This is a genomic window from Streptococcus hyovaginalis DSM 12219 (genome assembly GCF_000420785.1).
In the GTDB taxonomy this organism is placed as follows: Bacteria; Bacillota; Bacilli; order Lactobacillales; family Streptococcaceae; genus Streptococcus; species Streptococcus hyovaginalis.
In genome coordinates this window covers 1-115343 of record NZ_ATVP01000007.1, presented here as the reverse complement: position 1 = coordinate 115343, position 115343 = coordinate 1, and the positions used below count along the sequence as shown (strand labels likewise).

Annotated in this window: 103 protein-coding genes, 1 tRNA gene and 11 pseudogenes; 44 read left to right on the top strand and 71 right to left on the bottom strand. The window is 38.3% G+C overall.

All coding sequences use genetic code 11. The annotated features are described in order from the left end of the window. Nucleotides 1–94 precede the first annotated feature (94 nt). Nucleotides 95–1321 (top strand): MFS transporter, encoded by a 1227-nt coding sequence (locus G574_RS0106575; protein WP_029691494.1) that lies wholly within the window; start codon nucleotides 95–97, stop codon nucleotides 1319–1321. A gap of 4 nt (nucleotides 1322–1325) precedes the next feature. Here the strand turns inward: G574_RS0106575 and G574_RS0106570 are convergent, their stop codons facing one another. Beyond that, complete coding sequence (locus tag G574_RS0106570; RefSeq protein WP_029691493.1) at nucleotides 1326–2189, bottom strand: helix-turn-helix domain-containing protein; 864 nt, start codon at nucleotides 2187–2189, stop codon at nucleotides 1326–1328. 394 nt (nucleotides 2190–2583) lie between these two features. Here G574_RS0106570 and G574_RS0106565 point away from each other — a divergent pair, with 394 nt between their 5' ends. Together G574_RS0106565 and G574_RS0106560 are read left to right on the top strand one after the other, a co-directional pair. Further along, the gene (locus G574_RS0106565; protein ID WP_029691492.1) at nucleotides 2584–4035 is read left to right on the top strand and encodes an FAD/NAD(P)-binding protein; all 1452 of its coding nucleotides are present in this window, start codon (nucleotides 2584–2586) and stop codon (nucleotides 4033–4035) included. A 23-nt stretch (nucleotides 4036–4058) separates the two neighbouring features. After that, nucleotides 4059–4889, top strand: coding sequence for a methyltransferase domain-containing protein (locus G574_RS0106560; RefSeq protein WP_029691491.1), 831 nt, complete (start codon nucleotides 4059–4061; stop codon nucleotides 4887–4889). A gap of 44 nt (nucleotides 4890–4933) precedes the next feature. Here G574_RS0106560 and G574_RS0106555 read toward each other — a convergent pair whose 3' ends face one another. Continuing rightward, complete coding sequence (locus G574_RS0106555; protein WP_017769431.1) at nucleotides 4934–5440, bottom strand: TetR/AcrR family transcriptional regulator; 507 nt, start codon at nucleotides 5438–5440, stop codon at nucleotides 4934–4936. A gap of 158 nt (nucleotides 5441–5598) precedes the next feature. Between G574_RS0106555 and G574_RS0106550 the strand changes: the two genes are divergently transcribed. From G574_RS0106550 to G574_RS0106495, 12 genes and pseudogenes are all read left to right on the top strand, one after another. Next, nucleotides 5599–6870 (top strand): ABC transporter permease, encoded by a 1272-nt coding sequence (locus G574_RS0106550; protein ID WP_029691490.1) that lies wholly within the window; start codon nucleotides 5599–5601, stop codon nucleotides 6868–6870. Nucleotides 6871–7136: 266 nt separating this feature from the next. Continuing rightward, nucleotides 7137–8486, top strand: a complete 1350-nt coding sequence (locus tag G574_RS0106545) for a glucose-6-phosphate isomerase (protein ID WP_029691489.1) — start codon at nucleotides 7137–7139, stop codon at nucleotides 8484–8486. A 168-nt stretch (nucleotides 8487–8654) separates the two neighbouring features. Beyond that, complete coding sequence (locus tag G574_RS0106540) at nucleotides 8655–9455, top strand: SDR family oxidoreductase (protein ID WP_029691488.1); 801 nt, start codon at nucleotides 8655–8657, stop codon at nucleotides 9453–9455. A gap of 25 nt (nucleotides 9456–9480) precedes the next feature. Beyond that, nucleotides 9481–11346 (top strand): BglG family transcription antiterminator, encoded by a 1866-nt coding sequence (locus G574_RS0106535; protein ID WP_029691487.1) that lies wholly within the window; start codon nucleotides 9481–9483, stop codon nucleotides 11344–11346. Further along, nucleotides 11343–11822 (top strand): transcriptional regulator GutM, encoded by a 480-nt coding sequence (locus tag G574_RS0106530; protein ID WP_029691486.1) that lies wholly within the window; start codon nucleotides 11343–11345, stop codon nucleotides 11820–11822. The genes G574_RS0106535 and G574_RS0106530 overlap by 4 nt, the downstream gene beginning before the upstream one ends. 33 nt (nucleotides 11823–11855) lie before the next feature. Next, entirely contained in the window at nucleotides 11856–12398 is a 543-nt protein-coding gene (gene srlA, locus G574_RS0106525) for a PTS glucitol/sorbitol transporter subunit IIC (RefSeq protein WP_029691485.1), read from the top strand. Nucleotides 12399–12419: 21 nt separating this feature from the next. Beyond that, the gene (srlE, locus tag G574_RS0106520; RefSeq protein WP_029691484.1) at nucleotides 12420–13403 is read left to right on the top strand and encodes a PTS glucitol/sorbitol transporter subunit IIB; all 984 of its coding nucleotides are present in this window, start codon (nucleotides 12420–12422) and stop codon (nucleotides 13401–13403) included. A 32-nt stretch (nucleotides 13404–13435) separates the two neighbouring features. After that, nucleotides 13436–13801 (top strand): PTS glucitol/sorbitol transporter subunit IIA, encoded by a 366-nt coding sequence (locus tag G574_RS0106515; RefSeq protein ID WP_029691483.1) that lies wholly within the window; start codon nucleotides 13436–13438, stop codon nucleotides 13799–13801. An 81-nt stretch (nucleotides 13802–13882) separates the two neighbouring features. After that, nucleotides 13883–14494: pseudogene (locus tag G574_RS10880) on the top strand (fructose-6-phosphate aldolase); the annotation flags it as partial. 153 nt (nucleotides 14495–14647) lie between these two features. After that, nucleotides 14648–15196: a DUF4352 domain-containing protein gene (locus G574_RS0106505; protein WP_029691482.1), complete on the top strand. Its 549-nt coding sequence runs from the start codon at nucleotides 14648–14650 to the stop codon at nucleotides 15194–15196. A gap of 96 nt (nucleotides 15197–15292) precedes the next feature. After that, entirely contained in the window at nucleotides 15293–15991 is a 699-nt protein-coding gene (gene dapD, locus G574_RS0106500; RefSeq protein ID WP_029691481.1) for a 2,3,4,5-tetrahydropyridine-2,6-dicarboxylate N-acetyltransferase, read from the top strand. A 54-nt stretch (nucleotides 15992–16045) separates the two neighbouring features. Next, nucleotides 16046–17176 carry an N-acetyldiaminopimelate deacetylase gene (locus tag G574_RS0106495; RefSeq protein ID WP_029691480.1) on the top strand — a complete coding sequence of 377 codons (1131 nt, stop codon included), beginning with the start codon at nucleotides 16046–16048 and terminating at the stop codon, nucleotides 17174–17176. Between the two features lie 52 nt (nucleotides 17177–17228). On the opposite strand, the gene spx is transcribed toward G574_RS0106495, so the two are convergent. From spx to G574_RS0106480, 3 genes are all read right to left on the bottom strand, one after another. Next, nucleotides 17229–17627: a transcriptional regulator Spx gene (spx, locus tag G574_RS0106490; RefSeq protein WP_017768833.1), complete on the bottom strand. Its 399-nt coding sequence runs from the start codon at nucleotides 17625–17627 to the stop codon at nucleotides 17229–17231. A gap of 237 nt (nucleotides 17628–17864) precedes the next feature. Then, nucleotides 17865–19025 (bottom strand): recombinase RecA, encoded by a 1161-nt coding sequence (gene recA / locus G574_RS0106485; protein ID WP_029691479.1) that lies wholly within the window; start codon nucleotides 19023–19025, stop codon nucleotides 17865–17867. Between the two features lie 96 nt (nucleotides 19026–19121). Beyond that, on the bottom strand, nucleotides 19122–20378 hold the full coding sequence (locus G574_RS0106480) for a competence/damage-inducible protein A (RefSeq protein WP_029691478.1): 1257 nt from the start codon (nucleotides 20376–20378) through the stop codon (nucleotides 19122–19124). Between the two features lie 162 nt (nucleotides 20379–20540). On the opposite strand from G574_RS0106480, the gene G574_RS0106475 reads away from it, so the two are divergent. Beyond that, a complete protein-coding gene (locus G574_RS0106475; RefSeq protein WP_029691477.1) occupies nucleotides 20541–22463 on the top strand; it encodes an ABC transporter ATP-binding protein/permease in 1923 nt (640 codons plus the stop codon). Between the two features lie 224 nt (nucleotides 22464–22687). On the opposite strand, the gene G574_RS0106470 is transcribed toward G574_RS0106475, so the two are convergent. The 6 genes from G574_RS0106470 to argR all read right to left on the bottom strand — a co-directional run bounded on the left by G574_RS0106470 (nucleotide 22688) and on the right by argR (nucleotide 30263). Then, a complete protein-coding gene (locus G574_RS0106470; protein WP_029691476.1) occupies nucleotides 22688–23239 on the bottom strand; it encodes a DNA-3-methyladenine glycosylase I in 552 nt (183 codons plus the stop codon). Nucleotides 23240–23339: 100 nt separating this feature from the next. After that, nucleotides 23340–23933 (bottom strand): Holliday junction branch migration protein RuvA, encoded by a 594-nt coding sequence (ruvA, locus tag G574_RS0106465; RefSeq protein WP_017769066.1) that lies wholly within the window; start codon nucleotides 23931–23933, stop codon nucleotides 23340–23342. A 9-nt stretch (nucleotides 23934–23942) separates the two neighbouring features. Beyond that, complete coding sequence (locus G574_RS0106460) at nucleotides 23943–25166, bottom strand: MDR family MFS transporter (RefSeq protein WP_029691475.1); 1224 nt, start codon at nucleotides 25164–25166, stop codon at nucleotides 23943–23945. A gap of 36 nt (nucleotides 25167–25202) precedes the next feature. Further along, a complete protein-coding gene (gene mutL / locus G574_RS0106455; protein ID WP_029691474.1) occupies nucleotides 25203–27170 on the bottom strand; it encodes a DNA mismatch repair endonuclease MutL in 1968 nt (655 codons plus the stop codon). A 94-nt stretch (nucleotides 27171–27264) separates the two neighbouring features. Further along, the gene (gene mutS / locus G574_RS0106450) at nucleotides 27265–29814 is read right to left on the bottom strand and encodes a DNA mismatch repair protein MutS (protein ID WP_029691473.1); all 2550 of its coding nucleotides are present in this window, start codon (nucleotides 29812–29814) and stop codon (nucleotides 27265–27267) included. Between the two features lie 11 nt (nucleotides 29815–29825). Further along, nucleotides 29826–30263 carry an arginine repressor gene (gene argR / locus G574_RS0106445; RefSeq protein ID WP_029691472.1) on the bottom strand — a complete coding sequence of 146 codons (438 nt, stop codon included), beginning with the start codon at nucleotides 30261–30263 and terminating at the stop codon, nucleotides 29826–29828. A gap of 157 nt (nucleotides 30264–30420) precedes the next feature. Between argR and argS the strand changes: the two genes are divergently transcribed. Beyond that, the gene (argS, locus tag G574_RS0106440) at nucleotides 30421–32112 is read left to right on the top strand and encodes an arginine--tRNA ligase (RefSeq protein ID WP_029691471.1); all 1692 of its coding nucleotides are present in this window, start codon (nucleotides 30421–30423) and stop codon (nucleotides 32110–32112) included. A gap of 41 nt (nucleotides 32113–32153) precedes the next feature. On the opposite strand, the gene G574_RS0106435 is transcribed toward argS, so the two are convergent. Further along, a complete protein-coding gene (locus G574_RS0106435; RefSeq protein ID WP_029691470.1) occupies nucleotides 32154–32741 on the bottom strand; it encodes a helix-turn-helix domain-containing protein in 588 nt (195 codons plus the stop codon). Nucleotides 32742–33023: 282 nt separating this feature from the next. Here G574_RS0106435 and G574_RS0106430 point away from each other — a divergent pair, with 282 nt between their 5' ends. Continuing rightward, a complete protein-coding gene (locus tag G574_RS0106430; RefSeq protein WP_017769073.1) occupies nucleotides 33024–33470 on the top strand; it encodes an organic hydroperoxide resistance protein in 447 nt (148 codons plus the stop codon). Nucleotides 33471–33519: 49 nt separating this feature from the next. Here the strand turns inward: G574_RS0106430 and G574_RS0106425 are convergent, their stop codons facing one another. The 4 genes from G574_RS0106425 to hisS all read right to left on the bottom strand — a co-directional run bounded on the left by G574_RS0106425 (nucleotide 33520) and on the right by hisS (nucleotide 38606). After that, a complete protein-coding gene (locus G574_RS0106425) occupies nucleotides 33520–34395 on the bottom strand; it encodes a YitT family protein (protein ID WP_051130543.1) in 876 nt (291 codons plus the stop codon). Between the two features lie 140 nt (nucleotides 34396–34535). Beyond that, nucleotides 34536–35474: a YitT family protein gene (locus G574_RS0106420; RefSeq protein WP_029691468.1), complete on the bottom strand. Its 939-nt coding sequence runs from the start codon at nucleotides 35472–35474 to the stop codon at nucleotides 34536–34538. Beyond that, nucleotides 35467–37218 (bottom strand): aspartate--tRNA ligase, encoded by a 1752-nt coding sequence (gene aspS, locus G574_RS0106415; protein ID WP_029691467.1) that lies wholly within the window; start codon nucleotides 37216–37218, stop codon nucleotides 35467–35469. Before aspS ends, G574_RS0106420 begins: the two co-directional genes overlap by 8 nt. 110 nt (nucleotides 37219–37328) lie before the next feature. Then, nucleotides 37329–38606: a histidine--tRNA ligase gene (gene hisS / locus G574_RS0106410; protein WP_029691466.1), complete on the bottom strand. Its 1278-nt coding sequence runs from the start codon at nucleotides 38604–38606 to the stop codon at nucleotides 37329–37331. Nucleotides 38607–38901: 295 nt separating this feature from the next. Here hisS and G574_RS0106405 point away from each other — a divergent pair, with 295 nt between their 5' ends. Then, a complete protein-coding gene (locus G574_RS0106405) occupies nucleotides 38902–40752 on the top strand; it encodes an APC family permease (protein WP_029691465.1) in 1851 nt (616 codons plus the stop codon). Here G574_RS0106405 and G574_RS0106400 read toward each other — a convergent pair. After that, nucleotides 40737–41201 (bottom strand): YkvA family protein, encoded by a 465-nt coding sequence (locus G574_RS0106400; protein WP_029691464.1) that lies wholly within the window; start codon nucleotides 41199–41201, stop codon nucleotides 40737–40739. The genes G574_RS0106405 and G574_RS0106400 overlap by 16 nt on opposite strands. Nucleotides 41202–41259: 58 nt before the next feature. Further along, nucleotides 41260–42372 (bottom strand): vitamin B12 independent methionine synthase, encoded by a 1113-nt coding sequence (locus G574_RS0106395; RefSeq protein ID WP_029691463.1) that lies wholly within the window; start codon nucleotides 42370–42372, stop codon nucleotides 41260–41262. A gap of 313 nt (nucleotides 42373–42685) precedes the next feature. Between G574_RS0106395 and rpmF the strand changes: the two genes are divergently transcribed. Next, on the top strand, nucleotides 42686–42868 hold the full coding sequence (gene rpmF / locus G574_RS0106390) for a 50S ribosomal protein L32 (RefSeq protein ID WP_029691462.1): 183 nt from the start codon (nucleotides 42686–42688) through the stop codon (nucleotides 42866–42868). 15 nt (nucleotides 42869–42883) lie between these two features. Beyond that, on the top strand, nucleotides 42884–43033 hold the full coding sequence (gene rpmG, locus G574_RS0106385) for a 50S ribosomal protein L33 (RefSeq protein ID WP_002982147.1): 150 nt from the start codon (nucleotides 42884–42886) through the stop codon (nucleotides 43031–43033). 180 nt (nucleotides 43034–43213) lie between these two features. Here rpmG and G574_RS0106380 read toward each other — a convergent pair whose 3' ends face one another. After that, on the bottom strand, nucleotides 43214–44467 hold the full coding sequence (locus G574_RS0106380) for a DUF6056 family protein (protein ID WP_029691461.1): 1254 nt from the start codon (nucleotides 44465–44467) through the stop codon (nucleotides 43214–43216). Between the two features lie 162 nt (nucleotides 44468–44629). Between G574_RS0106380 and G574_RS0106375 the strand changes: the two genes are divergently transcribed. After that, on the top strand, nucleotides 44630–44974 hold the full coding sequence (locus G574_RS0106375; protein ID WP_029691460.1) for a helix-turn-helix domain-containing protein: 345 nt from the start codon (nucleotides 44630–44632) through the stop codon (nucleotides 44972–44974). A gap of 346 nt (nucleotides 44975–45320) precedes the next feature. Beyond that, a complete protein-coding gene (locus tag G574_RS0106370) occupies nucleotides 45321–46130 on the top strand; it encodes a PrsW family glutamic-type intramembrane protease (protein ID WP_023649359.1) in 810 nt (269 codons plus the stop codon). 86 nt (nucleotides 46131–46216) lie between these two features. Here the strand turns inward: G574_RS0106370 and G574_RS12015 are convergent, their stop codons facing one another. The 14 genes and pseudogenes from G574_RS12015 to G574_RS10875 all read right to left on the bottom strand — a co-directional run bounded on the left by G574_RS12015 (nucleotide 46217) and on the right by G574_RS10875 (nucleotide 57271). Beyond that, nucleotides 46217–46348 carry a formate--tetrahydrofolate ligase gene (locus tag G574_RS12015; RefSeq protein WP_051130542.1) on the bottom strand — a complete coding sequence of 44 codons (132 nt, stop codon included), beginning with the start codon at nucleotides 46346–46348 and terminating at the stop codon, nucleotides 46217–46219. 5 nt (nucleotides 46349–46353) lie between these two features. Continuing rightward, nucleotides 46354–46595: pseudogene (locus G574_RS12010) on the bottom strand (formate--tetrahydrofolate ligase); the annotation flags it as partial. Then, entirely contained in the window at nucleotides 46510–46794 is a 285-nt protein-coding gene (locus G574_RS0106360; RefSeq protein WP_245540403.1) for a hypothetical protein, read from the bottom strand. The pseudogene G574_RS12010 and the gene G574_RS0106360, both read right to left, overlap by 86 nt. 399 nt (nucleotides 46795–47193) lie before the next feature. Further along, complete coding sequence (locus tag G574_RS0106355) at nucleotides 47194–47553, bottom strand: type II toxin-antitoxin system RelE/ParE family toxin (protein ID WP_156828113.1); 360 nt, start codon at nucleotides 47551–47553, stop codon at nucleotides 47194–47196. Beyond that, a complete protein-coding gene (gene relB / locus G574_RS0106350) occupies nucleotides 47543–47827 on the bottom strand; it encodes a type II toxin-antitoxin system RelB/ParD family antitoxin (RefSeq protein ID WP_017769273.1) in 285 nt (94 codons plus the stop codon). The genes G574_RS0106355 and relB overlap by 11 nt, the downstream gene beginning before the upstream one ends. 527 nt (nucleotides 47828–48354) lie before the next feature. Continuing rightward, nucleotides 48355–49299: an IS30 family transposase gene (locus G574_RS0106345; protein WP_029691456.1), complete on the bottom strand. Its 945-nt coding sequence runs from the start codon at nucleotides 49297–49299 to the stop codon at nucleotides 48355–48357. Between the two features lie 531 nt (nucleotides 49300–49830). Continuing rightward, entirely contained in the window at nucleotides 49831–51546 is a 1716-nt protein-coding gene (locus G574_RS0106335; protein WP_029691455.1) for an ABC transporter ATP-binding protein, read from the bottom strand. 2 nt (nucleotides 51547–51548) lie between these two features. Next, entirely contained in the window at nucleotides 51549–52313 is a 765-nt protein-coding gene (locus G574_RS0106330; RefSeq protein WP_029691454.1) for a hypothetical protein, read from the bottom strand. Between the two features lie 2 nt (nucleotides 52314–52315). Continuing rightward, a complete protein-coding gene (locus G574_RS0106325) occupies nucleotides 52316–53191 on the bottom strand; it encodes an ABC transporter ATP-binding protein (protein ID WP_029691453.1) in 876 nt (291 codons plus the stop codon). Continuing rightward, complete coding sequence (locus G574_RS0106320; RefSeq protein WP_029691452.1) at nucleotides 53184–53615, bottom strand: Msa family membrane protein; 432 nt, start codon at nucleotides 53613–53615, stop codon at nucleotides 53184–53186. Before G574_RS0106320 ends, G574_RS0106325 begins: the two co-directional genes overlap by 8 nt. Before the next feature lie 10 nt (nucleotides 53616–53625). Beyond that, nucleotides 53626–54207 (bottom strand): CPBP family intramembrane glutamic endopeptidase, encoded by a 582-nt coding sequence (locus G574_RS0106315; protein WP_029691451.1) that lies wholly within the window; start codon nucleotides 54205–54207, stop codon nucleotides 53626–53628. Nucleotide 54208: 1 nt separating this feature from the next. After that, complete coding sequence (locus tag G574_RS0106310; RefSeq protein ID WP_029691450.1) at nucleotides 54209–54946, bottom strand: amino acid transporter; 738 nt, start codon at nucleotides 54944–54946, stop codon at nucleotides 54209–54211. A 1252-nt stretch (nucleotides 54947–56198) separates the two neighbouring features. After that, nucleotides 56199–56423 carry a hypothetical protein gene (locus tag G574_RS0106295; protein WP_029691449.1) on the bottom strand — a complete coding sequence of 75 codons (225 nt, stop codon included), beginning with the start codon at nucleotides 56421–56423 and terminating at the stop codon, nucleotides 56199–56201. Nucleotides 56424–56482: 59 nt separating this feature from the next. Next, nucleotides 56483–57271, bottom strand: a pseudogene (locus tag G574_RS10875) (ParA family protein). Between the two features lie 92 nt (nucleotides 57272–57363). Between G574_RS10875 and G574_RS0106285 the strand changes: the two are divergent. Both G574_RS0106285 and G574_RS11895 read left to right on the top strand, forming a co-directional pair. Further along, on the top strand, nucleotides 57364–59517 hold the full coding sequence (locus G574_RS0106285) for a peptide cleavage/export ABC transporter (protein ID WP_029691448.1): 2154 nt from the start codon (nucleotides 57364–57366) through the stop codon (nucleotides 59515–59517). A 118-nt stretch (nucleotides 59518–59635) separates the two neighbouring features. Next, on the top strand, nucleotides 59636–59767 hold the full coding sequence (locus G574_RS11895) for a hypothetical protein (protein ID WP_281167084.1): 132 nt from the start codon (nucleotides 59636–59638) through the stop codon (nucleotides 59765–59767). 61 nt (nucleotides 59768–59828) lie between these two features. Here G574_RS11895 and G574_RS0106275 read toward each other — a convergent pair whose 3' ends face one another. From G574_RS0106275 to G574_RS0106265, 3 genes and pseudogenes are all read right to left on the bottom strand, one after another. Then, nucleotides 59829–61160, bottom strand: a complete 1332-nt coding sequence (locus G574_RS0106275; protein WP_029691447.1) for a sensor histidine kinase — start codon at nucleotides 61158–61160, stop codon at nucleotides 59829–59831. After that, nucleotides 61157–61893 (bottom strand): annotated as a pseudogene (locus G574_RS10870) (response regulator transcription factor). Before G574_RS10870 ends, G574_RS0106275 begins: the two are co-directional and overlap by 4 nt. 17 nt (nucleotides 61894–61910) lie before the next feature. Then, complete coding sequence (locus tag G574_RS0106265; protein ID WP_029691446.1) at nucleotides 61911–62243, bottom strand: LytTR family DNA-binding domain-containing protein; 333 nt, start codon at nucleotides 62241–62243, stop codon at nucleotides 61911–61913. 176 nt (nucleotides 62244–62419) lie between these two features. Between G574_RS0106265 and G574_RS10865 the strand changes: the two genes are divergently transcribed. Beyond that, a complete protein-coding gene (locus G574_RS10865; RefSeq protein WP_156828112.1) occupies nucleotides 62420–62842 on the top strand; it encodes a hypothetical protein in 423 nt (140 codons plus the stop codon). Between the two features lie 162 nt (nucleotides 62843–63004). Here the strand turns inward: G574_RS10865 and G574_RS0106250 are convergent, their stop codons facing one another. From G574_RS0106250 to G574_RS0106240, 3 genes are read right to left on the bottom strand one after another with little or no spacing between them, the layout of a single operon-like run. After that, complete coding sequence (locus G574_RS0106250) at nucleotides 63005–64921, bottom strand: copper-translocating P-type ATPase (RefSeq protein ID WP_084677582.1); 1917 nt, start codon at nucleotides 64919–64921, stop codon at nucleotides 63005–63007. Between the two features lie 11 nt (nucleotides 64922–64932). After that, nucleotides 64933–65241 carry a cupredoxin domain-containing protein gene (locus G574_RS11325; protein WP_029691444.1) on the bottom strand — a complete coding sequence of 103 codons (309 nt, stop codon included), beginning with the start codon at nucleotides 65239–65241 and terminating at the stop codon, nucleotides 64933–64935. A gap of 15 nt (nucleotides 65242–65256) precedes the next feature. After that, entirely contained in the window at nucleotides 65257–65628 is a 372-nt protein-coding gene (locus G574_RS0106240; RefSeq protein WP_017769263.1) for a cupredoxin domain-containing protein, read from the bottom strand. 166 nt (nucleotides 65629–65794) lie between these two features. Between G574_RS0106240 and G574_RS0106235 the strand changes: the two genes are divergently transcribed. Beyond that, a complete protein-coding gene (locus G574_RS0106235) occupies nucleotides 65795–66415 on the top strand; it encodes an NUDIX hydrolase (RefSeq protein ID WP_029691443.1) in 621 nt (206 codons plus the stop codon). A gap of 318 nt (nucleotides 66416–66733) precedes the next feature. On the opposite strand, the gene G574_RS0106230 is transcribed toward G574_RS0106235, so the two are convergent. The 3 genes from G574_RS0106230 to G574_RS0106220 form a co-directional block, all read right to left on the bottom strand. Beyond that, nucleotides 66734–67705, bottom strand: a complete 972-nt coding sequence (locus G574_RS0106230) for an NADPH:quinone reductase (protein ID WP_029691442.1) — start codon at nucleotides 67703–67705, stop codon at nucleotides 66734–66736. 73 nt (nucleotides 67706–67778) lie between these two features. After that, nucleotides 67779–68996, bottom strand: a complete 1218-nt coding sequence (locus G574_RS0106225; protein WP_029691441.1) for an ABC transporter permease — start codon at nucleotides 68994–68996, stop codon at nucleotides 67779–67781. Further along, nucleotides 68993–69886, bottom strand: coding sequence for an ABC transporter ATP-binding protein (locus G574_RS0106220; protein WP_017769258.1), 894 nt, complete (start codon nucleotides 69884–69886; stop codon nucleotides 68993–68995). Before G574_RS0106220 ends, G574_RS0106225 begins: the two co-directional genes overlap by 4 nt. 236 nt (nucleotides 69887–70122) lie before the next feature. Here G574_RS0106220 and G574_RS0106215 point away from each other — a divergent pair, with 236 nt between their 5' ends. Genes G574_RS0106215 through G574_RS0106205 form a run of 3 tightly spaced genes read left to right on the top strand, consistent with a single transcriptional unit; the run spans nucleotide 70123 to nucleotide 72060 of the window. Continuing rightward, on the top strand, nucleotides 70123–70449 hold the full coding sequence (locus G574_RS0106215; RefSeq protein WP_017769257.1) for a PadR family transcriptional regulator: 327 nt from the start codon (nucleotides 70123–70125) through the stop codon (nucleotides 70447–70449). Then, nucleotides 70436–71020 carry a DUF1700 domain-containing protein gene (locus tag G574_RS0106210; protein ID WP_017769256.1) on the top strand — a complete coding sequence of 195 codons (585 nt, stop codon included), beginning with the start codon at nucleotides 70436–70438 and terminating at the stop codon, nucleotides 71018–71020. Before G574_RS0106215 ends, G574_RS0106210 begins: the two co-directional genes overlap by 14 nt. Next, nucleotides 71017–72060, top strand: coding sequence for a DUF4097 family beta strand repeat-containing protein (locus tag G574_RS0106205; protein ID WP_029691440.1), 1044 nt, complete (start codon nucleotides 71017–71019; stop codon nucleotides 72058–72060). Before G574_RS0106210 ends, G574_RS0106205 begins: the two co-directional genes overlap by 4 nt. A 480-nt stretch (nucleotides 72061–72540) precedes the next feature. Here the strand turns inward: G574_RS0106205 and G574_RS0106200 are convergent, their stop codons facing one another. Beyond that, entirely contained in the window at nucleotides 72541–73743 is a 1203-nt protein-coding gene (locus tag G574_RS0106200; protein WP_037590656.1) for an IS110 family RNA-guided transposase, read from the bottom strand. Between the two features lie 394 nt (nucleotides 73744–74137). Continuing rightward, nucleotides 74138–74595, bottom strand: a pseudogene (locus G574_RS11970) (DUF1304 domain-containing protein). Between the two features lie 159 nt (nucleotides 74596–74754). On the opposite strand from G574_RS11970, the gene G574_RS0106190 reads away from it, so the two are divergent. Continuing rightward, a complete protein-coding gene (locus tag G574_RS0106190; protein ID WP_017769319.1) occupies nucleotides 74755–74955 on the top strand; it encodes a hypothetical protein in 201 nt (66 codons plus the stop codon). A 200-nt stretch (nucleotides 74956–75155) separates the two neighbouring features. On the opposite strand, the gene G574_RS0106185 is transcribed toward G574_RS0106190, so the two are convergent. The 11 genes from G574_RS0106185 to mnmA form a co-directional block, all read right to left on the bottom strand. Continuing rightward, nucleotides 75156–76667: a flavocytochrome c gene (locus G574_RS0106185; RefSeq protein WP_029691438.1), complete on the bottom strand. Its 1512-nt coding sequence runs from the start codon at nucleotides 76665–76667 to the stop codon at nucleotides 75156–75158. A 235-nt stretch (nucleotides 76668–76902) separates the two neighbouring features. Beyond that, on the bottom strand, nucleotides 76903–77514 hold the full coding sequence (rpsD, locus tag G574_RS0106180; protein WP_017769317.1) for a 30S ribosomal protein S4: 612 nt from the start codon (nucleotides 77512–77514) through the stop codon (nucleotides 76903–76905). A 214-nt stretch (nucleotides 77515–77728) separates the two neighbouring features. Continuing rightward, nucleotides 77729–78106 (bottom strand): helix-turn-helix transcriptional regulator, encoded by a 378-nt coding sequence (locus G574_RS0106175; RefSeq protein WP_017769316.1) that lies wholly within the window; start codon nucleotides 78104–78106, stop codon nucleotides 77729–77731. 179 nt (nucleotides 78107–78285) lie between these two features. Then, nucleotides 78286–78576: a Veg family protein gene (locus G574_RS0106170; RefSeq protein ID WP_017769315.1), complete on the bottom strand. Its 291-nt coding sequence runs from the start codon at nucleotides 78574–78576 to the stop codon at nucleotides 78286–78288. Nucleotides 78577–78636: 60 nt separating this feature from the next. Continuing rightward, on the bottom strand, nucleotides 78637–79998 hold the full coding sequence (gene dnaB, locus G574_RS0106165; protein WP_029691436.1) for a replicative DNA helicase: 1362 nt from the start codon (nucleotides 79996–79998) through the stop codon (nucleotides 78637–78639). Nucleotides 79999–80031: 33 nt separating this feature from the next. Further along, nucleotides 80032–80484, bottom strand: coding sequence for a 50S ribosomal protein L9 (gene rplI / locus G574_RS0106160; protein ID WP_029691435.1), 453 nt, complete (start codon nucleotides 80482–80484; stop codon nucleotides 80032–80034). Between the two features lie 3 nt (nucleotides 80485–80487). Continuing rightward, a complete protein-coding gene (locus tag G574_RS0106155; protein WP_029691434.1) occupies nucleotides 80488–82455 on the bottom strand; it encodes a DHH family phosphoesterase in 1968 nt (655 codons plus the stop codon). A gap of 92 nt (nucleotides 82456–82547) precedes the next feature. Further along, nucleotides 82548–84446, bottom strand: coding sequence for a tRNA uridine-5-carboxymethylaminomethyl(34) synthesis enzyme MnmG (gene mnmG / locus G574_RS0106150; protein ID WP_029691433.1), 1899 nt, complete (start codon nucleotides 84444–84446; stop codon nucleotides 82548–82550). A 1-nt stretch (nucleotide 84447) separates the two neighbouring features. Further along, the gene (locus G574_RS0106145; protein WP_029691432.1) at nucleotides 84448–84906 is read right to left on the bottom strand and encodes an NUDIX hydrolase; all 459 of its coding nucleotides are present in this window, start codon (nucleotides 84904–84906) and stop codon (nucleotides 84448–84450) included. Nucleotides 84907–85111: 205 nt separating this feature from the next. Next, nucleotides 85112–85744 carry an RpiB/LacA/LacB family sugar-phosphate isomerase gene (locus G574_RS0106140; RefSeq protein ID WP_029691431.1) on the bottom strand — a complete coding sequence of 211 codons (633 nt, stop codon included), beginning with the start codon at nucleotides 85742–85744 and terminating at the stop codon, nucleotides 85112–85114. A gap of 28 nt (nucleotides 85745–85772) precedes the next feature. Beyond that, the gene (gene mnmA / locus G574_RS0106135) at nucleotides 85773–86894 is read right to left on the bottom strand and encodes a tRNA 2-thiouridine(34) synthase MnmA (RefSeq protein ID WP_029691430.1); all 1122 of its coding nucleotides are present in this window, start codon (nucleotides 86892–86894) and stop codon (nucleotides 85773–85775) included. 304 nt (nucleotides 86895–87198) lie between these two features. On the opposite strand from mnmA, the gene sdaAB reads away from it, so the two are divergent. The 4 genes and pseudogenes from sdaAB (at nucleotide 87199) to G574_RS11810 (ending at nucleotide 89942) form a co-directional block, all read left to right on the top strand. Next, complete coding sequence (sdaAB, locus tag G574_RS0106130) at nucleotides 87199–87873, top strand: L-serine ammonia-lyase, iron-sulfur-dependent subunit beta (protein WP_029691429.1); 675 nt, start codon at nucleotides 87199–87201, stop codon at nucleotides 87871–87873. Nucleotides 87874–87884: 11 nt separating this feature from the next. Continuing rightward, the gene (gene sdaAA / locus G574_RS0106125; RefSeq protein ID WP_029691428.1) at nucleotides 87885–88760 is read left to right on the top strand and encodes an L-serine ammonia-lyase, iron-sulfur-dependent, subunit alpha; all 876 of its coding nucleotides are present in this window, start codon (nucleotides 87885–87887) and stop codon (nucleotides 88758–88760) included. Next, nucleotides 88761–89354 carry a histidine phosphatase family protein gene (locus G574_RS0106120; protein ID WP_029691427.1) on the top strand — a complete coding sequence of 198 codons (594 nt, stop codon included), beginning with the start codon at nucleotides 88761–88763 and terminating at the stop codon, nucleotides 89352–89354. A 3-nt stretch (nucleotides 89355–89357) separates the two neighbouring features. Next, nucleotides 89358–89942, top strand: a pseudogene (locus G574_RS11810) (HAD-IA family hydrolase). Between the two features lie 88 nt (nucleotides 89943–90030). Here G574_RS11810 and G574_RS12005 read toward each other — a convergent pair. Beyond that, nucleotides 90031–91087, bottom strand: a pseudogene (locus tag G574_RS12005) (transposase). Nucleotides 91088–91208: 121 nt separating this feature from the next. On the opposite strand from G574_RS12005, the pseudogene G574_RS10850 reads away from it, so the two are divergent. The 3 genes and pseudogenes from G574_RS10850 to G574_RS0106100 form a co-directional block, all read left to right on the top strand. After that, nucleotides 91209–91923: pseudogene (locus G574_RS10850) on the top strand (IS982 family transposase); the annotation flags it as partial. Beyond that, nucleotides 91920–92190 (top strand): annotated as a pseudogene (locus tag G574_RS11310) (integrase core domain-containing protein); the annotation flags it as partial. The pseudogenes G574_RS10850 and G574_RS11310, both read left to right, overlap by 4 nt. Nucleotides 92191–92335: 145 nt before the next feature. Beyond that, a complete protein-coding gene (locus G574_RS0106100) occupies nucleotides 92336–93589 on the top strand; it encodes an ArgE/DapE family deacylase (RefSeq protein WP_029691425.1) in 1254 nt (417 codons plus the stop codon). Between the two features lie 183 nt (nucleotides 93590–93772). Here G574_RS0106100 and G574_RS10845 read toward each other — a convergent pair. The 10 genes and pseudogenes from G574_RS10845 to yfmF form a co-directional block, all read right to left on the bottom strand. Further along, nucleotides 93773–95029 (bottom strand): annotated as a pseudogene (locus tag G574_RS10845) (ISL3 family transposase). A gap of 203 nt (nucleotides 95030–95232) precedes the next feature. Further along, on the bottom strand, nucleotides 95233–95955 hold the full coding sequence (locus G574_RS0106090) for a lysozyme family protein (protein ID WP_037590655.1): 723 nt from the start codon (nucleotides 95953–95955) through the stop codon (nucleotides 95233–95235). A 142-nt stretch (nucleotides 95956–96097) separates the two neighbouring features. Next, on the bottom strand, nucleotides 96098–96610 hold the full coding sequence (gene apf / locus G574_RS0106085; RefSeq protein WP_029691423.1) for an aggregation-promoting factor: 513 nt from the start codon (nucleotides 96608–96610) through the stop codon (nucleotides 96098–96100). Nucleotides 96611–96773: 163 nt separating this feature from the next. After that, a complete protein-coding gene (locus G574_RS0106080) occupies nucleotides 96774–97574 on the bottom strand; it encodes an energy-coupling factor transporter transmembrane component T family protein (protein WP_029691422.1) in 801 nt (266 codons plus the stop codon). Then, complete coding sequence (locus G574_RS0106075) at nucleotides 97567–98409, bottom strand: energy-coupling factor transporter ATPase (RefSeq protein WP_029691421.1); 843 nt, start codon at nucleotides 98407–98409, stop codon at nucleotides 97567–97569. Before G574_RS0106075 ends, G574_RS0106080 begins: the two co-directional genes overlap by 8 nt. Beyond that, on the bottom strand, nucleotides 98385–99212 hold the full coding sequence (locus tag G574_RS0106070) for an energy-coupling factor ABC transporter ATP-binding protein (protein ID WP_029691420.1): 828 nt from the start codon (nucleotides 99210–99212) through the stop codon (nucleotides 98385–98387). The genes G574_RS0106075 and G574_RS0106070 overlap by 25 nt, the downstream gene beginning before the upstream one ends. Nucleotides 99213–99223: 11 nt before the next feature. Then, nucleotides 99224–99766: a CDP-diacylglycerol--glycerol-3-phosphate 3-phosphatidyltransferase gene (gene pgsA / locus G574_RS0106065; protein ID WP_017769791.1), complete on the bottom strand. Its 543-nt coding sequence runs from the start codon at nucleotides 99764–99766 to the stop codon at nucleotides 99224–99226. Nucleotides 99767–99772: 6 nt separating this feature from the next. After that, the gene (locus tag G574_RS0106060) at nucleotides 99773–100654 is read right to left on the bottom strand and encodes a helix-turn-helix domain-containing protein (RefSeq protein WP_029691419.1); all 882 of its coding nucleotides are present in this window, start codon (nucleotides 100652–100654) and stop codon (nucleotides 99773–99775) included. A 71-nt stretch (nucleotides 100655–100725) separates the two neighbouring features. Then, nucleotides 100726–102018, bottom strand: coding sequence for an EF-P 5-aminopentanol modification-associated protein YfmH (gene yfmH, locus G574_RS0106055; protein ID WP_029691418.1), 1293 nt, complete (start codon nucleotides 102016–102018; stop codon nucleotides 100726–100728). 2 nt (nucleotides 102019–102020) lie between these two features. Next, complete coding sequence (gene yfmF, locus G574_RS0106050; RefSeq protein ID WP_029691417.1) at nucleotides 102021–103268, bottom strand: EF-P 5-aminopentanol modification-associated protein YfmF; 1248 nt, start codon at nucleotides 103266–103268, stop codon at nucleotides 102021–102023. 84 nt (nucleotides 103269–103352) lie between these two features. Between yfmF and yaaA the strand changes: the two genes are divergently transcribed. Both yaaA and recF read left to right on the top strand, forming a co-directional pair. Then, nucleotides 103353–103715 carry a S4 domain-containing protein YaaA gene (yaaA, locus tag G574_RS0106045; RefSeq protein ID WP_029691416.1) on the top strand — a complete coding sequence of 121 codons (363 nt, stop codon included), beginning with the start codon at nucleotides 103353–103355 and terminating at the stop codon, nucleotides 103713–103715. A gap of 2 nt (nucleotides 103716–103717) precedes the next feature. Next, nucleotides 103718–104815 carry a DNA replication/repair protein RecF gene (recF, locus tag G574_RS0106040; RefSeq protein WP_029691415.1) on the top strand — a complete coding sequence of 366 codons (1098 nt, stop codon included), beginning with the start codon at nucleotides 103718–103720 and terminating at the stop codon, nucleotides 104813–104815. A 30-nt stretch (nucleotides 104816–104845) separates the two neighbouring features. Here the strand turns inward: recF and G574_RS0106035 are convergent, their stop codons facing one another. The 3 genes from G574_RS0106035 to trpS all read right to left on the bottom strand — a co-directional run bounded on the left by G574_RS0106035 (nucleotide 104846) and on the right by trpS (nucleotide 108561). Further along, a complete protein-coding gene (locus tag G574_RS0106035) occupies nucleotides 104846–105715 on the bottom strand; it encodes a GRP family sugar transporter (RefSeq protein ID WP_029691414.1) in 870 nt (289 codons plus the stop codon). Nucleotides 105716–105853: 138 nt separating this feature from the next. After that, the gene (gene guaB, locus G574_RS0106030) at nucleotides 105854–107335 is read right to left on the bottom strand and encodes an IMP dehydrogenase (protein WP_029691413.1); all 1482 of its coding nucleotides are present in this window, start codon (nucleotides 107333–107335) and stop codon (nucleotides 105854–105856) included. Between the two features lie 203 nt (nucleotides 107336–107538). Then, the gene (trpS, locus tag G574_RS0106025; protein WP_029691412.1) at nucleotides 107539–108561 is read right to left on the bottom strand and encodes a tryptophan--tRNA ligase; all 1023 of its coding nucleotides are present in this window, start codon (nucleotides 108559–108561) and stop codon (nucleotides 107539–107541) included. 374 nt (nucleotides 108562–108935) lie between these two features. On the opposite strand from trpS, the gene G574_RS0106020 reads away from it, so the two are divergent. From G574_RS0106020 to G574_RS11535, 4 genes and pseudogenes are all read left to right on the top strand, one after another. Then, on the top strand, nucleotides 108936–109808 hold the full coding sequence (locus G574_RS0106020) for a YitT family protein (RefSeq protein ID WP_029691411.1): 873 nt from the start codon (nucleotides 108936–108938) through the stop codon (nucleotides 109806–109808). 68 nt (nucleotides 109809–109876) lie between these two features. Beyond that, entirely contained in the window at nucleotides 109877–111499 is a 1623-nt protein-coding gene (locus G574_RS0106015) for an ATP-binding cassette domain-containing protein (RefSeq protein ID WP_029691410.1), read from the top strand. A 71-nt stretch (nucleotides 111500–111570) separates the two neighbouring features. Continuing rightward, entirely contained in the window at nucleotides 111571–114141 is a 2571-nt protein-coding gene (locus G574_RS0106010; protein WP_029691409.1) for a YfhO family protein, read from the top strand. A 389-nt stretch (nucleotides 114142–114530) separates the two neighbouring features. Continuing rightward, nucleotides 114531–114745 (top strand): annotated as a pseudogene (locus tag G574_RS11535) (IS3 family transposase); the annotation flags it as partial. Nucleotides 114746–114855: 110 nt separating this feature from the next. Here G574_RS11535 and G574_RS0106005 read toward each other — a convergent pair. Together G574_RS0106005 and G574_RS0106000 are read right to left on the bottom strand one after the other, a co-directional pair. Further along, nucleotides 114856–114927 (bottom strand) — tRNA-Glu (locus G574_RS0106005). A 142-nt stretch (nucleotides 114928–115069) separates the two neighbouring features. Continuing rightward, nucleotides 115070–115343, bottom strand: a 274-nt coding sequence (locus G574_RS0106000) for an integrase core domain-containing protein (RefSeq protein WP_029691408.1), incomplete at its 5' end; no start/stop codon positions are given.

Below are 115343 nucleotides of genomic sequence, written 5' to 3'. Positions count from 1 at the left end.
TACAATATTTAAAGAATTAAAAGCAGAGTTTGATAAGTTTTAAATCATCAAATTTTGCTTTTTATTAATATAATTTATTTACTTAGGGTGGAAAATGCTCATGTTTTTAAAAAATAATAAGCCTTTTGTATGGCTTACAAGTATTAACTTAATATCAAAATTCGGAGATAGACTCTTCTATACAGCTATGCTAACAGCAGCAATAAGTCTCCCAAACAGTAGCTTAGCTATTACTATTGTCTCAGCCTCAGAAACTCTTCCTATCCTCTTAAGTTTATTTTTGGGAGTTGTCGCTGACAAACAAACACAAAAAATAAATCAACTAATAAAAAATTCTATATTTAGAACATTTATGTACCTTGTAATAGGACTTCTCTTTCAATACCCCCAAACATTAATTCTAATTATACTTGCTTCTATCTTAAATTTAATATCAGACATTAGTGGTAATTACTCAACAGCCCTTTTTTCCCCATTCACAAAAGCATTAATTAAGTCCGAAGATATGCAAGAAGCCCAAGGATTTATTAATGTTGGAACACAGTTAGTATCTGTTTTTTCAACTTTTCTTGGTGCATCATTATTGACTATCTACACAAAAAGTTCTCTAGCAATAATTAACGCTTCTATCTTCTTTATTGTCGCATTCTTATACTGGTTTTCACAGCCCTCTCTTAAAGTTCAAGAAAAGATAATAAAAGTTAATGAACGTGAGGAAACATTCTCTCTCGTTCGAGATAATATATATAATATTTTCTCGGAACGTCATGTATTAATCAATATTATTCAATTAGCTATGCTTAATGGCTTTTTTGGAGGTTTAACACCTTTATTTGCACTCTTTATTAAAAATAATAATGATTTATTATCATTTAGTAACGCTACCAAGATTGCTTTACTATCGGGGATAATCACCACATCTATGATTTTGGGAAACAGCTTAACCACTAAAGTTCTTAAGAAATACTCAATTTTTCATATCAATCTATGGTCAGATTTACTAATACTCATAGTCGGAGTTGGTTTTATAGTTAATAATATTTGGATGATTTTTTTCGCTAATAGTTCTTTAGCTTTTCTACTTGGTGCTGTTAGTCCAAGATTTTCCGCAGATATCGTTAATCGTTATCCAATTGAAAGAATTGGAGGAATTATCACAGCCATGAATGCTTTCCTAGTTATAATGCCTCCGTTAACAAGTTTGCTTTTTCCGATATTAGCAACTGTCAGTCCATTATTTGCTTACACAACTCTAATTTTTTACGCACTATTGTTGATAGGTATAAGCCTCTGGTTATCAAGGAAAGTGAAGGAGTATTAACTCTTTAATCTTGTATAAGAGTAATGACATTATCTTGAAGAAATTCTGCAATGTCATCGTGACCTAACTGCCTAATATTAGAGATATACATTTCTAAATCATCAAAATTAATATTTTTTCCCTCTCGATAATCTAATACTTTTTTTAGCAAAATAAGCACTGTGTTTACAAACATATCTTGATAGGTCAAAATTGTCTCCAGATGATTCATAAAATAATGAGTATAATAATATTGCTTTCTCTCTAACAATGAAAAAATAATGTTCAATAACACTAGTTTTGTCCGATGAGAATTATTGGGAATCGATAAATATAATGTATATCTTTCTGAAAATGCTTTACTTAGGAATATGAGATCACTATCAGATAACACTTGTAAAGTATTACCAAATATATATAACTCATACTCCGTCCAATCTTCAATACTATAAAGGTATGTAGTGATAAAATCTATATCACTATCCAATATGGCATATTCAGGATTTAAATCATGAATAGCACATTGTATAACAAGTTTATTGAGCTTATCATAGGTACCATAATTCTCAGAATGATTGAACGTAGTTAATAGTTTTTCAAGATTAAAGATATCTTTATTAGTATGATAATTAGCTATTAATTTCGCTTGTTTGAAAAATTTATTTTCTTCATATTGATGGTATACATGTTCAAATTCAGATAGGCTCATATGTATTGCGGAAATTGCTGTCAGTAATTTATCTGCCGAAAGCATTGTTTGACCGTTTTCAAATTTAGATAACTGTGCTTGCGATAAATTCGAACTGACTACGTCTTTCATTTTTAATCCACGAGCTAATCGTAACTCTCTATATAGCTCTCCCAAGTGAAATGAATCTAATTTTGTCAAAACATACTCCTAGTTTACTGATAATTACTAAGTTATTCTAACAAAAAAAGGACATTTTTGATATTTAAAATAAGTAATTTCAATATCAAAAAGAAATATAGCATTGTTGCGATTTTAAATAAAGCTTTTTATAGCCTCAAATGCTTCATTACTCACTAAGAAAAGTGTTTTATCTCATCAATAAAAATCTAGTAATTATGAACTGAACCCCAAAAGTTAGACATAAAATCTAACGATTGGAGTGCAGTTCATATTAGGTATAAAGCCTCATGATACGATATCCTATTGTCGTATTACCTTTCTTGTCTTGACATGCTTCCTCTACTACTTTTAAAAGATTATCCAAGGACAGGCTTCTTTATGTTATCATAGTAAAAATGGAGGTTCTATTACGATGAAAAAAATTGGGATTATCGGTATGGGGGTTAGTGGTTTAGGGATTCTCCTTGCCTTATCAAAATGCGACCCAAAACAGCTCACCAATCTTGATATCACTTGCTTTGATGATACTGAACACTTCGGTCGTGGTGTCCCCTTTCAAGACGATGATGCCTCTGCCTTGATCAACTCGCCAATTGACGACATTTCTTTCGACTATCAGCATATGGGCGACTTCAAAGAATGGTTAGAGGAAAACGGTTATGAAACAGACTCAGCCTACGTCTCACGCGCCCTTTACGGACAATATATGATCGAAAGAATGGATGATCTTCTAAAACAACTAGCTGTCACGGTGGTCAAGCACCATGTTGAAGACCTCCACTATCTCGCAAACACAAGCCAATGGCAGGTGAAAGTCAATGGTGATCCCTATGAGGTCCAATTTGATAAGATCCATCTTGCCTGTGGACAATTACCAGAAATCGATCCCTACCAACTAGAAGGACAAGCACATTACGTCGCTGACCCTTACCCGATCACACAGTTCGAAGGAGACGATTGGAACCAAGAAACCGTTGCTATTATTGGAACAGGTTTAGCTGCCGTTGATGTCATCAAGTGGTTCAGCAGCAATACTTCTGCTAAATTAGTTGCTTTTTCACGGTCTAACTACTTTCCGACCATCCGCATCCTCGATGGAAGCCCTATAGATTGGCAATATTTAACCCAAGACAATTTGGAAAAACTCTTGGCTTATCCCCACCAAACGGTACCATTCAAAGCATTTGAAACACTCTTTAAGCAGGAATTGACAGCGCTTGGTCTAGAAAATTGGGAAACACTGACTGACCATCTTATCATTCCAGGCATTGAGGGGCTGTCACTAGCACTTGACTATCCTCAACACTTTTTCAAGTTACAGCACCTTGCCTCTCGAGTAGCGGATTGGTTTACAGATTTGTGGCCACGTCTGACCCAGTCAGATCGCCAATATTACACTGATACCTACGGCAAATTCATTGTTAATTTGCGCAATCCTATGCCAGCTATTTCGGCGCAACCTATCTTAGAAGCCGCCACCCAAAAACGCTTATCCCTTATCCCCAATGTCACTGGCATCACTGCTAACGCTAAAGGATTTGACATAACTACCCAAGATGGTGTAAGCTTGCAGGTCAGCCGCGTCATTAACGCTACAGGCTATCAACTAACCCCACAAAATATTACCAAGGCCAGCCCTCTTCTACAATCCCTTCTCGATCAAAGGTTCCTCCAAATTGATGACCAAGGAGGCATTAGCGTCCTAGCTGAAACCGCTCAAGTTATCTCCCCAAGATACGGAACCATCCCCAACCTTTACGCCCACGGTGCTCTCATTAACGGAACCATTTACCAAAATAACTCTACTATTAAAATCCAAAAAATAGCCGAACGCGCTATTCAACACATGCAGAGCAACCTCTAATGCTAAAGTTGGAAAGGAATGTCATGTCAGAAAAACTCCATGCCACAGCGACACTTTTCATTTGTCCCATTTGCCAAGAAACCTTTTCTGCCCAAGAAAAACGGTTTGTCTGTCCTCAAGGACACTCTTTTGATATGGGTAAACAAGGGTACATCAACCTCCTACGCAATGCCAAAAAAGATAAACACTATGATAAAAGGTCATTTGAAGAGCGGCATCAGATATTAGAATCCGGTTTTTATGACCATATTTTGGAAGCCGTTGCCCAGCTAGGGCTTAGTGAGACGAAAAACCAAGTGATCCTTGATGTGGCTTGTGGCGAAGGCTACTATGCTCGTCAGCTTGCCCAAATGGTCAAAAACACTGTTCTAGCCTTTGACCTCTCCAAAGACTCTATTACCTTAGCCGCTAAGAAAGATAAAGACAAGGATGTGGCCTGGTTTGTTGGCGATTTAGCCAAACTTCCCTTAGCCGATCAGAGCGTTGACCTCATCTTGGATATCTTTTCACCCGCTAATTACCAAGAATTCAAACGGGTTCTAAAGCCCGGAGGAAAGATCATCAAAGTCGTCACAGCTAGCCAGCACGTCACAGAATTAAGACAGGCTGCTCTCGAACAACTACAGACGAAAAACTATTCGAACGTCAAGATTATCTCCCATTTTGCCCAAGCCTTTCCGCACTATCGCAGCAACCACATCAGCCAAACCTTCCCAGCAACCATTGATGTTCTTAAATCCTTTGCACAAATGACGCCGCTTTTTTTCCATGTGGACCTCGAAAAGATTGACTGGAAAAGCATAGACCAAATCACCATCGCAGCCGATATTCTTGTTGCTGATTATCATGATTAAACAAAAGGCACAAGTCCCAGATAGGCTTGTGCCTTTTAAGTAACCTAATCCAAAAAAATCCGTTTAAATTGCTCATATAGAAAGAGACGTTGTTGCTCGTTGAGACGGTATTGGTTATTTTTTAGGATAGCATAAGCGCCACCAACCGCAAAAGACAGTCGTAACTGAATCTTCTCAGGCAGTTCTTCTGAGATGGTTTCTTGATACAGCTGAACAGTCTTTTCAAAGGTCTCATCCTGATTGCTAAAGAGCGCACTGTTTTCAGCATAGACTTGACTGATTGTAACCTCCATATCCTCCACAAAAGTTGGCATGTCCTCTTCTGTAATGGGATTGGCTATCACATAACGACGAATAGGCTCCAGAGCCTCTTCTTGCAAATGATCAACCAAATCATAAATATCCATATAATAACGGTAAAAGGTTGATTTGTTAATCATTGCCTTACGACAGAGTGTCTCGACGTATATTTTTTCAATTGGACGATCCTGCCTTAGCTCAATAAAGGCATCTTTAATCGCTTTTTTAGTTTTAATCACACGCTTATCCATTCGAATCACCTCTTCTTTATTTTACAAAGATTTTCTCATAAATCAACGATTTAGCAACGACCGTTTGATATGCAACGCTTTTTTGAAAATCGCTGATTGAAAGTTCCAAAGAGGACTCTTATAATACTCCTTATCTTTAAAATCATAAAGGAGTTATCATGACTTATAAAAAGATTATTCTCAACAAATTAGTCCTTGTTGCGCTTATCATTTCTGTCGTTTACCAAATCGCCATGATCGGTATTTACATCGGCGGTTACAAATACACTGCTGATCGTCCCGAAAAAAATAAGATTATTTACGTTAACCAAGATGGGGATAAAGGACAGGAAATGGTGAACTCTTTAAAAGAGTCTTTGGATTTTGCCAGCAAAGAAACATCTAGCCTATCTGAAGCCAAATCACTCTTACGTGAACACAAGGCAGCCCTAGTGATCAATATCCCTGAAAACTATACTGAAGAGCTAACACAAGGAAAAGTCGTTAAACTCAATTACTTCTATAACAGTGCTGGTGACACCATCAGTAAACAAACCGGAACCACCGTCGCCGACCGTTTAACTAATAAAGTCAATCTAGCAGCATCTAGTCAAAAAATGCAAGCTGTTTTGGTCAAATCAATGATGGAACTTGCCAAACCACAAATCGAAACAGACATTAAAAAAGCGGTGGGAACTGACCCAAGCAAACTAGAAACTGCACAAAAAGAAGTGACTCAAACCTATCAAAACCGTTTCATCGAAATGGCGAAAAAGGCGGTTAAACTTAATAGTGTCAGTGAAAACAGTAAGGATATCAACCCTAAACCAACATCAAAAATGAACCTTATCATGACACCTATGATTGCTCCGGTCGCCAGTTACATCGCTGCCATGATTTCATCGATCATCCTCTATAGTTTTGTCTTCAAAAAGGCCATCCGCTCCAATGTATCACAGAAATGGCACGGTTTATTGGCCCTGGAAGTAGATTATTTAGCCATCTCAGTCGCAACAGGTCTAACAGGTGCCCTTATGCTAACCTGGATTGACAACTTCAACTACGAAACAACTCTCAAGCTCTTCGGTATTCTAAGCCTCAATACCTTTGTCAGTTTCCAACTCATTCTAGCTATTTACATGATGCTGGGAGCCGCTGCCTTCCTAGTCAGTCTCCCTCTAACGCTTGCTCAAGTGGTTACTTCTGGAACCATGATTCCAGAATATCTCATGGCTCCAGCACTTAAAGTTATCCGCCCTTACCTACCGGTCTCATCTTCTTGGCAACTCGTTCAAAATACCATTTTTGACACCACTTCTGATAAGGATCCACTGGTACAATTAGCCCTCATTGCCGGTGCTGCCTTGCTAATCGTTCTCATTATCTTACCAATCCGTTACCGTAAAAATGACCATCCTCGCCCTGATGTGGATATCTTGAGCTTCCTATAAAAAAAGGACCGTTCGCAAGATCTTGCTGACGGTCTTTTTGTAGCAACTTTGATATCTAGCCAAAAACACTACTAAAATGAGCATCGATCAATCTTCTTCCTGAAACAGAAAGATTATTTTCAGCAACTTTTCAGTAAATAAAAATAAACTACTGATATTATTTGTAACGCTTTCATTTTTTTACTAAATTGACCTGAATCGATTGAAAAAAAAGTCACAAAAGAGTATGATAGTAGATGAATCCAAAATGATACAGGAGTATAACAATGACACACATTCAATTTGACTATTCTAAAGTCCTCGGACAATTTGTGGCTGAGCATGAACTTGATTACTTACAAATGCATGTAACTGCTGCAGATAAAGCATTACGTGAGGGTACAGGCCCTGGTGCAGAAATGACTGGGTGGTTAGACCTACCAGAAAACTACGACAAAGAAGAGTTCGCTCGTATCCAAGAGGCCGCTAAAAAAATCCAATCTGATTCGGAAGTACTTGTGGTTATCGGTATTGGCGGCTCATATCTTGGTGCGCGTGCAGCAATCGATTTCCTAAACAATTCTTTTGTTAATTTGCAATCGGCTGACAAACGCAAAGCACCTCAGATTCTTTATGCGGGAAATTCAATTTCTTCAAATTACCTTGCAGACTTGGTAGACTATGTCCAAGATAAAGATTTTTCTGTTAATGTCATTTCAAAATCAGGAACGACAACTGAACCTGCTATCGCCTTCCGCGTCTTCAAAGAACTTTTAATTTCAAAATATGGTCAAGAAGAAGCTAATAAACGCATTTATGCTACAACTGATAAAGTTAAAGGTGCTGTAAAAGTTGAAGCTGATGCTAACAACTGGGAAACATTTGTTGTTCCTGACAGTGTTGGGGGACGATTTACTGTTTTGACGGCTGTTGGTTTGCTTCCAATTGCAGCTGCTGGCGCAGATATTGTCGCTCTAATGGAAGGAGCTAGTGCCGCACGTAAAGAATACTCAACCGATGATTTGAAAGAAAATCAAGCTTACCAATATGCGGCTGTTCGAAATATTCTATATCGTAAAGGTTATGTAACTGAGGTACTTGCAAACTACGAACCATCATTGCAGTACTTCTCAGAATGGTGGAAACAGCTGGCTGGTGAGTCCGAAGGTAAAGACCAAAAAGGCATCTATCCAACTTCTGCTAACTTCTCAACAGACCTTCACTCACTTGGCCAATTCATCCAAGAAGGTTATCGTAACATCTTCGAGACCGTTGTTCGTGTTGACAAACCACGCAAAAATATTCTTATTCCTTCAATGAATGAAGACCTTGATGGTTTAGGATACCTCCAAGGCAAAGACGTTGACTTTGTTAATAAAAAAGCAACTGACGGTGTGCTTCTTGCCCACACAGACGGTGGTGTACCAAATATGTTTGTAACACTTCCAGAACAAGATGAGTTCACCCTTGGATATATCATCTACTTCTTTGAAATAGCTATTGCTATCTCTGGCTATCTCAATGGTGTTAATCCATTTGATCAACCAGGTGTTGAAGCCTACAAGAAAAACATGTTTGCTCTTCTAGGTAAACCAGGATTTGAAGACTTAGGTGCAGAACTTAACGCTCGACTTTAATCCATGTCAAACGTCTACTTAAGAACCTCTAACGAGGTTCTTTTTGTATAATGATTTTCTATAGTAGAAAATAGTAAATCATATTTCCTTATAATAGGAAAAAGTGTGTCTTAATTTTCTTTTGAAAACGTTTTAAAATTGATTTATCAAAAGAAAAGGAGCCATATCATGACAGATTGGTTAAATATAAGTGGAAAAACAGTTGTTGTCACAGGGGCCTCATCTGGTATCGGAAAAGCGATTGTTGATGAGCTTCTCAATTTAGGTGTAAACGTCGCCAACTTTGATGTGACAGATAATCAGGAAGATCATCCTAATCTATTTTTTCAAAAAGTTGATGTTACCTCCCGAGAACAAGTTGAATTAGCAGTTGAAGAAGTCGTAAAGCATTTTGGTACCATTGATGCCGTTGTTAATAATGCTGGAATTAACATTCCTAGACTTCTTATAGACCCCAAGGATCCTCATGGTCAATATGAACTGGATGATACTACTTTTGATAAAATAACAAGTATCAATCAAAAAGGACTTTACCTTGTTAGCCAAGCAGTTGGACGTATACTGGTTGCTAAAAAAAATGGTGTTATTATAAATATGGCATCTGAGGCGGGACTAGAGGGTTCTGAAGGACAAAGTGCCTACGCTGCTACAAAGGCAGCAGTCTATAGCTACACACGTTCTTGGGCTAAAGAATTGGGAAAATATAATGTTAGAGTTGTTGGCATTGCTCCGGGAATAATGGAAGCTACAGGTTTGCGCACTATCGCTTACGAAGAAGCTCTTGGTTATACCCGAGGAAAGACCGTAGAAGAAATCCGATCTGGCTATTCTTCTACAAGTACTACGCCACTCGGACGTAGTGGGAAATTAAGTGAAGTTGCCGACCTCGTAGCCTATTATATTTCAGATCGTTCTAGCTATATCACTGGTATTACAACCAATGTAGCAGGTGGTAAGACACGAGGATAATTTATTTTTTTAGAAAGGTTGCAAATTGGCAATTATTAATCGTTGGTATCAAATATTAAATAGTCTAGTGCGTCAACCGCATCTTCCAATAGGTCAGATTCAAAAAGAATTAGGAATTAGTCATAAAACACTACTAAATACCATCGACCAGTTAAATGACGTATTAAATAATGATGCATTAATAAAAATTGATAATAACTACCTTTATTTGCAAGTTCTTGACTATCAACGTTTTGAAGATATTCTAACTGGGAGTCTTCGCAAAAAAAGCGATTTTAATTCTTCTAGTAAACGAGCATCTTTCATTATCAAACAGCTAATTCAAAGCTCAGTCCCCATTCTAATTGATGATCTAGCAGAAAAAGTCGGTGTCAGCCGAACAACCATTAATAAAGATTTAAAAAAAGTCAAAGATTTGGCGAAAGATTATCAGATAAAAATCTCCGGAAGGCCTAATATTGGAATTACTGCTGAAGGTGAAGAATTGGAACTCCGACTCCTCTATTGTCATAATGTATATTCTTATTTTGATATCACAAATCTTACAATTGAGTCTAGAGAATTTCTAAAACTGATATATCAAAAGTATAACCTTCCACTACACATCCAAGAACTACTCTCAAAAGTAATTGACATCAGTATTTTACGTTTAAAGGAACATCAGACTCTAGACCAACCTATTCCCTACTTCTGCAATGGATTAAAGTATAGTGACATTGTAGAAGAAATTGTGTCTCATATTGAACTAACATATCATATTTCACTTAGTCAATATGAGCAAGATTTTCTTTCATTTCCATTGAATATACAATACATTGATAGTCTAGACTATCAGAAATCCTCAAATGATATTGTACTAAACATATTCGATCAAATGATCTGCCAAATAAAAGAATCTTTTGATTTAAGAATTAACATTGATAAGCTTTTTATAGACATACACACTCACCTCAAATTTTTAATCAATCGCTTAATGTTTCATTCTCAAGCTTCAGATTTATTTTATGGTGAAATCAAAAAGAAATATCCTCTTGCCTATCAACTGGCTAGCAAGGCTTCCACCATTTTAGAAAATCTTTTTAATTATCCTATCGAAAGCTCTGAAATTAGCTATCTAGCACTATACTTTGAAATGGGATTACGAGAGATTGATAATTCTCTCTCATATGAGCAACGAAAGATTGCAGTAGTTTGTACAACTGGACGTGGCACAGCCACAATGATTAATAGGCAACTCCGGAGAGTATTAGGGAACGAGATTGTCATTGACCAATATTCAGAAGAAACCTTTAATCCCAACAAAGCTGAGAGATATTCCGCAATCTTCACAACAATTCCCCTCAAACTCCAACATTTATCTACCCCAGTCATTCAAATTACAAACTTATTTGATGATCATTGGTTGAGAAATCAGTGGGAGGAAGCTAATGAATGGAAACAAAATAAATTTCAATGGATTGAATCAAAGTTGATGTATTTAACAATTCAAAATCATTACTTCGATTATTTAAGCGAGATGTCTAACTTTCTATATCAAGAAGAGGACGTTGATATAGCATTCTATCAACGTATTTTAAAGAGAGAGGAAAAACAATCAACTATATTTGGTAACAACATTGCTTTTCCTCACACTACTCATCCTAACTCTAAAGTGATATTTCTCGTAGGAATACTAGAAGAACCCTATGAATCTGAATTAGGAAAAGTAGATTTCATTTTTATGCTAGCTATTCCTGACAAGGTAAACTCCCAAATAGAATCAGAATTGCTAAGCCTTTATGATGATATCTTTCGAATAGCAAATAACTCGGACTTAAAAAAGGAACTCAAATCTATCAAAACCATTGAAGCATTTCACTCTTTGATTCAAGATAAAGGAGTATTAGAATGAGCCCTATTATTGTACTAACAATCATTATTGCTCTTGCCTACGTCTTTCAAATCATACTTGGCATGAGACAGCTTAAACACTTTAATGAAGTTTATCATGAATTACGCCAAAAAGGGCGCGTAGCAATTGGTCGTCGATCAGGAAAAATTAAATCTGGAACGATTGTTATGTTTGCTATAGATAGCAGCGGAATCATTTTAGATGCTAGAAAAATGCAAGGAGTTACAGTGGGAGCACACTTCAAAGAGCTTCCTCAGTACGTAAACCAAGATTTACATTATCTTGATCACTATCATCCAACGGTTCGTCAAGAAAATAAATTAACACAAATTGCCATCGAAGACGCTAGAAATGTATTTCTAACAATCGATGCTGGAACTTATACAGAGAGGAGACAACAAAATTTAATAGCCGATACCAAAAACAATATTAAACTACTAGTAACACATTTAAAGTCTCAAGTAACAAAACAATAGATTATTAGAGTCATACTCAAAAAGGAGGAGAATATGGATTATATTATCCGTTTTGCAGAAGGATTTATGAAGCTCTTTCAGCTTGGTGGAGAGACCTTTATCAGTTGGATGACTGGAATTGTTCCTGTTGTCCTTATGCTCTTAGTCGCTATGAATGCATTTATTGCTTTACTTGGAGAAGATAAAGTTAATAAATTAGCACAAATTTCAGCTAAAAACCCTATTAGTCGCTACATGATATTACCATTTATTTCTGCTTTTATGCTTGGTAATCCAATGGCTATTTCAATGGGACGATTTATGCCAGAGTTCTACAAACCAGGCTATGTCGCTTCTCAAATGCAGTTCTGTCATACATCTAATGGTGTATTTCCACATATTAATCCAGGTGAGTTATTTGTTTGGTTAGGAATCGCTTCCGGTATTGAGACACTTGGGTTAAACACAATGGATTTAGCTATTCGTTATATGCTTGTTGGGATTCTAATGAATTTCTTTTCTGGTTGGGTTACAGACTTTACAACTGCTTGGGTATGTAAACAACAAGGTGTAACATTAAGCAAAACATTGAATTAAGAATAGAATAGGAGAAAAGTTATGACATATAATAGCATTAAAGTTCTTAAAGGTAGTGGTGGTTTTGGAGGACCATTAGTTATTACACCAACAGAAGAGAAGCACAAGTTCATTTATATTGTTGGTGGTGGCGAAAAGCCAGCAATTGTCGATAAAATTGCTGATTTAACCGGTATGGAACCCGTCAATGGATTTAAAACCTCTATCCCAGATAATGAAATTGCTTTGGCTATTATAGATTGTGGCGGTACACTACGTTGTGGCATCTATCCTAAAAAAGGTATCCCTACAATCAACGTCATTGCAACAGGTAAATCTGGTCCCTTAGCACAGTATATTACTGAGGGCATTTATGTTTCTGCTGTTGGATTGGAGCAAATTTCATCTACTTCTGAAAACGCGACAACAATAGCAACTAATCCAACCAAAACCAATACTTATGATACCTCTAAGAAAATCACCGAACAACGTGCTGAACAAAGCTTTGTTGCACGTATTGGTATGGGTGCAGGAAAAATTGTTGCTATCTTTAATCAAGCAGCACGTGACGCCATTCAGACCATGCTTAACACTATCCTTCCTTTTATGGCCTTTGTTTCACTTCTCATTGGGATAATTAATGGCTCTGGTGTTGGTAATTGGATAGCAAAATTAATGGTTCCACTAGCTGGTAATGTATGGGGACTAGTCATCATTGGCTTCATCTGCTCATTACCTTTCTTATCACCACTCTTAGGTCCTGGGGCTGTTATTTCCCAAATCATTGGAACACTGATTGGCGTGGAAATTGGAAAAGGAAATATCCCTCCACAGATGGCTCTTCCAGCTCTCTTTGCTATCAATACACAAAATGGATGCGACTTTATCCCGGTTGCCCTTGGTTTGTCTGAAGCTGAGTCAGAAACTGTTGAAGTTGGTGTCCCTTCTGTTCTTTACTCTCGATTCTTGAACGGTGTCCCTCGTGTACTTGTTGCATGGATTGCGAGCATCGGACTCTACCAATAAACTTAATTAAAATAATTAGAAAGAAATGTATTATGCCAACTATTTTTGAAACCACTGTGACAGCTGTTGGGCCCGAAGCCAAAGGTATGCTTGAAGGTGCTAACATGATTATCCTCTTCGGAGAAGGTGCTCCAGCTGACTTAGCAGAATACTGTTTTACAATTGATAACAAAAACTTATCTGGTTCAATACGACCAGGGGGAACAGTCTTAATTAATGACAAATCTTTTCCAATCACAGCAGTCGGAGAAATTGTTGAAAAAAACCTTAATAATTTAGGCCATATTACCATTGCTTTTGACGGATCTAAAGAGGGTTCTTTGCCGGGCACTCTACATGTTTCAGCAGAAGAGCTTCCTGACTTAAACACCGGTACACTTGTTAAAATTATAGATTAAGAGGTCATCGAACCTATGGAATTACTAATAGATACTGCAAATATTTCTAAAATTAAAACCTTGTAAAATGTATTACCCCTTAGTGGCGTAACAACCAATCCATCAATCTTAAAAAAAGAAGGATCGATTGACTTCTTTGCTCACCTTAGAAAAATCAGAGATATAATCGGCATCGAACAAACTCTCCATGTTCAGGTAACTGCTACGACTTCTGAAGAAATGCTCAAAGAAGCTCATGCTATTTTAGATGCCATAGACTCATCAGTATACATCAAAGTTCCCGTCACTATTGAAGGACTAAAAGCAATTAAAGAACTTAAAAAACAAAAAATCAATGTTACAGCAACTGCTATTTACACAAAATTACAAGGTTTTCTTGCTATTGCCTCAGGAGTTGACTATTTAGCACCTTATTACAACCGTATGGAAATCTTAGGAACTAATTCAAAAAACGTCGTTCTATCTCTTCGTCAAGAAATAGAGCGCACCAACAGTAACAGTAAAATTTTAGGAGCTAGTTACAAAACTATTGAGCAAATCAATGCTACCTTTGATTCTGGAGCTCAAGCAATCACCTTTTCACCTGAATTAGTCGAACAACTGCTTTCTTCAAATACCATATTAAAAGCAATCGATGATTTTCAATTGGATTGGAAGGCTATTCACGGAGAAAAGCAGATTAATCAACTGTAAGTCTATGCATAAAAAGCCCCGAAAGGGGCTTTTTGAGACCCTTAGGATATTTTTTTGAAAACGCTGTAAAACCACTTGTGACAGGCTTGACTAGACATCTAGACATTGATATAATTTTTGTGAAAATATTTTAATCTATAAAGGAGATTAATTATGAAATCAAGAAAAGTTTTCATCTCAATAGTTGCAATTAGTCTACTTGGTTTTGCAAGCTTTAGTGAAACATTTATAACACCCTTTCAACCTAAAACAGTTGAAGCCAAAACGAAAAAGAAGAAAAGTAAGAAGAAAAAAACTTATTCTGTGGGACAAACATTTAAAGTAGGAGATGTTGAATACACCGTAAATTCCCTGTCTCAAACTAATACTGTTGGTGATGAATTCCTTAATGAGACAGCTAGCGGTGTCTTTCTCTTAGTCAATATAACAATCAAAAATAACGGTGATGAGGCTCTTAGCGTCAGCGATGATTTCTTCAAGCTATACAAAGGAAAAACTGAGTATAAAAGCGACTCAACCGCTGCGATATACGCAAATGATGACAATAGTTTCTTTCTAGAGGAAATAAATCCAGGAAATTCTTTAACAAGCAATGTTGTTTTCGATATTACTCCTGAGGTTGTTAGCGACCCTGCTCTCCAATTACAAGTTCAAACTGGCTTCTGGGGAACAGAAACAGGTCTCGTCAATTTAAATAAATAACCTTCCGACCTCCTAGCGAGGTCTTTTTTACTCATTTGTTTTCAAATTTTCTGACTATTTGATATAATAAGAGCATTAACGTTCAAGGAGATACTCATGACTGCACAAAAAATGTCGGCACAAGAAATTATTGCTTTTATCGGAAACGCTGAAAAGAAAACCAATGTTAAGGTGACTTTTGAAGGAAATTTAGCAACTGAGGTCCCAGCATCAGTGACCAAGTTAGGCAATGTGCTTTTTGGTGATTGGAAAGATATTGAGCCACTACTGACTAACCTAACTGAAAATGTCGACTATGTCGTCGAACAAGATGGCCGCAATTCCGCCGTTCCCCTTCTAGACAAGCGTCATCTCAATGCGCGTATTGAGCCAGGAGCTATCATCCGTGATCAAGTAACCATCAAAGACAATGCCGTCGTTATGATGGGAGCTGTCATCAATATTGGAGCTGAGATTGGTTCAGGTACTATGATTGATATGGGAGCTATCCTAGGTGGCCGCGCAACGGTTGGAAAAAATAGCCACATCGGTGCAGGTGCCGTTCTTGCCGGTGTCATCGAGCCTGCTTCGGCAGAGCCTGTTCGCGTCGGTGACAATGTTCTTGTCGGAGCTAATGCTGTCGTTATCGAAGGTGTTCAAATCGGTAATGGTGCTGTGGTTGCTGCAGGCGCAATCGTCACTCAAGATGTTCCAGAAAACGTGGTTGTAGCGGGAGTTCCTGCACGAGTTATTAAAGAAATTGATGAAAAAACCCAACAAAAAACTGCACTGGAAGATGCTCTTCGTAACCTCTAAAAACTAAGAAAGCTGAGCAATGCTCAGCTTTTATCACCACTAGGAAGTATTATTATGGCTTTAGATTTAATCCAAATTAGACGAGACCTTCATCAAATCCCTGAAATCGGCTTAGAAGAATTCAAAACCCAAGCCTATCTCCTCGCAAGAATTGACGAATTAACCAAAGACAAACCCTTTATCAAGCAAAAAACATGGCAAACAGGCATACTCGTCTTTATTGAGGGTTATGCCGCGACAAAAACCATTGGCTGGCGCACAGATATCGATGGTCTACCAATTACTGAGGAAACAGGTTTAGATTTCGCTAGTCAGCATGATGGTCGTATGCATGCTTGTGGTCACGACATGCACATGACTATTGCTCTAGGATTGCTTGAACAACTGACACAGATACAACCCAAAGAAAACTTGCTCTTTCTCTTCCAACCCGCAGAGGAAAATCTTGCCGGCGGTATGCTTATGTATGAAGACGGCGCCTTTGGCGACTGGAAACCAGATGAATTCTACGGGCTTCATGTTCGGCCTGATCTAAACGTTGGCGATATTGCAACAAACACTGGAACGCTATTTGCAGGAACTTGTACAATAGAGATCACTTTCAAGGGCAAAGGTGGACATGCAGCCTTTCCACACCAATCCAATGATGCTCTCGTAGCGGCAGCTTACTTTATCACACAGGTTCAAACAGTTGTCAGCCGTAATGTCGATCCGATTGAAGGTGGGGTTGTCACTATTGGTTCCATGCATGCGGGGACTACCAATAACGTCATTTCAGAAACGGCTAAACTCCACGGAACTATCCGGGCACTGAGTCAAGACATGAACCTTCATATCCAAAATCGGGTTCGAGCAATTGCTGAAGGAGTAGCGGCAAGCTTTGGCATGGCAGTTGATATCAAACTACAACCTAGCGGTTATCTCCCTGTAGAAAACGATCCTACTCTTGCTCAGGAACTCATGACCTTCTTCCAAAATGCTCCGGAGATTAACCTCATCGATTGTCTACCAGCCATGACTGGAGAAGATTTTGGTTATCTCTTAAATAAAATTCCAGGAGTTATGTTTTGGCTCGGTATTGATACCCCCTACCCACTACATCATGCTAAAATGAGCCCAAATGAAAAAGCACTTTCCTTTGGTGTTTCTCATATCTCTGACTTCTTAAGAGCTAAAAGCCACTAAAATAAAAGAACGTCTAGCCACATTGACCAGACGTTTTTTCCTGTTATTTTTCTTATAAAGCTGCGCGTAATCGTGCCTGTTCGTTCTCAACATTGCGGATATTTCGCGGTAAGAAGGCGCGAATATCATCTTCCTTATAACCAACCTGAAGACGCTTATCATCAATCAAAATAGGGCTCTTCAAAATACGTGGATTTTCCTGAATCAAATCAATCACTTGACTGAGAGGAAGGTCCTCGATATCAAAGTTCAACGCTTTAGCATAGCGGTTTTTCGAAGAGACAATACTCTCAATGCCATTTTCTGTTTTAGCCAAAATAGCCAAGATCTCTTCTTTAGTAAGTGTTTCTTTTCCTAAGTTCTGTTCTTTATAAGGGAGCTTATGCGCATTGAGCCAGGTTTTTGCTTTCTTACAGCTCGTGCAACTTGAGATGGTATAAATTTTAATCATGTACATTCTCACTTTCTATCCCATGATAGGTTTATTATAGCATCTCACATCTTACAAAGATATAGGTCTCTGGACCTATTTTTGATTTTGTCAAGAAATTACTGTAAAAATAGATAAAAACTTAAACTTTTCTTAACCTATGAAAAAAGAATTCAAGAAATCCCTGAATTCTTTTACAGTTTCTACAAGCAAGAAATAGCTAGGTTGAACGGGGCTGATAAGGTCACCCGGACCTTATCACTCCTCAATTTCGATTTCAGTATCTAAATCTAAAACCAACTCATCTGCTTGAGAGTTTTCGCTTGCTTGCTCCTGGTCTTTAGCAGCATCAGCTTTGTCTGCTTCTTCTGGCGCTTCGATCAAACCGAAATGGACACGAACTTTTTGGTCAATTTCATCAAAGACTTCTGGATTTTCAGCCAAATATTTTTTAGCGTTTTCAGAACCTTGACCAATCTTTTCACCATTGTAAGAGAACCAAGCCCCTGCTTTTTGGATGATCCCTAAATCACTGGCAATTTTAACCAATTCCCCTGTACGAGAGATTCCCTCACCGTACATGATTTCCACAAATGCTTCTTTAAAAGGTGGTGCAACTTTGTTTTTAACAACCTTGATTTTAGTTTCTTTACCAACATTCTGGTCTTTTTTATCACCAGACCCTTTAATTTGCGTATTACCACGAACGTCTAAACGCACTGATGAATAAAACTTCAAAGCACGTCCACCTGGAGTTGTTTCTGGATTACCAAACATGACCCCAACTTTTTCACGCAACTGGTTGATAAAGATAGCAATGGTTTTAGTCTTATTGATAGAAGCTGATAGTTTACGCATCGCTTGGCTCATCATACGCGCCTGCAAACCAACGTGGCTATCGCCGATATCTCCATCGATCTCAGCTCGTGGCACAAGAGCCGCAACAGAGTCGACAACGACCAAATCAACCGCACCTGAATCAATCAATTTACCAGCGATTTCAAGTCCTTGCTCTCCAGAGTCAGGTTGTGATAAGAGCAACTCATCAATATTGACTCCAAGCGCTTGAGCATAGGCTGGATCCAAAGCATGCTCGGCATCGATAAAGGCCGCAATACCACCTTCTTTTTGAGCTTGAGCAACCGCATGAAGGGCAACCGTTGTCTTACCAGAACTCTCTGGGCCATAAATTTCAATGATACGACCTTTAGGGTAACCACCTGCACCAAGCGCAATATCAAGTGCCAACGATCCTGAACTCATCACCTGAACCTTTTGTTCCGCACGTTCACCAAGCTTCATGATGGCACCTTTACCGAAATCCTTTTCGATGATTTTTAAGGCATCATCAAGTGCTTTCTGGCGTTCTTCGCCAAATTTTTTAGAAATATCATCTAATTTTTTTTGTTTTTTAGCCAAAATAGTCTCCTCATCTTGTATCGGGAATGGCAACTACACGCAGCCCTCCCATGGTAATACTCAGCCTTTCTATTATAACAAATTAAGTGGAGATAATCATGTCAACAGTGTTTGTCTAACCAAATTCAAGGCATGTAAGACTGCAATTTGACGAATATCCGATCGACTGCGGCCACCGATATGCACCTTTCTCACCTCAGTGCCTTTGGAGCTAGCTAAGGCAATAAAGACCGTACCGACTGGCTGACCCTCCAGATCATCTGGACCTGCAACACCTGTTAAAGAGACTGCCAAGTCTGAACCAACTTTTTCACGCGCCGCTTCTGCCATAGCTCTTGCAGTAAAATCACTCACAACACCATGAGTGTGTAAATCTTCCTCTGAAATGCCTAACATTGCTGCTTTTTGTTCTAAACTATAGGTCACAAACCCACCTTGAAAAACCTGAGATGCACCAGCCACATCAGCAATCCTTGATTGAAAAAGGCCAGCTGTTAAACTTTCAGCCGCTGTAAGTGACTGATGCTTGTCTTTTAGCAACTCAACCGTCACTTGTGACAAGGAATTGTCCTCACCATAGCCATATAAAGAGGTTTGTAATGGCACACCATCTAGGCCGTCAGTTCTTAAAATCTGCTGCTCGAGAGCATCTAGTTTCGCATCCGCAACCGCCTGATTCGGAGCTTTAGTCGACAAACGCAAAGTCACTTCACCTGTTTTAGCATAAGGTGCCAGCGTCGGATCTGTCTGTTGTGCAATCAGGTCAGCTAAAACGGTCACCAACTGACTTTCACCAATACCAAAGAAGCGTAACACGCGCGAATACAATCGCTCACCACTCTTTGATAGTAAGGGAACAAGACTTTCTCGAACCATCGGCTTGAGTTCACTAGGAGGTCCTGGTAAAACCACGTAAGTCACACCATCAACACTGACCAAACCACCTACGGCTAAACCGGTGATATTAGGAATGGGAATTGACCCTTCAATGATCTGCGCCTGGCGTTCATTATTTGGCGTTCTAGCATATTGAGGACGTGTCTCAAAGAATGCAGATAGCTTTTCTTCTGCACCCGTATCAAATACTAAGTCACGACCAAGATAGGTTGCAAGGGTTTGTTTGGTTAAGTCATCTTCGGTCGGCCCTAGCCCCCCGCATAAGATCACCAAATCACTGCGTTTAGAAGCCTGATCAATAACAGTCTTCAAGCGATCCTCATTATCTCCAACGGCCGTTTGAAAATAGACATCCACACCGATTTCTGCCATTTTTTCGGACAGGTATTGCGCATTGGTATTCACGATTTGACCAGTTAAGATCTCTGTGCCAACGGCGATAAGCTCTGCTTTCATATATCCACCTACTTCATTATTCGAAAACTTGTTTTTATTTTATCACAATTTGACAAACTTTTAGTTTATGTAAAATAACTGATTTTTTCTGAAAATTGCGTTACACTAGTAAGCAGTTTAAATACCTTACGCTTTTGCATTAAAAGATGATCAGGAGAAAGTATGTCAACCTTAAGCTTACAACATATTCATAAATCCTACTACCTAGGTAAAGAAGAATTCCCTGTTTTAAAAGGGATTGACCTCACTTTTGACCAAGGGGATTTTATTTCCATTCTTGGAGAATCTGGCGGCGGAAAATCAACCCTTATGAACATCATCGGTGGTTTGGACAGATCATACGATGGTGACGTTATTATCAATGGCCAGCGTCAAAAAGATAAGAAAGAAAAGTCCATGGATCAATACCGACGTGATACCATTGGCTTTATCTTTCAATCCTTTAACCTAATTAATTACCTTAGCGTCTTAGGAAATGTCATGACCAGCCTACAGATGACTAAGCTAAGTCACAAAGAACAGGTCAAAAGAGCCGAAGAACTTCTCAAGCAAGTCGGGCTTTATGAACACCGTAGAAAAAAACCAGCCCAACTATCTGGTGGCCAAAAGCAACGGGTAGCTATCGCACGCGCTCTAGCCAGTGATCCTGACATTATTATCGCTGATGAGCCTACTGGAGCTTTAGATAGCCAAAACACCAAGGAAGTCCTCAAACTCTTACAAGGGATTGCCAAAAGCGGCAAAACAGTGATTGTCGTTACCCACTCCCAAGAGGTAGCTGATACTGGCTCTCGCATTGTCCGTCTGGCTGATGGTCGCGTCATCGGTGATGAACGCCTTCGAGAACCCTTTAGTCAGTCGGCTCCTCAAAAAGAATTTGCAGCTCGTCCACTCAAAACACGAGATATTTGGAAAATGGCCTTTGCCCACTTTCGAAATGCTTGGAAACAAAATCTCATGATAACCATTGGGACAGCTATCGGGCTATTCTCAGTCATGTTTTTCCTTGGTCTCGGAAATGGCGCCACCAATTACATGAATAGTTTTATTGATGGCATCGCCAATCCTAAGGCTTTCCAAGTTTTCAAACCCGATCAATCTAGCATGAGTGAGCAAGATGCGACTGATGTTGCCAAAGTTAAGCATGTCACTAAAGTCGAAAAAGGCTATATGTCACCTGCTTTCCAAGTAACGCTTAAAGGACAGGAAGCTAATGCTAAAACCCAGTCGAGTCAAACCGAGCAAGAGGGACCAAACAACCTGATTACTAAAAATGCTACCTTATTAGCAGATAGTATTTCCAATAAACAGTATCCCAAAACAGGTGAAATCGTCTTATCCGAAACGCAAGCGAAACGCCTTGTCGGCAAATCGTTTCAAAAAATTGTTGGAAAAACCGTTACCTTAACCCTCCCCTTAGGTGATAAAGGTATGCTAACACAGGACTTGACTGTTTCAGGAACCAGCACTAGCTATAACATGGTTAATTATGGTGATTTACAAGGTGCGGCAAACAAAGCCAATATCGATCTTGAACCTAATTTTGTAACAGCTTCTGTTGATGACCTCAACAACACCAAAGCGGCTCAAAAAGCTGTTCGAAATCTCAAAAATAATGGACAGAATCGTTTCCGCGTCGCCAGTATCGGTGATATTTTAGATAGTATCGTACAAGTCACCTACATTGTTAGTGTTGTCTTAGCCCTTATTGCAGGCATCTCACTCTTAGTGAGCATCCTGATGATCATCGCAACCACTTATATGAGTGTTTCTGAACGAACAAAAGAAATTGGTATTTTACGTGCTATGGGAGCTCGTCGCAAAGATATTCGCCGTCTCTTTATCAACGAAAGTTTACTACTTGGGATTTCCGCAAACATTCTAGCTATTATCACAGCCTTTTTGGCACAAATAGCCGTTAACAAGCTGGTTTACGGGACAATTAAATCAGAAATCATTCAAATCTCTCCAACAGCTGTCATCGTTACCGTTATTATCGGTATCTTAATTGCACTAATTGCTAGCATTGCACCTGCCAGCAAGGCTGCCCGACTCAATCCAATCGAAGCTCTAGCTGCTGAATAAATTCAATAATTTCAAAAAGACTGGGAAAATCCCAGCCTTTTTCTTAAGAAAAGTTTAATAAGATCTAATGGGCAAGTGGTTCCTTATTTGCTGATATCACCGTTTTTTACAGTTTTACTCAGCTGTGTAGGGATATTAAGAACGAATTCAATAGAGTATCGATACTTTTTCCGCTTCCTTTTTTGGTTAGTTGACAGCTTTGTCAAGTTTTTGTCAACTCTGAATTATTTAAAGTTACAATCATTCTCATGGTCGTTAACCAAGCCCGCTGCTTGTAAAAAAGATTGGACAGCAACAGGTCCAACAAACTTGAAGCCAGCTTTTTTAAGTGCCTTGGATATTGTTTGGGATAACTCTGTTTTGGCGGGAACTTGATGGTAGTCTGTCACATCATGAACCCCTGGCGTTCCATTGACAAAAGACCAGATATAACTATCAAATGACCCGTGAATCTTTTGTATGTCTAAGAAGGCCTGTGCGTTGGCCCTTGTTGCATAAAGTTTGAGGCGGTGTCGAATAATAGCCGAATTTTCTAAAAGGGCGTCTAGCTCAGCATCTGTCATATTGGCTACCTGATGAATGTCATAATAATAAAAACACTCACGAAAAGCTTGCCGTTTATTCAGAACAGTCTCCCATGACAAGCCTGCTTGATAGGTTTCCATGCAAAGCAGTTCAAATAGGGCCTTTTCCTCATGAAGCGGTTTCCCCCACTCTTCATCATGATAAGCAATATAAAGCGGATTAGTTTCCTTAACCCAGGAACAACGTTTCATGTGAAACCTCCATCTTCTATAACCGATTAATGCTCATAAACAAAGCACTTACCACAAGCCTTCGAGCATCGTCTGTAGCTATTAGCTTTTGTCTAGGATGCTATTTCATCAGCATTTTCAGAGCTGACTTGATATACTGCTCTGCTGTCTCATTTGTCCCCTCAAAGAAGGCCTTGATTTTCTTGAGTTCGCTAGCTTTGTAGCCTAGAGCTAGCAGAGCTTCCATAGCTTCATCCAACGGCTCATTTGTTGCAACGCTTTTTGCTTTTGATGCTTTGTCATTTTCCACAGGTGTCTCAACAAATTTTCCGGCTAAATCAAGGATCATTTGTTGGGCCGTTTTCTTGCCAATTTTAGGGAATTTCATCAAGTATTTGATATCGCTTGTATCAATAGCATTGACCAAACCTTCATTATCATCCACAGCCACAATAGCAAGTGCCGTCATCGGACCAATCCCTGAGACTGAAATCAACTTGAGAAAAACATCTTTTTCATCATCCGTATGAAAACCAAAAAGAAGATGGGCATCTTCTCTAACCACATGGTGCACGTAAATCTGCACGTCTTGATTGACGCTGTCTGAAAAGGAATAAGGATTAGCAACATAGATAATGTAGCCCAATCCGCCCGCCTCTACTACAATAAACTTAGCAGTGATTTTTGTTAATCTGCCTTTGATATAATCGTACATGAATTCTCCTTAAGAAAGATGGTGCAACTTGGCCGAATGCACCATAAGATAAAGTCCCAATGAAGCTACAGCAACAAAAGTTAGTTGAACACCGATAGCACCTGTAAACTCACTGAGAGAGACCATCGCTCCAGCAATAATAATTCCTAATGGTTGGGAAATCGCTAAAAAGCCTGAATAAGAACCAATCTTGTTGTCATCCATCATCTTGACACGAAGCACTTGATTAGCTGGTATATAGATCATTTCACCAATCGTATAGACAACTGCCGCAAAGAGAATGGGAAGCAGTGTTTTAAAGGTTAAGGCGCCAAAAATACCTATTGCAAAAACTATTGCCCCCGTAATCAGCTGAGGTAACAACTTCATTTGCTGGGTAAGGCGATTGACAGCCGTCATCAGAAGGACGATCATGACTGTATTAATCAAAACAGCTAAGCTAAGCAACTTTGGTCCACTGATAGGCATACCCAATAAAGTTGTCTCTTGATAGATCGTCTTGTAATGAATGGGAATATAGTTATCAACTTGACCCCAAACCGCCGCAAAAAGAATAGTTCCCATCGTATACACCATAAAAACAGTATCTTTCACGACCTCACCGTAGTTTCGGAAAGTCGCTGTGAGACCTTTACCGTGTTCAAAAACGAAGCCATCTGGTCTCGTTTCTTGAAATTTCCAAAACATGATCACATAGGAAAAACCTGCAATAGTCGTCATCACTAATAGCAGTTCAAAGAAGTGGTGATCGTAGAAAGCACCTGCAATACCTGCCCCCATCATAACAGCGACATTTATTAACCAATAGTTAATGGTGTACACAAACCGACGATTTTCCTCTGTCGTGAGGTCAATCAACATGGCTTCATAAGCTGGATGCGCAAAGTTAGAAGCCACCTCAACCATAAAAATACCTACAAAAGTTAAGAAAGGCTGAATGTGGCCTGGAATATTGGCCAACGTGGTCAAAATATAGCCTAGAAAAACACCAAAATTGCCAATATCTGTCACCTTTTTCCGACCCAAAGAATCCGATAAATGACCACCATATAAAATCCCAATAAAACTAACGATTTGCGTGATGATCACTAACAAACCCGTGATAAAGGCCCCAAAATACTGCACATAATACATGGACATAAAAGGAAAAATCGCACTCCCCAAAATAATCGATAGGAAACGCAACTCCTCCCGCCACTGTAACTGCTTCGGCAGGTTAAAAAATTCTCTCATAATCTCTATTGACACCTTATTGACACAATTGTCAACTTAATATTTCCCTAAATCTCTTAAGCTGGTATGATTCTCTTGAATACGTCTAAACATTTTTTCCATATCTGCAGTTGAAAAATTAATCAAAACAGGTCGTCCATGCGGACAATTGTAAGGGTTCTGACAATGTGACAATTGGTAGATTAAATTCCGAGCCGAATAATCATCGATGATATGATTGGCCTTGATAGATCGTTTACAAGACATCATAATCGCCAACTCAGCGCGGTATTTCTTAATCGAAACTTCATTGGTTAAAAGGAGCATGTCACAAATCTCATAAACACCAGACTCAATCTCCTCTTCCTTCATCCAAATCGGATGTTCGCGTAGGATAAAGGTATTATCACCATAGACCTCCAAATTAATCCCTACTTGATTTAACATGGCCATTTTCTCTTGTAAATTCAAAAAATCAGCCGCGGAAAATTCAAATAAATATGGGACTAATAACTGCTGTAAGGAGCTGTCAACATCACCGATTTTGTCGCGATAGTATTCGTACTTAACCCGCTCTTGAGCGGCATGCTGATCAATGATATACAGTCCTCCCTTGCCCTGGGCGAAGAGATATGTTCCATGCATTTGACCAAAATAATCAAGTTCTGGAAACGTTGAGGTTTCCTCGTTTTCTAACTTATCAATCATCCGATTGATTTTAGACTGATTTTGAAAATCTAAATGTTCATGCTCATCATTATGAAGCAGATCAGGATCTCGTTCCGCAAATTTAACCTTTAGTGAGGCACTTTCTGTGGAATTTACACCTTTGTCAATGTTGTTGTCAAATTTGTCAACATCCTTTGCTGTTGTAAATTGTGGTGACTCTTCAAGAATATTGGGTTTTGTCACAAAATCCTGCTTATCAGCATCATAATAGAGATGAGATTGCTTGAGGGACAAGCTCGTCTGAACCGGCTTATTTCCTTTTTGGGTTGCTGTTTTAGCTAGATTTTCCAAAGCATCAGGAATCAAATCCTGCTCGCGAAGTGCTTCTTTGATGGCTGTGTTGATCAAACCCATCAGCTCTCGCTCTTTTGAAATGCGAACTTCCTGTTTAGTGGGATGAACATTGACATCAGCCAAATAAGGGTCTATTTGAATATCAATCACTGCAATCGGAAATCGCCCTACCATCAACTTAGAACCATAACCATCCAGAATAGCACGATTCAGAAGGAAATTTTTAATATAACGACCATTGATCAATAGCGTAATATAGTTGCGATTGGCTCGAGTTAACTCAGGAAGGCTGACATAGCCAGAGACTTCGAAATCAAGGTCTGCTGCAGAAATCTCCACCATTTTTTTAGCTATATTAAGACCGTAAATACCAGCGATGGCCTGCTTTAAGTCACCCGTACCTGCTGTGTTGATCATCTGTCGCCCATCGCTCATTAGCGTAAAGGAAACCTCAGGATGTGCCAAACTGAGACGATTAATAATATCGACAATATGGGCTAATTCTGCCTGCAAACTCTTAAGGTACTTCAACCGGGCAGGGGTATTGTAAAAAAGATCTTCAACGACAATTTTGGTTCCAACAGGTCTTGAAAAAGGCTCTACAGAGTCAATAAGTCCCCCTTTAGCCACCAAACGGTAGCCAGAAATCCCCTCTGCAGTTGCACTTTCCATCGTCAACTGACTAATGGAAGCTATAGAAGGCAAAGCCTCACCACGAAAACCAAGTGTCCTGATACGAAATAGATCTGCCTGATTCTTAATTTTGCTAGTTGCATGACGTCTCAAACTCAATACCATATCATCTTGCGCCATGCCGACGCCATTATCCGTGATAGCGATCTGTTTTAAACCAGATTCTTCAATCACAATGCTGATTTGATTAGCCTGAGCATCAATAGCATTTTCAACCAATTCTTTGACAACACTAGCAGGACGTTCAATGACCTCACCAGCAGCGATCTGATTGGCAAGAACTTCTGGTAATTCAATAATCTGACTCATACTTCCCTCACTTTGCATTGTTTTCTATTATATCATAAAACTAAGGCTAGCCGACGACTTAAAAAGCCTATGAGTCATTCATAGGCTTAAATCCTTACAGCATCTTTTTTAAGTCAAAGAGCGTTGTCATAGCTTCCATCGGAGTCAAATTAAGAACATCAATAGCCTCCAACTTAGCTAATACCTCAGACTGCTGAGCCGTATCAAACAAGGACAGTTGCTCAAGAGGTTCCTCAAGAATGTTTTCCTCTTGTGCTGGGGTTTCACCGCTCAACTTAGCCGAATGAGCCTCTAGATCTTGCAAAATCACATCAGCTCTTTTCAAAACAGAGTCTGGTAAACCGGCTATTTTGGCAACATGAACCCCATAAGATTTATCTGCCGGACCCTCTGCAATTTTATGAAGAAAGGTAACCTCTCCTTTTTCCTCAAGAGTCGCCACATGAACGTTGACAAGGTTTGTCAACTTAATTGACAATCCTGTCAACTCATGATAGTGCGTTGCAAACATGGTTTTCGCTTTGAGTTGGTTATGAATATGCTCAATAATCGCTTGAGCCAATGCCATACCATCGTAAGTCGCTGTCCCTCGTCCCAATTCGTCAAATAGGATCAAGGAATGCTCCGTTGCACGACTAATGGCCTGATTAGCCTCCATCATCTCTACCATAAACGTTGACTGGCCAGAAATCAAATCATCCGCCGCCCCAATACGTGTAAAGATAGCATCGAAAATAGGAAGATTAGCAGCTTCTGCAGCAACGTATCCACCCATCTGTCCCATGACAACTGTAAGAGCTAACTGTCTCATATAAGTCGATTTACCACTCATGTTAGGGCCAGTGATCAACTGAATACTGGTATCAGGGTTAAAGTGGATACTGTTAGGAATGTAGACCTGTTTGCCCATGACTTTTTCAACAACTGCGTGCCGCCCTTCCTTAATAGCAATCAACTGACTCTCGTTAAAAGTGGGTCTAACATAATGGTTAGTCTCTGCAACTACCGCTAAGCCTTGTAAAACATCCACTTTGGCAATATATTTGGCCAGCACCTGCAAACGGTCAATATAAGACTCCACCCGCGCTCGAATGCGCATGAAAATATCATATTCCAGGTTTGCTGACTGCTCACGCGCCTCCAACATATCTCCTTCAATCTTTGCCAGTTCAGCGGTACCAAAGCGCTCAGAATTTTTCAACGTAGCCTTTCGGAAAAAATAATCTGGAACCAATGCTAAATTGGAATTAGTGATATGAAAATAATAGCCGTCTTTTTTATTATAATCAATTTTTAAGGTCGAAATCCCAGAGGATTGGCGCTCCTTAGCCTCTATATCAGCAATCCAAGCCCTCCCCTCTTTCATCACCTTACGGTAATGATCCAAGGTCTCATCGAACCCCGCTCTAATAATACCACCTTCTGAAATAGTCGCCGGTGCTTCTAGATCAATGGCCGATCGGATCAAAGCTTCCAGTTCTGGAATACTATCTATCTGTTGATTGATACGATCAAGAACCTCTTGTTCAAACTGGGCCAAAATCGCCTTGATAGCTGGCACTTTAGATAAGGTATTACCCAATTGCAGCAAATCTCTGGGGCTCGCTTTCCCAAAGGAGACACGACTTGCCAAGCGTTCAATGTCGTATACTCCCTTCAGACTTTCTGTCAAATCATTACGATTAATGAAATCATCCAAAAAGACTTGAATAACCTCTTGGCGCTCATTAATTTCAGAAAATCGAATCAAGGGGCGATCAATCCAGTGACGCAGCAAGCGAGTTCCCATAGCTGTTTTGGTTTCGTCTAGTAGCCAAAATAAACTGCCCTGTTTCTTACCTGTTCGCGAATTTTCTAACAAGTCTAGGCTGGCCTTGGTCCCGTAGGTCATTTGAAGGTAATCCTTAACCTCATAGCGTACCAGTGACTGAATGTGCTTCAGTTCGCGCATCTGAGTGCGGTGAATATAGGCCAACAATTTTAGGGCGCTCGTCTTTTCAATCAACGATAAACCCTCTATCAACAGTTGCTGATCTTGATAACAGTCCTCTTCAAACGACAAGACTAACTGCCATTCTTTGGTAAAGAGATGAGCAATTTCATCAGTCACCTCAAAGCCAAGGACGAGTTCTTTTGCCCGAAGATTTTGGATTTCGCTTTTAACAACCGAAAAATCCGTCAACTCCGTCACCCTAAACTCCCCTGTCGAAAGATCCATATAAGAAAGGCCGTAAACTTGACCATCAAAGTCTAAGGCAACCAAAAAGTTATTAGCACTGTCTGTCTTACTCGAGTCAACCGCTGTTCCTGGTGTAATAACTTGAACCACATCACGCTTAACCACACCGACAGCCTGCTTAGGATCTTCCATCTGCTCTGCGATGGCCACCTTATGGCCCATTTCTACCAAAACATCTATATATGCTTGAGCCGAATGATAGGGAACCCCCGCCATAGGTATTGGATTTTCAGCATTCTTATTCCGACTAGTCAGACTAATCTCTAAAATTTGTGCTGCCTTAACCGCATCTTCATAAAATAATTCATAGAAATCGCCCATGCGAAAAAGCAAAAAAGCATCTGGATAATCAGCCTTAATATCCAGATATTGTTGCATGCCTGGTGAAATTTTTTCTTTTCCCATATCTTATCCCTCTATAGCTGTGCCAAAATATCTCGGTAAAGTGTCTCAGCCATTTCCTCACTCTGACAAATGACTAGTAGTGTATCTGCGCCAGCAACGGTCCCTAAAATATCCCGACGACCCTCTTGATCAATGATATTAGCTAAAACATCAGCCTCACCCAAGTTCGTCCCCAAAACAAGCATAAATTGCACTTGGGACACTTTATGAACAAAGGTACTGATTTGCTTACTGAAATCATCTCTCCCTAACTCTGTCAGACTATAGTATAATTTGCCATCTGCATTTCGAATTTTAATAAGACCGATCTCGCGTAAATCTCTAGACAAAGTAGCCTGGGTTACTGTAATACCTTGATTTTCAAGATGGTATTTAATTTCTTCTTGTGTTCCAATCTTGTTATCTCCGATGAGACGTTTAATTTCATCCTGACGCTGTATTTTATTCATTTTTAAAGTCCTTTTTAGTCATATTACCTTATAAATTATAGCAAAAAAGCAACCCTTTTTCATCTCTTATCGAATTCCTTAGAATTTTGGCAAAGTCCCTTAAGGATTTGTAAAAATATGTTAAAATAGGTAGGACAAAAAAATCACAGGAGGTATCATGACTGATAAACAATTAATCGCTTCTGAACTCGCCAAAGTCTTAACAGATTTAGACCAAGAAGCTATTGAACATTTACTTGAAAAACCTAAAAATGCTAGCATGGGGGACCTAGCTTTTCCTGCTTTCTCATTAGCTAAGGTCTTGCGGAAAGCACCAAATCTGATTGCAGCGGAGGTCGCTGAACAAATTGATGCTTCTGCCTTTGAAAAAGTGCAAGCCGTTGGTCCTTATATCAACTTCTTCTTGGATAAATCAAAAATTTCAGGTCAAGTTCTTGCTGATGTCATCGAACACGGTAGCCACTATGCTGACCAAAACCTTGGACAAGGTCGCAATGTTGCCTTTGATATGTCTAGTCCTAATATCGCTAAACCTTTTTCAATTGGTCACTTACGTTCAACTGTTATCGCTGATAGCTTGGCAAATATCGTTGAAAAATTAGGCTACAAACCTGTTCGTATCAACCACCTTGGTGACTGGGGCAAACAATTTGGAATGTTGATTGTCGCCTACAAAAAATGGGGTGACCAAGCCGCTGTTGAAGCCAATCCAATTGCAGAACTTCTCAAACTTTACGTGCGAATCAATGCTGAAGCTGAAGAAAATCCTTCCCTAGATGACGAAGCTCGCGAATGGTTCCGCAAATTAGAAGCTGGTGATGAAGAAGCTGTTTCGCTATGGCAATGGTTCCGTGACGAAAGTATGGTAGAGTTCAATCGTCTTTATAAAGAATTGGATGTGTCCTTTGATTCATACAACGGTGAAGCCTTCTACAATGACAAGATGGATGAAATTGTTGATCTCTTAGCTGAAAAAGGGCTCCTCCAAGAGTCACAAGGTGCTCAAGTGGTTAACCTTGAAAAATACGGTATCGAACACCCAGCGCTTATCAAAAAATCAGATGGGGCAACGCTTTACATCACCCGTGACTTAGCTGCTGCCCTTTACCGCAAGCGTACCTATGATTTCGCTAAATCTATATACGTTGTTGGTAATGAGCAATCCGCTCACTTCAAACAGCTCAAAGCTGTTCTAAAAGAGATGGGATATGACTGGTCAGACGACATGGAGCACGTTGCTTTTGGATTGGTTACCAAGAATGGTAAAAAATTGTCAACGCGTAAAGGAAACGTCATCCTACTTGAGCCTACTATCGCTGAAGCTGTTAGTCGTGCCCAGTCACAAATTGAGGCTAAAAACCCTGACCTGCCAAATAAAGAAGCTGTTGCACATGCTGTCGGCGTTGGCGCTATCAAATTCTACGATCTCAAAACAGACCGTATGAATGGTTATGACTTTGATCTTGATACTATGGTTTCTTTCGAGGGAGAAACAGGACCTTACGTTCAATACGCTCACGCCCGCATCCAGTCTATCTTGCGCAAAGCTGACTTCACACCAGACGCTAGCGCTAACTATAGCCTATCTGACACCGAAAGCTGGGAAATTATCAAGCTAATCCAGGACTTCCCACGTGTTATCAGACGTGCCTCAGATAACTATGAACCATCAATTATCGCGAAATTTGCTATCAACTTAGCCCAAAGCTTCAACAAATATTATGCTCATACACGTATTCTTGATGACAATCCAGAACGTAACAGTCGTCTTGCTCTCTCATACGCAACCGCAACTGTTCTTAAAGAAGCCCTTCGTCTCCTTGGCATTGAAGCACCAAATGAAATGTAATCAAATAAAAACCACGTCTGTTGATAGACGTGGTTTTTGCATTATGGCAAAAATCTGACATAAATCAAGGCAACCATGGTAGCTAATACTGCAAAAATTAAGGTAAATCCAAAAACAATCAATGGCTTTTGATAAGGGTACTTAGCCGTTTCAATCCTAACCTCTAAATCATCTAGGGTTCTTCCTTGACTAAAAGCGAGAATTTGACGATAGGTTTTCAAGTCATAATTGTCTTTGATTTTTTCAACCTGAAGGGCATAATAAAGGCCCAAAATAGCCAGTGGTATGTAAACCAACAACCCCCACCAACCTAAATAATAAAATGCGGGAAATACTATCAGTATGAGAGCTAACATTGTCCACAACATTCTTTTTGTGTAGTAGTCCATATCATTAACATCTTGCTGTTTGACTATTTTTTTCATTTTCTCAAGATCTCCTTCTATCAATTGATCCAAGGAAATCTTAAAACATTGACTCAGCATAATCAGCGACTGCACATCAGGATAAGATTTTTCAGTCTCCCAGTTGGAGATTGTCTGTCTGCTCACATAGATTTTATCCGCCAAATCTTCCTGAGACATGTTTAAATTTTGCCGATAGCTTCTAATATTTTTTCCAACGTTCATCATTACCCTCCTTCCTCAAAAGACTAAGACTGGTGACTCCCTTGGTCACTCTTAGCTTAGCTCTTACCTATCGTTTATTCTATCAAAGTTTTTCAACATCAACTCAAAAATATGGTGTCAAAAGTCTTTGTCACCAAGATAACACAAAAAACATTGACAAGGTTGTCAACCTATTCTCTCCTTTTTCATAGACACCGGCAGATATACTCAAATCTCTAATCACATCATCTGTCTTTTGGTAATGAAAGTGCTATAATGAAGTCAGAAATAGGAGGTACTGATATGTCACATTATCAAAAAATCTATGAAACTTCTGCTGTTAATACTGGCGGTCGTAGCGGTATTAGCTATGTCGAAAACAGTAGTTTTCAAGTCACAATCTCAAGCCCTAAAGAAATGGGGGGCGACGGCAATGGTACAAATCCTGAACAATTGTTTGCACTTGGTTACTCAGCTTGTTTCAATAGCGCCTTAGAAGTTGTCCTAGGACTAGAAGGCATCAAAGCTAAATCAATGATTACACAACGCACACAACTTTTCAAAGCAGATGGCCCTGACTTCAAACTCGGCGTTGAAATTGAAGTTTCTGTTGACGGTAAATCGGCAGATGAAGCTAAAGAGCTCGGTGAAAAAGCTCATGAAGTGTGTCCATACTCTAAAGCAACACGTGGCAATATCGATGTTACTATCATCGGTGTTGACTATGATGCTAGCAAAGAAGCTAGATAAGCTCATTATATTTAAAAGAAGGTTGACAACTCTGTCAACCTTCTTTTTGTCATTCTTTATCATAATTTTTTCGTCTAATTTTGAAATCCGAAGACACTACTTCGTCGATATTTAGGACTGAAATAAAGGCATCTGGATCAAGTTCTGCTAAAATATCTTTGACATCGCGCACCTCATTAGGGTTTAAAACCACATAAAGCACATCAAAACCACGTCCTGTATATGCACCTTTTCCTTGAAGATAAGTGACACCTCTATTAATTTCTTGTAAAATAGCTGCCGCTGCCTTATCTGATTCCTTAGTAATAATCAACATTCCCCGAACTATGTAGCCACCATTTTGAACAACTGTCAACACTTGACTAAAAACAAAGCTCGCTATCAGAGTATAAAGCATGTGCTTCAAATCAATATAGACTAAAGAAGAGGCTAAAACAACCACATCAATCAAAAGAAGGGTTTGTCCCAACTTCATACCGGTTCTTTCTTCTAACACCCTACCGATAATATCTGTACCACCTGTTGTAGCTCCAAAACGAAAGACAATACCACTTCCGATACCTGCAAATATACCTGCTACAATAGCAACTAACATCATGTCATCCTGTAAACCTAGGTTGACAGGTATCTTTTGCCAAAATCCAATGAAAAATGACATGGCCACTGTTCCATAAATGGTTAGCAGCAACGATTTTTTACCGAATACACGGGCACCTAAAACAAACAAAGGAAGATTGATCAACAAAGTTGCCCACGCCGGATCTATCCCAAAAAGGGCATGTAATATCAAGGTAATCCCAGCAACCCCACCTTCTGCTAGGTGATTGGCCATATTAAAATTCACAAACCCAAATGTGTATAGGGACACACCCAGCGTAATCCAAATCAAATGAATACTATCCGAAAGATGCCATCTAAATTTCATACCATTACCTCATTAAAAATCTATTATTCCGACTTGTAAATACCCGCACAAAGAGTCATAAAAAGAGCTTTTAGCTCCTTTTACCTTGTGCTATCTAGGAAAGTTAGTGAAAAGTACAGCCAACTTTTGAAAAACTCTTTTTAATAGTCCTTAAATTGGCCAATAATCTGCACATTCTCTGAGATAGAGACAAAAGCTTTTGAGTCTGCTTTAGCCATTAGGAGCTTAAACTCTATATACTCCTCGCGAGTAATGATGGTCAGCAGAACGGCTTTGTCCTCGTGATTGTAAGTACCGTGGGCATTATTGATGGAAGTTACGCCACGGTGCAGTTTTTTATGAATCATAGCAACCACACGCTCTGGCCTTGAAGTGACAATCATCGCTTGCATTTTTTTCTGCTTAGTGTAAATAGCATCTGTTACACGACTGGAAACAAAAATAGTTACCATAGAATAAAGCGCATATTGCCAACCAAACAAAAGACCGGCAAAAATCATAATCATCCCATTGACAATAAGGGAAATACTTCCCACATTACGACCTGTTTTCTTGCGAATGGTCAAGGAAACAATATCAGTACCACCACTGGAGATCCGCGAGCGCAGCCCAACACCAACACCTAGACCCATAAATAGACCACCAAAGATAGCATTAATCAGAGGATCAGAAGTCAAAGTTACCTGAGGGACTAGATGAATAAACAGGGAACTCATTGAAACAGCGATAAACGTAAACACTGTAAACTTATGACCGATTTTAAACCAGGCTAAGAGTAAAAGTGGGAGATTTATCGCATAGAAGGTCAACGAAATAGGCAGATCAGAGCCAATCACTCTCTCTGACAAGGCTGAAACAACCTGTGCCAACCCGGTTGCTCCACTTGAATAGATATGTCCAGGCTGGAAAAAGAAGTTGACCGCAACACTGGATAACATACCATAAAGCAGAGAAGCGGAAATCTTCTCTGCATATTTTTCTCTAGAGATACTTCTCAGTGTCCGCCACAAGCCAAATCGTTTGGCAACCACGTTCACTTCATATCTTACTTTTTTTAGAAAACTTGTTTTTTTAGTCATTTAACTGTATTTGTAAGGCTAATTCCTCAAGTTGTTTATCCGCAACCAGACTTGGTGCCTGCGTCATCGGATCTGTCGCTTTGTTATTTTTAGGAAAGGCGATGACTTCACGGATGTTATCTTTACCAGCCAAAAGCATGACAAAGCGGTCAAGACCAATCGCCAAACCACCGTGTGGAGGGAAGCCGTAATCCATAGCTTCTAATAAGAAACCAAACTGCTCATAGGCATCTTCATCAGTAAAGCCAAGTGCTTTTAGCATACGCTCTTGCATGTCTTTTTGATTGATACGTAGACTACCGCCACCAAGTTCATAGCCATTCAGCACAATATCATAGGCAACCGCGCGGACCTTAGCCAAATCCCCCTCAAGTTCATGAGCTGAATCTTCTGTTGGCAAGGTGAATGGGTGATGGGCTGACATGTAACGACCTTCTTCTTCAGACCATTCAAACATTGGCCAATCAACCACCCAAAGGAAATTGAATTTAGAGTTGTCAATCATGTCAAGTTCTTTAGCAATGCGTCCACGTAAAGCACCGAGTGTATCATTAGCAACTTCAAGCTTATCAGCCACAAAGAGAACCAAATCGTTTTCGTCAAGTTGTAAAGTATCTGTCAATTGATCTTCAATATTTGTCAAGAACTTAGCAACAGGACCAGCAATTATGCCATCTGTTACCTTAATCCAAGCAAGACCTTTTGCACCAAATTGTTTGGCGAATTCAGTCATTTTATCAATATCTTTACGTGAGTATTTATCGGCATGTCCTTTGACGACAATAGCTTTAACAGCTGGTGCTTCTGAGAAGACTTTAAAGTCAACGTCCTTGACAAGCTCTGTCAAGTCTTGTAAAAGCATATCAAAACGTGTGTCAGGTTTATCGGAACCGTAAAGGTTCATGGCATCATCATAGGCCATACGAGGGAAAGGCAGCGTCACGTCGATCCCTTTAGTATCTTTCATGACCTTAGCAATCATACCTTCAACAATATCTTGAATCTCTTGTTCATTAAGGAACGAGGTTTCTAAATCGACTTGTGTAAACTCAGGTTGACGGTCACCACGCAAGTCCTCATCACGGAAACATTTGACAATTTGATAATAGCGGTCAAAACCAGCATTCATGAGCAACTGTTTGGTGATTTGCGGGCTTTGCGGAAGAGCATAAAAATGCCCTTGACTGACACGTGATGGCACCAAGTAATCACGCGCCCCTTCTGGCGTTGACTTAGTCAACATTGGAGTCTCAACATCAATAAACTCAAGATCGTCAAGATAGTTACGGATAGAGTGGGTTACTTTGGCACGTAGCTTAAAGTTTTCCAACATCTCTGGACGGCGAAGATCCAAATAACGGTATTTAAGGCGATTATCGTCAGAAACGTCCACTCCATCTTTGATTTCAAAAGGTGTCGTTTTAGCTGAGTTTAAAACGCTCAAGGTACTAACTTTCAATTCAACAGCACCTGTTGCCAAATTGTCATTAGCCTGTTGGCGCCCTTGGACAATACCTGTCACCTCAATAACATATTCATTACGAAGGCTTTCGGCAGTCCTCATGACTTCACTAGACACTTCTTCAGGATTGATAACCAACTGCATAATCCCTTCACGGTCACGCAAATCGATAAAAATCAGGCCACCTAGGTCCCGACGACGCCCTACCCAACCCTTTAAGGTGATTTCAGTTCCAATGTGTTCACTGCGAACACGGCCAGCATACATACTACGTTCAGACATTTTATTCTCCATGTATCAGTATTTCATACGCAATGCGTATCATTCCCTATCATTGTACCAAAATATGAGAAAAAGTCCCACCATATCAGAGGGACTTTCTTAGAATATCTTTAAAGCAGTTGGTCTAAAACTCCCGCAAAGTTACTTGTAATCTCATCAAAAGTAACCGTTACTTCCTGACGTGTGGCATTATTTTTAAGACTGACCCGACCAGCTTCTACCTCGCTACCGCCTAGTGTCATGACTACTTTTGCCTTAAAGGCATCTGCTGATTTAAATTGCGCCTTGATCTTGCGGCCAAGAACATCCCGTTCTGTTGTAAAGCCTTGAGCACGGACTGCTTGAACAAGCTCCAAAGCTTTGCTATTGGCTTCAGCCCCTAAGACAGCGATATAGAGATCCATTTCAGACGCAATCGGAAGCTCAATCCCTTGTTTTTCCAAAACAAGAAGCAAGCGCTCTAAGCCAAGACCAAAACCAAAACCAGGTGTCTCAGGACCACCGAAATACGCAACCAAACCATCGTAACGCCCACCTGCACAAATAGTCAATTCCAACTTATCAATAGTGGTGATGAACTCAAAAATGGTGTGGTTATAGTAATCAAGGCCACGAACCATATTGGTATCGATGACATAAGGAATCTTAAGCGCTTCAAGCATGGCACGAACCTCATCAAAGTGCGCTTGACTCTCCTCATCCAAGAAGTCCAAGATAGACGGCGCATTTTCCACTGCAATCTTATCTTCTTTTTCTTTAGAATCCAATACGCGAAGAGGATTTTCCTCCAAACGACGCTGACTATCTTTAGACAAGCTGTCACGCATCGGTGTCAAGTAATCGATCAAAGCTTGACGATAAGCCTGACGGCTCTCTGTATTCCCAAGACTATTGAGGTGAAGAACCACATCCTTGATGCCAAGTTCTGTAAAGAGCTGATAAGCCATAGCAATCGTCTCGACATCCGTAGCAGGATTTGAGGAGCCAAAGGCTTCGACACCAATTTGGTGGAATTCACGCAGACGACCTGCCTGCGGACGTTCATAACGGAACATAGAGCCGATATAGTACATCTTGACAGGCTTCTGAATCTCTGGTGCAAAGAGTTTGTTTTCCATATAAGAACGCACGACAGGTGCCGTTCCTTCCGGACGAAGGGTGATGTGACGGTCACCCTTGTCATGGAAATCGTACATTTCTTTAGTCACAATATCTGTCGTATCACCAACAGAGCGTGAAATCACCTCATAGTGTTCAAACATAGGGGTACGGATCTCTCCGTAATTGTATTTTTTAAAGGTTTCACGCGCAAAATTTTCCACGTATTGCCATTTGGCACTGTCTACAGGAAGAATATCCTGTGTCCCTTTTGGTTTTTGCAGTTTCATAATATAAGACATAGAGGTTTGACATCGGATCAATGAGGGAACTTCGTAAGACATTCCCTATCAAACCTCCCCTTTCTCTAGATTTGATCACCCTTATTCTACCATGAAAGCAATTTTTTTTCGATAATCCTTGCAAATAAGACAATATAAGAGCTTCATTTATAGCTAAAAACTATATAAACATCAGCTTTGCCATAGTTGTAAACTAAATGAAAATTTTTTCAAAAAAACTATTGCGTTCTGGAAATAATAGGACTATAATGCCTTATCAATATATTTCCAGGAGGAAACTAGGGTGTTCGAATCTTTCAAAAACGTCCTACTAGGGAAACCCCTAAAATCCGACGATGGTCATGGTGACAGTCATTTACTCAGCAAGTCACAAGCCCTCGCCATGTTGTCCAGTGATGCTTTGTCATCTATTGCTTACGGTCCAGAACAGGTCATCTTGGTTCTGACCGCTCTCTCAGCTGGTGCTATTTGGTGGTCCCTTCCTATCGGAATCGGCGTTCTCATCCTCCTCATCAGCTTGACCATCTCCTACAGTCAGGTCATCCACGCCTACCCTAATGGTGGTGGTGCCTACATGGTCTCTACTGAAAACCTCTCACCAAACCTTCGACTCTTATCAGGTGGGAGCCTTCTGATCGACTACATGCTGACAGTTGCAGTATCTGTATCCTCAGGGGCTGATGCCATCACCTCCGCCTTTCCTGGACTTAAGGACATCAACCTCGAGATTTCCATCGTCTTAGTCCTCATCCTCATGCTGATGAACCTACGTGGTCTTCGCGAGTCTGCCACTGCTCTCTTTATTCCTGTTTATCTTTTTATCGGCGCCATCCTGATACTCCTTGTCGTCGGCGTCTTTCAGATTATGACTGGAGACCTCGCCTATCACGCAACTGCAAGAGTGGGTAGCCCAGTCACTGGACTTAGTCTCTTTTTACTATTACGTGCCTTCACCAGTGGATCGGCTTCTCTAACAGGGGTAGAAGCCATTTCAAATGCTGTGCCATTCTTTAAGAAACCCAAAACCAAGAATGCCGTAGAAACACTGATCATCATGTCCAGTATTCTTGGCATCATGTTCATCGGCATTACTTTCCTCAACTATTGGTTGGGAATTGTGCCATCTAAAGACGTCACCATCTTGGCGCAAATCGCCCAAGCTGTCTTTGGTAATAGTGCGCTAGGGCAAGCCCTCTTTTATATTTTCCAGCTATCTACAGCCATGATTTTAGCTGTCGCTGCCAATACGGGCTTTTCAGCCTTTCCTGTCCTAGCTTATAATATGGCTAAAAACAGGTACATGCCACACTTGTATCTGGAAAAAGGGGCGCGCCTCGGCTATTCTAACGGTATTATCACCCTTGCTCTTGGTGCTATCCTCTTACTTTTCTTGTTTAATGGCTCTACCGAGGCCTTGATTCCGCTTTATACCATCGGGGTTTTCATTCCTTTTGCTTTGGCGCAAACTGGCATGGTCAAATACTGGCAAAAACACGCAGGTAAAAATTACCTCAAAAAAGCCAGTGCCAACATTCTAGGTGCGATTATCTGTTACGGTATCATCGCTATTTTACTAGCTTTTCGCCTCAAAGACATCTGGCCATTCTTCCCTATCATTCTTATCTTAATGCTGATGTTTATAGCCATTCATAAGCACTACACTAGAGTAGCAGAGCAATTGCGCTTACGCGAAAAGGACCACAAAATCGTCACCTATACTGGCAATCAGGTCTTGGTCCTTTTGGGCAATATGACCCAAGCCACTGCTCAAGCGCTCAGCTATGCTAATGCTATCGGGACTCAAGTCATCGCCCTCCATGTGTCCACCAAAGAAACACAAGAGAAAGATACCGAAATCCTTCATGAATTTAAAGCCAATTACCCTAATACCGACTTGGTGATTATTAACTCCGACTATCGCGATATTATCAAACCAACTGTCGACTATGTGCGTCAGCGGAGTCAAACTGCCAAAGCAGCCAACCAAACACTGACGGTCTTAATTCCCCAGTTTGTCCCTAAAAAACCATGGCAAAAACTTCTTCACAACCAAATGAGCTTACGCCTCAAATACTATCTACGTTGGAACGAAGGCATCGTCATCTCATCTTACTCCTATCACCTGAAGGATTGATAGCAACTATTATAAAAAGCAAGACTCCTTTGAATCTTGCTTTTTGTGTGCCCTTGATATAGGGGTTTTAAATCAATCTCGTCATCCAACCACCATTTTACGATCAGGAGCACAAGTATAGCCCAAAATAAGATGATGGGTAAAGCATAATACCATTTCTTGGGCTTGCCATCTTTCCAGAGATCCTGAGCAGCCTTTCGGTGTTTTTCTAGGATCTCTGTAGGAATAAAACGAATGGTCAAGACAACCAAGAGCGGCAGAAGAATAACATCATCCAGATAGCCTAAAACAGGAATAAAATCTGACACCAAGTCAACAGGCGATAGGGCACAGGCAACTGTCAGACCCGCAAAAATCTTAGCTAGTAGCGGTGGTTCCTTATCCTTTAAGGCAATAAACAAGGCTGGTATATCTGTTTTGAGCTGCTTAGCTCTCGTTTTTAAAGTCATTCTTCTCCTTTTTGGAAAACTTAGCACATGAAGTTCCAAAACTTTTGACAAAAACTTCTTATTCCCACACCTTATCACGCACAGACTTAATCAAGGTTAGTTTTTGCCATTGGTCTTTTTCTGTAAGGACGTTCCCTTCTTCAGTAGACGCAAAACCACACTGGGTTGAAACACCTAAGTTTTGATAAGGCACATAGATTGTCGCTTCTTGCAAACGTGAAATAATCTTGTCCTCATCTTCCAAATCAGCTGATTTAGACGTAAAGAGCCCCAAAACCAACTCAACATGGTCGCGGTGGTTCCAAATATCTGCTAGCGGTGTAAAATCGCCTGAACGCTCATCATCATACTCTAAGAAGAAAATGTCATAATTAAGCTGTCCGAGGTACTTGGCTACTGCCTGATAGGAACCCTCAAAAAGGTAAGTAGACTTAAAGTTCCCACGACAAATATGGGTAGCAATCGTTAAATTCTCTGGCAATCCTTCAAGGGACTTGTTAATCACATAAACATCATCTTCTGCAATTTCCTCAAAAGGTCGGCGCTTATCTGGCTCATTTTGATAAGTTTCTAGCTGCTGAATTAGATAAGCCCATGTTGTGTCGTCCAATTGGACATAACGTGCACCTAAATCATAAAAATGCTGAATGGTATCATGATATGCTTTCGCTAAACCATCCAAAAAATCTACCCAAGAGTCATAATAATCCGCATAAAGATCACTACGATGATCACGTTTGATGACCAAAGACGGACTTGGAATGGTCACTTTGGGTGTCACACCATCTGGAATGATGGACCGCAAATACTCAAAATCACGATAGAAAGGGTGTTCTGGATTTTCAGCTACCTTGCCATTTAAACGGATATTGGTTGTCCGTGTCTTTGCCCCATGAAAATGATAAGAATCTTCCTGCTCATAAGTCTCAAACCCTGTCAATCCCCAAAGGAAATCCAGATGCCACCAAGAACGGCCAAACTCACCGTCTGTGACTACCTTTAAGCCACTAGCCACTTGGTGATCAACTAAATCCTTCACCAACTTGTCCTGAACTTTTAGCAATTCTTCTTGAGTGAGCTCACCATTAATAAAGTTTTCTCTAGCTTCCTTGAGCTCAACCGGACGTAAATAAGAACCGACATGATCAAAATGATGATGTGCTTTAGACATAGACTTACCTCTTTTTCTTTTCTGGAAAATAGCAGAGCAAACATCCACTATTTGCTGTAAACTTAGGATAACAAAGCAAATTATAAGTGACAAATATAACTTTTTTATAGTATGTTATAGAGGTAAACTATAGATGAGATGAATCTCAAAAAAAGTGTCAAGTAACTTTACTTTACAAAAAAGATATGTTATCATGCTATAGTTGATGAGAATTCATCTCTATATTAATGGGCTGATTAGTCGCTAAGAATGGTAACATCAAGACAAATCCGTAAGTCCCTGAAGTATTTACTATCGAAAGGAAGAAAATAAAATGGCAGTACCTGCACGTCGCACCTCAAAAGCGAAGAAAAACAAACGTCGTACGCACTACAAATTGACAGCTCCAACTGTAAAATTTGACGAAGCTACTGGAGATTACTCACGTTCTCACCGTGTATCCCTTAAAGGATACTACAAAGGACGTAAAATCACTAAAGCTGCAAAAGCGAAATAATAGAAGGGAGATACCATGCGCGTAAATATTACACTTGAACATAAAGAATCTGGTGAACGCTTGTACCTTACTTCAAAAAACAAACGTAACACTCCAGACCGTCTTCAATTGAAAAAATACTCACCAAAATTGCGTAAACACGTGACTTTTACTGAGGTAAAATAAGGTTTCATTACATTTCAGTACATGCTGAAAAAGCTTGATTTCATGCGATTTCTAATTTTTTGAAATTCAGTAGATTGCAATAAAAATCAATCCAATGACTACCTTTTTGACTACTTTTTGTGAAATAAAAAGACGATATTCAAAAGGAAAACTCTAGCAACTAAGCTAGAGTTTTTTGATTTACTTTCTATCTGTTACTTCTGTTTGATTGTAAAACCTTTTTAAAACAGATAGTATAACATAGATGATAACCATATATAAAATAAAGGCTGTACGATCCCCTGATTTGAAAATACTTGGCGAGAATCCCATCATGGCATGGCTAGCTAAACCGACCGTGAAAAGGTAGGGTAAAGAAAGACTTTGAGACATCTCCCATAGACATAGTAAGATACAAAAGAATATCAGAATAAAGCCAACATTTAAAATAATTGAGACATCATTTGTCAACAATGTTGCAACCAACTGTAAAACCTGACTTAAAGCTGGACTTGATTGTTTTTCAAGCAGATATTGACTAAAAGCCTGAATAGTATAGCCATTATGGGTTAGTGTGATTAAAATGATGTTGATTGGTACAACTAATAGTGGGATAACAGACAAGTACTTGAGATACCATTTTTTACTATAAAGAATAGCAAACACAGCTAATAGTGTGACAAAGAATAACATCAGCATATTCTGTTGAACCAGTAGTACTTTACTTGTATTTGATATTCCGAGGTTAATCTTATCAAATAGACCAAACTGTGCAAATTCAGGAAAGAAGGTTGGGATTGATTGGACTTGTCGTGATTGATTACCTGGACTTAGAGCAATCAAGACAACATTAATCATCGTCAACCCCAGAACAAGGTAGTGGGCACAATGGATTTTCTCTTTAGTTACTACCAGAAAAAGCAATTTCCCAAGTAACATCAACAGGATAGTTATACAGACCTGTTCTTGATTGGTTGCAAATAACGTTAAGACAGATAACCCAAGCAAGGTTTTTGCTGTTACTGTTTTATCTAGCTGTTTCATAACAAAAATTCCTGCTGTAATGGGCCAAAGGTAATTAAGGCTTGTTGCTAACCAACCAGCTGATAAAAAGAGTGTGACAGGTAAAAACAAGAAGAAAATAGCCACAAGAAACAATCCTTTGATATGTCTCCCAAAGCTGGATTCCGTCAATAAATCCAGTAAGCTAACAAAGATAATGGCATTGAACACTCTAAACAACCATAACTGTTTTGAAATCAATACCAAGATAGCTTCAATAAAAATCCGTGAACTCCATTGTTGATAGCGGCCGACTAACCAATCTACAGAAAATGATTGATTGATAAAGAAGGCATCGTCTCCCATCACAGGAATGACCACTTGCCCGATCGTCATGATGACAATAAAAATACCCAATATACTCCAATACCCTTTTTCTTGACTTAGTTTCATTTTCTCTCCTTTTCTAAACTAACGTAAACATTCTTTTTTCTTTCTAAAAAGAACTATTACGTTCTAAATTTTATCACAAAAAGAACTTTTGAGTTAATTTATTCCATAAAATAAAACTCCAAAGTACTGATGATCTAGTCAAATTATCGCTATCATTTAAGTATGACATCTAACAAAGAATATGACCTATCTTTAGGCGAGCAGATTCGTCACAGAATCAAAGAACTAAGAAAACAACAGGGATTATCCCAAGAGCAGTTGGCGAACAAGGCAGATATGGAAGCTACTTTTTTAAGCCGTATCGAACGAGGGCACACCACCAATATTCAAATCAATACGCTAGAAAAGATTATATCTGCATTAGATATTGACTACCCAACATTCTTTTCATTTAATACTAGCGATCAACCATTACATCAGATTGTTGCTAAATTATCTCTTATTTCAAATCAAGAGGAAGCACTAAAACTAATCAACGCTTTACTAGATTGGAAATTAAACAACTAAATTAACATCAAAAAAACCGTTAGGCTATTAATCCTAACGGTCTTTTTATATTTTCATTGATTACCTACATAAGTTATAAAATCCAGTTCTCTTATCTTCTTATTGTAGTGAAGAAACATTTTATTTCCATCTATAAGTGCTTGCTCCCTGTTACGTTCCTCTTCTGAAAGCTCCTTCCCATCTGAGTGTAGTTGTAACGGCTCTATTATGGAGTCCAAGTTGCAGAAAAAACATTACAATAACTGAGAAGGTTTAGATAAAAAATAGGTGAATAATAGACGAAATGTACTTTTTTTTTGATACAATGTATCTATACACTAGTTTATTAATACAGAAAGGTCAAACTATGAAAGAAAAATTTCAAATGTGTAAAACCTATCTTCCAGTCGTCTTAGCAACGATTGGATTTGTCAACGGTTGCAAAATTATCTTTGGAGAATTAGGTAAGCCAAATGGCATGGAAGCTAAATATCCTCTCTTTCTCCTAACCATTTCCTTGGTCGCTATCTACCTCATTCCCCTACTAGTACTGACATATTACTTAGCTAAACGCTATAACATTTCTAAACAAGTTATAAGTCTTAGCTGGCTTTTAGGCTTAACAAGTAGCATCTCTTTTTCTGAACTGGGACATACAGCTATTGGATATTTCCTACTCGAAATTGTTAAAGCTAGTGATAATTTCCTAAAAGACTGGGGCGCAGCTATTTCAGGTCCATTTGCAGAAGAAATCGGTAAAGGGCTAACTGTTCTACTTGTACTACTTATTTGTAGAAAAATGACACTAAAAAATGCATTGGTAAGCGGAGTGATTGTTGGATTAGGTTTCCAAATCATGGAAGACATCACCTTTGTATTTAGAGACATGTTCATGAATAAGTTAGACGGCTTTGAAACCATTCTTGAACGCGTTGGTCAAGCTGGTTGGGTTCATTGGGTTTTCACGCTTCTCTTTGCCATTGGCTTAGTAGCCCTTCTCACGAAAAATACAGGTATGTCAAAAGCACAGGGAGTATTTTGGATTGGTGCAAGCTTTGGAATCCATTTTCTCTTTAATTCACCATTCAACACTGGTATCTTCAAGACAGTGTTCCCTATCTTGAGTATTCTACTTGGCTTACTTGCCTATCGAACGGTTGAGAAACTATCTGAATAGACAAAAAATCCGCCTTTGAGCGGATTTTTTATATTCATTCTTGTTAGAACAAGCCGATAGCTGTCCCGTATGCTGCCACATCCATGTTAGAACAAGCCGATAGCTGTCCCGTATGCTGCCACATCCATGTTGAGAGCTGCGGGAGCTTTCGGCAAACCAGGCATGGTCATGACATCACCTGTTAAGGCAACGATAAAGCCTGCACCCAATTTTGGCACAAATTCACGGAAACATCGGGATCCTTAAGCAAGTTCGGTACCTTAATGGCGATGAACTTCTCTGATCCGAGGTCAGCTCCGAAACCTGCTTCTGTGACCGTGTAGCCGCCAATCGCAAAGCTGTAATTGTTGCGAGAACTGAGTTACGTCCGTGGGCAATATTAGCAAATGGACCACCATGGACAAAGGCAGGCGTGCCATAGATGGTTTGGACAAGGTTTGGTTTGAGTATAGGTTCCATAACGATAAATATTGGGAGTCCAATGAGTGAAGGTTATCTGATTTTCTTCAATAGCCTCAAGAGAAGTTAGAACTACACCTCGACCACTAACCATATTTTTCTTATTACGATAGCCAAAAATTGAGCCTTTTTGCTCCTCAAAAAGAGTTGTCTGATATTGACTATTTTTAAATTTAAATTGTCTCAAACCATCTTTAAGAATCATGCGATGAATCTTCTCTACAGTCACTGCTTACTCCTTTCTAAAGAGAATAATAAAAGGGTACCAACTTTTTTTCGTTGATACCCACCATTTTTTACCAAACTACTTGATTTTTTTCAAAAATCTTAATACACTTTATTAAGTCATTTCATTTTACATAATTTTGTGTTATAATGAAATCAAATAATAAATCGCACTAGAAGTAGTTTCGTTCGATAGTGGTGGCTATCAACGAAGCTCCTGGAAAAATGTCGCCAAACGTTTTTCTGGGCTAGTCTTTTTTATTTTTCTTTGATTTAAACTGAAACCATTATACAATTTTTTCTCTTTCTAGCAACCGCTTTTCAAGAGATAACCCTAATCCCCCTAAAGACAGAATGCCAAAAGTAGATAGGTAACGATTTAATCTTTCTTCAATGCTTTTATATAATCACTCTTTGTAGAAAATAAATCCGTAACAACCACTACAGAATTATTTTCGTCAATAAGGTACAAGGCTAAATAATCTTTTTTCAAAGGGACTCCCCTAGTTTCCCAAGTATCATCCAATCTAACCCCAAAACGTTCATCAACACTAAATCCTCCATGGGGAAAAATTTCTAACCCGCTAAGAGCATCAAAGATTTCTGTAACTTTATTCTTCGCTGATATTTTAGAATAATTTTCAGCAATGTAAAGTTCTATATCAGCTAGCTTTTTGAGAACTGTGTCAGAAATTTCTACACGATATCGCTTCAATCCATCTTGTTCCTTATAATCCAAAACGCTCCCTCGCTTTTTCTAAAGAGACTGTTCTCCCTTCTTCATAATCCTTAATACTACTCTTCACTGTCTTTTGGATTTCTTGAAAAATAAGCTCTTTTTCCAGTTCTTCTTCAGCAATTAAATCGATTTTCCCAGTAATCGCAACATTTTTTAAAAATAGATTAATTGCTTGAGCAGTATTTGTATTATTTTCTTCAAATACTTTTCTAGCCTTTGTCAAAACATCTGTATATGTTTTTAGGTTATAATTTCTATCGTAAGCATATGCCATAGTGTATACCTCTTTTGATTATTTTTTTTGATTATAACTCTTTCTCCCCTTTATTTCAAATATTTTTAATTACTAGAAGTTTTCATTTACTCACCCTAAATTCTTAAACATTTAGATATCTGTTTGACGATTTCTCTGGTATCATATACTGAGATTAATGGTTAGTTATACTAGTCCACACTCTTTGATTTCATGATTAACTATACCTGTCCATATTCCTCGATTTCTTGACTGACTATACTGACCCATATTTATGTAATCAGTGGTGGACTATACTAGCCCATGTTCCTGAAATCATTGGATTACTACACTATCCCAGCTTTATGTCATTCATGGTAGACTATAATAGCCCATATTCCTAAAATTATTGGATTACTATACTAGTCCATATCCCTCAATTTCATGGTTAACTATACTTGTCCACATTCCTCGGTTTAATGGCTTGCTATACTATGCCATGTTCCTTGATTTAATGATCAACTATATTGATTAATTCTTGAGAATTTTATGATTTCTAAATTGTCAAATTAAGCTAGACTTTTCAAGTGACTCAGACAAACTTGGTAGGGGGTTAGATAATTCAGAGACTTTCTAGGAATTCTATTCCTTTTATCAGCTATAGCTGATAAAAATTGCTGAGAAATGCCAGTAAAGTCCATCTGTTTCGGAAGTCCATTCTGACGTAATAAGCCATTTGAATGCTCATTGAGACCTCGTTGACTGGGACAACCTGGATCGGCAAAGAAAATATCGATGTCATGTCTATTCGAAATAGACTTCCAATTTGAAAACTCTTTCCCACAATCAAAAGTAATCGACTTAAAGAGATGACTGGGAACTTGAGAAAGCCATTGATTGATGGCTTCCTCAATATCACTTGCTTTTCGTCCCTTAGTTTTCAGTGTCATGATTGCTTTTGAGAGTCGTTCTACTAAGGTAATGACCGCACTTTTGTGTTTCTCGCCAACAATGGTATCTCCTTCGAGGTGTCCGAACTCTGTATGAAAATCAGGATAGAGTTCAGCTCTTTCACGTAAATCTCTGCGAAAGGCTTGTTTTCCTCTTTTTTCGCTATGACCATTTGGTTTTCGTTTTCCTTTCCAAGGGAGGTCTTCCTTCTTGAACATACTACGGTCAGCCAGTCGATAGAGAGTTCTCATAGAACAAGAAATCTTATCTGGATAAGTTCCTTTAATGACATCAAGGCTAAAGCTTTGATCTAAACGAGTTTGAATAAAGTCTTTTTCTGCTTGCGAAAGACTTGTTTTCCTCCGGCCACAGCGTTTCTTATTGGCCTTATAGTGTTCATAATAGTCGTAGGCAGAATGTCCATCTTTGAGAAAGTTGATAACATGATAGACGGTCTGCTTTGATCTTCCAAGAGCCTTCATGATATCTGTAACTGTTGTACCTTCTTGGTAATAAGCCTCTATCGTTACGAGTTCATTTGTGGTAAGATGGAGATAGGTCATTTATGTTAGTTCCTTTCAGATAAATGTGGTAGTTTATCTGAGCCTAACATAGATGGCTTTTTCTGTCTAGCTTAATTTTACAAATTGGGAAATCAAAAAAATCACGATTAAAAAACCGTGACCTTCTCTGAGAGAATCGCAAAATTCTAGGTTTGCGTGTTTAGCGCACCCTTTGATTGCGCTAAACGCGCTGGCATACTGCCCGAAAATACAAAACTCAATCGTTTTGATTTTCTCCTGGTCTCGACACTTCGTGCCGACGTCTGCGAACCGCACAGACGAATGCTCGCCGAAAGTCGCAATGTCAAAAATTAAATCTAAAACAAAATATTAATTTTTACATAAAGAATCAATAGTGTTCCAAAAATCCTAGAATATCAAATAAGACAACTGTATCTTTTCATTTTCTAACTAAGGTTTCTTTCTCCATTTTAAACTTCTCTGTGTTACTTGACGATTCGTAAAAATTGGAATCACCCCTGGCAAAGTTTTTTGAGATTTGTTATAAATCATATTAGTCCTCCTTTGTTATTAACTAACTTGTTGCAAGCCTACTAAAAACTCATTGTATAATTTATTTCTACCAATCAATTGATTATGAGTTCCAAAATCAACGACTTGTCCTCCCTTGTCTAAAACTAATATCGAATCAGCTTCTTTGACCGTATGTAATCTATGGGCGATAGTTAAACGAGTTTTTCCTGCTGTCAATTTATCAATTGCTTTACTGATAATTCGTTCTGTAACACTATCTAAGCTTGCTGTAACCTCATCGAGTAGATAGATTGGATGCTCTAATAGTAACGCTCTCGCAATATTGAATCTCTGTTTCTGACCTTCAGACAATCCTGTGCCACTATCAGAAATCTCTGTATCTAAGCCGTTTTCTAAATCATTTACCAATTTAGTCAAACCAAGCTCCTTTAGAACCTCGTTGATACGTTCTTCAGATACGGATTGATTTTTTCCATAAAGCAAATTATCTTTAATGCTTCCATGAAATAGAGTATTATCCTGAGGAATGTAAGCAATCATATTTCTAATTTGTTCTTCTGACAGTTCTGAGAGACTTCTATTTCCAATCGAAATTTCTCCATCATAATCTTGATAGAATTTCATCAATAAGGAGAAGATGGTAGACTTCCCTGCTCCACTTGGACCGACAATTGCAACGTGCTGTCCTGATTCAACACTTACTGATAGACCATTCAAAACATTTTCTTGATCATATGCAAAATCAACGTCGTTAATTACAATATTTGGATCAACAAATTCCTTTTCTACTGTTTGAGCACTCTCTTTTTCAAGATTCAAAATTTCTATTAATCGATTTGAAACACTATTAAATTCTGTTAACTCTGTCATAGACTCAGAAATATCTGTGACTGGATCGATCAACTGAGTCATATATAAAAGAAATGTCATTAAAGTACTCATAGTCATACTACCTTTAGACACTTCCATACCAGCTACAACTAAAAGTAATATAATAAAACTCATCATAAGACCATTAACTAGAGTATTCTGGATAGATGATAGCCCAATAATTTTTTTAAAATTATTAGTTAATCTATCAAACGTATAAGACATGGCACTCTGCTCACTATCCTCCCCGTTAAATGCTTTCATTAGCCTAATATGTTTAAATCTATGGCTAATACGACTTGAAATCGCTCCTAATCCCTCTTGATAATCCGTATAGTATTCTTCCATCTTATTATTAATAGGAACCACTACAAAAAGTAAAATCGGAAATAGACATAGGCTCATTAGTGTTAATGGTAAACTAATTTTCAATAAAAAATAAATTGAACCAACAATAACAACTACATTCAAAATCAAATTCGGAAATACTACTGTGATAAAATTTAGTACTACTGACATATCGTTAGTCAATCGACTAGCTAAATCTCCTGAGGGATGAACATCTAGCTCTCGGACTGAGGCTTTTAGCAGAGAATGATAAATATATTTTTGAATCTTATTTAAAGATTGACTTCCGCATAATCCAATTACATAACTTGAGAAGGCTTGAATAAAAAATATTGATGAAATAGATATTATAGCTACTATAATTGTTACAGGACTAGAAATAAGAGTTGTTAAAAATTTCTCATCTAACAAATTGCCCATAAATTTCGGGATAAACAAACTCATTACTGTTCCAATAAAACTTAGCAGTAAACCACAAAGAAATTTTGACTTATTGAGGTTCTTGATAATTAATTTTAAAAGATTTTGATTCATAGTTAGAACTCCAAACTTTTAAATTTTTTTGCTCCAACTTTTGTAAAAATAATGGAATACAGACAAGTCGTTACGATTGTTCCCAGAATTGCTAATGGCATATTGTCATTACCTAACTCAAGATATCCATTTGGAAAGAGCAGCGCTACTGGTCCTCCAATAATTGGGGTAATCATCATAGTAATGGTCAATACTACAGCGGTTACCATGGTAGCTCCTGTACTACAGTATAGACAAATGACACTGGCTATAGTTACAGAAAAGATATCCTTCATAAGAAACCCTAACAAGCTTAACACACTTTTAAGCGTGATAGTAATAGTACCAGCAAGGAAACTAGATGAAGCAAACGGCAGATGCACTACTCTTGTATAATAAACTACCGCAGACATCATAGCAAATAAGAGGTGAAAAATTACCACGATTAAAATTAAACTAACATACTTAGCAAAAAATGTTTTAGTCCGACTCAAATCTCGATATAAAAACATAGTGTGCTCATCTAGCTCTCTTTTGAAGACAGATATTGTCAAAAAATAAATTGCTAAAGTTGGTAGAATAAAGCCATCTACCGAACTCATCATCATATCTATAAAATCAATCCCACTAATTTTATAGCTATCGAGTGTTTCAATCTGCATAAAATTGGAGTTCCCAAAAAATGAACCTACTAAATATACTAGCGAAAATAGAGTAAATGATAGATAAACTTTTACCTCTTTCCGCTTCCAAACAGAGCTAAAGACGGCTTGAAAAATTTGTTTCATAACTACGCCCCCTTATTAAAAATTTCCTTCAAGTGATTTTCTTTGACTTCAATTTTAAAAATTAATTCCTGTTCTCCCAATACTCCAAAAATCTTATTTAAATCTTCCGACGTTGTTCCTGTTGAAATATCTAGTAAATTATCAGTCAAATTGATTGTATCACTCAACAGAGGATTGAGGATCTCCATATTTTTAGTACTATCTAAATGGACTACTACACTTGGATGCTCAGAACCTTCGAATGAATCGGCTAATTTACCGCCTTCAATATAAACATATCTACTACACAATGCCTCCAATTCTCCTAATTGGTGGCTAGAAATCAACATTGAAATCTGACGTTCACTAGACCATTTCTTGAGAATATCAATCAACTTTTGAACACCGATTGGATCAAGACCAACAAATGGCTCATCTAATATTAGGAAATCTGGCTCTGCAACCATAGCAATTGCTAATGCTGTTCGTTGTTTCATCCCAAATGAAAATCCTTTAGGTTTACGATTCCTAGCATTCCAAAGTTCAACTAATTTCAATGTTGATTCAATATTAGGATATAGCTCTTCTTTCCCGTGTAGCTTTAAATAAAATTTCAAATTATCGACAACACTCATTTCTGGATAAAAGACCGGATCAATCATAATTCCAAAGTCTATCAAGATATTATCCTGACTGTTAATATCAACTCCATTATATGTAATAACCCCTGAGGTAGGTTTTAAGGATTTTGCCATCATTTTCATCAAGGTAGATTTTCCAGCACCGTTTTTGCCAATTAATCCAACAATCTCACCCTTATTAATCTCCATGCTAACGTCTTGAAGAGAGTAGAAATCATTTCCTTTAAATTGTTTTGAAATTTTCTTGATTTTAAGCATATTTAACACCTTTATTTTCTTTTTTCTTAGCAGTATTCGTAAATAAGTAATATGCGATAGAGGAAGCATAATAAACTAATACAACAAATGATACTTGTGATGAACTAAATAGATTTTTAGCTATATCAACACTAATATCTCCATTAGATAGGGTATTCATATTGATAAATTCTAACCATACTCCCGATTTTGATGTGATATAAGCAAATAAGAAGTATGATAAGAGTGAAAATGTTGGAAATAAAAGGCTAGAAATCAATTTATATGTTTTATTTTTTTGAATTTTAGTAAACAATATATTGATACAAACTGGCAATAAATATAACAATCCCAAAAATACCGGTACTGTAAAAGAATTCAAAAAACTGGTACTAATTGCAATTAAAAGTAAATAGAAAAGTAAGTTAAAAAAAATAAATAGCATAACGTTCTCCTTAAAATAGTATTTTTGAAACTATTAAATTATATAACCAGTGACCAGCTATGGCATACTGTAAACCGAACTTTGTTGCAAATATTGAGAATAGAATTCCTAGCGGAGTCCTAATCAACAAATTATCCATAATAGGATAATCCATATGTAGAATAAAACCAAATAGTATGGATGTTAATAATATCGCAACAATATAGTTATAGTCTCTACGAAGCATTCGATAGATGACATATCTGAATAAGAACTCTTCACACATTGAAATAATCATCTGATGAAAGTACTCATCGCTTTGGATAAAGAAATGATTGACCATAAAAATGATAATTGCAATTACAACGTATTGTTTAAAATCAAAAGTTACTTCATGGTACTTTTCTTCTCTTAGATGATTACGTGATATAGTATACGGTAGTACTATAAATCCAAGTATCATAAAAGTTATTAAAGATGCCAAGTACATATTTTCTATGCTACTAAACGATGCTATAAACAATATAGATGTTCCTAATGCATAACATAATGAAGCTATAACAATTAGCCCTAAACTGATAACTAAAGACTTATATTCAATTTTCTTAATCATTTTAAAACTCAACCTTCTTAAATCTATTTTTAGCTATAAAATAGCATACTAAGTAATAAATTGTAGATATAATTAGAATGAGCAATAAAGATGTTACAAATCCACTTGAAGAGACGAAATTAGAATATGTTAGAGGAACTAAGTATTTGATACCAACTAGAAGAGTACCTGTTACAGTAAACAATACAAAGAATACTCCAGATAAAACTGCTGCCAATGTTTTAGATCTCACAGACACCATTACTACAATCACAATAGTAATTAGATTCAATAAAATAGTAGCTAGTATAGTCAAGAACGACTGTTCAAACACCAAATGCACATTAGGAAACAAATTCATACTTACTCCAAATTTAGGCAACATCAAACCATAGTAAGTAATCAATGTTATTAATAAAGTACTTAATAAATATATTCCATAAATTAGTGTAAGACCAAATATTTTAGAGTTAAAGATTTTAGATCGTTGAATATCCTTATATAAGAACATAATTCCACTATCAATTTCATCTCTAAAGGTAGAGGAAATTACAATTGAAAAAATCAATACTGGCAAAGTTAAACGATATTGAGTTAGTAAAGTTGTCTCTAAAAATGATAGAAAACTTTTCGTGTATTCAACATCTAAGGCTTCTAAATTTCCAGATAAGAATGGAACAATAATAGGAAGAAAGCAAAATGATAAAAATATTTTTGTATCTCTTCTACTGAAAATTGTTTTAAACACTGATTTTAACATAAAATTTTTCTCCTAATTTTTAATAACCAATAAGCTAGGGATTATATATTGATAATCCCCATCTTATTGATAGTTAAAACTATCAATAATTTCTAGAGAAATGCATACTTACATTGTGTAATAGTAAACTTGATTGATCCAAGTTTCAACGTATTATGTTTTGATTTTACTGTATATCTGATTCTCTCGTAATAAATTAGATGCTGCGACGACCGTTACGATATGTTACTGATACTGGGCCAACTTTAACTGTGTTGCGTTTTGTTTTTACTGTTTTCTTTGACATGTGACTTTCTCCTTGAGTGATTAGATGCTACGACGACCGTTACGGTATGTTACTGATACTGGGCCAACTTTAACTGTATTGCGTTTTGTTTTTACTGTTTTCTTTGACATGTGACTTTCTCCTTGATTGATTAGATGCTGCGACGACCGTTACGGTATGTTACTGATACTGGGCCAACTTTAACTGTGTTGCGTTTTTGTACTTTCTTAGTGCGTTTTGGCATATTTCTTCCTCCTATGATTACAATGTGTGGCGACCGTTTTATAGTGATATAGTCAAATGAATTAACTTTCAGACAAGTAACTGAGACGCGGACAGTACTTGAGTACGGCAAGTCGAAAGTGACGATGTATCAAAGTTAATTCAAAAGACTATACTTAACGAGTATACTCCGTTTGTCTTATCTTCAATATTTCCAAGGAAACCTAGGTTTCTTGATTCGATTGGTAATGTCTTCTGGTGAAGACCAAATATTTTGATGTGTTGGTAATCTACGATTCATAACTTCTGTCTTTCCTCTCTGATTCTATTATTTTTTTAAAGGTTCTTATAATTAACACCCATCCCTGGGATGAATTCTATAAATAATTTGTCTTAGCATTGCGCCTCTCCTTAATATTTAATTAACTACTCGATTAATGAAATTATTACGTCGTTTACGTTTTCCAAATCCGATTTTAGGTTGAATCAAATTGAATTTAAACATATCATTTCCCTTTCGTTAATCATTTATTCTGACTCGGTTTTGTTTTGCCTCGTCCTTACACAAAACAGTATATCCCTAATTCTAAAAAAGAAATGATAAATCTAATAAATGGACTATTTTTGATAACGAACGTAACTTTACAAAACCGTTCATTACATTTTTTACCCTTTTCAAATAAAAAAGAAGTTATTTTTTGAAACTAATAACTCTGCTTCAAAAAATAACTTCCTCTTGAATCAATGAAAGTAAACTAATTAACGTTATCTCTCATTATACTTTTCTCTGATAATACTTCCTAAAAATTGTGAATCTGATACTCTAATACTCGACTGATTGGCAAGTTCCTTGAGCATCTGCCTTTCAGACGGCAATAAAGTAAAGGAATATGTCTTTTTCTTCTCTTCTTCTATAACTACCTCTGTTTTATAGTCCGACTCCTTTACCTCTTCTTTAGCTTTATTGAAATTTGTAAATCTGTTATCCATTTATTTCCCCTTTTATAAAGTTATGTATAATAAATTATAATACAATATATTGCAATGTATTATATTGTATTTTCTATCTTATTAAACAAATCTTCGATACTTTTGAAAAATTGTTTATTTCTTGTTTTCTCTGAACCAGACATATTTTCTTGCTGCTCGAATATATCCTTATCTAACAATAAACTTTTAGCCAACAACTCTTTTTTAGGTAAATATCCTAAAAAGCGTTCATCTTCTACAATAGTCTCTAAAAATTCTTTAGAAGTATTCCCTATGTGTTCAATCTTATTACCAATTAAGTATGCCTCTGCTTGGATATAGGACTTTCTAGTTATAATATCTACAACTTCATTTTTTAAATTCTCTATCGTATTTTGTAACTCTAACCAGGCTCTATAACCATTACGTGACGGCTCTGATATCCCTAAAACTAAGTCTGCAGCTGCAATGAAATTAGATGTCACCAAACTCGAATCATTATGAGTATCGATAACTATATAATCATAATCAGTTAAGTTCTCAATGTTATCTGCAATCCACATAAACATGATTAGACAATTGTTCTGACGTTTGCGTAAGTCCAATACATCATCAGTGAGCCGACTCGAACCATTAATGAAATCTAAATTTTTATCTATGTTTAGAATCTCAAACTCGCCATTTTTAAAAATATCAAAGATGGTCTTGCTACTCTTATGGTTAAATGAATAGCTTAAATTACACGATGAATCTCCATCAATTAGCAGTACTTTCTGTCCCTTTATCCTAGAAAGTCACTTAGAAAAATTGTAGGAGAAAGTTGATTTGCCTGTTCCTCCCTTATTAATATTGACCGTAATAATTTTCATGATTTCTCCTTTCGTCAAATGCATTATACCACAATATATTGCAATATAATATAATATAATGTATTATATTATATCAGTCGTTTGGAGAAAAAATGTTTAAAAAATATAGTTATGTCCCTCAAATAGATATGAGAGATTGCGGTGGTGCGGCTCTTTCTAGTATTATCCAACACTATGGTTCTTACTATTCTCTTGCTTACCTTAGACAATTAGCCCAAACTAACATGGAAGGAACTACCGCCCTTGGTATCATTACAGCTGCAGAGAAGTTAGGCTTTGAAACACACGCTGTACAAGCTGATATCTCCTTATTTAAAATGGATAGTATTCCTTTTCCTTTTATTGTCCATGTTAATAAACAACAAAAGATTCCTCATTATTACGTTGTCTATGGAGTCTCTAAAAATAAAATAATCATAGGTGACCCTGATCCGTCTGTAAAAATTACGAAATTGTCGCAAGAAATTTTCGCTTCCGAGTGGACTGGAACAACTATTTTTATTGCTCCAGGAAACAACTATCAAATTCACAAAGAAAAAAAGCATAGTTTAATAGACTTCATCCCAAAATTTAGAAACTACACTACACTAATTAATAAGATTATCCTACTGAGTATTCTAATTACAACTATCAGCATCCTAGGTTCTTATTACCTTCAAGAAGTTTTAGATGCTTATATGCCTAAACAAAAGTACTCCTCTCTAAACATCATTACCCTAGGGTTGGTTGTTTCTTATATAGCTCAGCAAATATTCTTCTACATCAAAACCTATCTTTTAGAGAAACTAAATCTTCACCTAACTTCAGAATTATTTTTAGATTACCTGAAACACATATTTGATTTGCCTTTAAGCTTCTTTTCTACTAGAAGAACTGGTGAGATTATTTCTAGATTTACAGATGCAACAACCATCATAGATGCTCTTGCAAGCACCCTTCTATCTATTTTTCTAGATGCTACGATAGTATTCACTATAGGGGGTGTAATGTTGTTCCAGAACCAACTTTTATTCTTAATTACCCTTGGAGTAATACCAATCTATGCCCTTATTATCTTTATCTTCATACCTATTTTTAGCAAAATGAATAATGAGGTCATGCATGAAAACGCAAAATTAAATTCTCTACTTATTGAAGATATCAATGGGATAGAGTCAATAAAATCATTATCTGCAGAAGCTATTCGTTTTCAGCATCTTGATAAGATGTTCTCTAAATATCTTACTAAATCCCTTAAACTGAGCCGTTTTGAAGCAATACAACAAGCCCTCAAGCAAGTTGTCCAATTGCTGCTAAATCTACTAATCTTATGGATTGGCTCTAAATTAGTCATCTCACACAAATTATCTGTTGGTCAACTGATCACCTATACTACTCTGCTTATCTATTTTATTACTCCTTTAGAAAATATCATCAATTTACAAACTAAATTACAAGCTGCTAAAGTCGCAAATAATCGGTTAAACGAAGTTTATCTGGTAGAATCTGAACATAAACCAAAGATAGGTAAAAAATTAAAAGATATAGAATCTGATTTCATCAAAATTCATAATCTATCTTATCAATATGGATTTAACTCCCCTACACTTAAAAATATAAATCTTACTATATATCCTGGTAAAAAAGTTTGTTTTATTGGTGAGAGCGGGTCTGGTAAAACTACTCTAGCTAAACTGATTGTTCGATTTTTTGAACCAACTTCAGGTACGATATTAATCTCTGGAGAAAATCTGGCAAACATCGATAAAAGAGAAGTAAGGAAACATATAAACTATCTCCCTCAGCAGCCCTATATATTTAGCGGCTCTATCCTTGATAATCTTACCCTAGGTTCAAATGACATCAGTGAAGAAAAAATCATTATAGCCTGTCAAATAGCCGAGATTCTAAACGATATCCTGAACATGCCTCTTCAGTTCCAAACTGAACTTACTGACGGTTCAACCTTATCCGGAGGACAAAAACAACGCCTCGCACTAGCTCGAGCTCTACTAATAGATTCTCCCGTAATGATTTTAGATGAATCTACTAGTAGTCTCGATGTTCTTACTGAGCAAAAAGTTATTAATAATTTATTAAAACTCACGGATAAAACCATTATCTTCATCGCTCATAGATTAAGCATTGCTGCCCAATCAGATTATATCTTCATTTTGAAAAATGGAGAAATTATTGAAGACGGAACACACCCTAATCTGATACAAAATAATGGATACTATTCTCAATTAATTAGCGCTAAAAACTAAAAAACTCCCATTCGTTATATTTTTTCTACCATTTATTACATCCTTCTAAAAAAGAGACATCTCCTTTGTATAATTAATTTATCAAAAATAAATCAAAGCAATAAGGAGAGATGCTCAAATGACAACTTCAATCAAAGACTTCGCTAAAAATTTCCAAGTACTGAATTCAGCACAACTCAAGGCAGTTATTGGAGGCAATGGAGGAATTGTTCAACCTTTGACTGCCAAAAAAAAGAAACCTAGATTCTAAAAATTGATGATAAAAAGCTCAAGCATCAGGACATGCTTGAGCTTTTCATAGTAGGTGACCATCATACAATCTTTAATTCCTGTGTGAATTCATGATTGATACTTGTTGTATCTAGAGTTACTTTTGGATATTTTGATAATATCTTTTTCACATTAGAAAGACCTATTCCTCGTCCGTCTCCTTTTGTTGATACTCCATATTGGAAAATATTTTTAGTGTTAATCTTACGAGTAACTGTACTATTTTGGATAACTAAAATAATTGCATCCTTATCTTGAAAATATGTAAAGTGTATCCGTGGGACTTCTGCATCAACTGTTGCCTCTATTGCGTTATCTAAAAATATAGATAATATCGTAATAAAATCAACTAAATCTATTTGCGGAGACCCAATAGGTTCAGCTATTTCTACTGATATATCAATTCCTCTATTTTGTGCTTCAATCAACTTTGCCGAAACTAGACTCTTTATTGAACTATTTTCTAAATTTGATAAATCTGCAATATCATATTTGCTTTCGTAGAATTTCTTATCTGAACCATCTAAAATAGATAGATACAACTCCTCGATTGCATTAATATCTTTACTTTTTATTGCTTCATGAAAACTAACTAAAATATTAGTATAGTCATGCCGAAAACTTCTAATTTCCTTATATAGTGACTCTACATGATGACTATATAAAACAATATTTTTTAGCTGGCTATCTTTACTTTCTTGAAGCTCCTTTTCTTTATTTTTCTTTACTCGCTCATTCATTTTAAAAATTATCCCAATCATAAAAATGAGATACAAGATAACAATATGTCTTCGTATGTAGCCAAAATCTAAGGTACTATCAATATAGCCCCATTCACTCAGAAATCTAAAATTATCAAGCAAATAAACTAATAACACATAAATCAAAAGAGAATAATTGAAAACATATAATATCTTTTTCATATTCATTTGTTTATTCAATTGTTCCCCAAAATCCTTGAAATCTATCATTAATAGTTTAAAGAAACCAAAGCAAAGTAAAAATCCAATACCATAATCAATCCAAGCAGACCAGAAAAATTCATACCATTGATTATCAGACATTCTAAATAAAAAACGATCATATAGATTAGCAAAATTGGAAAAGATTTCAAAAATTACAAATGGAAAAAAACTATAAAAAATGTATTGATACCAATTCCAATTAAATCTTTTTTTAAACAAAATTAATGATAAAGGTAGGAATAAAATCTCGCCCCAAAAAACAATATCATAATTTATGATATAAATTCCTAGAAAAAGAAACGGAAGTAAAAAATAATATAAGTTTATTTTTTGATTAGCAATATAGGATAAAATTACTATTCTAAATATCCATCCAACTAAAAATATTCCTTCATACTCTAGAGTCATTTATTATCCACCTTTTCAATCAATCCTTTCAGTTTCAATCTTGACACAAAGCATGATTCATCATTTTCAAAATAAACAATATGATTTGCTTTATCAATACGAACAACGTTTTCTGGATTTACAACGTAAGCTCTGTGACTCTGGTAAAGACGCTTATCTGCTTTAGCAATATCTGATACTTTACCATAAAACTCCATATGCCCTTTTTTAGTTGTCAAAATGACCTTGTGAATCGTTGAAGAAGTCTCAAAATATAGAATATCGGAAAAAGGAACTTGAACCTGCGAATGCTCAGATTTAAAACTAAATGAATCTTCCCCTACTGTTTTATTAACACTACTAGCAGCATGCAACAAAACTGATGTTACGGCTTCCTGGTAATCATGATCATTCAGTCCTTTATCAATGAAATCCAAAGCAGATACTCTATAACGATAGGTCACTGGCATAAACTCTGAGTGAGTCGTCACAAATACAATTGAAGCACTCGGATCCTTTTCACGAATTTCACGTGCAATCTCCATACCTTTTTTTCTTCTCCTTTGATTTCAATATCTAGAAAGAAAAATTGATGATTTCCTGTTTCTTTAATCGCCTCTAATAACTGTTGTGGCTTCCCAAATACCTCCAAATAGCGATACTTCAGATTATTATCGACCATACATTTCTTTATTGCTGTCTCAATACGAGTTTGCTGAAAAAAATCATCTTCCAATACAAAAATATTTAGCATTATAAACTCCTCTTAATCTATAGACTCTTCCACTCTTTAAGAACATCAGTTAAACTTCTCCGTGAACATTCAATTGAAGCAACTTCACTATTATCAAATATAATCTGTCTGGTTTCTGTATCAATAGCTTTTACACGTTTAAGATTTACTAAGTATTTCCTGTGACAGCGTTTAAAAATCAATCCCAAACTTACCTCAAAATCCTTGATTTTTCCATAAGCCTCATAAACTCCATTATCAGTAATAAATCGTAAAACCCTAGGACGTTCTGGTATTGTCCCAATATATAAAATCTCTGAAAACTGAATTTTAACTGTTAAAGTCTCTTTTTTAGCAATAATATAGTCCATAATTTCCTCCTTGCTATAACCAACCTAATCATAACAAAGAAGTCTTTTAAAAAACTCTCAATGTAACCAATGGTGTTTATTCAATAATAAACGGTCAAATCTTACCAACCATTATGAAATATCTTCCATTGGTGACAGTTATTCGCTGACAATAATTTATCATGCTAAAATTGATTATGAAAGGTATGAAAGGTATGAAAGGTATGAAAGGTATGAAAGGTACTGTCTATGTGATTCAACCATTTAGATATAGACATCCACTAGCAAAAATCCTAAAACAATCACTCAAAAAGAAATATCCTGGTACTAAATTCAAAATAAAACAAAATTATACTCAGCAAAAAACTACTTTCAACAACACATATTTTATCATAAACAATCCCCAACTAAAATGTTGGGACGGACTTCAGATTTCAAAGAAAATCAGAGAAAATGAACCTAAAGCAATATTAATCCTCGCCTCTACAGTTATGGATTACACTACATTTTTTAGAAGTCACATTGGTTTCTTAGGAGTTATCGATCTCCAAAATACTACAGATGCTGAAATTCAAAGTTATCTAGAAGATAGTATAAAAATGTTATCAAACAACACCTAACGGTGTTTCAGATTGAAGACAAACTCCTTAGAAATTGATTTTTCTTTTTGGTAATACTTAGGAACATAACGAAGAGCAGCTACAACTGTATCACTCTCTGAAAGAATCAACTAAGTCTCAACCATTACAAAAAGCTCCACAAGTGAATGCGGAGCTTTTTGACTATATCTTAGGTAGTTTGGAGCGATTGAGTAATAGAGAGCTAATCAGAACTGACAGTGAGCTCATGGCCATCGCCAAGCCTGCCAACTCTGGGTTCAGAGTCACACCAAGAGCGACGAAGAGTCCAGCCGCAATTGGAATACCAATCAAATTATAAATGGAAGCCCAGAAAAGATTGAGCAAGATACGGTTGAAGGTTTTCTTACTCATATCGTAGGCTTTGACAACACCAAGCAAATCGTTTTGAATCAAGACAACCCCGCCTGACTCAATGGCAATATCTGTACCAGCCCCCATGGCGAGTCCCACATCGGCTAGACTAAGTGCCGGTGCGTCATTGATCCCATCTCCGACAAAGGCGACCTTGCTGTTTTTCTGCAAGTCTTTGATTCGATCTGCCTTCTCCTGAGGAAGCACTTCTGCGATGACCTGATCAATGCCCACTTCATCAGCGATGGCTTGCGCTACGCGCTCGTTATCTCCTGTTAACATAACGGTTTTCAGTCTGCGAGCTTCCAAGGCTTGAATAGCACGTTTGGAGGTGGCTTTGGGCACATCCTGGATAGCAATGAGTCCAATGACCTGATTTTCTTTGGCTAAGATAACCACCGTTTTGGCTTGGTTCTGCAAGTCCTGCATCTGAGCTTTGAAATCCTCAGAAAATTCTCTGCCTTCATGCAGACGACGATTTCCCAAGAAAACACCCTGACCACCATAATGGCCCTTAACCCCTTGTCCTTCAACGGCTTCGAAGTTTTTCAAGGGACCAGCTGTCACACCCTTATCCTCTGCATAAGTCAAAATAGCCTTGGCCAATGGGTGCTCTGACGACACCTCTAGGGCAGCGGCTAGCTCAAGAACCTCTTGCTCATCTCCCACCACATCTGTTACCTTGGGTTTTCCAAGCGTGATGGTACCTGTCTTATCAAAGACAACCGTCTCGATCATTTGCAATTCTTGCAAAACCGTTCCGTTTTTAATCAAGACACCCATCTTAGCGCTTCGTCCGGTGCCAACCATAAGTGCGGTTGGGGTTGCTAAACCCAGTGCACAAGGACAGGCAATGATCAATACTGACACCGCGTAAATCATGGCTTGTGTCGCTCCGCTGTTTAGGAAAACAAACCAAATCATGAAGGTCAAAATAGCCAAGATAACAACTACTGGCACAAAAATACCTGAAATTTTGTCGGTGACATCTTGAATAGGGGCATGACTAGCTTGCGCTTTTTTGACAAAGTCTACAATCTGAGCCAACATGGTATCCTTACCCACCTTAGTCGCCTTAAAGGTAATGGTACCATTAGCATTGATCGTTGAGCCGATAACCGTATCGCCGACAGATTTAGATACTGGCATGCTTTCACCGGTCACCATAGACTCATCAATGCTGGTCTTTCCTTCTGTAATGACACCATCAACCGCAATTTTTTCGCCTGGTTTGACCTTGATCAAGTCGTCGATGACAATATCTTCTAGAGCAACATCTACAAACTCACCCTTTCTAAGGACACTGGCTGACTTGGCTTGCAAATCCAGTAATTTCTCAACTGCCTGAGAAGCATTTTTACGCATCCGCTCTTCAAAAACCTGTCCCAAAAGTACAAACATAATGATAAATCCAGCACTTTCAAAATAGATCGGCAGCCCTTTAAAGAGTGCATAAACACTATAAACATAAGCAACCCCAGTCCCTAAAGCCACTAAGGTATCCATGTTGGCATTATGATTTTTAAAAGACGCCCAAGCACTTTTTAGAAAAGGCAGGCCAGCAAAAGCCATAATGATCGTCGTAAAAAAGAAGGTCCCCCACTCGATAACCGTATGATCCACAATATGGGTGTACATGGCAACCATAAAGAAAACCAGTGGTATCGAGCAGATAAATGAGATCCAAAAACGTATTCTAAGTGACATAAGGCTCCAATCTATTTCACAACTAGGGTGCCGTGGTACATATCCATGCCACAGGAAAAGCCAAATTCCCCTTTTTCCCGTGGTGTCAATTCGATAGCAAAATCCTCATGGACAGGTAGGTCGGCTTTTATATCAAAATCTGGAAAAACAACTTGATCGAAACAAGCAGAGTCCGTTTGACGATCAAAAATGATCTTAGTCGGTACGCCGACAGAGAGTTCCAAGCGATCTGGCTTATAGCCACCATCAACAGTCACGCGCACTTCTTGCACGCCGTCTTTGATAACTGCTTTTCCGACATTTTTCTTTTTAAAAAACATGTTAAAACCTCATTTCTATTTGATAATCACTTTGCCGTGTATCATATTCATCCCACAAGCAAAATCAAACTCACCCGCTTCTTTTGGCATAATGGTGATCGGAAAATCCTTCTTCATGGGAAGATCTTCATGAACCCCAAAGTCTGAGAAAACAACTTGATCCAAACAAGACGATGGGTCTTTGCGATTGAAAATCAAGGTTGCTGGAATGCCTTTTTTTAACACAATCGTCTGTGGAATATAGCCTCCGTCAACAGAAACCTGAATTTCCTGATGGTCCCCCCGTACCACTGCTTCTTGCTGAGACACTTCGTGCTTACCGAAGAACCACCAAGCAATAAAACCAATCATCGCTACACCTAAGATAAAAACAATACTATTTGTCATAAGCACCTCTTAAAGCTAATTGTAAGTTCTTTGTTTACATTTGTAGATACATTTATAACTTAATACTACCATTGGTATCTACAAATGTCAACACTTTTATAATACTAGTTAGTGTTATTTGTTTTTTGTTAAAGAATAGAGTACAATAGTCACAGGAGGATTGCTTATGTCTAATTCTGTACCAGAAACTATAAAATCCTATCACCCCAAACCTTTGGGACAGGAAAAAGCTTATGCCGTTTTATTGCCTCTGGTTAAGATCAAGGGGGCGTGGCATATCTTGTATGAGGTGCGCAGTGAGGAAATTTCGCAACCTGGTGAGGTAGCCTTTCCAGGAGGACGAATCGAGCAAGGAGAATGTCCTGAAGACGCTGCTATTCGTGAAACCCAGGAAGAATTAAATTTGCCCAAAGAAGCCATTTCTATTTTTGGGGAGATTGACTATTTAGTTCAAGGCCAGCGCACAATCCATTGCTTTATCGGCAAGATTGATATTACTGACCTAGAGAGCCTTTCACCGAATAGTAGTGAAGTGGCTAAAGTTTTCTCAATTCCACTTGATTCGCTCATGGAAACACCTCCTACTTACTATAACCTACAAGCAAAACTAAAACCTGACGCTGATTTCCCACTTGATCGTTTGGATAAAAATGGCAAGAAATACCGTTTTGACTCCAGAGCCAATAAAATTCCTTTTTATGAGCAAGGCCAAGAACCCCTTTGGGGCATGACAGCTATGTTCACGCATCGTTTCACCGAAATCATTAAAGAATGCACGTTAGATTAAAGAACGACTGATATTTTTGGGACAAGCAAGGTTACAAGTCTGCCAAGATAAGACGGATTACTGTTACAGGTGGAGGTTGAAATATAACATCCTGTTTGGTTCAAACTAACAAAGAGGTTTCCCTGTGAGAAATCAAGAGCATCTGACTCCCTACCCTTCCTAGAGTAGATAGTCAGCATCTTTTTTAGGTGGTCGCTCGGAAACAAAGATATGATCACAGACTTAAATACTAGGTAGGCTATTTTGAAACTAGCTCGAACAAACTAAAAGACAAAAAACTTGTCTACAAATAAAGGCGCGTGAGCAAACAGTCGCCTTTTAGAATGCTGTCAATACTAATTTCTTCTTTTCAGCCTTTTCTTCCAAGAGCCTATGCCCTAGAGCTGCCTCTGACATCGGTAACAAACGCACCTGCTCTTCCAACAACTCTCCTTTAGCAAAGGCTTGGTTTAACTGTTCGCCAACCCTTTGTAGCTGAGATAAGGGTACCTGACTGATGACAAATCCACGAAGAGACTGAGATCGCATATAGAAGGTCTGAGGATTAAAGATTGCCTCCTTGGGTTTGGTAATCATGGTAACCGCTCCATGATGTGCCAGTAAGTCGAGATTATCTTGCAAAGCATTCTTACCAGATGTATCAATGATGTGATCAAAGCCGTCAGGTCTAAGTGTTCTTAATTGTGAACCTAAAGCCTTATCAGCATAGGAAAAGCACTCCCTAGCCCCTAATCTTCTCAGCAAGTCAAAGTCTCTAGGATGAGATGTCGTGGCAATAGTCGCCCCCTTAGCTTTTGCTGCCTGAACTAACTTAGTCCCAACATGACCGGCAGCTCCTTCTACCAAGAGCCACTGACTGGCTTCAAGTCGCATCATCTCTTCAACGACAAGTAAAGCTGTAGCCGCCGCATGGACAGAACCTACTAGTTGATAAGAATCTACTCCCTTAGGCGCTAAAAAGGCGCGATTTTCGGGAATAATAGCTAGTTGGCTCGTCACACCTTGACGCCCATCATAGCCCATACTATTCGTCCACACTCGGTCTCCAATGTGAAATTGTTGTACCTCAGCCCCTACTGCAACCACACGACCAATAGCATCTCGTCCAAGGATAAAAGGTGCGGGAAGTTGAGTTTGGTAAATCCCTGACCGAATAAAGGTATCAACCGCATTGATAGCAACAGCCTCTACTTCAATAAGAAGCTCTCCATTTTTTGGCTTGGGATCAGCTAGATCTCCCCAGATAATACGATCCGTTGTCCCTGTTTCAATGATATACGCAGCTTTCATCGTCAGCCCTCCTTGAGATCTATTATAGTCTTTTCCAAACAAAAATGAACTGGAAAAACCAGTTCATTGTGACCTATTTATGATTCAAACCGCGTTTTAAGCTCTTTAAAAGACCGATATCATCTGTCTGCAAAATAAGTCCTGCATAGGATTTGCCGATATAAAAAGTTGCCACCACAGCTGTCACAACTAGGAACAATAGAGAGAGCAGGGCTTCCCAGTTACCAGCATAGCCATTAATCAACCTAATAGGCATAAAGAAAGAAGAAATAAACGGTAGGTAGGAGCCAATCGTTAACAAGATATTATCTTGTCCCTGTTGTCCCAAGGTAATAGCCCCAATAAAACCAACAATCACGATGTAAATAACGGGCTGCACTGCCTTATTGACATCCTCCACACGAACGACCAAAGACCCACACAAAGCCGCCAAAACAACGTAAAGTAAAATGCCGAAGATAGCAAAGAAAAGCATGCTCCAATCCAAATGATCAATTACCGTATCAAGCATTGGCTTAACCGTATCCATAAGATTCTGACTCATGCCCAATTGCGGTAAGAAGTGATAGATCAGTACCCCACCTAAAGCATAGATACCTAAATGTGTGGTAATAACCGCAAAAATCCCTAAAATACGCCCGTAAAAATAGAGATTGGCAGGAACACTTGAAAAAATCACTTCCATAATCTTGGTCCCTTTTTCACTCGCTATTTCTTGAGCAGTTGAGCTTGCATAGGTAATGATGACAAAATACATAATCATCGTTAAGCCGAAGAAGGTGATGTATTTTCCAGCTTTCTCTAAGTCACCTGTCTTGCTGATGTTTTCCTTAAACTTAGGCTGTTGGCCCAAGGTTGCTACTTGATCAGGATTTAAATCGGCTTGAGCCATATTGAATTGACTTTGCAGGATTCCCAGAGCTTGCAGAAACTGTCCTTTTGTCGTATCTGACAAGCTAGTGTCACTATGATAAGTCGCTTCAAGAACACTAGCAGAGCTATCCACCATCACGTAGCCTGAAATTTTCTCATCTTTTCTAGCCTTTTTGGCTGCTGCTTGTGTCTCATAACGCAAGGTGGTGTCATCAATCCCTTTAAAACTATCCTTTAAAGAATTATCCGATAGCACAATAGCCACCTTATCCGTATTAGCAGCTGAAGATCCGGTCAAATAACCTATACCAACTGAAAAAAAGAGGAAAAGAAAAGGTGAGAGAACCATCAATAGGAAGGCCCAGGACTTGACTTGCCGCAAATAGGTTTCCTTACACACTAAAAGCAATTGTTTCATTCTGTCACCTCTGCTTTCATTTTGAAAATTTCATCAATAGTTGGTGCCTGTTGGTCAAATGTAGATATATAGTGCCCACCACTAATAGCTCTAAACAGCATCGGACCAGCGGCCTCATCATCTAGAACCAAGCGCCACTGACCTTGCTTAGTCTTACTAATAGAAGCCACGTGGGCTAGATTTTCCAGACGTTCTCTTGGCACATCATTTGAAACAAATAGACGAGTGCGACCAAATGAATCGCGAATCTCTTGAATACTGCCATTAAGCACGACCTCACCATCGCTAATCATAACCAAGGAGTCGCATAACTCCTCAACGTTAGTCATGACATGGTCTGAAAAGATTATCGTCGCTCCGCGATCTTTTTCTGCTAAAATAATCTCTTTCAAAAGAGCCGTATTAACAGGATCCAAACCAGAAAAAGGCTCATCCAAAATAATCAAATCAGGTTCATGAATCAGCGTAATAATCAACTGGATTTTTTGCTGATTTCCTTTTGAAAGGCTTTTAATCTTATCTGTTAGTTTCCCCTTAACTTCTAATTTTTCCATCCAAAGTGGAAGTTTCTTACTTACTTCTTTACGAGACATTCCCTTGAGACTAGCCAAATAACGAACTTGCTCAAAAACAGTCAACTTAGGCATGAGACTGCGTTCTTCTGGTAAATAACCAATCCGATTATTAACTTTTGTTGTCAATGGATTGCCATCTAGCTGAATCTCTCCATCATAGTTTACAAAATTTAAAATGGAGTGAAAGAGCGTCGTCTTACCAGCACCGTTTTTTCCAACCAAGCCACAAATGCTACCTGATGGTACTTCAAATGACATTCCTCTAAGCACTTCATTCTGCCCATAACTCTTAGAGAGTTGTGAAATCCTAATCATCCCTACCTCTTTCTAATGTTGGCTAACGTATTTTGCTATAAACCCAGCAAAATGTTCTTAATAGTTCTATTCTAACATAAATAGTAGTTAATCTAAAAAACATTTGTGAAAATTATCTTTTAAAAATATATTATTTTTTTATATATAAAATATTGACATATATATAAAATCATTCTATAATCAATATGTAGAATAATTATATATATAAATTTTATATACCAAAAGGAGCTGATGACATGTACTTTCCAGTATCATCAACCCTGATTGAATTTTTGATTTTAGCCATTTTAGAAAAAGAGGATTCCTACGGTTATGAGATTAGCCAAACCATCAAATTGGTCGCAGCTATCAAGGAATCCACTCTCTACCCCATTTTAAAAAAACTAGGGCAGGCTGGCTATGTCTCTAACTACAGTCAGGAACACCAAGGGCGTAAACGCAAGTACTATGCTCTAACGACTGAGGGAAAAGAGCACCTCACTTATTTAAAATTACAATGGAAAAGTTATAAAGATACCCTAGATGGGATTGTGGAAGGGAGTTTGAGACATGACAAGGACTGAATACTTAAAGCAGCTAGATAACTACCTGCACCGTTTACCAGAAGAAGATTACCAAGAAGCTATGGAATACTTCACCGAATATTTTGACGAAGCTGGACCTGAAAACGAGGACCGTGTTATCGAAGAGCTGGGAACACCTAAAGAAGCTGCACAAGATATTCTCAATGCTCTTTGGGATAAAAAAGAAGGCGAGGCAGACCATAGCAAAAAATCGCGCGCTAAAATCCTCTGGATTGCCATCCTAGCACTTTTTGCTGCACCTTTGGCACTTCCTGCTATCATTCTAGTCGCAGGGCTTATCTTTGCCTTCATTGCTATGATTTTTGCCTTTGTTGTCGCAGCCCTTTCACTCCTACTAGCTGGCATTGCTGTTTTAGGTGTTCTCATTTGGGAAAGCTTCACACTGGTGCCAAATTCTTTAGCAGCAATGGCTTTAGGGATTGGAACGGGGCTGTTAGTCTTAGGAATAGGCTTACTTCTTTGGCTCCTGTTGATAGCACTAGCAACAGCAATGACTCGTGTCCTCCTAGCTATTATTAGTCGTTTCACTAAGAAAGGAAGTGCAGCATGAAAAAATCAAATAAATTCCTTTTCATTCTTTCCCTCATCTTTATTGGTTTTGGAACAGTAGCTATTTTATGGGGAAATAGCCATGATGGTCTAAAAGACATCAAAGAAGCAACAGCAGCTAAAAAAGTCGAACAAGAGCTATCCAGTTTTAAACACTTAGAACTCAAACTAAACACCCGTGACCTCATTATTGAACCATCCAAAGATGACAAATGGCATCTGACATACTACACTGATCGTAAGGTTTTAGGAGAATTAACAGTTAAACAAGATGATGATAAACTATCTCTCAACCAAGCTGATGAAACTACCACTGTCACAGGACTACTATCAGCTTTAGGGTATTACCTCAACAATCAAGACATAGATAGCCATGATGTTGTCTTATCTGTTCCTAAAAATGCTAAATTTGATAGCATAAAAGGCTATGTTTCAGGCTCAACCCATCTCTATAATTTCCCAATCGAAGAGGTCGATCTAACATCTGAATCCATCTACACTGATGACACAGTAATTTCAAAAGCTAACTTTTCAGCTAATTCTCTCTACTTGGACAATAGCAATATCAGTCAATTGAAACTAGATGCATCTGATTACCTTTCTTTAACAAATTCTACAATTAAAGAGGCTCAGCTTGATGGAGAATCTACAATTCTAGAAGTCGATAAAAGCCATCTCCAAAATACTTCCATTACAATTGCAAATGGAGCCTTCACCTTAACAGATACTGAGCTAGATAATGTCAACCTATCCGGTGACAGCAATGCCATTACTGCTAAACAATTAGCTCTCAAAAATCTCATTGAAATCACCAGCGACTATAGTGACATCACTATTCATCTAGAAGAGAAGACACGTTCTACAACCAACTTCAATCTAAAAGTAACAAATGAAGAACTCAAAGTTTCTGATGCCATCACTGGTTCAGATCAGATTACTGCTGATGAGAATCAAGAAAATCATAGTTTTAATAAACAAGTAAAAGATAACAACGCAACCTTAACCATCAACAGCAAAGAAGGTCCTATCTCTATCAACTAAGGTTACGATAAGAAAAAGCTTCCCAAATTCGGAAAGCTCAGAATATAGACAAACCCTCTAAACGATAGAGAAATTAAAAGTGTAAGATTTTTATAAATAAAACAAACTCTTAGAAATTTTGATTTATACTCTTTTGACTTAACTTTGAGACATGGTTACTTTCGACTTCCCCTACTCATACTCAATGAAAATTAACAGCAGAGTAGGCGACACAGATAGCAGATAGAACTGTCTTCATCAAATCAAGTCAACACGGTCTGCTTTTAATTTTCGAAGAGTATCAAGTACTGTCTGCGTCTTTTTTCTACCATTTATCAAGCTTATCAAGCTTTTAATCGAAAAATTTTTTAAGACAATAGCTTGGATTTAGCTATTGTCTTATTTTTCTGCTCTAATTAGCGTCAAAAAGTGTACACGAAAATAACACCTTATTTTGTTATTTTTTGGATAAGGTGTTACAATGATATAGCATAAACAGTTTTACCGATTTTGGGTTGAAGCGTAATCGTAAAGTTTGTTATGCGTTATGAGGTAATACATTGTCCTGATGAGGCGATGTATAGAGGCAATCGTATGTGGCTTCGTAGAAGTCGTTTGCGATCGTCTTTTTCGTTTCTCATAGAAGTCTGCGATATGACAAGGATTAGTGTGACTAGCTGAAGCGATATTGTGAATACACTTGAACAGAATCTTTCTAGCATAAGGATTTCCTCGTTTGGTGATGTGTTCCTTGGCAAGGAAGTTCCCAGACTCATAGTGTCTCAGGTCAATGCCGATAAAAGCATTGATTTGATTGGCGGACTGAAAACGGCGAATATCTCCCAGTTCACCAATAATGCTTGTTGCAGTAGTTTCAGCTATTCCAGGAATAGAGAGCAGAATGTCATATTCAGGTAATGGCTGAGCTAGTTCCACCATTTGGTCTAGGACAGTTTGTCTCTGTTCAGAGAGCCGAAGCAATTCTTTTCCATAGTAACGCACCTCTTCCAGCATTGGAGAGGTTTTCTTGACGGCACAATACGATTGATTAGCTAGTGCTATCAGCTTCTCAGCTAGATAAGCAACACGCTTGTCAGAGATACGTTTTGATGTCGAGTTTCGAATGACATGTAATAATTTATCACTGCTCAACTCTAGCACCATTTCCTTACAAGGAAAAGCTGTGACCAAATTCCAATATTGTTCACCAGTTGGTGCGGACAAGAGGCTTTCCAACTCTGGGAAAGTGACTTGCAAGGCCTTGTGGAGACGGTTCTTAGTTCGAACAATATCTTCAGTCAGATTTTGATAGAAGCGACTTAGATCACGTAACTCTTGATAGACGTCCTCTTGGACGTCAGTTGGTTTACGATTAAGAAGAAATTGAGATTGTGCTAATTTTTCAGCGTCGATTTTGTCTGTTTTACGGACACGTAAGCTGTCTAGTTGCTTCTTAGCTTCTAGGGGATTTAGCCGTGTATAAGCGTAGCCATGATTATCCAGAAAAGCTTGAAGACGACGAGAATAGACACCTGTTGCTTCGAAGACAATCTCAGGATTAGAGACAGTTTTCAAGTCTTCCAACAAGCGAGAAAACCCTATGGCATCATTGGTCATTGAATAACCATGAATTTTCTCACTATTGATAACAATAGCCACTTCCGAACTTGCCTTACTCACATCAATCCCAAATACTGCACGCATGATATTACCTCTTTGTCTTGAATGATTCCTTGTTTTAGTGATGTCATTTTCAATACTCGACGTCTGGCGTCCCACATACTTTGATAACATTCTACCTAAAACAGGTGTCTTGCCAGTTTTTGTTGCGATGTCTAGCGTCAAAAGAACCCTCGACTTAACACGACACCTCTACTTTATCATCTTGAGAATGAAAAAAGTAGCGAGTACTCTCTCCCGTCGGAGATTTCTTCACTACTAATCTTAGTATGTTTTGTTCCTTGTTCTGAAAGTTAATTCATTTGACTATAGTAATCTTTTGCATTTTCTTTCTCCAAGAAAGCACAAAAGGTTGAATAAAATCGTCCAAAATGGAGTCTCCTTCAACCTGGAACTCTCCAAATTTGAAAACTTTTTCTTAAAATAGTAAGGTAACGAGGACTAAAATAGCCAGACCACCTTGTGTCAAGATGATTTTCTTATCAGCCGTCAATGCTCCATAAGCTGCGGCGAGAACCACATTAAGCAAAAACACTACTACCAGCGTCTAATTTCCCGTAAAAACCCCAAATAAAAGAAACATAGCAATCAAACCATTGTAGATACCCTGATTCTTAAATATAGTCTTTTGAATTAACTTTGATACATCGTCACTTTCGACTTGCCGTACTCAAGTACTGTCCGCGTCTCAGTTCCTTGTCTGAAAGTTAATTCATTTGACTATAGTTTCTTGACCGAGTCGCGCGAGCGCTCCTCCTGAGACATATTAAAGACACGACCTGTTGCTTTCGACTGGGTTGCAAAAGTCTCTAAATACATGGTATAAAAATGTTCCAAAGCTACCAAAGTATCTAAAATAAGCGTAATAATTGATATACTTTCCTCTTTTCTGAAATAGCCTCACTTAGACTAACTTTATCTTGTTATCATATTACAAAAAAAGCTAAATCACACTTATTTTGTCTCTTACATCAAAAACATGTTAACTTATTCACAATAATGTGATACAATAAAAGAAAAATGAAAGAGTAACCTATGAATAAAGATACCGTTATCAAGCGCCTACGTGAAGAGCTAAAAATGCCTAAATTCAATGCTTTCTTTGAGGAAAAAGACTATAGCGAAGCAGACTATCAACAATTAAAAACCGACCTACTCAATTACTATCGTGACTATGTTGATAATGTTGAAGCAGATTTCCAAGGTGGTTTAAAGACCAACGATGGTCGTAAATAAATAATACTCTTTAAAAATCAAAAGCAGACCTTGTTGACTTGATGTGATGATCTTCAGTTCTATCTGCTGTCTGTGTCTCCTAGTCTGCTTTTGATTTTCATTGAGTAGCAGTTGAACACTAGCAAATTGCTAGTGTTTTCTTATTCTAGAAAAGAAAAAAGCTTTGATAGGAAGACCTGCTCAAAGCTTTTTATAGGGGCTTATTTTGCAAATTCAGCAGCTTTTGTACCTGCCTGACGACCGAAGACAACGATGTCAGCAACAGCGTTACCACCAATACGGTTGCTTCCATGCACACCACCAGTTACTTCACCTGCGGCAAAGAGACCCGGGATAGTTGATCCATCTTTTTTCAATACCTCTGTATTAGTATTAATTTTTAAACCACCCATGGTGTGGTGGATACCTGGTGCAATCTTGATTGCATAGAAAGGACCTTTTGAAATGTCACGGTCCATGCCTGTCGTACGACCAAATTCTGAATCTTTCTTATCAGCAACAGATTTGTTCCAAGAATCAATTGTTGTTTTCATGTTCTCTGCTGAAACATCCATTTTCTTAGCTAGTTCTTCAATAGAATCAGCTTTGACAACCATGCCTTTTTCTTCGTAAGTGTCAATTGATTTTGAATGTTCACGAAGTTGTTGGTCAAAGACAACATACGCTGAACGTTCTGGAAGTTTGTTGATAGCTGCAGAAACGTTATCACGTGTTTCCATTTCATTGTAGAAACGTTTACCCTCTGCATTGATAAGGACAGCACCTTCACCACGGATTGCTTCTGATACAAGGAAAGGATCTTTACCTTTTTCTTGATAGACAGTAGGGTGAATTTGGATTTGATCCATTTGAACAGTATCTGCGCCGAGTTTCTCAGCAAGGGCAACACCATCACCAGTTGCACCTGTATGGTTAGTTGTCACGTAGTTTTTCAATTCTGGTTTGTATTCAGTGATCATCTCCATGTTAGCACCGAAACCACCAGCTGTATCAACAACGGCTTTGGCTGAGATTGTTTTTGTTTTCTTAGCCATTTTAACTTTAATACCAGTTGCAGCACCATCTTTTTCAGTAATCTCAGTTACGTCTGCATTTACAAATACTGGAATTTTTTTCTCTTTCAAGTTGTTGTAAAGACCATCTACCAAGTAACCACCTACAGCTGAACCATCTGCTGGACGGTGAATACGTTCTTTAGAGAAACCACCTGAGAATGTAACATCACTCAAAGTAATCCCCATACTATCCAACCAGTCAATCGCTTCAGCAGAGTTATCTACCATGTAGCGCAGTAATTCTGGATTGTTAGTACCTTTACCACCTTTTAAAGTTTCTTCGTAAAACAAATCATTAGTATCTTCGATACCTTGTTCCTTTTGGAATTTTGTTTCTGAAGCATTCATACCACCTGATGATTTGTTGGTATTACCACCGATGATAGGCATTTTTTCAAAAATAGCAACCTTTGCACCAGCCTCTTGAGCTGAAAGAGCAGCTGCCATACCAGCACCACCAGAACCTACAACGACAACATCATAGCTATCTTTGACCTTTGATGGATCTGTATACGTTTTTTGTGAAGCACCTGAAACAGCTTCTTCTTTTGAAGACGATGATTTTGTCTCTTTAGAAGCATTAGATGATTTTCCACAGGCTACTAAGACAAAGATTGCTAAAAAACAAGCTAAAATCTTAAACCAATTTTTTTTCATGTCAATCTCCTTGCATTTTCTTTCACAAAGAATTGTATCTTAAAACGGAAACGCTGTCAATATTTTGTGAAATTTTTTCAGAAAAAACAATTAAAAAACAAAGTATCAAAGGCGTCAATTTGCCACTTTCACTAGCCAAATCAAAACATTAGAGGAAGAATTAGGTAAAAAATCAGGATTTTAAACAAAGCAAAAAGCCCGTAACCACGGGCTTTCAAAGTACTTAATCTTAAAATTAAAGCATTTTGTTGTAGAATTCAACGATAAGTGCTTCGTTGATTTCTGGGTGGATTTCATCACGTTCTGGAAGGCGTGTAAGTGATCCTTCAAGTTTTTCAGCATCGAATGCTACGAATGATGGACGTCCAACTGTAGCTTCAACTGCTTCAAGGATAGCTGGAACTTTAGCTGATTTTTCACGAACTGAGATTACTTGACCGACTTCAACGCGGTATGATGGAATATCAACGCGTTTTCCGTCAACAAGGATATGACCGTGGTTTACGAATTGACGTGCTTGACGACGAGTAGTTGCAAGACCTAAACGGTAGACAACGTTGTCAAGACGACGCTCAAGAAGAAGCATGAAGTTGTAACCAAGGATTCCGCCTTTGATTTTAGTAGCTTGTACGAACAAGTTACGGAATTGTTTTTCACTCATTCCATAAGTGAAACGCAATTTTTGTTTTTCAGCCAATTGCAAACCGTACTCAGAAAGTTTTGAACGGTTGTTTGGTCCATGTTGTCCTGGAACATAGTTACGACGAGCAAGCTCTTTACCTGTTCCTGTAAGTGATAAGCCTAAACGACGGGCTTGTTTCCATGATGGTCCTGTATAACGTGACATTTAAAATGTCCTCCTCTTTATTTTTTGAAACTAGCCTAACTAGCTTCCATTTCTGAGGAAATAAGATTGTTCAATCCTGATTCGTGCAGATGCCCTTCGCCTAAACAGCCAAGGTTACTTGTATTTCAAGGTATCTGTTGACGAGCTTCATAATGAACTGCCATTATTTCACACAAAGACTATTCTATCATTTCTGCCTATCAATGTAAAGGACTTATATTATTTTCTTAACAGTTAAATAGTAACATAATAATCCTATCACTACTGGAATGACGCTGACAACGATGGGCTGAAATCCTGACAGCAATCCTAAGATTATAAAAACAATGATATAGACTAACAAAGCAACTGTCAGTTTCTTAAGCTTTTGCGATGCCTCTTCGTTTTCTTCCACTAACATTACTTCAAGTGGCACATCAATAGTCTCACTAATCCTCATCATATTCCGCTTATTGCGATAGGTCTCTCCATTTTCCCATTTTGAAATCGTCTTATCAGAAACATCTAACTGCTCTGCTAATTCTGCTTGTGTCAATCCATGGTCTTGACGGTATCTTTTTAAGGCTATGGCTAAAATCGTTTCTTTGTCCAAGCATACCACCTCCTTCTTAGTTTCAAGATTACCAAAATCACACTCTCTTTGACAGGAACACACTAAAAGGAGAGAAAATGAGAGTCAACTAGTCACTAGAAACTCACACACTATTGTCAACTTCCTTTACTTAACTATCAATATTATTGTAAACAAAAAACCTCCGTAGAGGTTCCACATTATTCTGCTATTTTTTCTTCGTCAAAGTAACGAATCAAGGTTTTTTCTGTCAAAATATCAGAGTAGGTGTAAGACTCAACGTAAGAATTATTGATAGCCCCTAATTCATCTGATTGTTCATTGTATTCAACGATGAATAATGATTGGTATACTTCAATTAAACGTCCTGTTTTAGTTTTTTCACGTTTACGACCATTCTCTAAGGTTAACTCAACCAATTGTCCTTCATGATTTTTGACATCATCTTTTATTTTCTTCATTTTAGCTACATCAGCAAATGCATCACTCATATCATTTCTCCTATTCCCTTAGACAATTGCTTTACACTATTGTCAACTTACCTATCAAGTTTAAAACTCTTCAAACTGAGCTATACTTGAAAATTTATTATATTCTTTTTGGAACATTAACTTAACAGTTCCACGCGCACCAGCACGGTTTTTCTCTAAAATAACTTCGACCGTATTGTCCTCTATGGCCTCTTCTGCCTCCTCACCTTCTTTACGGTAATAATCATCACGATAAAGAAAGGCAACAATATCCGCATCCTGCTCAATGGATCCTGATTCTCTGATATCCGAGAGAACTGGTCTCTTATCTTGACGTTGCTCAACGCCACGAGAAAGCTGACTAAGGGCGATTACCGGAACGCGTAATTCTTTAGCCAAAATCTTCAATTGTCGTGAGATCTCTGAGACCTCTTGTTGGCGGTTTTCAGGGCGTGTTCCTGTAATGAGCTGCAGATAGTCAATGACTATCAAACCAAGGCCGCCCTCGACTTCTTGTGAAAGCTTACGAGAACGAGCTCGAATCTCAGTAATCTTAATACCTGGTGTGTCATCAATATAGATTGGTGCTTCAGCAAGTGCCCCTTGGGCTATCATGACATTTGTCCAATCTTGTTCCGTTAGTTGACCTGTCCGTAAGGCATGTGAATCAATCATACCCTCTGCAGCCAACATACGGTCAACCAAACTTTCCGCTCCCATCTCAAGAGAGAAAATGGCAACAGCCTTATTTTGCTTCGTTCCAACATTTTGAGCAATATTAAGAACAAAGGCAGTCTTACCGACCGCAGGACGGGCAGCTAGAATAATTAACTGGTCTGGGTGTAAACCAGTTGTAATACGGTCCAAATCTCTAAATCCTGTTGGGAGCCCTGTCACATCTGATGTCTGCTGGGAACGCATTTCAAGACTCTCAAAATTTTGATCAAGCACACTGGCGATTGTCCTGAAACCACTACGATTACTATGCTCATTGATATCAATTAAAGCTTTTTCAGCACCTTCAATGATCTCTTCTGAATCCAAAGACCCTTCATAAGCCTCGTTGACAGTCTCTGTCAAGCGCTTGATGATATTACGTAACATGGCTTTTTCAGCTACTATTTTAGCGTAATACTCCGCATTAGCACTTGTCGGCACACTATTGACTAACTCAACAATATAAGAGAGGCCTCCGATATTTTGAAGGTCTCCTTGACTATCGAGAATATTACGAACAGTTGTCGCATCAATAGCATCATAGTGGTCACTGAGAGCGATCATGGCTCTAAAAATAACCTTATGCGCATATTTATAAAAGTCATCTGCCTCAATAAATTCACGAACAGTAATCAACTTATCAGGCGAGATAAAGATCGATCCCAGAACAGACTGTTCAGCTACTAAATCTTGGGGCTGTACGCGTAACTCCGGTCCCTCTACCAAAAACCTTTACCTCCTTATCATATAGTGATGCCACTAAGCTTCTTTGATGGCCAATTTAATCTCAGCAGTAACTTCTTTATGCAGTTTTACAGGAACCTCAACCAAACCAATGGCACGAATGGGGTGATCCAATGTAATATGGCGTTTATCAACCTTAATATTGAATTGCTTTTGCAGCTCTTCTGCAATTTTTTTAGCAGTAATAGAACCAAAAGTACGTCCGTCAGGGCCAACTTTTTCAGAAAATTGAACACGTGTTGTCTCTTTTTCTAATTCTGCTTTTACAGCCTTGGCTTCTGCTAGTAACTCTGCTTGATGCTTCTCTTCAGATTTCTGTTTCCCTTTTAATTCACCAATAGCTTGACTAGTAGCTTCTTTAGCAAGATTTTTCTTAAGCAAAAAGTTTTGAGCATATCCAGTTGGAACCTCTTTGATGTCACCTTTTTTCCCTTTACCTTTGACATCCTGTAAAAAAATAACTTTCATGATCTATTTCTCCTCTATTTCTTTATCAATAATATCAATTAACTGAGCTTCCAAATCAATAACAGTAATATTATCACACTGGCAAGCAGCCTGGTTAAAGTGACCACCTCCACCTAGTTTTTCCATAATACGCTGGACATTGATGTTATTGCGACTGCGTGCTGAGATAGCTGTCTGACCTGAAGCATTTTTATAAATGACAAAACTAGCTTCGATATCTGCCATTGTCAAAAGATTATCAGCCGCTTTACTTGCAATCACATTATTATAAACCGTATCCTCCGATCCGCTCGCAATCATTAAGTTACGCTTATACGGTTTAGCTTTGAGAATCAATTCATTGACCTGGCGGTACTCGTTGAAATCTGTCGCTAAAATCGACTGGATGTCGACACTATCACTTCCCAAACTCCTTAAATAACTAGCCACATCAAAGGTACGACTGGTCACGCGCGTTGAGAAATTTTTAGTATCTAGCATAATACCAGCCATAAGCAGACTAGCTTGTAACTTATTCAACTTAGCATCCTTGGCATCTTGGAAAGTAATAAGTTCACTCACCAACTCAGCAGCTGAGCTGGCCCCACTTTCAATAAAGGATATGGCCGCATTATCTGGGAAATCATCATCTCGACGATGGTGATCCACAATAATCGTCTCTCTAAACTCATCAAACAATGACTTAGAAAGCGTCAAACTGGTTTTGGAATGGTCTACCATGATGAGTAAGGAGCGGTTATCAACCTTTTGAAATGCTTCCGAAATCGTGAGTAGGGGAGTTGTGTCATCTTCTTTGAGACGTTCAATTGCTCTTTGGATATCCATTCCCATGTCATTGGGATCATAAACAACATAGGACTCAGCAACTAACTGGCTCGCAAAGAACTGCATCCCTACAGAAGAGCCTAGCGCATCCATATCCAATCGCTTGTGACCAACCACAAATACTTTGTCAACCGACTTGATCTTATCAGAAATGGCACGCATCATGGCACGTGTCCTCGTTCTGGAACGCTTGACTGTTGAAACCGTACCACCTCCAAAATAAAGAAGCTCCGCATAATCCGCATTTTCTTTGAGAACTGCTTGATCCCCACCACGAACCAAAGCAATGTTGAGATTTTCTTGGGCAATGACACCAATTTGATCATGGTGACTCTTACCAAAGGCGATTCCCATACTCAAGGTTAGAGACAACTCATACTCTTGAGCTTCTTCTCGAAAACGGTTTAAAATATCAAATTTGTCAGCTATCAAACTTTCGAGTGTTTCATAGTCTGTGAAAAAATAGAAGCGATCCATCGCGACACGACGATAAAAGATAGCATTAGCTTCAGCAAAATTAGCTATGAAATTCGCAATAAAACTATTAATCGTCGAAATATCTGCATCTGCTAGATTATCTGTAAAATCATCATAGTTATCAACAGAGATAATACCAATTACCGGCTGTTTCTTTATGGCAGCTGCACTGACTTCAGTATTCTGAGGCGTATCAATAAAATAAAAAACACCTGATTCTAAATCTAAATAAGCATTATATCGTGCTTCTCCAATGGAAATCACACGTGTAATGTTATCGTCTTTGAAACTATCTATCAAATCCAAGACAACAGGTGAGTCAAATTGACCGGTCTCTTGATCACTAAAAATTAACTGAGCGTAAGGGTTATACCAGTCGATTTCACTGGCTTTGGAATCAAACTTAACAACCCCAACAGGCATCTTATCCAGTAGGTTTTTTAAACTAACCTCCGTTTGGTCATTAAGCAGTTCAATCTGCTCATCCTCTGATAACTGATAACTTTGTTTTTGGATATAAAGTAAGGCTGTAAAACCAAAACACGCCAAAAAAATAACCAGTAATAAGCCTGTCTCAGACGATAGCAGACGGACACAAATAGCCAAAAGTCCAAAGATAATCATCCCAATCATGATGAGATGGATTGTTGCAAATCGAAATCGTTTCATGTCATAACCTCTTAAGTCGTTATTATATCACAAAAAGTCCTGAAAAACAGGACTCTTTGCATACCACTAAGATTACAATTATATTACTAAACTTACTGTTGACGACGCGCCTTGTTGTTGCCCTCCAGATAAACCATCAAAATAGAAATGTCTGCTGGATTGACACCTGAAATACGACTGGCTTGACCGATTGTTTCTGGATTGATTTTCTTAAACTTCTGTCTTGCTTCTGTTGCGATAGAATCAATGGCATCCCAGTCAATGTTGGCTGGAATGCGTTTTTCTTCCATACGCTTCATCTTATCAACTTGATCAAGCGCCTTATTGATATAGCCTTCATACTTGATTTCTGTTTCTAGAAGTTCAATTACTTTACTATCCAGGTCTTCAGCCGCTGGGCCAACAAAATCAGTTGCCACTTTATAGTCAATTTCAGGACGACGCATAAAAGCCTTAGCCGTCATGGCATCTGTCAAGGGTTTAAACCCTAATGCTTCAATACGCTCATTGGTTTCCTTGACAGGTTTTAACTTAACCGTGTCAAGTCGTGTCAACTCATTGTCAAATTGATTCTTCTTGATTTCAAAAGCATTCCAGCGCTCATCATCAACCAAACCAACTTGACGACCAAGTGGGGTCAAGCGCATATCCGCATTGTCATGACGAAGAATGAGACGGTATTCTGCACGAGATGTTAAGAGACGATATGGCTCCAAAGTGCCTTTAGTAACAAGATCATCAATCATCACACCAATGTAAGCATCCGAACGCTTCAATATGAATTCAGGCTTCCCTTGGACCTTAAGCGCAGCATTAATACCGGCGATAATGCCTTGCCCTGCTGCCTCTTCATAGCCTGATGTCCCATTAGTTTGACCAGCTGTAAAGAGACCGGAAATGGTTTTGGTCTCTAAAGTTGCCCGTAGTTGATGCGGCAAAACAATATCGTACTCAATCGCATAACCCGTCCGCATCATTTCAGCATTCTCCAAACCTTTAACCGAATGAATCAAATCACGTTGCACATCCTCTGGTAATGAGGTTGACAAGCCTTGCACATAAACTTCATCCGTGTGACGCCCTTCTGGCTCAAGAAAAAGTTGATGACGTTCTTTGTCTGCAAAGCGCACAATCTTATCTTCAATTGATGGGCAATAACGAGGACCAACGCCCTTGACAACGCCAGAAAACATGGGCGCACGGTGGAGATTATCTTTAATCAACTCATGACTGTCTGCATTAGTATATGTCAACCAACAGTCAACCTGGTCAGTAATATAGTCTTCATCCTTAGACATGAATGAGAAGTGATTTGGCTTACTATCTCCAGGTTGGACTTCCGTCACAGAATAATCAATAGTAGACCCTTTGACACGTGGTGGTGTCCCTGTTTTAAAGCGACCAATTTCAAGTCCATGCTTGACAAGGTTGTCAGCCAGTGTAATAGAGGCCAAGCTATTATTAGGTCCAGACGAATACTTAAGTTCACCTAAGATGATTTCTCCACGCAAGGCTGTTCCTGTTGTGATAACAACGGCACGCGCCCCATATTTTTGACCTGTCGCTGTCAAGACACCGACAACCTGACCATCTTCCACCAAAATGTCATCAATCATTGATTGACGTAGTGTCAAGTTGTCTTGTTTTTCAACCGTTTTCTTCATTTCTTCAGCATAAAGATGCTTGTCAGCTTGGGCCCGAAGAGCGCGAACGGCAGGACCTTTACCTGTGTTAAGCATCTTCATCTGAATATAAGTTTTGTCGATGTTTTTCCCCATCTCGCCACCCAGGGCATCAATCTCACGCACTACAATCCCTTTAGCGGAGCCACCGATAGAGGGGTTACAAGGCATAAAAGCTAGCATATCTAAGTTAATGGTCGCTAGTAAGGTCTTTGCTCCCATACGGCTGGCAGCCAAGGCTGCTTCCACACCCGCATGACCCGCACCAACAACAATCACGTCAAACGTTTCACTAAAAGTATGTTCCACTTTAATCTTCTCCATCTTTATTTACAATATGTTTCAACTGGCCATCCCAGTTTTTTAAAGCTGTTTTGAGGAAGTTGGGATTTAGATTTATATTCTCGAGATCATTGAGAGATACCCACTCGCATCGTCTTGTTTGGCCTCCCTCCTCCATCTCTGAATTTGGAGATGATAACGGAGTAACAACATAATGAAATTCAATCTGATGATAATGAGTATTTTCTAAAGAAAAGTGATTTTCAACGATAAAAGCTAGTTGACCAACCTCAATCTCAACCCCAACCTCTTCATAAATTTCACGTTTGATAGCATCCTCTGTCAACTCATTGACAAGAATTGCACCACCGAGCAAATAATACTCATCTTTTGGTGATTTAGCTAAATAAAGCTTATCATCTTTTAGCATCAAAGCTGATACTCGAACGCCAAAGCTATGATAATCAATCTTAGTACGAAAATCCATTCCTTTCCTCCAGTTAAATTGACACTCAAAAAATCAAAAATAGACGAGGCAACGTCAACGATATATCATTTTGATTCTTGAAGAGTATGAACACAAAAATAGCCAAAACTCTCGAAAACTGCAGGACAAAAAAGCCTACAATTCCCATGAGCTTTGACCATCATAGTTCTTGTTGGAAATATTGTATCAAATCTGCTTCTAAAGTTCAAACCTTATAAGCCGTTAACTTCTCTAAAAGGAGTTTATTCGTCCCGTTTTGATAAATATAATCGACAAACGTTTTTCTTCTTAAACTTTTAGTCAATAGATATTCATTAAAGTTTGGTAAAATTTCCAAAAAAGAGCGTGTTGTCAACTGATGAAGATGCACTAATTCAGTTGCTTCCTTCCTTTTACGTTCAGCATCTTGAACTGGATAGCCTGTATTAAATTCTCCTTCAAATAGTTTTTCTAAGGTATAACGCAAATTCAACTCGCCAGACCAACCAAAATTTAAGCCTAGTGGTAAAGAAACTACATTACCGTTGTTAATCCGACCAAATAGATAGGCATCCTTAGGTGTTTGAACAAATCCACAACGTAAACCTGGCAAACTATTGCAAGCCATCATCATTCCTTGACCAGAAGAACAGCCCGTTACAATAAAATCAGCTGCATTTGTTTCAATCAACAGACTAATCATAACAGCTACTTCCACATAGGTGTAGTTTTCTATTTCTTCTGGAAACACGCCTAGATTAACAACATCATGGTGTCCATCCACTACCTCACAAACTGTGTCAAACAGGAGCTGGTTGATCTCAGTTCTTGTACTAGCTTGAATAACTACAACACGCATTCTCTCCCCCTTGACATCTCTCTGTTAACTAAATATACTGACAAGCCTCTCCATCTTTATAGGCCATATCAATCATGCCGCCTCCTAGACATTCTTGTCCGTCGTAGAAAACGACAGCTTGTCCTGGTGTGATAGCACGCTGTGGCTCAGCAAAGATAACCTCCGCCTTGTCACCTTTGACCTTGACAGTTACTTTACTATCTGGTTGACGGTAGCGGAACTTAGCTGTGCATTCTAGACTGAATTCTTCAGGCATGTCACGTGTAAAGTGAATAGTTGAAGCGTCAAGTGAGGTTGACATGAGTGACTCATGATAGAAACCTTGTCCAACATAGAGAATATTTTGTGACAAGTCCTTACCCACAACAAACCAGGGAGCATTATCACCACCTTGTTGACCACCGATACCAAGACCACCACGTTGACCAATGGTATAGTACATAAGACCGGCATGTTCGCCCATATCGCGACCGTCAACTGTCATCATACGCCCTTTCTGAGCAGGAAGATACTGACTAAGGAACTCTTTAAAGTTCTTCTCACCAATAAAGCAAATACCAGTAGAGTCTTTTTTCTTAGCTGTTGCAAGCCCAGCTTGTTCTGCTATTGCACGTACTTCTGGTTTTTGCAAATGACCAAGCGGAAACATGGTTTTTTGCAATTGTTCTTGTGATAATTGACTTAAAAAGTAAGTTTGATCCTTGCCATTGTCAGCTCCACGAAGCATGCGAACAGTGCCATCTTCATCACGCGCAACCTGCGCATAATGCCCAGTGGCCACATAATCAGCTCCCAGACTCATGGCATAGTCCAAGAAAGCCTTAAATTTAATTTCTTTATTACACATGACGTCTGGATTAGGCGTACGTCCCGCACGATATTCCGCTAAGAAATACTCAAAAACACGATCCCAGTACTCTTTTTCAAAGTTAACCGAGTAATATGGAATCCCAATCTGATCAGCTACCGCTGCCACATCTTTGTAGTCTTCAGTCGCTGTACAGACGCCAAATTCGTCAGTGTCATCCCAGTTTTTCATGAAGACACCGACAACGTCATAACCTTGCTCCTTCAGTAAAAGAGCTGTTACAGAGGAGTCAACTCCCCCGCTCATGCCAACAACGACACGAGTCTTTGAATTATCACTCATTGATAATCCTCCCATCAAATAAGATACACATCTGATAAAACTAGTGATAGAGTGATTCATACTCTGATATCAGGCAGACTTCAAATAATCCCTCTTAGTCACAATCATTTTAAAATGTGCTCACTGTTAAACATAGACTTGAAGGGTCTAGTTTCTCAAAAGTCGATTTGAAGGTCGATTTTGATTGCCTCAAAGGCAGACTACATTATATCATGATTCTGCCAAATCACCAAAATGGAACTGCCAAATTGTTGACCAAATTCTGCTATAATAGAGGTGACTTTATGATTCAAGGAGAAATGGCATGAAACCTCTAAAATTTCAATCCGTATTTGATATTATTGGGCCTGTAATGATTGGTCCATCAAGTAGCCACACAGCCGGTGCTGTTCGTATTGGCCGCCTCATTCATAGTATTTTAGGTAAGGAACCTGTTGAAGTCACCTTCTCGCTATTCAATTCATTTGCCAAAACTTACCGAGGACATGGTACTGATCGTGCCCTTGTAGCAGGTATTATGGGTATGGACACTGATAATCCCGATATCAAGAACTCTCTCGAAATCGCTCAGGAAAAAGGCATTCGAATCTATTGGGAGATTCTCAAAGAAGGCGATGCCCCACATCCCAATACCGTCAAAATTCAGGTTAAAGATAACAAGCACAATAGCATGAGCCTTACAGGCATATCCATCGGTGGAGGCAACATTGAAGTCACCGAGTTAAACGGTTTTGCAGTCACCCTTCAAATGAATACTCCAACACTGATTATTGTACACCAGGATATTCCTGGTATGATTGCAAAAGTCACTGATATTTTATCGGACCATAATATCAATATTGCTCAAATGAATGTCACCCGTGAAAAAGCTGGACAAAAAGCCATTATGATTATTGAAGTTGATTCTAGAGACTGTGCCGCAGCTATCAAAGCTATCGAAAACATTCCCCATCTTTATAATGTCAACTATTTTGGATAAGGAGTACGACGATGTTTTATTCTATCAAAGAGTTGGTTGAACAAGCCCAAAATCATTATCAAGGATCCGTTGCAAAACTCATGATTGCTACAGAAGTAGAGCTTACTGGACGATCAAAAAGTGAAATTATCCATATTATGGAAAGAAATCTAGAGGTCATGCTAGCATCTGTTTCAGATGGGTTAAATGATCAGAAATCTGTCAGTGGATTGACAGGTGGAGATGCTTTAAAACTCGATCACTATATACAATCTGGCAATACCCTATCTGAAAAAACTATTTTGACAGCAGCTCGCAATGCCATGGCTGTCAATGAACAGAATGCCAAAATGGGATTGGTCTGTGCCACACCTACCGCTGGGTCTGCCGGCTGTATCCCCGCCATTATTTCAACAGCAATTGAAAAGCTTCAATTGAGCCATGACGAACAACTGGATTTTCTTTTTGCAGCTGGTGCCTTTGGACTGGTTATTGCAAACAATGCTTCAATATCTGGTGCAGAAGGTGGTTGCCAAGCCGAAGTTGGATCTGCTGCAGCTATGGGGGCTGCGGCCATAACCTTAGCTGCTGGAGGAACAGCTTATCAAGCTAGTCAAGCTATTGCTTTTGTCATCAAAAACTTATTAGGATTGGTCTGTGATCCTGTGGCAGGCTTGGTCGAGGTTCCTTGTGTTAAACGCAATGCTATGGGTGCCAGCTTTGCCTTAGTGGCTGCTGACATGGCTCTAGCTGGTATTGAGTCAAAAATCCCAGTGGATGAGGTCGTTGATGCCATGTATCAGGTCGGTAAAGCCATGCCTACTGCTTTCAAAGAAACAGCTGAAGGTGGACTGGCTGCTACACCTACTGGCCGACGCTATGCCCAGGAAATCTTTGGAGGCATCTAAATGAAGCAAATCATTTATCTTGTCCGACATGCTGAACCAAACTATGATAATCACGATGACATAAACCAAGAGTTAACCCCAAAAGGTTTACAAGATTGTCAACGGTTAATTGACTATTTTAGAGTTATCTCAATCGATCAGATTTATTCTAGTCCATACAAACGTGCTCTACAGACAATCCAACCACTGGCAACCGCAAGGCAGCTACCTATTAATACTAGGGAAAATCTTCGCGAACGTAAAGTTGACAGTGTCTGGATTGATGATTTTGAAGCATTTCTTGTCAATCAATGGCAAGACTTTACATTCAAACTCTCTGATGGTGAAAGTTTACAAGAGGTTCAGAAGCGTCAAATTGAAGAAGTTAAAACTATTTTAGAAGATAACAAGCAGCATACGATTATCTCTTCACATGGAACAGCAATAGCGACTATTTTAGCGGCATTTGACAAACAATTTGGCCTAGACGACTTTCAAAGGATTAAAACTCTATTCCCATTTGTCGCAGTACTGCAGTTTGATCACAGACAAATCCAGTCAATCCACATTGACAATATCTTTACAGGAGAATGCCATGCCCGCTATCTTATTTGACTTATACGGCACTCTTTTAAACACTGGGAAGGGAATTCTCAATTCCTTTCGCACACCTTTGAACACCATGGTATCCAATCTTTAACAGATGATGACTACTGTAAGCTAATTGGTCCTCCATTGGAAACAAGTTTTGCTCAATTTTTTAACAATCCAGAGGATATTGATAGCGCAATCAATATCTATCGGATCATTTATGCTAAAATTGGACAAGCTGACACTTCTATTTACAAAGGCATCCCACAAGTTTTAAAGTAGTTGCAAGATGATCAGTATAAGCTTTATGTGGCAACTTCTAAGAAAGAAACAATTGCAAAGGAAGTACTAGAGTATTTTGACTTAACTAATTACTTTACAGGTATTTACGGATCTCTTGATACTCGTTTTACCAAAGAAAGTATCATTAAAGCCTGTCTGACTAGGGAAAATTGTGACCCAAAAGAGACCCTCATAATTGGTGATACCGCCTATGATATGATTGGCGCTCACAAAAATAAGATCAAAGCTGTTGGGGGTGCTCTGGAGTTTTTGCACCAAGCAAGAATTACAAGATGCTGGAGCTACTGCTCTCGTGAAAACACCCTTTGATTCGTTACAAGCTATCAAAAGAGCCTGAGACAAAAGTCTATCAGTCATAAAAAAATCAGAGATTCACGTTTGATGTGAGTCTCTGATTTTAATTTCTTATCATTCTTGTATTGTATTTCAGTAGATTATTGGCCATAAGAACCAATCCCATGTCAATCTTTACTTGACGTTAGCCCCTTAGTTGACAACGCTTGTAACTCAAACAAGCCTTTATCTGCCCAAAGACAGGCTCCGCATCAACTTGATGTTGTGCGAAGATGCGACTGCCTTCTTCAGATAAAAGCGCTTGACTCTCTTTTCGTTTCAACTCTAGGTACCTCTGGTTGACATAGTCAAAAGGTAGCGTCCGTGTCTATCTTGGAAAAACTGTTGCGACCGTCAAAGACTTCTCGGTAGTATTCGTACTTTTCAGCCCGAACTGAAAAATCGTCTCTTACTTTTCGGAGAGCTTTCTTGCGTTGACGCCGCTTTGTTTTTCTCTTATCTTTCCCTTGACAGGATGCTCTTCATAGACTGATTCATATCCTCTAATTCATTTCTAAAAGAATGATAAAATCAACTAACTGTCCATAGATTATTCTTTCTTCATCTAAAGAGATAGCTTCCTTAATGAGTGGGCTAATGTCTTCTTGAAAGGTGTGACGAATGCTTTCTTGAAGTTTGGCAGAGAACTTATCCACAGCTTTCTTCCAAACAAAATGATATTTATTGGCGTTAGCTTCAATCTTAGTTCCATCAATATACAGACAGTCCAGAGAAATGAAGTCTTCCATCTTGAGACGAAGAGCGAACTCAATGAATAACTCTCGGATTAAATCCTCCATGACTTTGGCGACACGGAACCGATTAGTGGTTCGACTCACCACTGGTTGACCTGTCAGATACTGCATGACCAGGATTTCTACCATTAATTTTTCGATTTTGCGACCGGAGAAGACACCTTGCGTATAAGCGAATAAGAGAGCCGATAACAACATCTTAGGATGATAAGATGGACGACCAAAGGTATAGTAGAAGTCATCGAAACAATCTTCCTCTAGTTCATTGACCACTTTTTCAATCGTGAAGACAATGTGGTCTTGTGGTAAGTAAGAACTAAGTTCAAGTGGCAATATGGTTTGGTTTGTGTTATAGTGGATATGCATGAGTTAGCTTTTCTAATATTTTCTTAGCAACTACCCGTGGTGCTAGTTAATCTCAAAAATACAATAAAAAGCCCAAAAGGACTATACTGTAAGTGCCTAAACAAACAGGAGGTTAGTACAAATGAGCCACTTACAGTATACAGCTAAATCTCATCACTAACAATGGAATGTACTCCAATTCAAAAATTTGTCATCACTTCTACCAAAACTATTGCCCAGATTCCTTCAAACATCGGCGTAATGTTGGCTTAGTCAAAGTTTCAGATGAATCACTCCTTGTCTTGCTTTTGTTACAAGCTGAACTAGGCATGACATCACAACGCTATTTCTACAAGGTCTGTCACTTATTTCCTTGCGGGTGTCTCCTAGAAAGAAGTCGCTTCAATCGACGAGCAAGACAGTTGATTGGGTTAGTTCAAATCATTAGACAAGCCATGAATAGTCACATGTCTCATGAGACTATCGTCATCATAGACAGTTTGCCCTTACTGCTTTGTCAACCTGTTCGCAATCACAGAGCTACCATTTTTAAAGGATTAGCCGATATTGGCTACAACGCCTCTAAACATCTTTGGTTCTATGGTTTCAAGGTTCATATGCTGGTGACCTTACCTGGCTATATTCTGAATTATGTTGTGACATCGGCTTCTGTCCATGACATCAAGATGATTTATGGGCTATTAGAGGAGTGTTGGCAGTCGGTTATCCTAGGTGATTTAGGCTACCTTATCAGTGATTTCACACAGGACTTAAAACAGGAAGGTTACCATCTATGGACGCCATTTCGACAAAACATGGCAGGAGCTGAAGAACATAGCGATTGGAAGGTGTTGGCAAGGAGTTTGATAATCAGCTGATTGATGCGGTGTTAGGAGCATTCGGTATCACCCCGTTCACTTAGTCAAGCAGGATGTCCTTATGACTATGCCGTAGCTGAGAGCACCTATCGTTCCTTCAAACTGGAGTTTATCAATCAAGAAACCTTCCACTCTCTGGAAGAATTAACCCTTAAAACCAAGGATTATGTCCACTGGTGGAATCACCATCGCATTCACGGCAGTCTCAACTATCAAACACCCATGGCTAGGCGAGTAATCGCTTAACAAAAAACACTTTATAAATTTTGTACAGAAAAGGGTTGCCTTTTCATGGAAAACCTTGCAATAGTCAAGTTAACGTTATTACAAACATTAAAAATTTTGGATTGAAACATCCCAATAAACTTATTTTACGAGGAGGAAATGGACAATGAAAAAACAAGACTATATAGAAATACTTCAAGATGTCATTCAAATTGAGTCAGAAAATGGTAATGAAGAACAAGTTGCTAATTACTATAGAGATCTTTTAGCAAAGTATGGTATTCCTGCAAAACTAGTAGCTTATTCTGAAGGAAGAAGTAGCCTTATTTCCGAAATTTCAAATGGTTCTGGTCCAGTCCTAGCCTTATCAGGACACATGGATGTTGTCAGTGCTGGAAATGTTGATGAATGGATTCATCCACCGTTTTCAGCCCATATTGAAAATGATGTGATTTGGGGTAGGGGATCATCAGATATGAAGGCTGGATTAACAGCACTAGTTATCGCTTTCATTGAAATATATCAATCTAAACAATTTAAGGGAACATTGAAATTAATAGCCACTGTTGGTGAAGAGGTTGGTGAGCTTGGTTCTACTCAGTTAACTGATTTAGGCTATTTAAATGATGTTGAGGCTATTATAATTGGGGAGCCATGCAATATTGGCGTCGTTTATGGTCACAAGGGTTCTCTTAATTATAAGGTTACCTCAAGAGGTACAGCCGCCCACTCTTCAACACCTGAATTAGGTAATAATGCCATTGATCATCTCTTAGTCGCTATGACTGAAATTTCCGAAAGAATTTCTCGGAAGTCAGAAAAAATTGTAAATGACGTTTTAGGGCAAACTTTCCATAATATTACATTGGTTACAGGTGGTAGCCAAGTTAATTCTATACCAGAATACGCTAGTTTTGAAGCTAATGCAAGAACTATTCCTGAATTTGATAACCAAGATTTGATGGAAGAAGTTTTCTCAGTTATTCAGGAGTTAAACAGTAAAAACGGCTTTTATCTAGAGGCAACTATAACAGCTGATCAACCACCAGTACAGACTAATCCCAAGTCAGGATTAATTGAGACTATTACTGAAGTTGCTAATACCGTTAGTACTTTGAACCCTCAGTATTTAATTCGTCAGATGAATTCGGTGTTAGATAAAGATGAACAAATTAATTTTGAGGATTTTACTGGATTAAATCAAGTAAAACCAATGGTTGTATCAGGTACAACTGATGCAGCACAATTTATTAGAGCAAATAATGATTTGGACGTAGCTGTGTACGGTCCAGGTATGCCAACACTTAACCATAAAATAAATGAAAGATTACCTTTGGAACAATACCTAGATTTTATTGAGGCTTATAAATCCATTATTTCAGCCTATCTGATGGGTGGCAAATCAAAAGTTACCAAATAGTTATTTTCCCTTGTTGTAATTATCTGAAAAGGCAACCCTTTTCTGTACAAAATTTATAAGGGCACCTCTAAAAACTTCAAGTAGTTGTTAAGTAAGCCCTATTTGTAAGCATTATTTCCAGTAAGCTTCGCTTTCGAAGCTTACTTTTTGGACTCTTTGTCAACTGTAGTGGGTTGATGTCAGCTATATTCTAGAGAGGACCAGTTTGGTCTTCTCTTTTTTAATGTTTAGTGCAATGAGAATCCATTTTTTAAAGTTTTCAAAGTTTCTGAAATCAAAGGCATTTCGCTTAATGACTTTGATAAGGTTGTTAGTAGCCTCTAATTTTGCGTTTGAATAAGGCAGCTCAAGAGCATTAATAATCTTCTCCTTGTCTTTTAAAAAGGTTTTAAAGACAGTCTGAAAAATAGGATCTACCTCCGAAATTGTCTCTTCAATGAGGTCAAAGAAATGTTTAGAGTTTTTCTCTTGGAAATGGAAAAGTAAAAGTTGGTAAAGCTCATAATGTTCTCTCAATTCTTGAGAGTATGATAGTAGCTTTTCTAGGATTTCCTTGTTGGTTAAGTGCGCACGAAAGGTAGGACGATAAAAGCGCTTATCGTTGAGTTTGCGACTATCTTGTTGTACCAGTTTCCAGTAGCGTTTCAGGGCTCGATTTTCGTGTGTTTTTCGGTCAAATTGGTTCATGATTTGAATGCGGACACGGTTCATAGCACGGCTCAGGTGTTGCACAATGTGAAAGCGATCCAGAACGATTTTAGCATGCGGAAAAAGCTGTTTAGCCAGCTGATAATATGGACTAAGCATGTCCATAGTGATGACTTTGACGCGATTTCTGACTTGTCTGGAATAGCGTTGAAAATGGTTTCGAATAGTAGCTTGCGTGCGTCCGTCGAGAATTGTGATGACTTTTAGTGAGTCAAAATCTTGGGCGATGAAACTCCTTTTTCCTTTCTTGAAATGGTACTCATTCCAGCTCATCTTCTCAGGAAGCCAATTCTAATCGGTTTTCAATTGGAATTCATTTAGCTTGCGGATGACGGTTGAGGTAGAGACAGCAAGGCGCTTGGCGATGTCGGGCATGGACTGTTTTTCAATGAGCAGTTGGGCAATTTTCTGATGGACAACAGTTGCGATTTGGTGGTTTTTATTAACCAGAGAGGTCTCAGAGACAGCTACTTTCCCACACTTTTTACACTTGAAACGGCGTTTTTTCAAACGAATGAGGGTTTTGTAACCGGCACACTCCAGATAAGGGATTTTAGAGGCTTTCTGGAAGTCGTATTTGGTCATCTGACCGTGACAATTGTGGCATTTAGGAGCGAGGTAATCCAGCTTGGCTAGAATTTCTTTATGCGTCGTAGAGTCTACATGATCTAGAATCGTAATGTTAGGGTCTTTTATTCCCAGTAGGTTTGTGATAAAATCAAATTGTTCCATATGAACCCTTTCTAATGTGAGTTTCGTCGCTTTTCATTATAGGTCATATGGGGATTTTTTCTACACTTAAAAAGGCTCCATAATCTCCATAGAGGATTTACCCACTACAGTCTTATAGAACCTACAAAAAGCAACGGCATCAAAACCGTTGCTTTTTGCTTTAATCAGGAAGACTTTTGTCCCATACTCTTTTCAATTGATTTTTAGTATCCCCAAGCTGCTAAACCTTGAGCATTGTAAGCTTTGAGAGCTGAGTTAATTTGATCTTGTACAGTTGCAGTTGATCCCCAACCTGGCATCGTTTGGAAAAGACCTGACGCCCCTGACGCATTGCGAGCACCAACTTGACCATTTGATTCACGCGCAATGATATGTTCCCAGGTTGCTTGACTGACACCAGTTGCTGCGGCCATTTGAGCTGCTGCATAAGAACCAGTCTCGCCAGCTGTGTTGCCATTTGCTAAAGCATAACCAGTTGAAGAAGTTGTATAAACCTGTTGCGACTGAGTTTGGGGTGCGGGTGCTGCATTATAAGCAACTTCTGTAACAACTGGTGCTTGATTCGCAGCAGGAGCAGTCTGAGCGCTAGAGGCAGCTGTTTCAGCTACAACAGTTGCTTCTTCAGAAACTGTTTCCGGAGTAGATTCAGGAAGTGTTTCCTCACTTGCTGTCGTCTCAGAAGAACTTGATGATTCTTTAGAAGCTTCTTTTTTTTGTTGTTCGGTTGATGATGGTTTAACTTCCTCTTTGGAAGATTTTTCGGTAGAAGAACTCATTTTGACTTCTTCAGATTCTGCTTTTGAAAAATAACTGTTTGAGCTAAAAATACCAGTTAGTGTAAAAATAGCAGCGATAGCTAACAAAGGTAACAATAATAGTGATAATTTTTTCATTTTATAATCTTTCTTTAAATGATTTTGTACCATAATTTCATCTATATCAATAATCCTTATTCATCATACTCCTCATTTATTACTTTGAAATTGAGTTTATATGACAAATATGACAATTGCATTGTGAATTGATAAAGAAAGACAAAAAACCTAGCAAAAATACTAGGGAATTCTTTTAGTACCAGCCGTTGGCATTCCAAAATGCTAGTGCCGCACTCCATGAACCGTAGCGATCGTTAACATAAGCATCTGCTACTCTTTCTTGATTTTCAGGCGAAAGGTCGCCGTTTAGATAGGAAATGGTTAATTGATAACGTCCATAATATTGCCCATTCTGTGCAGTGTAACTACCACTTGATTCTCTTTGAGCGATCTCTTCTTTAGCAGCCTGATCTGCTGCACTCAGAGAACTTTGAGGTGAACTAATAGGTGATACAGGCGTTGTGTTTGACTCAGTTAGACCATCAATCGTCAAAGTCTGTCCCACTTCTAAATAATTAAGATTACTGATATGATTTTGTTCCGCTAATACCTGAATACTTGTTTGGTAGCGATTAGCGATTCCTGACAAGGTATCTCCTGCTTGAACAGTGTAAGTCTCTGCCCCGACTACTGATGCTAGGGATAAAGCAACTAAAGTAGATATACCTAAAAGAGATGATTTAATGACCTTTTGTTTATTTAGCATAATTGCCTCCTTTGTGTCATTGTTGGTTCATTGACAGAACCTTACTCATCTTACCGCTTTGACGTAACAAAGGAGTTGCAATTTGATTAAATTCATAACAATGCGGTATTAAACATATAAAAAAATTGAGCTGAAGGCTCAATTTTCCATAGGCTGTAACTATTTAAACAGGTGTTTTTAAGAAAAACAACAATAACCCTAATCCTAAAAAAGCTAACAATGTTAAACTGTCTTTCAACTGCCAATCCAATTGACGAAACTTGGAACGTCCATCACCACCCTGATAACCTCTAGACTCCATAGCCGTTGCTAGAGCATCAGCTCGTTTAAAACTAGACGCAAATAAAGGAATCAAAATAGGAATAATGGTTTTCACTTTTTGCATCAGACTGCCTTCACCAAAATCAACACCACGCGCTCTCTGTGCATTCATGATACGTGTAGTATCATCCATTAAAGTTGGAACAAAACGAAGGCTAAGTGACAGCATAAGCCCAATTTCATGCGCTGGAACCTTAAAAATACGAAAAGGTTTTAACAAAGATTCGACAGCATCCGCCAAACTGAGTGGCATAGTGGTTAAAGTCAATACTGTAGACATCAAAATAATTAGGACAAACCTCATAAAAATAAGAAGCGCTTGTGCAAGTCCAAAATCCGTAATCTTAATAATCCCAAAAGATACTAGAGGTGTCCCTTGTTGGGTAAAAAATACCTGAAACAATGTAGTAAATAAAATAATTCCAATCATGGGTTTGACACCGTTAATAAAAAAGGTTAGAGGGATTTTTGATAACAAGATAGCAAGGAGCGTAAAGGCTAATATAAGGCCATTGGTTAAGACATTATTTGCCCAAAAAACAATAACGATAAATACCATCATAGCTAGCAGTTTACTACGAGGATCCAAGCGATGAACAAATGAATTTCCCGGAATATAACGCCCTAATATTAACTTATCCACCGTTTACCTCCTTAATAAACTGATCAATGGTTATTGGTAAGGAGTCCATCTCATACCCTCTTTGTCTTAACCGATAAGCAAATTTGGTAATTTTAGGAACCCCTACTTGCTTCTCTTCTAAGAAGGCAACATCTTGAAAAACATCTTTAGGTTTTCCTTTTGCAGCAACTTGCCCTTTTTCAAGCAAATAAACATAATCAGCATACTCGGCAACATCATCCATCATATGCGTCACCAATACAATCGTTAGGCCTGAATCATGTAACTTTTTAAAAAGTGTCATCAATTCTCTACGACCTCGAGGATCAAGGCCGGCTGTCGGTTCGTCCAGCACTAATATTTCTGGCTGCATGGTCAAAATGCCTGCTATAGCCACTCGTCTCATCTGTCCACCCGATAAATCAAATGGATTACGTTCGAAGTATTCTTTCGAAATACCTACCATTTCAAGGGTTTCACGAGCGCGTTGTTCTGCTTCTTCTAATGACACACCAAAGTTCTGTGGGCCAAAAGCAACGTCTTTTAGGACAGTTTCATCAAATAGCTGACTTTCAGGAAATTGAAACACTAAACCTACTTTTTGTCGCACCGGTTTAATCGTTTTTGATTTTGTTGCTGCATCAATCTTGATAGAATCGACATAAACCGCTCCTTTTGTCGGAATATTGAGGCCATTAAGCAACTGCATAATGGTCGATTTACCAGATCCCGTATGCCCTATAAAAGCTGTATAAGAGCCTTTTTGGATAGTCACATCAACATCAAAAAGGGCACGCCCTTCAAAAGGGGTCCCCGCTTGATAAGTGTAGCTTACTTGTTCGAGAGAAATTCCCATAACTTATTTTCCAATTCTGTTTCTGTCATATATCCCTTAGAGGGATAGCCTATCGTTTTCAAAGCTTCTTGTAGACGGATAGTAAAAGGCAAATCCAAACCTAGTTGAATCACTTCTTCACCTCGTTCAAAAAGTTCTTGAGGGGTTGATATGGATTCAATTTCACCAGATCTCATTACGATAACACGATCACTCATTACCACCTCATCCAAATCATGTGTAATCGAAAGGATTGTCAGTTGAAACTCTTGTCGAATTTTTTGAATGGTGCTCAACAACTCCTGACGTCCCTCTGGATCAAGCATACTAGTAGACTCATCAAAAATAATAATCTTAGGACGAACAGCAATAGCTCCAGCGATAGCAACACGTTGCTTCTGACCACCCGATAGTCTGGCTGGCTCACGTCGCCTAAATGAAGCCATATCAACGAGTTTCAAGGCTTCTTCAACTCTAGTCGCCATCTCGGAGTGACTGATACCTTTGTTTTCAAGACCAAAAGCGACATCATCTTCAACGGTTGCCCCAACAAACTGATTATCAGGATTTTGAAAGACCATACCAATATCTTGTCGAATCGTCCAGATATTATCTTCCGTCAACTCCTTACCAGCTATGGTGATTTTGCCGGATTCAGCCAGTAATAACCCATCCAAAAGACGAGCTGTTGTCGATTTTCCAGAACCATTATGCCCAACGATCGAAACCCATTCTCCCGGTTTCACGTGAAACGAGACATCTTTCAGAGTATAGTCCTCTTGATCCTCTTGGTATTTAAAAAACAAGTGTGAAACGTCAATCATTTCTCTATCCTTTATTTAAAGGTATCTTTGAATAAGAAACCAGCTCCTTTAAAATAATCGTATCCTGAGTAGAGCGTGAAGAACAAGGCTATATAAAGCATAATCGTTCCCAGTACTTGCAAGTGGCATAACAGCAAAATAATGGCCAACATCTGTGTCACTGTCTTTATTTTTCCAGGCATAGCTGCTGCCAATACCTGACCACCCGTTTCCACTAGCAATAAACGAAGCCCTGTAACAGCCAACTCACGACAGATGATAATGGCAGAAACCCACGCAGGAGCCAAATCTAGTCCAACAAGCATGATAAAAGCACTCATAACAAGCATTTTATCTGCCAATGGATCTGCGAATTTACCAAAATTAGTGACCACATGCCATTTTCGAGCTAGATATCCATCCAAATAGTCCGTGAAACTAGCCACAGCAAAAATAATCGCTGCAACAATATGACCTCCTAAACTATTTGAAAATGAGGTTAGTAATAAGAAGACAGGGATCATGAGGATCCGAATTACAGTTAGTAAATTAGGGATATTTTCTTTTTTTGTCATTTTTCCTTACTCAATCATTAATGTGATATAGCCTGTTGCAGCTGGTGATAGGGTAGATAAATCTAAGTCTTGTCCATTCACTTTTATAGTGACACCAGACGAAGCTCCCAAGGTAATAGTAGTCTCTTGTGTTTCCTCAGACAATACAACTCTAGCTGTGGTCGTCTCTTGGTTTAAGAATGACCCAGACTCATAATTAGAATTGGATACAGCAAACCATTTGTCAGTTGAGTCTTCTGTCAGTGTTAAAACAATATCGACAGGTTTCTGTGCATGACTTAAATTAGCACTTAGTGTAACACCATCAACCGATGGAGTTACTGTAAGATTTGGAGACTCGCTCGAAGATGAAGGAGACGTTGATGCTGTCGTAGTAGACGTAGCTGTTACCGACTGAGATGGCTCTGATGCGGATGTACCTGCATTAGACGACAATTGTGAGAGCAGTGGTCGTCCTAAAAAGATAAACAAGACTGCCAGGACTAACAAAGCCAGTAAAGTAAGGGGAAATATTTGAGATAAATTGACTTTTTTAGGTTTTTCTCTATGACTCGTTGCGGTGTGTTGTATCACCTGAGTTCGGCTGTAGTTTTCTTCCGGAAGATCTAGTTCAGCCATTTTCTGCTTATTAAGCAGCTGCTCCTGTTTTTCAGCAACCGATAGATGATAATCTCGCAAAATAGCCTCATCATCTAGATCCACTGCTTGCGCATATTTTTTGATATAGGAGATCTCATAGGCCTTACTTGGCAAAAGGGCAAACTGATCCATCTCAATAGCCAGTAAGAAAGAGGATTTGATACCGGTCAAATCTTCAAGATTATCTAAGCTTAATTGCTTAGCTTGTCGACCATCTCTCAATTGTGTTCCGACTGATTTTTTGACCATACGCTATCCCTCTTTTCTAATCCATCTATTATCTTCCTAGTATACCAAAAAATCACTCAATTTCCCATGACTTATTTCGGGAATATTGTGAAGCTCGTTGCTTCCATGTTCGTCACAAAATGATCCGCTATTTCATAGACATCTGCTAATGTCATATGCCTTATAATCTCTCCTGTCAGCAAGTAGTCTTCTCCGTCAGCAAGAGACAGAGTAAGGTAACCCGCTAAATGGTCAATAGTATCTAATGTCTTGATAAAATGACCGTAGATTTCCTTTTTGACAACTGCTAAATGGTCTTCAGAAAAGTCTGAGCTTGTCTTAAATTTTGTCAATACTGTTTTTATCTTGGCAGTCATAGCAATAGGTTGATCGGTATCTAGCGATATACTAACGTACTTAAAGCTATTTGTTACGTCCAAATGAAAATCAAACGAATAATCGATCAATCCGTCTTCATACCACTTTTGATATGTTTTAGAAGTCCAACCAAATAGCATTGCTAAAAACAACTGTAAACCTACTCTGTAGGCTTGTAACTCAAATCCATCAAGCTGCTCAGCCAATCTAAAACCGATACCTAACTTGGGTTGAGTGACATCCATTTCCAGACGGCCACTTGGTTCTACTGGTTTTATAGCAACCGAGGATTCTACAGCACTTCTTGTTTCTATTTCAACTACGTTGTTGACAGTTGATTTGACACTTTCGTCAACTTGATTGACAATATCGTCAACATCGACATCTCCAACAATAACCATCGTGAGCTGAGACCATTGATAGAATCTCTGATAAGCTCTTTTTAAGTCATTAGAGCCAATATTTTGAACGGATGCCACATTACCAGCAATATCCTCACTAAGTGTCGACCCAGGATACAGGTTTGCAAGAAGTCCCTTACTTAGCTGATACTCAGCATCATCCTCATACATCAATAATTCCTTTTGAATGACGAGCTTTTCCTTGTCAATACTTTCTTCTGTTATTTGAAGATCACTAACTAAATTGACAAGTTTGTCAATTCCTTCATTGATATTATTGACAGTGGAAAAATAATAAACGGTTTGCTGATAACTGGTATAGGCATTTGCCTCCAGCCCTAAGGTGGTAAATTCTTCTATAACATCACTGCCATCACTACCTTCAAAAATTTTATGCTCTAGAAAATGGGCTAATCCAAGAGGATACTCATCCGTTTGCCCATCCCTAGCTTCGCCTCTGGTGATCGACCCGAATGGCACTGATAAAGCAACTTGCTTTTCTGTAAACCCTTTTCTGGGAAGCACAAGCAACCGTAAACCACTGTCCAAAATCACCTCATGAAGTGCTAACTTTAATGACTGGTAAGCTTTCATTTTTTTCAGCATGTCTAAGATACTCCTTCTAATAAATGAACAGCCTGAAGCCGTAATTTTTTAGCAACTGCAACGATGGCATTTTTATCTATGGCATCAATTTCTATTAACAAACGCTCGATAGAGAGGTCTTCTTGGGAGTAGTAATCACGAAAAGCCATTTCTATCAATTGATTTGGCGAATCTTGTGAAACTAATAATTGATTTTTTATCGCCAACTTCGCACGGTCTAAGTCTGTCACTGTAAATTTTCCAAGGCGCATCTCCTTAACTTGTCTCAAAATGAGACGAAGAACTTCCGTCTTAGCCGTTTTTTGAATGCCAGCGTAAATAGTGGCCAATTGTGAGAAGTCATCATAGTAGCTTCCAATCGCATAGGTTAACCCCGTTTTTTCTCTAACATTGACAAACAATTTTGACGTCGGTAAGTCACCTAATAAGGCATTATAAACAGCCAGAGATAGCATTTCTGGGGCATCGTAACTAAAGGGCATATGATACCCTAACATTAAAATACTTTGCTGACTTTCTTTAATCTCACACCTTTCTGAAATGACATTAGTGTAAACCTGCTGATACTGAAGATCTAGGGCTACCTGACGTGGACCAAATGGAAACTGATGCAACTGTTTGATCACATCATAATCGTCAAAATCACCAACAATGAACACATCGATTTGATCATGATGGAGCATACGTTGGAATTCTTGATAGGCTGTAAAGGCATCTTCACGTGACAGTAAGTCTTTGGTCGTTAAACTTGACAAAGCTTGACAAGAATCTTGATAAAAACCTTTTCGCAAACCTTGTTCAGCAAGATAAAATAAATCAGCATTCTCACTGTCAATAGCTGCCATTAAATTTTGTTTTTCGACTTCAAAACTGGCTTTTTGATACTGTTCTGTTGCAACTAGGGGATTGAATAGCATATCTTTCAACAAATTCAGCAAAGCTTCTAAAAGAGACTGAGACTCAAAACTATAACTATCACTGATTACGGAACAATTGATATCAAGACAGTGCGTTTTTCCTTTAGTTACTAATGTTGTTGACAAGCTTGCTCCAAATAAATTAGCCAATGCTAATCTAAAAGCCTGATTAGTGGGATAAGTCATTGTTGCTGTCTCTAACATCTGAGCTACTAAAGCTCTTCGAGCAACTGTTTTAGAACGAAGCTGTCCACTAAAACGGCATTTTATATGGACTGTTTTCAAAGATTCATTCTTAATAAGATGTAAATTAACACCCTCTACAATTTCCATTAGGACTCCTTAAACAAAGGTTAGTTGGATAAATTATACCATTTTTTATGATATAATGACTTGAACTAAGATACGGAGACGACTATGGACTACAAATTATTTGATGATTACATTACACTACAAGCCCTTTTGAAAGAAACTGGCATTATCCAAAGTGGTGGTGCCATTAAGGGATTTTTGGTGCAAAACACTGTTCTCTTTAATGGGCAGGAGGAAAACCGTAGAGGAAAAAAATTACGTTTGGGAGATCAGGTGAAACTTGTTAATAGCGATTTAACCATTCGTCTAGTCGAACCGACACCTGAAGAAAAAAAAGTACATCAGGAAGCTTTAGCTGAAAAAGCAAGAGTTGCTGAAATCGTCAAAAAAATGAACAAGACCACAAAAAAACAAGCTTCTAAAATGAAGTCACAGAAAAAACCAGTGCGTTTTCCAGGAATGTCCTAATTATGTGGATTGAAACCATTCAACTAACTAATTATCGCAACTACCAGTCGATCGAAGCAAACTTTTCTCAAAACGTTAATGTCTTTATTGGTCGCAATGCCCAAGGAAAAACAAATTTCCTAGAAGCTATCTATTTTTTATCTCTAACGCGCAGTCATCGGACACGGTCAGATAAAGAACTCATTGCCTTTAAGCAGGACAATCTCCATATTACTGCAACTGTTCAGAAAAAAAACGGGAAAATGCCTCTTGAAATTCATCTTTCTAATAAAGGGCGTATTACCAAAGTCAATCATCTCAAACAAAATCGACTATCCGATTACATTGGTCACCTAACCGTGGTGCTATTTGCACCAGAAGATTTACAACTTATTAAAGGGGCACCAAATTTAAGGCGAAAATTTTTAGATATTGACTTAGGGCAAATAAAAACACTTTACCTAGCAGATTTAAGCCAGTATAACCATATCTTAAAACAGCGTAATGCCTATCTAAAAACGACAGACAATGTTGACACTACTTTCTTATCAGTACTTGATGAACAACTAGCTGACTACGGTAGTCGCGTTATGACACATCGCTATCATTTTATCAAAGATCTTGAAGTTGAAGCCAACAAGCATCACCAGACCATTTCAGAAGATCGTGAATCCCTTAAAATGTCTTACATCTCGTCGGTTCCATTTACAGATCTGTCAACCTTGCGTCAAGAATTTTTACAACAACTTGACAAACATCGTAAGAGAGATATCTTTAAAAAAAATACGGGGATTGGTCCCCATCGGGATGATATAACCTTCTATATCAATGACATGGATGCCATATTTGCTAGTCAAGGGCAACACCGTAGTTTAATTTTATCCTTAAAAATGGCCGAAATTGAACTGATCAAACAAGCAACCAACGAATACCCTATCTTACTTCTTGATGATGTTATGAGCGAACTTGACAACCATCGTCAAGAAAAGTTGCTAGAAGCTGTTTTAAACCAAAATGTACAAACATTCATCACAACCACTAGCCTCGAACATTTAAAATCGCTCCCAAAAACGATTACCTTATTCCATATAGAAGAGGGTACTATAAAATCAGGTACGTAATACGACCTGATTTTCTTGTTTATAACAATGTTAATAAGATTTCACGATCCCCAATAAAATGGCGCCGAGCACAAATAAAATTGTTCCAATCGTAATCCATTGTAGTTCTTTCTTGGTTTTCTTCTCTCCTAAAAAGAGAATACCAGCAACGATAGAGATTACTGCACCAAGTTGTGAGAAGCTAAAGGCGATTGCTAGGCCTGCTTCTGCAGCTGCTAATAGCATAAAGATATTACCTGTTCCCCATAACAAACCTACCACAGCATTTTTTAAAATAATCGGCTCAAAGGACAGATTACTTCTCATAAACAGAAGGGCACCAAGAACCATCCCAATAGCCATAGGTAACAGAACAGATAGGGCTTCAAATTTCATAATATTATTAAACAGTACAGCATATGAAACATAGCCTAACGTTGAGTAAGTTAAGGCCCTAAAACCTTTTGGAAAATCACGATTTTCTAGACTTGTTGTATCATTGGCAGTATCACGACGACTTGAGAAAAAGAAGCCAATCAATAAAATAATTAAAGCAAATATTCCAAGAATAAATTGGATTGGTTTCGTCCATTCTTGGAAAGCTAGAGCCCCAATCAAACTACCTAAAACCAACTGTGAACCACTAGATAGCGGTTGTGCAACTGAAACCCCCATATATTTCATGGCATGAAATTGCCCGTTTTGTCCTACCGACCAAAGTAGTCCCCCTATAATGCCTACAATCCAAAGCGTCATAGACATTTCTGGTTGTACAATGACCCAAGAAACAAAGGCAAAAAATAGAGCACCTAGCGTTAGTCCTAAGGTTTGTTGATTCGCAGTTCCCCCTATTTTATTTGATGTAAAGCCAATTAATCCCCAAGCAAACATCGGGACAAGTGCGTATAATATTCCTTCCACAATAATTCCTTTCTAAAAAACTGAATGAACTTACTTTATTAAAGTTTAAACAACTTGTCAATGATTAATCACTAATTTAATTAGTGACAAAATAAAAAGGAATCCCAGGATCCCTTTATTATCATCTTATAGTGCCTATCAATGAACAGAATAGTTAGGCGCTTCATTGGTAATTTGAACGTCGTGTGGGTGACTTTCTTTAAGACCCGCACCTGACATTTCAATAAATTGAGCATTATCACGGAGATCTTTTAAGTTAGCAGCTCCCACATAGCCCATCCCTGAGCGAATACCACCAAGCATTTGGAAAACAATATCTGCTACAGAGCCTTTATAAGCAACACGCCCCTCAATTCCTTCAGGAACCAACTTGTTAGCTTCATTGACTGCACCTTGGAAGTAGCGATCGCTTGAGCCTTTTTTCATGGCTGCAATAGATCCCATGCCACGATAAGTTTTAAATTTACGCCCTTGGAAGATTTCTGTTTCTCCAGGTGCTTCATCAGTTCCTGCAAACATGGAACCAAGCATGACGGCATTACCACCAGCAGCAAGAGCTTTGACAATATCTCCAGAATACTTGATACCGCCATCAGCAATAATGGTTTTACCATATTCACGCGCTACACTTGCTGCATCATAAATGGCTGTAATTTGAGGTACCCCAACACCTGCAACCACACGAGTAGTACAAATAGAACCAGGTCCAATACCAACCTTAACCACATCAACACCCGCATCGTAGAGAGCTCGTGCACCATCTGCTGTAGCAATATTACCTGCAATCAAGGTCTTGTCTGGGAAATGGGCACGGATTTCCGCAATTTTACGGAGAACTCCTGCAGAATGCCCATGAGCTGTGTCAATAACAATGGCGTCTGCCCCTGCTTCAAAAAGCGCTTCCGCACGGTCAAAGGTATCTGAAGTAACACCGACCGCACCAGCTACCAAGAGACGACCAAATTCGTCCTTGGCAGCATTTGGAAATTCAATGACTTTTTCAATATCCTTGATGGTAATCAAACCTGACAAACGGCCATTTTCATCTACTAAAGGTAGTTTCTCAATACGGTGCTCATGTAAAATACGCTCCGCTGTTTCCAAATCAGTACCTACTTCAGCAGTGATTAAATGGTCACTGGTCATATGTTCTGAAATGAAGGAGTTATAGTCTGAAATAAAGCGCATATCACGATTGGTAATGATACCAACCAACTTACGATTGTCCATTGAGTCAACAATCGGCACGCCACTAATACGATAACGTTGCATCAAGTCCTCGGCTTCATGCACTTTTTGATTTGGCGTTAAAAAGAATGGATCGATAATAACACCATTTTCCGAACGTTTTACTTTTCGAACTTCTTCAGCTTGTTCCTGAATAGACATGTTTTTATGAATAACACCTAGCCCACCAGCACGCGCAATCGCAATAGCCATCTTACTATCTGTTACAGTATCCATGGCCGCTGTAATAATCGGAATATTCAAGGTCAAATTAGCTGCTAACTTTGTTTTCATGCTAACTTCATTTGGTAGAACATGGCTCTCAGCTGGAATAAGTAGGACATCATCAAAGGTAAAGCCTTTTTTCAAAAATTTAGATTCCCAATTTGACATGAAAATTCTCCTTTTATCTTTTGTCTAAAATTTTATTTTTATTATCATATCACGCTAAAATATTTTGTCAACTGCTTACGCCTCAATTTTTATGAGAGAAACCAAAATATAAAGAATTGTTATTTTCCGAAAATTTTTAAAAATTTCCCTAAAAAAGTTCGTTTCAAATGAACTAAAAAAAGCGGTCCTTCGAGACCTGCTTTTTAAAAATAATTAATACCCATCGCATTTTTGACTTCTGATAAGGTTTGTCCAGCAACAACACGTGCTTTTTCACTACCTTCCTTAAGCATTTGGAAGACTTGTCCCATATCTTTAGCATATTCCAAACGACGTTCGCGAATAGGAGATAGCTCACGTTCTAAAATCTCCAATAAGTAGCGTTTGGTTTTGACATCTCCGAGACCACCTCGTTGGTAGTGCTCTTTCATTGCTGAAATTTCTGCTTGATCTTCCTCACGACCAAAAATATCTAAATAGTGGAAGACCATATTTCCCTCAATTTGACCTGGATCTTCAACACGAATGTGATTTGGATCAGTATACATGCTCATAACTTTTTTACGAACCGTATCCATATCATCAGATAAGTAAATGCCATTTCCAAGTGATTTAGACATTTTAGCATTGCCATCAAGACCTGGCAAACGTCCAGCCGCTTCATTTTCAGGATACATGCCTTCTGGTTCGACCAAGACATCACACTGGTAGGTATGATTAAAGCTACGTACAATTTCACGTGTCTGCTCAATCATGGGTTTCTGATCATTACCTACAGGGACCAGGTTAGCTTTAAAGGCCGTAATATCTGCCGCCTGCGAAACTGGGTAAACTAAGAATCCTGAAGGAATAGATTCACCAAAACCTTTTTGAGCAATTTCGGTTTTAACAGTTGGATTGCGTTCCAAACGCGCTAGTGATACCAAGTTCATGTAATACATGGTTAATTCAGCCAATTCTGGAATCTGACTCTGAATAAAAATAGTCGCCTTTTCAGGATCTAAACCAGCTGATAGGTAATCCAAAGCCACATTTCCAATGGACTCCTTGATGATTGCTGACTCTTTGGCATGATCCGTCAATGCCTGTTGATCAGCCAAAAAAACAAACATGTCATATTGATTTTGATTTTGTAAAATCACACGATTTTTGAGTGAGCCTACATAATGCCCCAAGTGCAATTTCCCCGTTGGACGGTCGCCTGTTAGAATAATTGGTTTCGTCATCTTTCTCCTTTACACTCACTTGACAAGATTGTCAAGTTTCTTATTTATCAAAAATCCCCCACGTAGAGTACTCTACGTGAGGGCGTCAATTTTCAATTGCGCGGTACCACCTCAATTAGCACTATGTGCCATCTCTTAAGATATTACGAAGCATGATACCTTTTGGTTTCATGTGAAACATCAGCCCACTTGGTCAAGTTGTCTTACTGATTTTCAGCAACCACCAGCTCTCTGAAAAGACATGACTTAACTACTTATCTGACCCTTTCATTCTAGGAAAAAGGACAACTATTGTCAAGTTTTTCAAAAGAAGTCTTGACCTTCCTCACTACTATCAGCGATAATAGATAAGGATTTTAAAGAAGGAGCTAAAAATGACGAAAAGAATCGTAGATTTTTTATTTGTAACCATGGGTTCTCTGGTATCAGCAATTGGATTTAATACCATGTTTATTGATAATAACATTGCCTCTGGCGGTATGATTGGTATTGCTGTCAGTTTTAAAGAACTTTTTGGGTGGTCGCCATCATATTTTTTACTCTTAATCAATATTCCTTTACTGCTCATTTGTTATATCGGTCTTGGCCGCGCTACCTTGATCAAAACCTTATATGGTTCCTGGATTTTTCCGCTTTTTATTGGTTTGACTGAGCCATTGCCCACACTTACCCATGACCACATGCTAGCAGCTATTTTTGGAGGTGTTATTGTTGGTTTTGGCTTAGGAATGGTTTTTTGGGGAAATTCCTCAACAGGGGGAACTGGGATTTTAACCCAAGTCCTTCATAAATACAGTCCTTTATCACTTGCGATGGCCATGTTAATCGTAGATGGGATCAGTGTTGCAATGGGATTATTTGCCTTTCCTGTTGAAACTGTTATGTACTCTATACTAGCCCTCATCATTATCTCATACACGGTTAATACTATGGAAGCAGGTGCCTCTTCTGCTCGTAATATGATGATTGTTTCATCTAAATACGCTGATATCAAAAAAGTGATTGCTTCTGACCTTGATAGAGGAGTTACAACCATACCTATCAAAGGAGGATACACCGATAAGGATCAAGTCATGCTCATGACAACTATTTCTAATTTTGAGGTGCATCGTTTTGAAAAGGCTATTGCCAAAATAGATCCTTCAGCTTTTGTCATCATCACACCAGCTAGTCGTGTTACTGGCCGCGGATTTAGCCTAACAAAAGATTATAAAGTCCCTGAGGAAGATATTATCTTACCGGGCTAATCATTGAAAAATCGCTATTTTTCTAGTAGAATGAAGTAGCATATTATAGATAAAATGAGGTAATCACATTGCTTACAGTTTCAGACGTATCTTTACGTTTTAGTGATCGCAAACTTTTTGATGATGTTAACATCAAATTTACAGAAGGAAATACCTACGGACTTATTGGTGCCAATGGTGCCGGGAAATCAACTTTTCTAAAAATTCTTGCTGGAGACATCGAACCATCTACAGGGCATATTTCACTTGGTCCAGATGAGCGTCTATCCGTGCTTCGTCAGAACCACTTCGACTATGAAGAAGAACGTGCTATTGACGTTGTTATCATGGGTAACCAAGAACTTTACGACATTATGAAAGAGAAAGATGCTATCTACATGAAAGCTGACTTTTCTGATGAAGATGGGGTTCGTGCTGCTGAACTTGAGGGACAATTCGCAGAACTTGGCGGCTGGGAAGCAGAATCTGAAGCTTCTCAACTCCTCCAAAACTTGAACATCCCAGAAGAACTTCACTACCAAAATATGAGCGAGCTTGCTAATGGTGACAAGGTCAAAGTTCTCCTTGCCAAAGCCCTCTTTGGTAAACCAGACGTTCTACTTCTTGACGAGCCTACCAATGGTCTTGACATCCAGTCTATCTCCTGGTTAGAAGATTTCTTGATTGATTTTGAAAATACCGTTATCGTTGTCTCCCATGACCGTCACTTCCTAAATAAAGTATGTACACACATGGCTGACCTTGATTTTGGTAAAATCAAACTCTTCGTTGGTAACTATGATTTCTGGAAAGAATCATCTGAGTTGGCTGCACGTCTCCAAGCAGACCGTAATGCTAAAGCTGAAGAGAAGATCAAGCAATTACAAGAATTCGTTGCCCGTTTCTCTGCCAACGCGTCAAAATCAAAACAAGCGACATCTCGTAAGAAAATGCTTGATAAAATTGAACTGGAAGAAATAGTCCCATCAAGTCGTAAATACCCATTCATCAGTTTCAAAGCTGAACGTGAAATGGGGAATGACCTTCTAACCGTTGAAAACTTATCAGTGACGATTGATGGTGAAAAAATTCTCGACAATATTAGCTTTATCCTTCGTCCGGGTGATAAAACGGCTCTTATCGGTCAAAATGATATCCAAACCACAGCTCTTATCCGTGCCATTATGGGGGAAATCCCTTATGAAGGTACCGTTAAGTGGGGAGTGACTACTAGTCAATCTTACCTTCCAAAAGATAATACTAAGGATTTCGAAAATGGTGAAACTATCCTTGAATGGTTACGTCAGTTTGCTTCTAAAGAAGAAGACGATAATACTTTCTTACGTGGTTTCTTAGGACGCATGCTCTTCTCAGGTGACGAAGTTAACAAGTCTGTCAATGTCTTGTCAGGAGGAGAGAAGGTACGCGTGATGTTGTCAAAACTCATGCTTCTTAAATCAAATGTCTTGGTACTAGATGACCCAACCAACCACTTGGATTTGGAATCTATCTCAAGCCTTAACGATGGCCTTAAAGCTTTCAAAGAATCCATTATCTTTGCCAGTCATGACCATGAGTTTATCCAAACACTTGCTAATCACATCATCGTTCTTTCTAAAAACGGTATTATTGATCGTATTGATGAAACTTATGACGAATTCCTTGACAATAAAGAAGTGCAAGCCAAAGTTCAAGAGCTTTGGAAAGACTAAAAACCAAAACTCAGTTGTTCATCAGCTGAGTTTTCTACTATATCTTTACAAGAGGTTTACAAGTTTAAACTATGTCTACACATTTTACATTAAAAAAAGGATTACCCTACTTTCTAGGTTTTCTCTTACCCTTTTTCATAATGACTATTGTGCTCTTAACAAATGAGATTTGGTGGGGAAGCGATCGAACCATTCTAGCCAGTGATGGCTTCCATCAATATGTTATTTTTGCACAAGGTTTGCGCAATATCTTGCATGGATCAGACAGTCTTTTTTACACCTTTACAAGCGGACTTGGCCTCAATTTTTATGCGCTCATCAGCTATTACTTAGGCTCTTTTCTATCGCCTTTTGTCTTCTTTTTCTCTTTGACATCCATGCCAGATGCGATCTACTTATTTACCTTGATCAAATTTGGCTTATCTGGTTTGAGTATGTACATAGCTTTACGGTCTCTTTACAAGACTGTCAATCCTTATTTACTGCTCTCACTATCTACTTCTTATGCCCTTTTAAGTTTTGCAACCAGTCAACTGGAAATAAATACATGGCTTGATGTTTTTATTCTCTTACCTCTGATTATACTGGGATTACATCACCTACTAGAGCAGCGACAGTTCTTTCTCTATTATCTTAGCTTGACCATTTTATTTATCCAAAATTATTATTTTGGCTTCATGATGGCTATTTTTTTAATACTCTATTTTTTAGCGCAGATGACGCGATATGCTTCTTGGAAAATACGGTTACGGCAACTTCTGGACTTCTCGCTCATCTCTCTCTTTTCAGCCTTATCAAGTGCCATTATGCTAGTGCCTACCTACTTTGACCTCTCAACACATGGAGAAAATTTTTCATCTTTTGACAATCTTTTTTCAAAAGATGCCTGGTATCTTGATATTTTTGCTAAAAATATGATTGGAGCCTATGATACAACAAAATTTGGATCCATCCCAATGATCTATGTGGGATTATTTCCACTAGTTTTATGCCTTATTTTTTTCACCTTATCAACGATAAAGTGGCCAGTTAAACTATCCTATGCTTTATTACTCAGTTTTATCCTAGCAGCCTTTTATATAGAACCTTTGGATCTACTTTGGCAAGGTATGCATGCACCTAACATGTTTCTACATCGCTACTCGTGGGTTCTTTCATTAACCATCATTCTAATGGCAGCTGAAGTGTTATCTCATGCTGAAGCTATCAAATGGAAACGTCTTTTTATTCCCTTTATCATACTTTTTTTAGGATTTGTGACAGTAGGTCTTTTTCAGAAAAACTATGATTTTCTATCTCCAACCCAACTAGCTTTAACGCTAATCCTATTGGCTGCCTACTTTGTCATTCTGATAAATTTGAATAATCGCTTATTACCTCGGCAATTTCTTATTAGCTTTACACTTATCTTTACACTCTTTGAAATCTTTATCAACACTTTTTTAGTTGTTGGCAGTTTGGGAGATGAGTGGGTGTTTCCAACAAGAGAAGGTTATGAAAAACAGCTCACCAGTATTGAAAAATTAGTAACCTATACAAAGTCAAAGGAAACTGACTTTTACCGGATAGAAAGACTTCTTCCCCAAACAGGCAACGATAGTATGAAGTATAACTATAACGGTATTTCTCAATTTTCTTCAATCCGAAACACAAACTCTAGTAGTCTATTGGACCGGTTAGGGTTTCAATCTTCAGGGACCAACCTAAATTTGCGTTACCAAAATAATACAATCATTGCAGACAGCCTTTTTGCTGTATCCTATAATTTAGCCAGTACTGATCCCAATAAATTCGGGTTTCAATTGGACCAGACGCAAACAGACATGTCTCTTTACAAAAATACCTATGCTTCATCCTTAGCTATATTGACACCAAATATTTACAAAGATATCAAGTTTACAGTCAATACACTGGATAATCAACGAAGCTTCTTAAATAGACTAACCGGCTTATCAGAGAATTACTTTCAACGGCTACATCAAAACATTATTGGTCAACATACCCAACTTAATAATCGCATAACACTAAAGTCTGACACCAAAAAATCTAGTCAAATAACCTATCGATTGTCAGTACCTGCTAACCAACAAGTTTACGTCAGCATGCCTAATATTACCTTTAGTAATGACAACCAACAAGATGTTACAGTCTCTGTCAATCATAAATCACAGGTTTACACTACTGACAACGCCTATTCCTTTTTTAATATTGGTTATTTTGAAACACCTCAGCAGGTTGATGTCACCTTAAGTTTCCCTGATAATGAGACAATCTCTTTTGATAGCCCCAATTTTTATGCCCTAGATACCAACACCTATCAAAAAGCAATGGCGATAATAAAGCAACAAGATGTTACTACTCGAACCCAAAAAAATACAGTTATTACTAAATTTAAGGCTAAACAGCGAGCTTCCCTAGTTTATACACTACCTTATGACAAGGGATGGACAGCTCACTTAAATGGTAAAGTAGTCCCTATTCAAAGGGTTCAAAAAGGATTCATGAAAGTAGATGTGCCAAAGGGTGAAGGAGAAGTAATCCTGACCTTTATTCCAAAAGGATTGCGACTTGGTACGATCTTATCCCTTGCTGGTTTTCTGCTTTTCATCCTTTATCGTCAATTCATTAAGCGATTGAAGTAAACAACAGAAACAAGTTTTAACCGAAAAACAGCTGATACTGATGTATTGCACCCCAAAAGTTAGACAGAGAATCTAACAATTGGGGTCTTTTTTGATGAAATCAAGTTATGAAGATAAACTAGAAATATACGAGTTGAGAAAGAGCGGAGCGGAATGACATAGTCTCAGATTTTCAATCTTAAATACATGATAAAACTTATTGTATAGGTATGGCATAGGGATTGTTCAACGAGAAAAAATAACGATTATCCTCTCGAATTAAAACAGGAAATGATCGATAAAGTCTTAATTAATACTCAATAGCCGTGCTATGCTGACAAACTGTCTTTCCCAATACCATAAAAATGGTCATACTATTCTTGAAAAACCAAGAGGGAGACTGAGTAAGATTAGAAACCAAGGGCAATAGTCCTGATAATGGCATAATGGAGTCTTTCTTCGGCATTCTCAGGTATGAAATGTTTTATAGATTTGAGAAATCTTATAAGTCACTGGATGAACTTGAGCAAGCTATTAGAGATTATATTTTTACTACAACAGGCGAATCAAAGCAAAACGAAAAGGACTTAGTCCTGTGCAATACAGAATCAAATCCTTGCAATAATATAATGATTTCTCCAATTTTTTTGGGGGTACAGTACATCGATACCAGCTATTTGGGATTAGAATTCAAAAGAAAATTGACCTGGCTAATTAGCCAGGTCAGTTTTAAGATAGTCCGTACGGGATTCGAACCCGTGTTACCGCCGTGAAAAGGCGGTGTCTTAACCCCTTGACCAACGGACCATTTGGTGCCTTATTTAAGACTCTTATTATTATATCAGATAAAATGAATTTGTCTAGCTTTTTTTCAAATTTTTTTTTGTACCTTTGTCAATGATGTGAGACCTAAAATGTTATTTTGAAGTCTTCCATTTGTTAAGCTTTACTAGGAGCTAGCTCCTAGTAAAGCTTTTCTGATATCGATAGGAGATTTCCAGCCTAAAGTCTGCATAGGGAGTCGATTGGAACGGTACAGATAGATTTTCATCTGCTTGATTAGATCGTCATAGGAATAGAAGGTCAAGTGCTGGTAGAAACGTCGATTGTCATTTCGATGACTGCGCTCTACCTTTCCATTATGCCTTGGTGTTCGAGGGCGAATCAACTTGTGCTCAATACCAAGTTCCTGACAAAGTAAGTCTAGTGGGTGAACTTGTTTG

Excerpts from the sequence above, each read along its gene's own strand:
- G574_RS0106575 (WP_029691494.1), top strand. The coding sequence starts at position 95 with ATGCTCATGTTTTTAAAAAATAATAAGCCTTTTGTATGGCTTACAAGT.
- G574_RS0106565 (WP_029691492.1), top strand. The coding sequence starts at position 2,584 with ATGAAAAAAATTGGGATTATCGGTATGGGGGTTAGTGGTTTAGGGATT.
- G574_RS0106560 (WP_029691491.1), top strand. The coding sequence starts at position 4,059 with ATGTCAGAAAAACTCCATGCCACAGCGACACTTTTCATTTGTCCCATT.
- G574_RS0106555 (WP_017769431.1), bottom strand. The coding sequence starts at position 5,440 with ATGGATAAGCGTGTGATTAAAACTAAAAAAGCGATTAAAGATGCCTTT.
- G574_RS0106550 (WP_029691490.1), top strand. The coding sequence starts at position 5,599 with ATGACTTATAAAAAGATTATTCTCAACAAATTAGTCCTTGTTGCGCTT.
- G574_RS0106545 (WP_029691489.1), top strand. The coding sequence starts at position 7,137 with ATGACACACATTCAATTTGACTATTCTAAAGTCCTCGGACAATTTGTG.
- G574_RS0106540 (WP_029691488.1), top strand. The coding sequence starts at position 8,655 with ATGACAGATTGGTTAAATATAAGTGGAAAAACAGTTGTTGTCACAGGG.
- G574_RS0106530 (WP_029691486.1), top strand. The coding sequence starts at position 11,343 with ATGAGCCCTATTATTGTACTAACAATCATTATTGCTCTTGCCTACGTC.
- srlA (WP_029691485.1), top strand. The coding sequence starts at position 11,856 with ATGGATTATATTATCCGTTTTGCAGAAGGATTTATGAAGCTCTTTCAG.
- srlE (WP_029691484.1), top strand. The coding sequence starts at position 12,420 with ATGACATATAATAGCATTAAAGTTCTTAAAGGTAGTGGTGGTTTTGGA.
- G574_RS0106515 (WP_029691483.1), top strand. The coding sequence starts at position 13,436 with ATGCCAACTATTTTTGAAACCACTGTGACAGCTGTTGGGCCCGAAGCC.
- G574_RS0106505 (WP_029691482.1), top strand. The coding sequence starts at position 14,648 with ATGAAATCAAGAAAAGTTTTCATCTCAATAGTTGCAATTAGTCTACTT.
- dapD (WP_029691481.1), top strand. The coding sequence starts at position 15,293 with ATGACTGCACAAAAAATGTCGGCACAAGAAATTATTGCTTTTATCGGA.
- G574_RS0106495 (WP_029691480.1), top strand. The coding sequence starts at position 16,046 with ATGGCTTTAGATTTAATCCAAATTAGACGAGACCTTCATCAAATCCCT.
- spx (WP_017768833.1), bottom strand. The coding sequence starts at position 17,627 with ATGATTAAAATTTATACCATCTCAAGTTGCACGAGCTGTAAGAAAGCA.
- G574_RS0106480 (WP_029691478.1), bottom strand. The coding sequence starts at position 20,378 with ATGAAAGCAGAGCTTATCGCCGTTGGCACAGAGATCTTAACTGGTCAA.
- G574_RS0106475 (WP_029691477.1), top strand. The coding sequence starts at position 20,541 with ATGTCAACCTTAAGCTTACAACATATTCATAAATCCTACTACCTAGGT.
- G574_RS0106470 (WP_029691476.1), bottom strand. The coding sequence starts at position 23,239 with ATGAAACGTTGTTCCTGGGTTAAGGAAACTAATCCGCTTTATATTGCT.
- ruvA (WP_017769066.1), bottom strand. The coding sequence starts at position 23,933 with ATGTACGATTATATCAAAGGCAGATTAACAAAAATCACTGCTAAGTTT.
- G574_RS0106460 (WP_029691475.1), bottom strand. The coding sequence starts at position 25,166 with ATGAGAGAATTTTTTAACCTGCCGAAGCAGTTACAGTGGCGGGAGGAG.
- mutL (WP_029691474.1), bottom strand. The coding sequence starts at position 27,170 with ATGAGTCAGATTATTGAATTACCAGAAGTTCTTGCCAATCAGATCGCT.
- mutS (WP_029691473.1), bottom strand. The coding sequence starts at position 29,814 with ATGGGAAAAGAAAAAATTTCACCAGGCATGCAACAATATCTGGATATT.
- argR (WP_029691472.1), bottom strand. The coding sequence starts at position 30,263 with ATGAATAAAATACAGCGTCAGGATGAAATTAAACGTCTCATCGGAGAT.
- argS (WP_029691471.1), top strand. The coding sequence starts at position 30,421 with ATGACTGATAAACAATTAATCGCTTCTGAACTCGCCAAAGTCTTAACA.
- G574_RS0106435 (WP_029691470.1), bottom strand. The coding sequence starts at position 32,741 with ATGAACGTTGGAAAAAATATTAGAAGCTATCGGCAAAATTTAAACATG.
- G574_RS0106430 (WP_017769073.1), top strand. The coding sequence starts at position 33,024 with ATGTCACATTATCAAAAAATCTATGAAACTTCTGCTGTTAATACTGGC.
- G574_RS0106425 (WP_051130543.1), bottom strand. The coding sequence starts at position 34,395 with ATGAAATTTAGATGGCATCTTTCGGATAGTATTCATTTGATTTGGATT.
- G574_RS0106420 (WP_029691468.1), bottom strand. The coding sequence starts at position 35,474 with ATGACTAAAAAAACAAGTTTTCTAAAAAAAGTAAGATATGAAGTGAAC.
- aspS (WP_029691467.1), bottom strand. The coding sequence starts at position 37,218 with ATGTCTGAACGTAGTATGTATGCTGGCCGTGTTCGCAGTGAACACATT.
- hisS (WP_029691466.1), bottom strand. The coding sequence starts at position 38,606 with ATGAAACTGCAAAAACCAAAAGGGACACAGGATATTCTTCCTGTAGAC.
- G574_RS0106400 (WP_029691464.1), bottom strand. The coding sequence starts at position 41,201 with ATGACTTTAAAAACGAGAGCTAAGCAGCTCAAAACAGATATACCAGCC.
- G574_RS0106395 (WP_029691463.1), bottom strand. The coding sequence starts at position 42,372 with ATGTCTAAAGCACATCATCATTTTGATCATGTCGGTTCTTATTTACGT.
- rpmF (WP_029691462.1), top strand. The coding sequence starts at position 42,686 with ATGGCAGTACCTGCACGTCGCACCTCAAAAGCGAAGAAAAACAAACGT.
- rpmG (WP_002982147.1), top strand. The coding sequence starts at position 42,884 with ATGCGCGTAAATATTACACTTGAACATAAAGAATCTGGTGAACGCTTG.
- G574_RS0106380 (WP_029691461.1), bottom strand. The coding sequence starts at position 44,467 with ATGAAACTAAGTCAAGAAAAAGGGTATTGGAGTATATTGGGTATTTTT.
- G574_RS0106375 (WP_029691460.1), top strand. The coding sequence starts at position 44,630 with ATGACATCTAACAAAGAATATGACCTATCTTTAGGCGAGCAGATTCGT.
- G574_RS0106370 (WP_023649359.1), top strand. The coding sequence starts at position 45,321 with ATGAAAGAAAAATTTCAAATGTGTAAAACCTATCTTCCAGTCGTCTTA.
- G574_RS0106360 (WP_245540403.1), bottom strand. The coding sequence starts at position 46,794 with ATGATTCTTAAAGATGGTTTGAGACAATTTAAATTTAAAAATAGTCAA.
- relB (WP_017769273.1), bottom strand. The coding sequence starts at position 47,827 with ATGGCATATGCTTACGATAGAAATTATAACCTAAAAACATATACAGAT.
- G574_RS0106345 (WP_029691456.1), bottom strand. The coding sequence starts at position 49,299 with ATGACCTATCTCCATCTTACCACAAATGAACTCGTAACGATAGAGGCT.
- G574_RS0106335 (WP_029691455.1), bottom strand. The coding sequence starts at position 51,546 with ATGAATCAAAATCTTTTAAAATTAATTATCAAGAACCTCAATAAGTCA.
- G574_RS0106330 (WP_029691454.1), bottom strand. The coding sequence starts at position 52,313 with ATGAAACAAATTTTTCAAGCCGTCTTTAGCTCTGTTTGGAAGCGGAAA.
- G574_RS0106325 (WP_029691453.1), bottom strand. The coding sequence starts at position 53,191 with ATGCTTAAAATCAAGAAAATTTCAAAACAATTTAAAGGAAATGATTTC.
- G574_RS0106320 (WP_029691452.1), bottom strand. The coding sequence starts at position 53,615 with ATGCTATTTATTTTTTTTAACTTACTTTTCTATTTACTTTTAATTGCA.
- G574_RS0106315 (WP_029691451.1), bottom strand. The coding sequence starts at position 54,207 with ATGATTAAGAAAATTGAATATAAGTCTTTAGTTATCAGTTTAGGGCTA.
- G574_RS0106310 (WP_029691450.1), bottom strand. The coding sequence starts at position 54,946 with ATGTTAAAATCAGTGTTTAAAACAATTTTCAGTAGAAGAGATACAAAA.
- G574_RS0106295 (WP_029691449.1), bottom strand. The coding sequence starts at position 56,423 with ATGGATAACAGATTTACAAATTTCAATAAAGCTAAAGAAGAGGTAAAG.
- G574_RS0106285 (WP_029691448.1), top strand. The coding sequence starts at position 57,364 with ATGTTTAAAAAATATAGTTATGTCCCTCAAATAGATATGAGAGATTGC.
- G574_RS11895 (WP_281167084.1), top strand. The coding sequence starts at position 59,636 with ATGACAACTTCAATCAAAGACTTCGCTAAAAATTTCCAAGTACTGAAT.
- G574_RS0106275 (WP_029691447.1), bottom strand. The coding sequence starts at position 61,160 with ATGACTCTAGAGTATGAAGGAATATTTTTAGTTGGATGGATATTTAGA.
- G574_RS0106265 (WP_029691446.1), bottom strand. The coding sequence starts at position 62,243 with ATGGACTATATTATTGCTAAAAAAGAGACTTTAACAGTTAAAATTCAG.
- G574_RS10865 (WP_156828112.1), top strand. The coding sequence starts at position 62,420 with ATGAAAGGTATGAAAGGTATGAAAGGTATGAAAGGTATGAAAGGTACT.
- G574_RS0106250 (WP_084677582.1), bottom strand. The coding sequence starts at position 64,921 with ATGTCACTTAGAATACGTTTTTGGATCTCATTTATCTGCTCGATACCA.
- G574_RS11325 (WP_029691444.1), bottom strand. The coding sequence starts at position 65,241 with ATGTTTTTTAAAAAGAAAAATGTCGGAAAAGCAGTTATCAAAGACGGC.
- G574_RS0106240 (WP_017769263.1), bottom strand. The coding sequence starts at position 65,628 with ATGACAAATAGTATTGTTTTTATCTTAGGTGTAGCGATGATTGGTTTT.
- G574_RS0106235 (WP_029691443.1), top strand. The coding sequence starts at position 65,795 with ATGTCTAATTCTGTACCAGAAACTATAAAATCCTATCACCCCAAACCT.
- G574_RS0106230 (WP_029691442.1), bottom strand. The coding sequence starts at position 67,705 with ATGAAAGCTGCGTATATCATTGAAACAGGGACAACGGATCGTATTATC.
- G574_RS0106225 (WP_029691441.1), bottom strand. The coding sequence starts at position 68,996 with ATGAAACAATTGCTTTTAGTGTGTAAGGAAACCTATTTGCGGCAAGTC.
- G574_RS0106220 (WP_017769258.1), bottom strand. The coding sequence starts at position 69,886 with ATGATTAGGATTTCACAACTCTCTAAGAGTTATGGGCAGAATGAAGTG.
- G574_RS0106215 (WP_017769257.1), top strand. The coding sequence starts at position 70,123 with ATGTACTTTCCAGTATCATCAACCCTGATTGAATTTTTGATTTTAGCC.
- G574_RS0106210 (WP_017769256.1), top strand. The coding sequence starts at position 70,436 with ATGACAAGGACTGAATACTTAAAGCAGCTAGATAACTACCTGCACCGT.
- G574_RS0106205 (WP_029691440.1), top strand. The coding sequence starts at position 71,017 with ATGAAAAAATCAAATAAATTCCTTTTCATTCTTTCCCTCATCTTTATT.
- G574_RS0106200 (WP_037590656.1), bottom strand. The coding sequence starts at position 73,743 with ATGCGTGCAGTATTTGGGATTGATGTGAGTAAGGCAAGTTCGGAAGTG.
- G574_RS0106190 (WP_017769319.1), top strand. The coding sequence starts at position 74,755 with ATGAATAAAGATACCGTTATCAAGCGCCTACGTGAAGAGCTAAAAATG.
- G574_RS0106185 (WP_029691438.1), bottom strand. The coding sequence starts at position 76,667 with ATGAAAAAAAATTGGTTTAAGATTTTAGCTTGTTTTTTAGCAATCTTT.
- rpsD (WP_017769317.1), bottom strand. The coding sequence starts at position 77,514 with ATGTCACGTTATACAGGACCATCATGGAAACAAGCCCGTCGTTTAGGC.
- G574_RS0106170 (WP_017769315.1), bottom strand. The coding sequence starts at position 78,576 with ATGAGTGATGCATTTGCTGATGTAGCTAAAATGAAGAAAATAAAAGAT.
- rplI (WP_029691435.1), bottom strand. The coding sequence starts at position 80,484 with ATGAAAGTTATTTTTTTACAGGATGTCAAAGGTAAAGGGAAAAAAGGT.
- G574_RS0106155 (WP_029691434.1), bottom strand. The coding sequence starts at position 82,455 with ATGAAACGATTTCGATTTGCAACAATCCATCTCATCATGATTGGGATG.
- G574_RS0106145 (WP_029691432.1), bottom strand. The coding sequence starts at position 84,906 with ATGGATTTTCGTACTAAGATTGATTATCATAGCTTTGGCGTTCGAGTA.
- G574_RS0106140 (WP_029691431.1), bottom strand. The coding sequence starts at position 85,744 with ATGCGTGTTGTAGTTATTCAAGCTAGTACAAGAACTGAGATCAACCAG.
- mnmA (WP_029691430.1), bottom strand. The coding sequence starts at position 86,894 with ATGAGTGATAATTCAAAGACTCGTGTCGTTGTTGGCATGAGCGGGGGA.
- sdaAB (WP_029691429.1), top strand. The coding sequence starts at position 87,199 with ATGAAACCTCTAAAATTTCAATCCGTATTTGATATTATTGGGCCTGTA.
- sdaAA (WP_029691428.1), top strand. The coding sequence starts at position 87,885 with ATGTTTTATTCTATCAAAGAGTTGGTTGAACAAGCCCAAAATCATTAT.
- G574_RS0106120 (WP_029691427.1), top strand. The coding sequence starts at position 88,761 with ATGAAGCAAATCATTTATCTTGTCCGACATGCTGAACCAAACTATGAT.
- G574_RS0106100 (WP_029691425.1), top strand. The coding sequence starts at position 92,336 with ATGAAAAAACAAGACTATATAGAAATACTTCAAGATGTCATTCAAATT.
- G574_RS0106090 (WP_037590655.1), bottom strand. The coding sequence starts at position 95,955 with ATGGTACAAAATCATTTAAAGAAAGATTATAAAATGAAAAAATTATCA.
- apf (WP_029691423.1), bottom strand. The coding sequence starts at position 96,610 with ATGCTAAATAAACAAAAGGTCATTAAATCATCTCTTTTAGGTATATCT.
- G574_RS0106075 (WP_029691421.1), bottom strand. The coding sequence starts at position 98,409 with ATGGGAATTTCTCTCGAACAAGTAAGCTACACTTATCAAGCGGGGACC.
- G574_RS0106070 (WP_029691420.1), bottom strand. The coding sequence starts at position 99,212 with ATGATTGACGTTTCACACTTGTTTTTTAAATACCAAGAGGATCAAGAG.
- pgsA (WP_017769791.1), bottom strand. The coding sequence starts at position 99,766 with ATGACAAAAAAAGAAAATATCCCTAATTTACTAACTGTAATTCGGATC.
- G574_RS0106060 (WP_029691419.1), bottom strand. The coding sequence starts at position 100,654 with ATGGTCAAAAAATCAGTCGGAACACAATTGAGAGATGGTCGACAAGCT.
- yfmH (WP_029691418.1), bottom strand. The coding sequence starts at position 102,018 with ATGCTGAAAAAAATGAAAGCTTACCAGTCATTAAAGTTAGCACTTCAT.
- yfmF (WP_029691417.1), bottom strand. The coding sequence starts at position 103,268 with ATGGAAATTGTAGAGGGTGTTAATTTACATCTTATTAAGAATGAATCT.
- yaaA (WP_029691416.1), top strand. The coding sequence starts at position 103,353 with ATGGACTACAAATTATTTGATGATTACATTACACTACAAGCCCTTTTG.
- recF (WP_029691415.1), top strand. The coding sequence starts at position 103,718 with ATGTGGATTGAAACCATTCAACTAACTAATTATCGCAACTACCAGTCG.
- guaB (WP_029691413.1), bottom strand. The coding sequence starts at position 107,335 with ATGTCAAATTGGGAATCTAAATTTTTGAAAAAAGGCTTTACCTTTGAT.
- trpS (WP_029691412.1), bottom strand. The coding sequence starts at position 108,561 with ATGACGAAACCAATTATTCTAACAGGCGACCGTCCAACGGGGAAATTG.
- G574_RS0106020 (WP_029691411.1), top strand. The coding sequence starts at position 108,936 with ATGACGAAAAGAATCGTAGATTTTTTATTTGTAACCATGGGTTCTCTG.
- G574_RS0106010 (WP_029691409.1), top strand. The coding sequence starts at position 111,571 with ATGTCTACACATTTTACATTAAAAAAAGGATTACCCTACTTTCTAGGT.